The 113,101-nt window shown below is 72.4% G+C and carries 100 protein-coding genes and 2 pseudogenes (2 of these 102 only partly in view); 55 read left to right on the top strand and 47 right to left on the bottom strand.

Annotation, left to right across the window (positions count from 1 at the left end; genetic code table 11):
• Positions 1 to 705, bottom strand: the beginning of a protein-coding gene (locus FGW37_RS31605; RefSeq protein WP_179084205.1) for an AMP-binding protein. Its footprint begins 735 nt before the window's first position; 705 of the gene's 1,440 nt are visible here — the first part of the coding sequence; the start codon lies at positions 703 to 705; its stop codon lies beyond the left edge, outside the window.
• A gap of 327 nt (positions 706 to 1,032) precedes the next feature.
• On the opposite strand from FGW37_RS31605, the gene FGW37_RS31600 reads away from it, so the two are divergent.
• Positions 1,033 to 1,569, top strand: coding sequence for a GNAT family N-acetyltransferase (locus FGW37_RS31600; protein WP_246430668.1), 537 nt, complete (start codon positions 1,033 to 1,035; stop codon positions 1,567 to 1,569).
• Positions 1,570 to 1,651: 82 nt separating this feature from the next.
• Positions 1,652 to 2,167, top strand: coding sequence for a GNAT family N-acetyltransferase (locus FGW37_RS31595; RefSeq protein ID WP_179084203.1), 516 nt, complete (start codon positions 1,652 to 1,654; stop codon positions 2,165 to 2,167).
• 131 nt (positions 2,168 to 2,298) lie between these two features.
• On the opposite strand, the gene FGW37_RS31590 is transcribed toward FGW37_RS31595, so the two are convergent.
• Complete coding sequence (locus tag FGW37_RS31590) at positions 2,299 to 3,066, bottom strand: HNH endonuclease family protein (RefSeq protein WP_246430667.1); 768 nt, start codon at positions 3,064 to 3,066, stop codon at positions 2,299 to 2,301.
• A 260-nt stretch (positions 3,067 to 3,326) separates the two neighbouring features.
• On the opposite strand from FGW37_RS31590, the gene FGW37_RS31585 reads away from it, so the two are divergent.
• Positions 3,327 to 5,111 (top strand): protein-arginine deiminase family protein, encoded by a 1,785-nt coding sequence (locus FGW37_RS31585; protein ID WP_179084202.1) that lies wholly within the window; start codon positions 3,327 to 3,329, stop codon positions 5,109 to 5,111.
• A gap of 36 nt (positions 5,112 to 5,147) precedes the next feature.
• On the opposite strand, the gene FGW37_RS31580 is transcribed toward FGW37_RS31585, so the two are convergent.
• From FGW37_RS31580 to FGW37_RS31570, 3 genes are all read right to left on the bottom strand, one after another.
• Positions 5,148 to 5,696 (bottom strand): DUF4232 domain-containing protein, encoded by a 549-nt coding sequence (locus FGW37_RS31580; RefSeq protein ID WP_179084201.1) that lies wholly within the window; start codon positions 5,694 to 5,696, stop codon positions 5,148 to 5,150.
• A 199-nt stretch (positions 5,697 to 5,895) separates the two neighbouring features.
• Positions 5,896 to 6,630 (bottom strand): transglycosylase SLT domain-containing protein, encoded by a 735-nt coding sequence (locus FGW37_RS31575; RefSeq protein WP_179084200.1) that lies wholly within the window; start codon positions 6,628 to 6,630, stop codon positions 5,896 to 5,898.
• A 320-nt stretch (positions 6,631 to 6,950) separates the two neighbouring features.
• Entirely contained in the window at positions 6,951 to 7,997 is a 1,047-nt protein-coding gene (locus FGW37_RS31570; protein WP_179084199.1) for an ABC transporter permease, read from the bottom strand.
• A 149-nt stretch (positions 7,998 to 8,146) separates the two neighbouring features.
• Between FGW37_RS31570 and FGW37_RS34285 the strand changes: the two are divergent.
• From FGW37_RS34285 to FGW37_RS31540, 6 genes and pseudogenes are all read left to right on the top strand, one after another.
• A pseudogene (locus FGW37_RS34285) lies at positions 8,147 to 16,655 on the top strand (type I polyketide synthase).
• A 40-nt stretch (positions 16,656 to 16,695) separates the two neighbouring features.
• Positions 16,696 to 17,514, top strand: coding sequence for a serine/threonine protein kinase (locus tag FGW37_RS31560; protein ID WP_179084198.1), 819 nt, complete (start codon positions 16,696 to 16,698; stop codon positions 17,512 to 17,514).
• 183 nt (positions 17,515 to 17,697) lie between these two features.
• On the top strand, positions 17,698 to 19,518 hold the full coding sequence (locus FGW37_RS31555) for a sensor histidine kinase (RefSeq protein WP_246430664.1): 1,821 nt from the start codon (positions 17,698 to 17,700) through the stop codon (positions 19,516 to 19,518).
• Positions 19,509 to 20,153, top strand: a complete 645-nt coding sequence (locus tag FGW37_RS31550) for a LuxR C-terminal-related transcriptional regulator (protein WP_218650620.1) — start codon at positions 19,509 to 19,511, stop codon at positions 20,151 to 20,153. Before FGW37_RS31555 ends, FGW37_RS31550 begins: the two co-directional genes overlap by 10 nt.
• A 283-nt stretch (positions 20,154 to 20,436) precedes the next feature.
• Complete coding sequence (locus FGW37_RS31545) at positions 20,437 to 20,910, top strand: hypothetical protein (RefSeq protein WP_179084196.1); 474 nt, start codon at positions 20,437 to 20,439, stop codon at positions 20,908 to 20,910.
• A gap of 204 nt (positions 20,911 to 21,114) precedes the next feature.
• Positions 21,115 to 21,348: a hypothetical protein gene (locus tag FGW37_RS31540; protein WP_179084195.1), complete on the top strand. Its 234-nt coding sequence runs from the start codon at positions 21,115 to 21,117 to the stop codon at positions 21,346 to 21,348.
• A gap of 16 nt (positions 21,349 to 21,364) precedes the next feature.
• On the opposite strand, the gene FGW37_RS31535 is transcribed toward FGW37_RS31540, so the two are convergent.
• Positions 21,365 to 21,919 (bottom strand): NADPH-dependent FMN reductase, encoded by a 555-nt coding sequence (locus FGW37_RS31535; RefSeq protein WP_179084194.1) that lies wholly within the window; start codon positions 21,917 to 21,919, stop codon positions 21,365 to 21,367.
• 115 nt (positions 21,920 to 22,034) lie between these two features.
• Between FGW37_RS31535 and FGW37_RS31530 the strand changes: the two genes are divergently transcribed.
• Entirely contained in the window at positions 22,035 to 22,688 is a 654-nt protein-coding gene (locus FGW37_RS31530) for a TetR/AcrR family transcriptional regulator (protein WP_179084193.1), read from the top strand.
• Positions 22,689 to 22,724: 36 nt separating this feature from the next.
• Here the strand turns inward: FGW37_RS31530 and FGW37_RS31525 are convergent, their stop codons facing one another.
• The 4 genes from FGW37_RS31525 to FGW37_RS31510 all read right to left on the bottom strand — a co-directional run bounded on the left by FGW37_RS31525 (position 22,725) and on the right by FGW37_RS31510 (position 25,298).
• Positions 22,725 to 23,252, bottom strand: a complete 528-nt coding sequence (locus tag FGW37_RS31525) for a hypothetical protein (RefSeq protein WP_179084192.1) — start codon at positions 23,250 to 23,252, stop codon at positions 22,725 to 22,727.
• A 168-nt stretch (positions 23,253 to 23,420) separates the two neighbouring features.
• Complete coding sequence (locus FGW37_RS31520; RefSeq protein WP_179084191.1) at positions 23,421 to 23,726, bottom strand: SCO5918 family protein; 306 nt, start codon at positions 23,724 to 23,726, stop codon at positions 23,421 to 23,423.
• Between the two features lie 325 nt (positions 23,727 to 24,051).
• Entirely contained in the window at positions 24,052 to 24,255 is a 204-nt protein-coding gene (locus FGW37_RS31515; RefSeq protein WP_030365760.1) for a cold-shock protein, read from the bottom strand.
• A 311-nt stretch (positions 24,256 to 24,566) separates the two neighbouring features.
• Positions 24,567 to 25,298 carry a class I SAM-dependent methyltransferase gene (locus tag FGW37_RS31510; protein WP_179084190.1) on the bottom strand — a complete coding sequence of 244 codons (732 nt, stop codon included), beginning with the start codon at positions 25,296 to 25,298 and terminating at the stop codon, positions 24,567 to 24,569.
• A 392-nt stretch (positions 25,299 to 25,690) separates the two neighbouring features.
• Between FGW37_RS31510 and FGW37_RS31505 the strand changes: the two genes are divergently transcribed.
• The 3 genes from FGW37_RS31505 (at position 25,691) to FGW37_RS31495 (ending at position 26,529) form a co-directional block, all read left to right on the top strand.
• Positions 25,691 to 25,918, top strand: coding sequence for a hypothetical protein (locus FGW37_RS31505; protein WP_179084189.1), 228 nt, complete (start codon positions 25,691 to 25,693; stop codon positions 25,916 to 25,918).
• Positions 25,915 to 26,064, top strand: a complete 150-nt coding sequence (locus FGW37_RS31500; protein WP_179084188.1) for a hypothetical protein — start codon at positions 25,915 to 25,917, stop codon at positions 26,062 to 26,064. Before FGW37_RS31505 ends, FGW37_RS31500 begins: the two co-directional genes overlap by 4 nt.
• Before the next feature lie 117 nt (positions 26,065 to 26,181).
• Positions 26,182 to 26,529, top strand: a complete 348-nt coding sequence (locus tag FGW37_RS31495) for a hypothetical protein (protein WP_179084187.1) — start codon at positions 26,182 to 26,184, stop codon at positions 26,527 to 26,529.
• Here FGW37_RS31495 and FGW37_RS31490 read toward each other — a convergent pair.
• Positions 26,478 to 27,104: a hypothetical protein gene (locus FGW37_RS31490; protein WP_246430663.1), complete on the bottom strand. Its 627-nt coding sequence runs from the start codon at positions 27,102 to 27,104 to the stop codon at positions 26,478 to 26,480. The two genes, FGW37_RS31495 and FGW37_RS31490, sit on opposite strands and share 52 nt — an antisense overlap.
• 348 nt (positions 27,105 to 27,452) lie before the next feature.
• On the opposite strand from FGW37_RS31490, the gene FGW37_RS31485 reads away from it, so the two are divergent.
• Positions 27,453 to 28,790: a Gfo/Idh/MocA family protein gene (locus tag FGW37_RS31485; protein ID WP_246430884.1), complete on the top strand. Its 1,338-nt coding sequence runs from the start codon at positions 27,453 to 27,455 to the stop codon at positions 28,788 to 28,790.
• 147 nt (positions 28,791 to 28,937) lie between these two features.
• On the opposite strand, the gene FGW37_RS31480 is transcribed toward FGW37_RS31485, so the two are convergent.
• On the bottom strand, positions 28,938 to 30,425 hold the full coding sequence (locus FGW37_RS31480; RefSeq protein WP_179084185.1) for an amino acid permease: 1,488 nt from the start codon (positions 30,423 to 30,425) through the stop codon (positions 28,938 to 28,940).
• Between the two features lie 858 nt (positions 30,426 to 31,283).
• Here FGW37_RS31480 and FGW37_RS31475 point away from each other — a divergent pair.
• The 3 genes from FGW37_RS31475 (at position 31,284) to FGW37_RS31465 (ending at position 33,896) form a co-directional block, all read left to right on the top strand.
• Positions 31,284 to 31,532: a DUF1876 domain-containing protein gene (locus FGW37_RS31475; RefSeq protein WP_058043407.1), complete on the top strand. Its 249-nt coding sequence runs from the start codon at positions 31,284 to 31,286 to the stop codon at positions 31,530 to 31,532.
• 450 nt (positions 31,533 to 31,982) lie between these two features.
• Positions 31,983 to 32,852 carry an isocitrate lyase/PEP mutase family protein gene (locus FGW37_RS31470; RefSeq protein WP_179084184.1) on the top strand — a complete coding sequence of 290 codons (870 nt, stop codon included), beginning with the start codon at positions 31,983 to 31,985 and terminating at the stop codon, positions 32,850 to 32,852.
• Between the two features lie 354 nt (positions 32,853 to 33,206).
• Complete coding sequence (locus tag FGW37_RS31465; protein WP_246430662.1) at positions 33,207 to 33,896, top strand: AAA family ATPase; 690 nt, start codon at positions 33,207 to 33,209, stop codon at positions 33,894 to 33,896.
• Here FGW37_RS31465 and FGW37_RS31460 read toward each other — a convergent pair.
• Positions 33,890 to 35,017: a baeRF3 domain-containing protein gene (locus FGW37_RS31460; RefSeq protein WP_179084182.1), complete on the bottom strand. Its 1,128-nt coding sequence runs from the start codon at positions 35,015 to 35,017 to the stop codon at positions 33,890 to 33,892. The genes FGW37_RS31465 and FGW37_RS31460 overlap by 7 nt on opposite strands.
• 198 nt (positions 35,018 to 35,215) lie before the next feature.
• Between FGW37_RS31460 and FGW37_RS31455 the strand changes: the two genes are divergently transcribed.
• Positions 35,216 to 35,749 (top strand): DM13 domain-containing protein, encoded by a 534-nt coding sequence (locus FGW37_RS31455; RefSeq protein ID WP_179084181.1) that lies wholly within the window; start codon positions 35,216 to 35,218, stop codon positions 35,747 to 35,749.
• A gap of 3 nt (positions 35,750 to 35,752) precedes the next feature.
• Here FGW37_RS31455 and FGW37_RS31450 read toward each other — a convergent pair whose 3' ends face one another.
• Complete coding sequence (locus FGW37_RS31450) at positions 35,753 to 36,298, bottom strand: hypothetical protein (protein WP_179084180.1); 546 nt, start codon at positions 36,296 to 36,298, stop codon at positions 35,753 to 35,755.
• Positions 36,299 to 36,502: 204 nt separating this feature from the next.
• Positions 36,503 to 37,597: a carboxylate-amine ligase gene (locus tag FGW37_RS31445; RefSeq protein WP_179084179.1), complete on the bottom strand. Its 1,095-nt coding sequence runs from the start codon at positions 37,595 to 37,597 to the stop codon at positions 36,503 to 36,505.
• Positions 37,598 to 37,823: 226 nt separating this feature from the next.
• Here FGW37_RS31445 and FGW37_RS31440 point away from each other — a divergent pair, with 226 nt between their 5' ends.
• Positions 37,824 to 38,264: an SRPBCC domain-containing protein gene (locus tag FGW37_RS31440; RefSeq protein ID WP_179084178.1), complete on the top strand. Its 441-nt coding sequence runs from the start codon at positions 37,824 to 37,826 to the stop codon at positions 38,262 to 38,264.
• 30 nt (positions 38,265 to 38,294) lie between these two features.
• On the opposite strand, the gene FGW37_RS31435 is transcribed toward FGW37_RS31440, so the two are convergent.
• The 4 genes from FGW37_RS31435 to FGW37_RS31420 form a co-directional block, all read right to left on the bottom strand.
• A complete protein-coding gene (locus FGW37_RS31435; RefSeq protein ID WP_179084177.1) occupies positions 38,295 to 39,059 on the bottom strand; it encodes a DUF6796 family protein in 765 nt (254 codons plus the stop codon).
• 108 nt (positions 39,060 to 39,167) lie between these two features.
• Complete coding sequence (locus tag FGW37_RS31430) at positions 39,168 to 40,172, bottom strand: alpha/beta hydrolase (RefSeq protein WP_179084176.1); 1,005 nt, start codon at positions 40,170 to 40,172, stop codon at positions 39,168 to 39,170.
• A 100-nt stretch (positions 40,173 to 40,272) separates the two neighbouring features.
• Positions 40,273 to 42,027 carry an acetyl/propionyl/methylcrotonyl-CoA carboxylase subunit alpha gene (locus FGW37_RS31425; RefSeq protein ID WP_179084175.1) on the bottom strand — a complete coding sequence of 585 codons (1,755 nt, stop codon included), beginning with the start codon at positions 42,025 to 42,027 and terminating at the stop codon, positions 40,273 to 40,275.
• Between the two features lie 110 nt (positions 42,028 to 42,137).
• Positions 42,138 to 42,800, bottom strand: coding sequence for a response regulator transcription factor (locus tag FGW37_RS31420; RefSeq protein ID WP_343067211.1), 663 nt, complete (start codon positions 42,798 to 42,800; stop codon positions 42,138 to 42,140).
• A 526-nt stretch (positions 42,801 to 43,326) separates the two neighbouring features.
• Between FGW37_RS31420 and FGW37_RS31415 the strand changes: the two genes are divergently transcribed.
• Positions 43,327 to 44,004, top strand: a complete 678-nt coding sequence (locus tag FGW37_RS31415; RefSeq protein ID WP_179084173.1) for a ScbR family autoregulator-binding transcription factor — start codon at positions 43,327 to 43,329, stop codon at positions 44,002 to 44,004.
• Between the two features lie 509 nt (positions 44,005 to 44,513).
• Here the strand turns inward: FGW37_RS31415 and FGW37_RS31410 are convergent.
• Positions 44,514 to 45,179, bottom strand: coding sequence for a ScbR family autoregulator-binding transcription factor (locus FGW37_RS31410; protein WP_179084172.1), 666 nt, complete (start codon positions 45,177 to 45,179; stop codon positions 44,514 to 44,516).
• Between the two features lie 305 nt (positions 45,180 to 45,484).
• On the opposite strand from FGW37_RS31410, the gene FGW37_RS31405 reads away from it, so the two are divergent.
• The gene (locus FGW37_RS31405) at positions 45,485 to 46,729 is read left to right on the top strand and encodes a ScbA/BarX family gamma-butyrolactone biosynthesis protein (RefSeq protein ID WP_179084171.1); all 1,245 of its coding nucleotides are present in this window, start codon (positions 45,485 to 45,487) and stop codon (positions 46,727 to 46,729) included.
• 123 nt (positions 46,730 to 46,852) lie between these two features.
• On the opposite strand, the gene FGW37_RS31400 is transcribed toward FGW37_RS31405, so the two are convergent.
• The gene (locus FGW37_RS31400) at positions 46,853 to 47,626 is read right to left on the bottom strand and encodes an SDR family NAD(P)-dependent oxidoreductase (protein WP_179084170.1); all 774 of its coding nucleotides are present in this window, start codon (positions 47,624 to 47,626) and stop codon (positions 46,853 to 46,855) included.
• Positions 47,627 to 47,733: 107 nt separating this feature from the next.
• Here FGW37_RS31400 and FGW37_RS31395 point away from each other — a divergent pair, with 107 nt between their 5' ends.
• The 5 genes from FGW37_RS31395 to FGW37_RS31375 all read left to right on the top strand — a co-directional run bounded on the left by FGW37_RS31395 (position 47,734) and on the right by FGW37_RS31375 (position 51,755).
• The gene (locus FGW37_RS31395) at positions 47,734 to 48,960 is read left to right on the top strand and encodes an FUSC family protein (protein WP_246430661.1); all 1,227 of its coding nucleotides are present in this window, start codon (positions 47,734 to 47,736) and stop codon (positions 48,958 to 48,960) included.
• A gap of 393 nt (positions 48,961 to 49,353) precedes the next feature.
• Entirely contained in the window at positions 49,354 to 49,719 is a 366-nt protein-coding gene (locus tag FGW37_RS31390) for a M48 family metalloprotease (protein WP_179084168.1), read from the top strand.
• Complete coding sequence (locus tag FGW37_RS31385) at positions 49,704 to 50,855, top strand: MAB_1171c family putative transporter (RefSeq protein ID WP_179084167.1); 1,152 nt, start codon at positions 49,704 to 49,706, stop codon at positions 50,853 to 50,855. Before FGW37_RS31390 ends, FGW37_RS31385 begins: the two co-directional genes overlap by 16 nt.
• A 67-nt stretch (positions 50,856 to 50,922) precedes the next feature.
• Positions 50,923 to 51,225 (top strand): thiamine-binding protein, encoded by a 303-nt coding sequence (locus FGW37_RS31380; RefSeq protein ID WP_179084166.1) that lies wholly within the window; start codon positions 50,923 to 50,925, stop codon positions 51,223 to 51,225.
• Positions 51,226 to 51,311: 86 nt separating this feature from the next.
• The gene (locus FGW37_RS31375; RefSeq protein ID WP_179084165.1) at positions 51,312 to 51,755 is read left to right on the top strand and encodes a CBS domain-containing protein; all 444 of its coding nucleotides are present in this window, start codon (positions 51,312 to 51,314) and stop codon (positions 51,753 to 51,755) included.
• Between the two features lie 36 nt (positions 51,756 to 51,791).
• On the opposite strand, the gene FGW37_RS31370 is transcribed toward FGW37_RS31375, so the two are convergent.
• From FGW37_RS31370 to FGW37_RS31355, 4 genes are read right to left on the bottom strand one after another with little or no spacing between them, the layout of a single operon-like run.
• A complete protein-coding gene (locus tag FGW37_RS31370) occupies positions 51,792 to 53,063 on the bottom strand; it encodes a condensation domain-containing protein (RefSeq protein WP_179084164.1) in 1,272 nt (423 codons plus the stop codon).
• Positions 53,060 to 53,998, bottom strand: coding sequence for an NAD-dependent epimerase/dehydratase family protein (locus FGW37_RS31365; RefSeq protein ID WP_179084163.1), 939 nt, complete (start codon positions 53,996 to 53,998; stop codon positions 53,060 to 53,062). Before FGW37_RS31365 ends, FGW37_RS31370 begins: the two co-directional genes overlap by 4 nt.
• The gene (locus tag FGW37_RS31360) at positions 53,995 to 55,173 is read right to left on the bottom strand and encodes a GNAT family N-acetyltransferase (protein WP_179084162.1); all 1,179 of its coding nucleotides are present in this window, start codon (positions 55,171 to 55,173) and stop codon (positions 53,995 to 53,997) included. The genes FGW37_RS31365 and FGW37_RS31360 overlap by 4 nt, the downstream gene beginning before the upstream one ends.
• Complete coding sequence (locus FGW37_RS31355; protein WP_179084161.1) at positions 55,170 to 56,450, bottom strand: aminotransferase class I/II-fold pyridoxal phosphate-dependent enzyme; 1,281 nt, start codon at positions 56,448 to 56,450, stop codon at positions 55,170 to 55,172. The genes FGW37_RS31360 and FGW37_RS31355 overlap by 4 nt, the downstream gene beginning before the upstream one ends.
• Before the next feature lie 310 nt (positions 56,451 to 56,760).
• On the opposite strand from FGW37_RS31355, the gene FGW37_RS31350 reads away from it, so the two are divergent.
• The 4 genes from FGW37_RS31350 (at position 56,761) to FGW37_RS31335 (ending at position 59,365) form a co-directional block, all read left to right on the top strand.
• The gene (locus tag FGW37_RS31350) at positions 56,761 to 57,381 is read left to right on the top strand and encodes a hypothetical protein (protein WP_179084160.1); all 621 of its coding nucleotides are present in this window, start codon (positions 56,761 to 56,763) and stop codon (positions 57,379 to 57,381) included.
• Between the two features lie 266 nt (positions 57,382 to 57,647).
• The gene (locus FGW37_RS31345) at positions 57,648 to 57,911 is read left to right on the top strand and encodes a hypothetical protein (RefSeq protein WP_058043386.1); all 264 of its coding nucleotides are present in this window, start codon (positions 57,648 to 57,650) and stop codon (positions 57,909 to 57,911) included.
• Between the two features lie 125 nt (positions 57,912 to 58,036).
• Positions 58,037 to 58,771: a Mut7-C RNAse domain-containing protein gene (locus tag FGW37_RS31340; protein ID WP_179084159.1), complete on the top strand. Its 735-nt coding sequence runs from the start codon at positions 58,037 to 58,039 to the stop codon at positions 58,769 to 58,771.
• Positions 58,772 to 58,903: 132 nt separating this feature from the next.
• Positions 58,904 to 59,365: a large conductance mechanosensitive channel protein MscL gene (locus tag FGW37_RS31335; RefSeq protein ID WP_179084158.1), complete on the top strand. Its 462-nt coding sequence runs from the start codon at positions 58,904 to 58,906 to the stop codon at positions 59,363 to 59,365.
• Between the two features lie 53 nt (positions 59,366 to 59,418).
• Here the strand turns inward: FGW37_RS31335 and FGW37_RS31330 are convergent, their stop codons facing one another.
• From FGW37_RS31330 to ligD, 3 genes are all read right to left on the bottom strand, one after another.
• Positions 59,419 to 59,619 (bottom strand): hypothetical protein, encoded by a 201-nt coding sequence (locus FGW37_RS31330; RefSeq protein ID WP_058043383.1) that lies wholly within the window; start codon positions 59,617 to 59,619, stop codon positions 59,419 to 59,421.
• A 246-nt stretch (positions 59,620 to 59,865) separates the two neighbouring features.
• Complete coding sequence (locus tag FGW37_RS31325) at positions 59,866 to 60,285, bottom strand: SH3 domain-containing protein (protein WP_179084157.1); 420 nt, start codon at positions 60,283 to 60,285, stop codon at positions 59,866 to 59,868.
• A gap of 81 nt (positions 60,286 to 60,366) precedes the next feature.
• Positions 60,367 to 61,395, bottom strand: a complete 1,029-nt coding sequence (ligD, locus tag FGW37_RS31320; RefSeq protein ID WP_179084156.1) for a non-homologous end-joining DNA ligase — start codon at positions 61,393 to 61,395, stop codon at positions 60,367 to 60,369.
• Positions 61,396 to 61,517: 122 nt separating this feature from the next.
• On the opposite strand from ligD, the gene FGW37_RS31315 reads away from it, so the two are divergent.
• Positions 61,518 to 62,579 (top strand): ATP-dependent DNA ligase, encoded by a 1,062-nt coding sequence (locus FGW37_RS31315; RefSeq protein ID WP_179084155.1) that lies wholly within the window; start codon positions 61,518 to 61,520, stop codon positions 62,577 to 62,579.
• Between the two features lie 34 nt (positions 62,580 to 62,613).
• On the opposite strand, the gene FGW37_RS31310 is transcribed toward FGW37_RS31315, so the two are convergent.
• Positions 62,614 to 63,579 (bottom strand): LLM class F420-dependent oxidoreductase, encoded by a 966-nt coding sequence (locus tag FGW37_RS31310; protein ID WP_179084154.1) that lies wholly within the window; start codon positions 63,577 to 63,579, stop codon positions 62,614 to 62,616.
• 243 nt (positions 63,580 to 63,822) lie between these two features.
• Here FGW37_RS31310 and FGW37_RS31305 point away from each other — a divergent pair.
• A pseudogene (locus FGW37_RS31305) lies at positions 63,823 to 64,944 on the top strand (glycoside hydrolase family 6 protein); the annotation flags it as partial.
• 421 nt (positions 64,945 to 65,365) lie between these two features.
• Here FGW37_RS31305 and FGW37_RS31300 read toward each other — a convergent pair.
• Positions 65,366 to 65,848 carry a hypothetical protein gene (locus tag FGW37_RS31300; protein ID WP_179084153.1) on the bottom strand — a complete coding sequence of 161 codons (483 nt, stop codon included), beginning with the start codon at positions 65,846 to 65,848 and terminating at the stop codon, positions 65,366 to 65,368.
• Positions 65,849 to 66,210: 362 nt separating this feature from the next.
• Here FGW37_RS31300 and FGW37_RS31295 point away from each other — a divergent pair, with 362 nt between their 5' ends.
• Entirely contained in the window at positions 66,211 to 66,543 is a 333-nt protein-coding gene (locus FGW37_RS31295; RefSeq protein ID WP_179084152.1) for a glyoxalase superfamily protein, read from the top strand.
• Between the two features lie 215 nt (positions 66,544 to 66,758).
• Complete coding sequence (locus FGW37_RS31290; RefSeq protein WP_179084151.1) at positions 66,759 to 68,324, top strand: AMP-binding protein; 1,566 nt, start codon at positions 66,759 to 66,761, stop codon at positions 68,322 to 68,324.
• 38 nt (positions 68,325 to 68,362) lie between these two features.
• On the opposite strand, the gene FGW37_RS31285 is transcribed toward FGW37_RS31290, so the two are convergent.
• Together FGW37_RS31285 and FGW37_RS31280 are read right to left on the bottom strand one after the other, a co-directional pair.
• The gene (locus FGW37_RS31285; RefSeq protein WP_179084150.1) at positions 68,363 to 69,193 is read right to left on the bottom strand and encodes a hypothetical protein; all 831 of its coding nucleotides are present in this window, start codon (positions 69,191 to 69,193) and stop codon (positions 68,363 to 68,365) included.
• 77 nt (positions 69,194 to 69,270) lie between these two features.
• Positions 69,271 to 69,855, bottom strand: a complete 585-nt coding sequence (locus FGW37_RS31280) for a TetR/AcrR family transcriptional regulator (RefSeq protein ID WP_179084149.1) — start codon at positions 69,853 to 69,855, stop codon at positions 69,271 to 69,273.
• 161 nt (positions 69,856 to 70,016) lie between these two features.
• Between FGW37_RS31280 and FGW37_RS31275 the strand changes: the two genes are divergently transcribed.
• Positions 70,017 to 71,186: a methyltransferase gene (locus tag FGW37_RS31275; protein WP_179084148.1), complete on the top strand. Its 1,170-nt coding sequence runs from the start codon at positions 70,017 to 70,019 to the stop codon at positions 71,184 to 71,186.
• Between the two features lie 227 nt (positions 71,187 to 71,413).
• The gene (locus tag FGW37_RS31270) at positions 71,414 to 72,889 is read left to right on the top strand and encodes a hypothetical protein (protein ID WP_179084147.1); all 1,476 of its coding nucleotides are present in this window, start codon (positions 71,414 to 71,416) and stop codon (positions 72,887 to 72,889) included.
• A gap of 78 nt (positions 72,890 to 72,967) precedes the next feature.
• Here FGW37_RS31270 and FGW37_RS31265 read toward each other — a convergent pair whose 3' ends face one another.
• Both FGW37_RS31265 and FGW37_RS31260 read right to left on the bottom strand, forming a co-directional pair.
• Complete coding sequence (locus FGW37_RS31265) at positions 72,968 to 73,840, bottom strand: class I SAM-dependent methyltransferase (RefSeq protein ID WP_179084146.1); 873 nt, start codon at positions 73,838 to 73,840, stop codon at positions 72,968 to 72,970.
• Positions 73,841 to 74,194: 354 nt separating this feature from the next.
• A complete protein-coding gene (locus tag FGW37_RS31260) occupies positions 74,195 to 75,796 on the bottom strand; it encodes a helix-turn-helix domain-containing protein (RefSeq protein WP_179084145.1) in 1,602 nt (533 codons plus the stop codon).
• A 243-nt stretch (positions 75,797 to 76,039) separates the two neighbouring features.
• Between FGW37_RS31260 and FGW37_RS31255 the strand changes: the two genes are divergently transcribed.
• From FGW37_RS31255 to FGW37_RS31245, 3 genes are all read left to right on the top strand, one after another.
• A complete protein-coding gene (locus tag FGW37_RS31255) occupies positions 76,040 to 76,573 on the top strand; it encodes a hypothetical protein (RefSeq protein ID WP_179084144.1) in 534 nt (177 codons plus the stop codon).
• A gap of 108 nt (positions 76,574 to 76,681) precedes the next feature.
• Entirely contained in the window at positions 76,682 to 77,089 is a 408-nt protein-coding gene (locus FGW37_RS31250) for a hypothetical protein (RefSeq protein WP_179084143.1), read from the top strand.
• 120 nt (positions 77,090 to 77,209) lie between these two features.
• Entirely contained in the window at positions 77,210 to 77,833 is a 624-nt protein-coding gene (locus FGW37_RS31245; RefSeq protein WP_179084142.1) for a TetR/AcrR family transcriptional regulator, read from the top strand.
• A 33-nt stretch (positions 77,834 to 77,866) separates the two neighbouring features.
• Here FGW37_RS31245 and FGW37_RS31240 read toward each other — a convergent pair whose 3' ends face one another.
• Complete coding sequence (locus FGW37_RS31240; protein ID WP_179084141.1) at positions 77,867 to 79,087, bottom strand: FAD-dependent oxidoreductase; 1,221 nt, start codon at positions 79,085 to 79,087, stop codon at positions 77,867 to 77,869.
• 119 nt (positions 79,088 to 79,206) lie between these two features.
• Entirely contained in the window at positions 79,207 to 79,485 is a 279-nt protein-coding gene (locus FGW37_RS31235) for a helix-turn-helix domain-containing protein (RefSeq protein WP_179084140.1), read from the bottom strand.
• A gap of 86 nt (positions 79,486 to 79,571) precedes the next feature.
• Here FGW37_RS31235 and map point away from each other — a divergent pair, with 86 nt between their 5' ends.
• Positions 79,572 to 80,339, top strand: coding sequence for a type I methionyl aminopeptidase (gene map, locus FGW37_RS31230; RefSeq protein ID WP_179084139.1), 768 nt, complete (start codon positions 79,572 to 79,574; stop codon positions 80,337 to 80,339).
• 13 nt (positions 80,340 to 80,352) lie between these two features.
• Here the strand turns inward: map and FGW37_RS31225 are convergent, their stop codons facing one another.
• A complete protein-coding gene (locus FGW37_RS31225) occupies positions 80,353 to 82,875 on the bottom strand; it encodes a bifunctional lysylphosphatidylglycerol flippase/synthetase MprF (protein WP_179084138.1) in 2,523 nt (840 codons plus the stop codon).
• On the bottom strand, positions 82,872 to 84,188 hold the full coding sequence (locus tag FGW37_RS31220) for an alpha/beta hydrolase (RefSeq protein WP_179084137.1): 1,317 nt from the start codon (positions 84,186 to 84,188) through the stop codon (positions 82,872 to 82,874). The genes FGW37_RS31225 and FGW37_RS31220 overlap by 4 nt, the downstream gene beginning before the upstream one ends.
• Positions 84,189 to 84,952: 764 nt before the next feature.
• On the opposite strand from FGW37_RS31220, the gene FGW37_RS31215 reads away from it, so the two are divergent.
• The 11 genes from FGW37_RS31215 (at position 84,953) to FGW37_RS31165 (ending at position 97,252) form a co-directional block, all read left to right on the top strand.
• On the top strand, positions 84,953 to 85,117 hold the full coding sequence (locus FGW37_RS31215) for a hypothetical protein (protein ID WP_179084136.1): 165 nt from the start codon (positions 84,953 to 84,955) through the stop codon (positions 85,115 to 85,117).
• A gap of 130 nt (positions 85,118 to 85,247) precedes the next feature.
• A complete protein-coding gene (locus FGW37_RS31210) occupies positions 85,248 to 86,807 on the top strand; it encodes a radical SAM/SPASM domain-containing protein (RefSeq protein ID WP_179084135.1) in 1,560 nt (519 codons plus the stop codon).
• Between the two features lie 11 nt (positions 86,808 to 86,818).
• Positions 86,819 to 88,654: a carbamoyltransferase C-terminal domain-containing protein gene (locus FGW37_RS31205; protein ID WP_179084134.1), complete on the top strand. Its 1,836-nt coding sequence runs from the start codon at positions 86,819 to 86,821 to the stop codon at positions 88,652 to 88,654.
• Positions 88,655 to 88,738: 84 nt separating this feature from the next.
• The gene (locus FGW37_RS31200) at positions 88,739 to 89,629 is read left to right on the top strand and encodes a phytanoyl-CoA dioxygenase family protein (protein WP_179084133.1); all 891 of its coding nucleotides are present in this window, start codon (positions 88,739 to 88,741) and stop codon (positions 89,627 to 89,629) included.
• Positions 89,630 to 89,681: 52 nt separating this feature from the next.
• The gene (locus FGW37_RS31195; RefSeq protein ID WP_179084132.1) at positions 89,682 to 91,019 is read left to right on the top strand and encodes an MFS transporter; all 1,338 of its coding nucleotides are present in this window, start codon (positions 89,682 to 89,684) and stop codon (positions 91,017 to 91,019) included.
• Entirely contained in the window at positions 91,000 to 91,929 is a 930-nt protein-coding gene (locus tag FGW37_RS31190) for an NAD(P)/FAD-dependent oxidoreductase (protein WP_179084131.1), read from the top strand. Before FGW37_RS31195 ends, FGW37_RS31190 begins: the two co-directional genes overlap by 20 nt.
• A gap of 58 nt (positions 91,930 to 91,987) precedes the next feature.
• The gene (locus tag FGW37_RS31185) at positions 91,988 to 92,908 is read left to right on the top strand and encodes an SGNH/GDSL hydrolase family protein (protein ID WP_246430660.1); all 921 of its coding nucleotides are present in this window, start codon (positions 91,988 to 91,990) and stop codon (positions 92,906 to 92,908) included.
• A gap of 165 nt (positions 92,909 to 93,073) precedes the next feature.
• Positions 93,074 to 94,906: a carbamoyltransferase family protein gene (locus FGW37_RS31180; RefSeq protein WP_179084130.1), complete on the top strand. Its 1,833-nt coding sequence runs from the start codon at positions 93,074 to 93,076 to the stop codon at positions 94,904 to 94,906.
• A gap of 25 nt (positions 94,907 to 94,931) precedes the next feature.
• Positions 94,932 to 95,087 carry a hypothetical protein gene (locus FGW37_RS31175; protein ID WP_179084129.1) on the top strand — a complete coding sequence of 52 codons (156 nt, stop codon included), beginning with the start codon at positions 94,932 to 94,934 and terminating at the stop codon, positions 95,085 to 95,087.
• A gap of 61 nt (positions 95,088 to 95,148) precedes the next feature.
• Positions 95,149 to 96,237: a PP2C family protein-serine/threonine phosphatase gene (locus tag FGW37_RS31170; RefSeq protein ID WP_179084128.1), complete on the top strand. Its 1,089-nt coding sequence runs from the start codon at positions 95,149 to 95,151 to the stop codon at positions 96,235 to 96,237.
• A gap of 67 nt (positions 96,238 to 96,304) precedes the next feature.
• Positions 96,305 to 97,252 carry an MBL fold metallo-hydrolase gene (locus FGW37_RS31165; RefSeq protein ID WP_179084127.1) on the top strand — a complete coding sequence of 316 codons (948 nt, stop codon included), beginning with the start codon at positions 96,305 to 96,307 and terminating at the stop codon, positions 97,250 to 97,252.
• A gap of 83 nt (positions 97,253 to 97,335) precedes the next feature.
• On the opposite strand, the gene FGW37_RS31160 is transcribed toward FGW37_RS31165, so the two are convergent.
• The 5 genes from FGW37_RS31160 to FGW37_RS31140 all read right to left on the bottom strand — a co-directional run bounded on the left by FGW37_RS31160 (position 97,336) and on the right by FGW37_RS31140 (position 103,545).
• On the bottom strand, positions 97,336 to 98,430 hold the full coding sequence (locus FGW37_RS31160; RefSeq protein WP_246430659.1) for a hypothetical protein: 1,095 nt from the start codon (positions 98,428 to 98,430) through the stop codon (positions 97,336 to 97,338).
• Positions 98,431 to 98,662: 232 nt separating this feature from the next.
• On the bottom strand, positions 98,663 to 99,988 hold the full coding sequence (locus FGW37_RS31155) for a cysteine desulfurase (RefSeq protein ID WP_179084126.1): 1,326 nt from the start codon (positions 99,986 to 99,988) through the stop codon (positions 98,663 to 98,665).
• On the bottom strand, positions 99,975 to 101,357 hold the full coding sequence (locus tag FGW37_RS31150) for a family 2B encapsulin nanocompartment shell protein (RefSeq protein WP_179084125.1): 1,383 nt from the start codon (positions 101,355 to 101,357) through the stop codon (positions 99,975 to 99,977). Before FGW37_RS31150 ends, FGW37_RS31155 begins: the two co-directional genes overlap by 14 nt.
• Before the next feature lie 249 nt (positions 101,358 to 101,606).
• Complete coding sequence (locus FGW37_RS31145; protein ID WP_179084124.1) at positions 101,607 to 102,329, bottom strand: DUF998 domain-containing protein; 723 nt, start codon at positions 102,327 to 102,329, stop codon at positions 101,607 to 101,609.
• A 37-nt stretch (positions 102,330 to 102,366) separates the two neighbouring features.
• Positions 102,367 to 103,545: a DUF6777 domain-containing protein gene (locus FGW37_RS31140; RefSeq protein ID WP_179084123.1), complete on the bottom strand. Its 1,179-nt coding sequence runs from the start codon at positions 103,543 to 103,545 to the stop codon at positions 102,367 to 102,369.
• A 238-nt stretch (positions 103,546 to 103,783) separates the two neighbouring features.
• Between FGW37_RS31140 and FGW37_RS31135 the strand changes: the two genes are divergently transcribed.
• Positions 103,784 to 105,061: a streptophobe family protein gene (locus tag FGW37_RS31135; protein ID WP_179084122.1), complete on the top strand. Its 1,278-nt coding sequence runs from the start codon at positions 103,784 to 103,786 to the stop codon at positions 105,059 to 105,061.
• Between the two features lie 16 nt (positions 105,062 to 105,077).
• Here FGW37_RS31135 and FGW37_RS31130 read toward each other — a convergent pair whose 3' ends face one another.
• The 3 genes from FGW37_RS31130 to FGW37_RS31120 are packed head-to-tail and all read right to left on the bottom strand — an operon-like array spanning position 105,078 to position 109,010.
• Positions 105,078 to 106,070: a serine/threonine-protein kinase gene (locus FGW37_RS31130; protein ID WP_179084121.1), complete on the bottom strand. Its 993-nt coding sequence runs from the start codon at positions 106,068 to 106,070 to the stop codon at positions 105,078 to 105,080.
• Positions 106,070 to 106,600, bottom strand: coding sequence for a hypothetical protein (locus FGW37_RS31125; protein WP_179084120.1), 531 nt, complete (start codon positions 106,598 to 106,600; stop codon positions 106,070 to 106,072). The genes FGW37_RS31130 and FGW37_RS31125 overlap by 1 nt, the downstream gene beginning before the upstream one ends.
• A gap of 13 nt (positions 106,601 to 106,613) precedes the next feature.
• On the bottom strand, positions 106,614 to 109,010 hold the full coding sequence (locus FGW37_RS31120) for an FHA domain-containing protein (protein ID WP_179084119.1): 2,397 nt from the start codon (positions 109,008 to 109,010) through the stop codon (positions 106,614 to 106,616).
• A 100-nt stretch (positions 109,011 to 109,110) separates the two neighbouring features.
• On the opposite strand from FGW37_RS31120, the gene FGW37_RS31115 reads away from it, so the two are divergent.
• The 3 genes from FGW37_RS31115 (at position 109,111) to FGW37_RS31105 (ending at position 112,844) form a co-directional block, all read left to right on the top strand.
• Positions 109,111 to 109,539: a gamma-glutamylcyclotransferase family protein gene (locus tag FGW37_RS31115; protein WP_179084118.1), complete on the top strand. Its 429-nt coding sequence runs from the start codon at positions 109,111 to 109,113 to the stop codon at positions 109,537 to 109,539.
• A gap of 310 nt (positions 109,540 to 109,849) precedes the next feature.
• A complete protein-coding gene (locus FGW37_RS31110; protein ID WP_425506622.1) occupies positions 109,850 to 111,700 on the top strand; it encodes a M4 family metallopeptidase in 1,851 nt (616 codons plus the stop codon).
• Positions 111,701 to 111,923: 223 nt separating this feature from the next.
• Entirely contained in the window at positions 111,924 to 112,844 is a 921-nt protein-coding gene (locus tag FGW37_RS31105) for an alpha/beta fold hydrolase (protein ID WP_179084117.1), read from the top strand.
• On the opposite strand, the gene FGW37_RS31100 is transcribed toward FGW37_RS31105, so the two are convergent.
• Positions 112,784 to 113,101 carry the 3' portion of a WhiB family transcriptional regulator gene (locus FGW37_RS31100; protein ID WP_179084116.1) on the bottom strand. The gene runs 3 nt beyond the window's last position, so the window shows 318 of its 321 coding nt (coding positions 4-321); the start codon falls outside the window, past its right edge; the stop codon is at positions 112,784 to 112,786. The two genes, FGW37_RS31105 and FGW37_RS31100, sit on opposite strands and share 61 nt — an antisense overlap.

The raw sequence follows: 113,101 nt of genomic DNA, 5'->3' as shown, positions 1-113,101 counted from the left end.
GAGGGTGTTGGGGGTGTGCATCACGCCGGTGACCGTGCCTGTGATGCCGGAGGCGAAGGTGACCAGGGAGACCGCGTCCGGGTGCAGCGGCGTGGGGTCCGGAAGCGGGTCGGTGCATCGCAGCAGGCTCGTGGTGAAGTCCAGTGCACGGGTGGCGACAGCCGCACCACCGGCGACGGCCCCGCCGAGGACGACGCGGTGCCGCAGAGCGGGAAGGCGGCCGGCCATGGAGGCCGCCGCTTCCACGCCGGACGCTCCCTCCGCCACGTCGGCCAGGACGAGGATGCACGCACCGGTGACGGCCAGCGCCCGTTCCAGCTCGCGGGGGCCGGTGTCCGGCAGGAGGAGTGCGGTGACCGCGCCGAGACGGTCGCAGGCGAGGGTCAATACCGCCGTCTCCCACCAGCAGGGCAGCTGGACGGCGACGACGTCCCCTCTGCGTACGCCGAGGGCTCTCAGCCCCGCCGCGATGCGTCCGGTCCGGTCGGCGAGTTGCTGGAAGGTCAGGATCTCCTCGCGCCCGTGGCGCCCCCGCCGGTTGACCAGGGCGACGGCGTGCGGGATCTCGCGGGCGAGCCGCCGCAGGTCGTCCGTGAAGGTGGTGTCGCGCCAGAGCCCGGAGGCCCGGTAGGAGGCCGCGGCCCCTGCGTCGGGGCACACGGTCGTCAGCAGTTCCCGCACGGTCGCCTCCTGCAGGGCGGTCATCACGCTCGAGGACGGCCGGCAGCCGACTCGGCCGGCGCTGTCACCGTGCCCTGACGGACATCTGCCCGTGCCCCCGCCCCGGCATGTGACCGTCACTCGTACGTGGCCGGCCCGCACTCGTACGTGGCCGGCCCGGTGGTGCGCCATCCGCTGCGCGAAAAGAAAGTGCTGTGACTCATGGCGCCGCGTAATGTGCGCTCCTAGTGAGTGACGGTTACTTCGGGAGGTCTCGTGGTTTCGGATCTTGTCAGGGTATGGGCGTCGGGATGGGCCCTGTCGCGGCAGACGCCGCGGCCCGTCGAGCATCCCTGGGGGGTCCACATCGAGGTGGGACAGCCCGAACAGGCAGGGCGCCACGTGCTCTTCGAAGCCCACGAGCCGGCGGTGCGGGCGGCCGCGGCATCGGTCAGCGTGCCGCACACCTGGCTCAAGGTGCCCGCGGAACCCGAGGACGTCAGGCCGTGGCTGCCTCGCGGCTGGGTGGTCGACGACGAGGAGAACGGCCATCTGATGGCCGTGGACCTGTCGGCCACGGAACCGGTCGTGCCCGAGGGCTACAGCGGGTCCCTGGAGACGAGCGGCAGCGTCACCTTCGTCCGGGTGCACGACGCTGCGGGCGAACTCGCCGCCAAGGGCCAGGTCGCCCTGCTCGGCCACGAGGCGGTCGTCGACCGCGTGGTGACCGAGGAGACCCACCGCCGCCGCGGCCTCGGCGCCTTCGTGATGCGCACGCTCGCCGACCACGCCGTGGCCGCGGGCGCGTCCCTCGGTGTCCTGGGGGCGACGGACGAGGGGCGCGCGCTGTACGAGTCGCTGGGCTGGAAGGCGCACGCCAGGCTCGCGGCGTGCGCCTACAGGCCGTAATCCTGCTGCGCCCTGCCGGGAACGTGAGCTCGCGGGGCGGCATCCGTACGAACATCACCATGGAACGGATCTCCGTACCGTCATGACTCATCGCATTGACTGGATCACGCGCGCCGAGACCAGCGCCGACATCCCCGCCGTCCGCGAGATCGTCCTCGCCGCGTTCGACACACCGCTGGAAGCCGACCTTGTCGACGCCCTGCGCACCGATTCCTCGTGGATCGAGGGCCTGTCGATCGTGGCCACCGACACCCGCGGCAGGCCGGTCGGTCATGCGCTGCTCACCCGCTGCCACATCGACGACGTCCCGGCCCTGTGCCTGGCTCCCGTCGCCGTGCTCCCCGAGTACCAGGGGACGGGTGCCGGCTCCGCAGCCGTTCGTGCCGCCCTGGAGGCGGCGAAGGGCATGGGCGAGCGCTTCGTCACCGTCCTCGGACACCCGGCGTACTACCCGCGGTTCGGCTTCACGCGGGCCTCGGCCCACGGCATCGGGCTGACCATCGACGTCCCGGACGAGGCCATGATGGCCCTCGCTCTCGACGCCGGCCACCCGCTGCCGGCCGGTACCGTCCGCTACGCCGCGCCGTTCGGCATCTGATCCGAACCGGCCGTCCGACAGGAACCGCCGGGCGGGGCGTCACGACGTCCCGCCCGGCGGCTGCCGCCTCTCCCTGGCGACGGCAGTCGGTCACCAGGTCAACCCGGTCACGAAGTCAGGAAGTCACGAGGTCACGAAGTGCACGTGCCCAGCATCGTCGTCAGCATCTTCTTCTCGTCCTCCGTTATGGTCAGGCCGTAAGTGGACTTCACTGAGGTCCAGGCGCGGCCGTAGGCGCACCAGGCGGTCTTCGCCGGGGGCTGCCACTGGTCGGGGCTCTGGTCGCCCTTGCTGCGGTTCGTCGCCGCCGAGACGGTCAGCAGCTGCGGGTGCGTGAGGTCGTTGGCGAGGGCCTTGCGCCGGTCCGTGGTCCACTGATCGGCGCCCGACCGCCAGGCGTTGGCCAGCGGCACGATGTGGTCGATGTCGACCTGGGAGGCCGCGGAGAAGGTCTTGCCGTCGTACAGGCTCTGCCAGCTGCCGGAGACCGCCCGGCACTCCGCATCGCGCTTCACGCCCTTGCCGTCGCGCCCGAGGATCGTCTCGCGGGTGTCGCACTTGTTGCCCTGCTGGGCCCAGTGCGGGAACTTGTCGCGGCTGTAGCCGGTCATCGGCCGGGGCTTGGCCACCGTCAGCCCGTTCAGCTGCTTCTTCGCTTCCTCTGACGACGACAGGGCGGGAAGCCCCGCATCGCTCGCGGCGCCGCTCGGCTTCCCGTCCCCGGGCCCCTGCCCCGGGGGCGAGGCCGAAGCGGCAGGAGGAGTACTGCGGGCGGGGGACTTCGCCCCGTCCGCGCCGTCCTTGCCGTCCTTACTGTCCTTGCCGCAGCCTGCGAGCACCATCCCGGCCGCGCACACCAGCGCCACCCCTGCACCGACCCGCACCTGATGCCTTATCACTACCGTCATCCCCCGCCCATCGCCGGAAGGTTCCGCTGCCAAGCTGCCCGCCAGACAGATCCACAAACAGAATGAAAATGCCACTTAAGTCCTTATACGGCAAATCCCGTATGCGGCATGCCTGCCTGCACCACCAGCACCGGAGGCAGTTCTCCACCCGTGAGGGGAGAAGCTCCCCCCTGGGCTGGACACAAGGATGCAACCGGAGTTCCACCCGGTGGCCGATGTGAGGTGAGGCCCGGCGGCGCGACAGTGAAGGCATGAAAAGACCACTGACCAGGCGGACGTCCGTGGCCGGCATGTCGGCCTGTGCGGCCGTCGTCGCCACGCTGATCTCCCCCACCGGCGCCCAGGCCTCCGCCGTGCCCGTCCGGCCCGAGCTGCGTACGCCCGAGGGCACCACCGTGCTGCCGAACCTCGACGACGACGCCTGGCGCTGCTCTCTGCGCCCCGGCGACCTGGACCGGCTGGACGTGGCCGTCGACGAGCGGCTCGCCGCCTGCAACGACGCCGCGGACGAGGTGGTCAACGGCGCCGCCGATGCCAGAGATCTCACCCCGCTGAGGGTGACGCCCATAGCCGTGAGCGGCCACGCCGGCGGCCGGGTTTCACTGCCCGCCGCCCAAAGCCCCTACGCGCGCATCTTCGTGATGCGCGACGGGAAGTACGTGGCGCTGGGTGCCGGCGGACGCTTGAGCCCCGAGGAACTGCGGCACGGGGTACAACTGGCCGTTGAGGGCCGTGACATCGTGCGTGACCGCAAGCGGTGGGACGGCCGGATCGAAGTGACCCTGTCCGTCACGCAGCACGGCATCACCCGGCATGCCCGGGCGGGCCTGCACGTGGCACCGGTGCTCCTGCAGCACGACCTGCAGCGCGCGCAGCACGTCTTCGCCGCCGCTCCGGGCCCCGGCGAGGGGCAGCCCGTCGAGGTCCCCGCCGCGACCCGGCCTCCCGGCCAGTGGCGGGAGTTCGCGGACTCCCTGCGCAAAGCCGCGAGGGAGTCCGGCCTTCCCGAGAGCGGCGTGCGGTTCCAGCCCGGCACCGCGCAGTGGTGGAGGGACGTCTGGCGCCAGGACATCGCCGAGCCCGGTTACGTCACCAGGACGACGCCCCACGGCCGGCAGACGCTGCGCATCCTGCTGCGCTCACCCAACTACTGGACGTCCGCCGACGGCCGCACCGCGAGCCTTCGCCGCGCCGGACGACTCCTCTACCGTGACCTGCGCGGTCCCGATGTGGGCGTGGTCCAGCAGTACACGCCCACGTCCCGGCGCGAGAAGAACGTCGACGAACTGCTGAACTTCACGGGCAACTTCGAGTCCCTGCCGCCGTACGCCGGGCATCCGCAGGGCCGGGTCCTCTACGGCAGCAGCGCCGACCGCCGTCCCGACCCGTCGTTCGTCGGCATGCTGAACGCCCAGGGGCAGCAGCCCGCGGTGGTACTGGACACCTCCTGGCTGCTGGTCGGCCACGTCGACGAGACCGTCCACGTCGTACGGGCGGACAATGCGCGCGGCTGGACGCTCGCCGTCTCCGACCCCCGCAAGGCCGTGGCCTTACTCAAACAGGCCCGGCGGGCGGGCGAGGGCGGTCAGCACCTCTTCGCCGACACGGTCGCGGAGGCCAAGCCGACCGTCGACGAACTCCTGCGCTACGAGCAGCACGCCGGTGACAACGAGGACGCCGCCCGGCACATCGACGGACAACTCGCGGTCCTGCTGCGGGAGACCGGGCTGAAGCCGCAGGAGATCGTCCGCCTCCCGGTCCTCTACTACAGGATCGAATCGGGCGAGGGGCAGCCGCGTCGCCACATGGCCCTCTCCCCCGCCCTCGCCAACGGACTGTCCTTGACCGCCCGCGACTTCGCCGCCCCCACCCCGCACGGCCCGCGGGTCGCCGGCCGTGACCTCTTCCGCACCGAGACCGAACGCGCCCTGGCCGCAGGCGGCGTGCGGGTGCACTGGGTGGAGAACTTCTCCTGGGCCCACCTCGGGGGCGGCGAAGTGCACTGCGCCACGAACGCCCTCCGCGAGATCACGTAATGGCCGGTGGTCGGCAGCGGAGGGCGGCCCGCTGCGTCAGGACACGGTGATGCTGCGCGTGAAAGCGGTCACGGAGAGAGCGCCGTTGGTCACCGTCTTCTCGAACGGGACCGTCAGGTGGTCGCGGGACGCCGGAGGCGTGACGCGCAGATAGCCGGCCTCCACCATCCGCGGGGCGTCGGCGTGGGCCCATGCCAGAGCGGCCTCTGCGGAACCGCCGGGCTGCAGGCGGAGGGTGCTCTTGCCGGGGTCGGGGACGAAGTAGGTGCTCCCCCAGGAAGTGCTCGTGTCGACGGCCTTGTGCCGGGTGTCCTCAAGCTGCAGGCCGGGGTAGCCGCGCAGGGCGCAGGTGCGGCCGGAGGTGTTCGTGAGCACCAGTACGGTGCCTTCGTGGGACATGCCGTGCTGATGGCCTCCCTTGTCGGACAGTGAAGCCCGCAGGCCGGATGCGTCGCAGGTCGGGGTCCGCCCGGCGGCCGGGGCGGCCGAGGCGGTTGCCGCACCGCCGAGGGCGGCGGCGGTCGCGGCCGTCGCCGCTATCGCCACGGCCGTGGCCGCTGTCCTGCGCAGGGTGCTCCGTAACATCGTGTCCCTCCAGCGTTCGAACGTCTTTGCTTTCCGGCTACCTCATCTTGGCCCGTCCATTCCTCCGGGGTCACGGGGACCCCGGGTATGCGGCGAGGGCGGTGGCGTCCCCCTTGGTGCGGGGGTGCCACCGCCCTCGGCGAGTGCGGGGTGGTGCTGAAGCTGTGCGCTGATCGGTGCCGATCGGTGCCGGTGCCGGTCAGTAGGCGGAGTTGACGTTGTCCATGGAGCCGTACTTGTCAGCGGCGTAGTTACAGGCAGCGGTGATGTTGGCGACCGGGTCGTAGATGTCCCACGAGGTGCCCTCGACGTGGTACGCCTTGAACGTCGGGTCGATCACCTGCAGCAGACCCTTCGACGGAACACCGTTCACAGCATTGACGTCCCAGTCGTTGATCGCACGCGGGTTACCGGTCGACTCACGCAGCACGTTCTTCTTGATGCCCTCGTACGAGGCAGGAATGCCCTTCGCCCGCAGAATGTCCAGGGACTCGTTGATCCAGCCGTCAAGATTGTCGGCATACGCCTTCTTCGCCGGGGCGGCAGGCTTGGCCGGGGCCGCGGGCTTCGCGGGAGCGGCAGGCTTGGCCGGGGCGGCGATGGCCTTGCGCTCGGTGGAACGGTTGGCGGCCTGCTCGGCCGCCCGCTCCACGTCCACCTTCACCTTCGCAGCAGCATCCGCACCGGCCTTGGCCGCAGCGTCAACGTGCTGGTCCAGCTCGGCCTGCTGCGTCTCACCGAAAGCCTCGGCACTCCACGCCACCGGCTTCACCACAGCAGCAGCGGCAGCGACCGGGGCAGCGTGCGTGTCAGCGGCGAAAGCGTGCGGGGCGACGGCCACCGCGACGACAGCGGCACCGGTCGCGGCAATACCGGCGACAGAGAACTTGTGAATCTTCGGCAGACGGCTATAAGCGGAGACGGTGGAGCGCATGAGTGAGCTGAACCTTCCAATCGCGGATGTCGCCCGGCCCTGAAGCGGCGCAGAAATCAAGCGCCGTTTCTCGGTCGACGGCGCCCAGCGACCCCGCAATTGTTAGCGGCGGCCAAAACCCCTGACAAGGGCTGTGACCTACTACGCCCCTTCATCGCCGACCCGCGAAAACCCGCCCTGCCCCCGCATTCACCCACGGCTGTCCACTAACCGGATTCGTAAGTGATCCAGGCCTCATGCGCGGCCTCACACGCCACCACCCCCGAAACAACACAAAGCAAGCACGAATACGCACAGCGTCAGCGGAAATGCGGGGTGGTTCAGCTCGCGGCTGCGGCTGCAGCTGCCCCCGCCGTTTCCCGTCCGCCGGGGTGACGGTGCCGCCAGATCCAGAAGACCGTGCAGGAGAGGGCGGCCCAGGCGAGCAGGACGGCGAAGGGGAAGAAGTGCTGGTGCTGCCGGAAGTACACGGCGGTGTGCTGAGCGTTCACGGAGGCCCCCGGCGGCAGCCAGCGGCCGATCTCGCCGAGGAGCGAGGGCAGCAGGGGCCAGGAGACGGCGCCGCCGGAGGACGGGTTGCCCAGCAGGACCATCAGACCCCAGGTGGGCAGCATGGCCCACCGCCCGAAGAGCGCGTTGAACATGGTGAAGACCATGCCCGAGGTGAACATGGTCAGCGCCAGGATCAGCCAGGACTCCGCGAACGGCAGCCGCACCGCATCCAGCCCCCAGTCCACGATCGCGGCGATGGTGAAGCCGCCCAGCACGGAATAGACGGCGGTGAAGGCGATGCGTTCGGCCGGATTGAGCTCGCGGGCGTGGACGCTGAGCTGGATGGCCCCGACGAAGCCGACGACGACCGACGCCAGGGTGATGTAGAAGAGCGCGAGGCCGCGCGGATCGCCCTTCTGGAGGGGGTTGATGTCCCGCACGGCCACGGGGATGCCGATCTCCTCGCCGACCTGGGGCGCGGTCTGGGTCAGCAGCTGGGCGACGGTGGCGCCGGAGGCGCCGGAGACGTCCAGCTCGGCCGCGTGGTGGCGGTCCTGGAGGATGGCGTAGACCCGCTGGTCCTCGACCGCGTTCCGGGCCTCCTCGTAGGCGGCGAAGTGACGCAGCCGGAGCTCGGCTCCCAGCGCCCTTTCCATGCCCTGGACGAATTCGGCCCTTTTGATCTCGGACGCGGGGACCCCGGTGACGGCCGTGGGGATGTTGTGCGGGGTCGGATTGGCCATGGCGTAGGTGTAGGAGCCCGCGAAGAGCCCGGCGGCCGCGGCCACGATGAGGACGAGCACGGCGGCGGGGAAGAACGGTGAGTGACGGAAGGCCGACCAGCAGCCCTCTTCACCCGTGGGGTCACGACCCATGCGGTCACGATAGGCAGATCATCCGGATACGGCGCGGCCCGTGGTCCGCCCGGGGGGCGGGCCGCTCACCCCTGATTCTCGGCTTCGGCACTCGGTACGGTGTGCGAGCGGGCGCGCTGTCCTTCGCCCCGTGGCCGGAGGGGTGGGGGATGGCGGAGATCCAGGACGAGTTGATCCGTGCGCTGCCCGATGCGCTCAAGGCGCATGCGGCGCAGATGGCGTACAAGACCGCTTTCCGGGACGCGCGGCGGAGCGTCACCTACGGGGAGCTGGAGGAACGAACCGCGCGGCTGGCGGGTCACCTGGCGCGGCTGGGGGTGCGGCGGGGCGACCGAGTGGCCCTCCACCTGGGCAGCCGGGTGGAGATGGTGGAGGGGTTCCTCGCGACCCTGCGGGCGGGGGCCGTAGGCGTTCTGCTCGATCCCGGGGCGGCGGACGCGGAGCTGGCGCACTTCCTCGACGACAGCGGGGCGGTCGCGATGATCACCGAACAGGCCGGGCCGTTCCCCGTCGTCGACCCCGCCCCCGTCGCCGGGCCGTCCCCTGTCGCCGGGCCGGAGGGAGCCGCACGACCGCGCCTGCACTCACGGATCGTGGTGGCAGGCACGGACACCGTGCCGGACGGGGCACCCACAGGCACGTACGCCTTCGAGCGGCTGACCGGGACGGATCCGGGGCGGGCGCCCCGGGACGACCTCGGCCTGGACGAGCCCGCCTGGATCCTCTACACCTCGGGGACCACCGGGCGGAGCAAGGGCGTCGTCTCCAGCCAGCGCACCGCACTGTGGTCCGTCGCGGCGGCCTACGTCCCGCTGTGGGGTCTGGAGCGGGAGGACCGGCTGCTGTGGCCGCTGCCGACGTTCCACGCCTACGCGCACTCGCTGTGCCTGCTCGGGATCATCTCCGTGGGGGCGAGCGCCCGCCTCCTCGACCGCGGCGCGAGCGTCGCGCAGGCGCTCGCCGAGCAGTCGTGCACGGTCGTGGCAGGGGTGCCGGCGACGTACCACCTGCTCACGGAGGCGCTGCGCAGCGCGCCGCAGCCGCGGCAGCCGTCCGGCGTACGGCTGTGCGTCACCGCCGGCGCGCCGTGTCCCCCGGCGCTGCGGGCGGACGTCGAGGAGCTGCTGGGTGCCCCGTTGCTCGACGGCTACGGCAGCACCGAGACGTGCGGGAAGATCGCGGTCGACAGGCCCGGCGACCCTCTGGACGACGGCCCCGGCGCTCTGCCCGTGCCCGGTGTCGAGGTGCGGCTGACCGGTCCCGGCGGTGGCGAGGAGGTCGCCGACGGGGCGGAAGGAGAGATCTGGGTCCGCGGTCCGAACCTGATGATCGGGTATCACAACCGCCCGGACGACACCGCACGGGCGTTCAGGGACGGCTGGTACCGCACCGGGGATCTCGGGCGCCGCACACACGGCGGCCGGCTGCTGGTCACCGGCCGGGTTAAAGAGCTGATCATCCGTGGAGGCGAGAACGTCAGCCCGGTCGAGGTCGAACACGTCCTGCTCGGCTGCCCCGGCGTCGCGGACGCCGCAGTCGTGGGCAGGCCGCACGACGTGCTGGGCGAGGTGCCGGTCGCCTTCGTGGTCCCCGGACCGCACGGAGTCGACACCGACCGGGTTCGCGCCGTGTGCCGGGAACGGCTGACGGGCTTCAAGGTGCCCGACGAGGTGTACGAGACCGGCTCCGTACCCCGTACCGCCTCCGGCAAGACCGACCGCCCGGCGCTGGCCCGGCAGTTGACCGAACGGCTCGCGGCGGCGCGCGAGGACGCCGCGTCCGCCCTGCGCAGGCGACTGCTCTCCCTGCCTGCGTCCGACCGCCACGACGCCTTGCTGCGCCTCGTCCTCGCCCGGGCGGCGGACGCCGGTGGCGTGCCGGAACAGGAGCAGGGACAGGCACAAGAACAGGAGCCGGGGCATCCCTTCAGTGCCTCCGGCATCACCTCCCTCGGAGGCGTACTGCTGCGCGACCGGCTCGGCGCGGACACGGGGCTGGAGCTGCCCGCGACCCTGGTGTTCGACCACCCGACGCCCCGCGCCGTGGCGGAGTTCCTGCACTCCGCACTGCTCGGCGGCCGTGCCCCGGCCGCCCGTACACCCGGCGGAAGGACGCGCAGGGCGTCCGAGGAGCCGGTGGCCATCGTCTCCATGGCGTGCCGGTTTCCGGGATCCCGCGACGACGTGGCATCCCCGGAGGAGCTGTGGCAGTTGCTCGTGGACGGGGTCGACGCGACCTCGGACCTCCCCGGCGACCGCGGCTGGGACCGGGAGAACCTCTTCGACCCCGATCCGGACCGGCTCGGCGCGTCCGTCACCCGCCGCGGCGGCTTCCTGCGCCGGGCGGCCGACTTCGACGCGGCCTTCTTCGGGATGTCCCCGCGGGAGGCGCTGGCCACCGATCCGCAGCAGCGGCTGCTCCTGGAGACCACCTGGGAGCTCTGTGAGCGGGCGGGCGTCGACCCGGCGGAGCTGCGCGGCAGCGACACAGGCGTCTTCGTCGGCGTGATGCACGACGACTACGCAGGCCGTCTCCTGCACCGGGGGCCGCACGCGCTCGAGGCGCACCTCGCGCTGGGTTCGACCGGCAGCGTGGCGTCGGGCCGTATCGCGTACGCCCTGGGGCTGCACGGGCCTGCCGTCACGGTCGACACCGCCTGTTCGTCGTCCCTGGTGGCGATGCACTGGGCGGCGCAGGCGCTGCGGTCGGGCGAGTGCTCGCTGGCGGTGGCCGGCGGCGTGACGGTGATGGCCACTCCGGCACCCTTCGTGGCGTTCAGCAGGCTGCGCGGCCTGGCGCCGGACGGCCGGTGCAAACCGTTCTCGGCCGCGGCCGACGGCACCGGCTGGGCCGAGGGCACCGGAGTGGTCCTGCTGGAGCGCCTCTCCGACGCCCGGCGCAACGGCCATCCGGTCCTGGCCCTGCTCCGTGGCTCGGCCGTCGGCTCCGACGGCGCCTCCAACGGTCTCACCGCGCCCAGCGGCCCGGCCCAGCAGCAGGTGATCCGTCGGGCCCTGGCCGACGCCGGGCTGTCCCCGGCCGACATCGACACCGTAGAGACGCACGGCACCGGTACCGCGCTCGGCGACCCCGTCGAGGCCCGGGCGCTGCTGGCCGCGTACGGGCAGGAGCGGCCCCCCGGCCGGCCGCTGTGGCTCGGTGCGCTGAAGTCCAACATCGGGCACACCCAGGCCGCGGCCGGTGTCGGCGGTGTCATCAAGACCGTCCTTGCGATGCACCACGGATGCCTGCCCGCGCATCCTGCACTGCGAAGAGCCGTCGCCCCGCGTGGACTGGTCGCCGGGCACCGTACGGCTGCTGACGCGGGATGAGGAATGGCATCCGGCGCCCGGCAGTCCGCGCCGGGCGGGGGTGTCCGCGTTCGGCATCGGCGGGACCAACGCCCACGTCATCCTCGAAGAGGCCTCCTGGAGTACCGAACCGGAATCCGGAACAGAAGCCGCAACGGGAACGGAAGCGGGAACGGAAGGCCGCGCAGCCACCGCCCCCGGGCGTCCGAGGGCGGTGCCGCCCTTGCTGCTGTCCGGTGCGGACCCGCAGGCTCTGCGCGCTCAGGCCGCGCAGGTGGCGGCTCTGCTGCGGAAGCGGCCCCGGCCGGCCCTGCTGGACGTCGCGTTCTCCCTGGCCACGACCCGGTCCGCACTCACCCACCGGGCGGCGGTGACCGGAGCGGACCGCGAGGCACTGCTGAGCGCTCTGGACGCACGGGCGGCAGCCGGAACCGGCACCGGCCCTGGTGCCGGCGCCGAAGCCGGCACCCGAGCGAGGCCTGCCAACCCCACCGCGCGACTGGCCCTGCTGTTCTCCGGACAAGGCGCGCAGCGGCCGGGCATGGGCCGGGAACTGCACGGCGCCTTCCCCGCGTTCGCCGCCGCCTTCGACGCCTTGTGCGAACGGTTCGATGCCGAAGGCCTGGAGCGGCCCCTGCGCTCCGTGCTGTGGGCGGAGGACGGCACCGAGGACGCCGCTCTGCTGGACCGGACCGACTTCGCGCAGGCCGGGCTGTTCGTCTTCGAGGTGGCACTGTTCCGGCTGCTGGAGTCCTGGGGAGTACGGCCGGACGTCCTGTCCGGGCACTCCGTCGGGGAGCTCGCGGCGGCTCACGTCGCAGGTGTCCTGTCGGAGCCGGACGCCGTGGAGCTGGTCGCGGCCCGGGGCCGGCTGATGCGGCAGCTGCCCGGAAACGGCGCCATGGTGGCATTGGAGGCCTCCGAACACGAGGCGGAGCAGGAGCTGACGGGCCGGACGGGCTGGGTAGACCGGACGGGCTGGGCGGACCGGACGGGCTGGGCGGACCGGACGGGCTGGGCGGACCGTGTGGCGGTCGCGGCGGTGAACGGCCCCCGGTCGGTCGTCCTCTCCGGCGACGAGGACGCCGTGCTCGCCGTCGCGGCACGCTTCGCCGCGCGGGGGCGCCGCACCACGCGGCTGCGGGCCGGCCATGCCTTCCACTCACCCCTGATGCAACCGATGCTGGATACGTTCGGGCGTGTGGCGGCACGGCTGACGTATCGCGCGCCGCGGATCCCGGTGATGTCGACGCTGACGGGGCGCCCGGCCGCCGAGGACGACCTGTGCTCGGCCGCGTACTGGGTGCGCCACGCCCGCGAAACCGTGCGCTTCGGGGACGCCGTACACCGTCTCGCCCACGACGAACGGGTGACTGCCTTCGCCGAAGTCGGACCCGGTGCACAGCTGACCGCTGCCGCCGTGGCCGGTCTTGCCGCGGACAGCGAGGAGCCGGCCGAGGGGCGGGCCGAGGCGCAGGCCGACGGGCCGGTGTTCATCACCACTGCACGGGACGGCGCCCGGGAGGCGGAGGCGCTCCTCGCCGCGCTCGGCCGTTTGCACGTACACGGTCTGCCCGTGGACTGGCACCAGGTGTACGCGGGCAGCGGCGCCCGGCGGGTGGACCTGCCGACGTACCCCTTCCAGCGGCGGCGCTACTGGCTGGACGCCCCTGCCGCCCCTGCCACCCCCTCCCCCGTCCCGGATCCTGCGGTACGGGACGGCCACCCGCTGCTGCCCCGGATGACCACCGTCCCGGGCACGGAGCGGCTCCTGTGCACCGGCGACCTCTCCACCGCGGCCCAGCCGTGGCTGCGCGACCACGTCGTCGCCGGGCGTGTTCTCGTACCCGCGGCCGCGTTCGCCGAGATGGTGCTCCACGCGGGCGACGCCTGCGGTCTGGACACCGTCGAGGACTTCGTGCTGACGGCCCCGCTGGCCTTGCCCGGCTCCGGCGACCGCATCCAGGTACAGGTGGTCCTCGGCGAGCCGGACGCCTCCGGGCGGCGTACCGCCGACGCCTACTCCCGCCCCCAGGACTCGGGGCCACTGGGTCCCTGGACGCACCACGCGACCGGGCGGCTCGGCCGCCCGGCCTCCGGGGCCGGTGGCGAGCGCCCGGACCGGGCCTCGGCCGCATGGCCGCCCCCGGCCGCCGTGCCGGTGGACCTGACCGGTGCCTACGAGCGTCTGGCGGACACCGGGCACGCGTACGGCCCCGCGTTCCAGGGCGTCACGTGCGCCTGGCGAGGGCCGGGCGAGGAGGTGTACGCCGAGGTGCGGCTGCCCGAAGCGGCAGGTGCCGACTCACGCCGTTACGGCATCCACCCCGCCCTGCTCGACGCCGCACTGCACGCGGCACTCCTCGCCGCGCCGTCCACCGGTCCCGCCCGGCTGCCCTTCGCCTGGCGCGGCCTGACCGTACACGCCGTCGGGGCCACGGCCCTGCGCGTACGCCTACAGGCCACCGGTACGGACACCGTCGCCGTGGACCTGGCCGACCCCGCCGGGAAGCCGGTGGCCCGCGTGGAGTCCTTGACCACCCGTCCGCTGCCGGACGCCACCGGCACCGCAGCCGTGGGCGTGAACGGCGGCGGAGGGTTGTACAGCCTGCGGTGGGCCGTCGTTCCGGCCGAGGGCGAGGGGATCCCCTTGTCCGTGGCAGCACCGGACGACCTGGGCCTGCGTTCCGTGCTGTCTGCCACGCCGGCCGAACGAGGGAGTCAGGCCCCCGAGACGGTGGTGGTCTCCCTCGCTGCGCCGCAGGAAAGCGGTCCCTCGGCCACGGACCCCGCCGCCGAGACGCACCGTCTGACGGCCCGCGCCTTGGCCCTGTTGCAGACGCATCTCGCCGCGCCGGCGGCACCTGGAGCACGGCTCGTGGTGGTGACCCGCGATGCCACCTCCCCCGTGCCGGACCTGCCGGCCGCCGCCGTCTGGGGCCTGGCGCGTTCCGCACAGGCGGAGTACCCCGGGCGTCTGACAGTCGTCGACACCGACGGCAAGCCCGAGTCGCTGCGCCTGCTGCCCACCGCCGTCGCCACCGGCGAGCCCCAGCTCTCCCTCGTCGACGGAGCGGTCCGCGTCCCGCGCCTGGCGGACGCCGACGCCGACGCCCCGTCACCCACAGGCTCACCTGCCGACTCACCCCACGGCTCACCTCACGGCTCACTCATCGGCTCACCCGCCGATTCCGCCACCGGATCGCCCACGGCTGACGGGTTCGCGGGCCGAGACAGGTTCGCGGGCCGAGACGGGTTCGCAGGCCGCGGCGGCACCGTCCTGCTCACCGGCGGCACCGGAGCCCTCGGCGGTCTGCTGGCACGGCACCTGGTCGCCCGGCACGGTGTCCGGCATCTGGTGCTCGTCAGCCGCCGGGGCCCGCAGGCGGCCGGGGCGCGGCAGTTGCAGACCGCGCTGGAGGAGGCCGGCGCCCGCGTGGACGTGATCGCGTGCGACGTGGCCGACCGTACCCGGCTGGCTGCCGTCGTCGAGAAGTACGCGCACCGGCTGAGCGGCGTCGTGCACGCGGCCGGAGCGCTGGACGACGGCGTGCTGGAGGCGCTGACGCCCGGGCGGCTGGCGGCGGTGCTGCGGCCGAAGGCGGACGCCGCCTGGCACCTGCATGAGCTGACGCGGCATCTGCCCTTGTCGCACTTCGTCCTGTTCTCCTCGGCGGCCGGGCTGCTGGGCAACCCGGGTCAGGCCAACTACGCAGCCGCCAACGCCTTCCTGGACGCGCTCGCCCACCACCGCACCGCCCTCGGCCTGCCCGCGCTCTCCCTCGTGTGGGGCCCTTGGGCGGGCGGGGAGGGGATGGCGGCGCGCACCGACGGTGCCGAGCGGGCCATGGGCGGCGTGCTGCGCGCGGTCTCTCCCGAGCAGGGGCTGGCGCTGTTCGACGCCGCGCTGGGCAGGGGCGAGCCGGTGCTCGCTCCGCTCCTGCCGGACCGTTCCCGGCCGGCGGGCCCCGCCGGGCCGCCCGTACCGCCTCCCCTGCGCGGGATACTGCGCCCGGCCCGCCCGATCCGCCCGGCCCGCCCGACCGCCGGGCCCGAGGACGGCGGGGACGACGGGAACGGCACCGGACCCGCGGCAGGAGCGGACACCGGACCCGAAGACGCGGCCGGGTCCTGGCGGGAGCGGCTCGCGACACTGCCGGAGGCCGACCGGACGCCCGCGCTGCTGGAGCTCGTCCGCGCGGAGGTCGCCGCGGTTCTCGGCCACCCGGACGCGGCGGCCGTGGCGCCCGGACGCCCCTTCACCGAGCTGGGCTTCGACTCCCTGACCGGGGTGTTGCTGCGCAACCGCCTCGGCATGCTCACCGGCCTGCCGCTGCCCGCCACCGTCACGTTCGACCGGCCCAGCGTCGCGGAGCTGGCCGGTCATCTGTACGAGGAACTGCGCGGCATCCCGGCGACACCGCCGCCCGAAGCCGCCGTCGCCGCCGCGGGACCGGCCCCGCGCGGAAGGGCACGGCCGCCGCAGACCCTCGCCTCCCTCTACCGGCGGGTGTGCGGAACGGGCGACGTCGTCTCGGCGATGCACATGCTGGTGACCGCCTCGCTCGCCCTGCCCTCCTTCGGCCCCTCCGAAGCCTCCCGGCACGAGCTCGCCCCGCTCACGCTGGCCGAAGGCACCGGCGGTCCCGCACTCGTGTGCTTCCCCGCCTTCTCCCCCCGCCTCGGCAGGCCCTGGTACGCCGCGCTGGCCGCCTCCTTCGCCGGCGAGCGGGACGTCCTCGAGATCCGGCACCCCGGCACCGCGCACGGCGACGCCGTCCCGCGCGACTGGCGAACCCTCGTGGACCTGCACGCCGGCACCGTGCGCAAGCACCTGGGCGACCGCCCGTACGCCGTCCTCGGCTACTCGATGGGCGGCTACCCCGCCCACTCGGTCGCCGCGCGGCTCGCGGCGACGGGCACGCCGCCGGCCGGCCTCGTCATCGCCGACGCCTACCACGTCACCCCGGACCGCGAGGAGGAGCCGTGGCTGCTCGCGATGCCCGCCCGTCTCCCCCTCCAGCTGGGCGAGCGGTTCGACACCGCCGTGGACGACATGTCGATCGCCGCCCTGGGCGCCTACACCCGCATGGCCCGCGGCTGGCACCCCGAACCGACGGACGTCCCCACGCTGCTGATCCACGCCAGGAAGCCGCTCCCACCCGCGCATCCCGGCGCCGGGAGCCGGACACAGGGCGGCGGCCCCCGGAAGCCGTCCTGGCCTGCGCCGCACACCGCCGTGGAGGTTCCCGGCGACCACTGGACCCTCTTCGAAGAACACGCCCGCACCACGGCCGACGCGATCCGGTCCTGGCTCGGCAGTACGCGGACCCCCGCCGGCGGGTAGACGCCGGGAACCGTCATCCTGTCGGTGAAACGATGGCCTGATGGCCCTTCACCCGTTACTGGACGTCGCTGAACTCCCCTCCGTAGAGGCGTATCTCGAACGAGCCGGCACGGTCTTCACCGCCTTCCGGGATCAGGACTCGGGATGCGTGTCCTACGGCGTCCGGCTGCCCGGCGGAGAACGGTGGTTCGTCAAGGAAGGCACCACCGGGAGCGCGTGTCTCTCCCTCTGCCGGGCGTGGGCCTTCCACCGGGCCGTGAGCCACCCGGTGATCGTCCCGCAGGTCCACCGGATCGCCGTGCGCGGCAACTGGGCAGTGGTCATGCCGTGGCACGAGGGCGAGGTCCTGTACCACCCCACTGCCGGCGGCGCCGCGGACCGCACCGCGCCGGGCAGCGCCATGGCGCGTTTCCGGGCGCTGCCGCTCCCTCTCGTCACGCGCGCGTGGGAACGGATCCTGAGCGCGCACCTCGCCGTGGAGGAAGCCGGCTACGTGGCCGTCGACTTCTACGACGGCGCGCTGCTGTACGACTTCACCGGCAACACCATGCGTCTGGTCGACCTGGACGAGTACCGCCCGGGCCCCTTCGTCCTCGAGGAGGACCGGCTGCCGGGTTCACGGCGGTTCATGGCGCCGGAGGAGTACGAGCGCGGCGCGACCATCGACGCCCGCACCACCGTCTTCACGCTCGGTCGCGCCGCCCGGCTGCTGCTCGACGCAGGTGACGACGAACGCGCTTGGCGCGGCGGCCCGGCTCGGCTCGGCGTGCTGCACCGCGCCACCCGGGCGGAACCCGGGCGGCGTTTCGCATCGGTCCGCCGGTTCGCCGCAGCGTGGCATGCCGCCGGCCGGGCATGACCCCGGGCGCGCCCTGCGCGCGGCGACAGCTGCCGCGAAGGTCGCCGCAGTCGGCCCCGTGGCCCCCTGGGCATCCGCATCCTCTGAGAGCGTGAACGCCCCCTCCGCAAAAGAGCGTTCGGGCGCAGGACACGCACTCGTGGTTCCGTTGACCGGCGGGAGGCCTGCCCTATGGTGGTGCCCGTGGGTGGGGTTCTGGGCAGAGCCGGCTCCTATGGGAGCGGGAGTGCGGGGGTCGGACTCGGCGGCAGGCCCGGGCGGGCGGTCGCGGGTGCGGCGGCCCTTGCCGTTGCGGCCGGCTGTACGGGCTCCTGGGCCTACGGTCACGCGGGCGCCACGCAGGCGGACATCCTCCGCGATCTGGCGGTGGGCTGGACGTTCGCCGGGGCCGGGCTGATCGCCTGGTGGCGGCGCCCGGCCAACCGCACGGGGCGGCTGATGGTGGCTGAAGGAGTGGCGTGGTTCCTCGGCAATCTGCAAGGGACCAGCGTGCCGCTGCTGTTCGCCCTCGGCGCCTGGTGGGAGGCGCTGAACCTGGCCGTGCTGGCGCATCTGCTGCTGGTCTTCCCCGACGGCCGCCTCACCACCGTCCTCGCCCGGCGCGTGGTCGCCGGCGGCTATCTGCTCGTGGCGGCGGGCGGGCTGCTGCGCGTCGTCACCTATGACCCGTCGGCCGACGGCGACGCGACCTATCTCACGTGCGGCGACTGCGGCCCCAATGCCTTCCTGTTCCGGCCCGGCCGGGACCTGTTCGAGGGCATCGACCTCGTCTACCGGTGGGCGGGTGCGCTGCTGACCGTCGTGGTCGTCGTCGCGCTGGTGCGCAACTGGCGGGCGAGCAGCACCGCGAGGCGCCGGGCGCTGCTGCCGGCGTGGATCGCGCTCCTGGTCGCCCTGGCGCTGGTGGGCTGGGAGGTGCTGTACGTGGCCGCGCCCGGACTGCTGGGACCCGCCGCGTCGACGCCCGCGCTGCTGTCGGACCTGAGCGAGATGGCGGTCCCGGTGACGTTCCTGGTGGGGCTGTTGCGGATGCGGCTGCGCCGCGCCGCGGTGGGCAGTGTGGTGATCGAGGTGGGCGCCGATCCGACGCCGCGACGGCTGCAGGACGTCCTGGCGCGCCTGCTCGGCGATCCCTCGCTGCGGCTGGGCCTGTGGTCGGAGCAGGCCGGCGGCTACCTCGACCCGGCCGGCCGGGCGCTGCGCGGCCCGTATCCGGGGTCGGGTAGGAGCGTCACCGCTGTGGACGGCCGGGAGAGGCCCTCGGCGGTGCTGGTGCACGACGCCGCCCTGGGAGAGGACCCGCAGCTGCTGACCGCGGTGGGCGCGTCGGTCCGGCTGTGCCTGGAGAACACCCGGCTGCGCTCGCAGGCCGCGGCCCGCGGGCGGGAGTCCCGTGCGGTCGGCTCCCGCATCCTGGAGGCGGCCGACCGGGAACGCCGGCGCCTGGAGCGGGATTTGCACGACGGCGCACAGACCCGGCTGGTCTTCGCCCTGATGTCGCTGCGGCGCCTGGACGCGCGCCTCGCGGACGCCGGGGACGGCGGGCTCCGGCACACGGTCGCCGAGACCGACCGCACGCTGCGGATGGCTTTGGAGGACCTGCGGGGCATCGCCCGCGGCATCCACCCGGCCGTGCTGACCCGGGAGGGTCTGGGCCCGGCGGTGACCGCACTCGCGGAACAGGCGCAGGTGCCGGTGGTGGTCTCGGTGGAGGACCGACGCTACCCGCCGCTGGTGGAGTCGACGGCGTACTTCGCGGTGTGCGAGGCGCTGTCGAACGCGGCGAAGTACGCGCAGGCGCAGGCGGTCAGCGTGTCGGCACGGCAGTGCGAGGGGCTGCTGGTGGTGGAGGCGGCCGACGACGGGGTGGGCGGGGCGGACCCCGCGCGCGGATCGGGGCTGCAGGGGCTGGCGGACCGGCTGGCCGCGGTCGGCGGCGTCCTGCAGGTGCACAGTCCCCCGGGCTGCGGGACCCGGGTCCGGGTGGAGCTGCCGTGCGCGTGACGGTGACCGAGGACTCCGTACTGCTGCGCGAGGGCCTGGTGCGGCTGCTGACCGAGGCAGGGGTGCAGGTGGTCGGCCAGACGGGGGACGCCGAGGACCTGGTGCAGCTGGTGGAGGGGGTACGGCCCGACGTGGCCCTGCTCGACATCCGCCTGCCGCCGACCCACACCGACGAAGGCGTACGGGCGGCGTGCGCGATCCGCGGGCGCTGCCCGCAGGTCGGGGTGCTGCTGCTGTCGCAGTACGTGGAGGCCGGCAGCGCGGTGCAGGTGATGGCCCGCCGCGCGCGAGGGTTCGGGTATCTGCTCAAGGACCGGATCGCGGACATCGAGGAGCTGACCGGCGCCATCAAGCGGGTGGGGGCGGGCGAGTCGGTGATCGACCCGATGGTCGTGTCCCGGCTGCTGCACCGCCGGCGGGCGGGCAGCGCACTGGAGGAGCTGACCCCCCGGGAGCGGGACGTGCTGGCGCTGATGGCCGAGGGGCGTTCCAACGAGGCGATCGCCGAGCAGCTGGTGGTGGGCGGCAAGACCGTCGAGACGCACGTGCGCAACATCTTCGCCAAGCTCGGCCTGGAGCCGAGCCTGACCGACCACCGGCGCGTGCTGGCCGTCCTGTCGTATCTGCGCGGGTGACGTGCTCGGCCGCGCAAGGAGCAACGGCCTGCTGACAGCCGGCGGCTGACGGCTGCTGACCGCGGGTCCGTGGAGGCCGGGCGCGCCGGGCGCGCATTTCAGGGCTGGCCCTGATGTGTGCACGGCGGGCCGGGCCTTGAATGGTGAGCACCGAAAGGGGAGCGCGGGAACGGGCCGAAGGGTTCGGAAACCGGCGCAGAACGGCCGGTTGCAGCCCCGGACTCGGGGCCCCGCAACCGCACTTCCCTTCTCCTACGGAGAGCACGTTCAACGGGAGGAAGCCATGAAGGCAGGCAAGAGCCTTGCTGTCGCAACGGCAACGGTGGCCCTCGGGGCGGGGCTGGCGGTGACCGCCCCTTCGGCCCAGGCGGAGCAGGCCGCGCGGAGCGTCGTCACGCAGACCGCCGACCTCGACACCGGCGCCGGCCACGGCGTCCAGGCGAGCTGGAAGCGGATCTGGGGCCCGTACAAGCACTCCCCCACCAAGTACTGGGCGACCGGCGACTTCGTGCCGCGCAGCAACGCGCTGGGCGTGCACGCCCGCTGCTGGAACGGGGGCGACGGCACCAAGCTCAAGATCGACATCGTGCGCAGCAGCGACAAGAAGGTCATCGCCAAGGGCGGCTGGGGCCACTGCACCGGCAACTGGATGAACGTGGACACCTTCCGCGCCTCGCCCAACCAGAAGCACTACATGCGGATCTACCTGAGCGGTAAGCCGCACACGATCGAGGCCCGCGCCTACCACAAGGTCTGAGGCGGAGCCGTTCAAGCCGCCGGGCCGTCCGACGGGGGAAGCATGGCGGGGCGGCCCGGCCCGACCGGGGCCTCTCTGAGGCCTGAGGGTGAATGACGGCGGAGAAGCGTTTCCGCCGGCCCGTGCTCTCGTTGGGTGATGACAAGTGCCTCTGGCACGGGAATCACCCAACGAGAGCGAGAAGCGGAGGACGCTGTGCGTCGGATGAACTTCGTGCTGGCCGTGGTCGTGATGGCGGGCGCATGGGCCGCACCGGCAGCGGTGGCCCAACCCGTCTCGGCACCACCCTTCGCCCAGCACGCGACCTCCGCCAAGCCGCCCTTCTCGTACGAGGACTGCCTCAAGGCGGCCAAGAAGCACGGGGAGAGCGCGCGCTACGGCAAGTGGCACTGCGACCAGCTGGTCAAGAAGGGCTGGGTCAGGCGCCCGAAGCGCTGACCCAGCCCACGTCGGCTCAGGCCGCGACGGGAGCGTCCGCCAGACTCCGGACGACCTCGGTCAGCGCGGTGGCGACCTCGGCGTCGTCGACCGGGTGAGTCTCGGCGAAACGCGTCACCGAGCCGGGAACCGCCAGCTTGACGTCCTCCAGGACCTTGCCGCCGGCGATACCCACGGCCTTGCGGGTCTCGTCCTGTGCCCAGACACCGCCGTACTGCCCGGCGGCGGTGCCGGTCACGGCGACCCGCTTGCCGACGATGGCGCCCACGCCGTACGGGCGCGACAGCCAGTCGATGGCGTTCTTCAGCACGGCGGGGATGGTGCCGTTGTACTCGGGGGTGAACAGCAGGAGGGCGTCGGCGGAGGCGGCCGCCTCGCGCAGGCGGGCGGCGGCCTCCGGGGCGGCCCCTTCGGCGTCGAGGTCCTCGTTGTAGAAGGGCACGTCGGCCAGGCCCTCGTAGATCTCGACCTCGGTGCCCTCGGGGGCGAGCTTGACCGCGGCCTCGGCGAGCTGGCGGTTGTGGGACCCGGCGCGGAGGCTGCCGACGAGCGCAAGGATGCGGACAGACATGAGGAACTCCAGGGAAATGATGACGGAAAGCAAACCGGACCGTGGTCCTGTTTAAGATTGTGCCACTTATCCGGACCGCGGTCCAGTTATCTCCCCGAGGCGCTACGCTGGGCCCATGACCGGCTCCACTCCCCCCTCGCCGCCGCCGTCCGGCGCCCCGGACGGCCGGAAGGAACTCACCCTCCTCCCGGCCGGCGACGCCCCGCAGCTCCGAGCCGACGCGGCGCGCAACCGCACCCGGCTGCTGGAGGCGGCATCCCGCCTGCTGATCGAGTGCGGAGCCGCGAATCTGACCATGGAGGCGGTGGCCTCGGCCGCCGGGGTCGGCAAAGGCACCGTCTTCCGGCGCTTCGGCGACCGCACCGGACTGCTGCTGGCGCTCCTGGACCACCGCGAGCAGCAGCTCCAGGCCGCCTTCCTCTCCGGTCCCCCGCCCCTGGGCCCCGGCGCCCCCGCGGCGCAGCGCCTGCACGCCTTCGGGCCGGCCCTCATCCGCCACGAGCGCGATCACCACGAACTGATCCTGGCCACCCGGGCCGACCCCCTGCGCACCTACAGCGTCCCGGCGTACGGCCTGCGCGTCGCCCACATCGCCATGCTGCTGCGCGAGGCGGGCGTGGAAGGCGACGCCGAGCTCCTCGCGCACACGCTGCTCGGCTGCCTCGACACCGCCCTCGTCCACTACCTGAGCGTCGAGCGCGGCATGCCGCTCGACCGCCTGGAGGCCGCCTGGCACGACCTCGTCACGCGGCTGGGGGCGGAGCGCTGACGGCGGGCGCCGAGGGCAACCGGCCCGCCCGGGCCTCTACGGGACGTCGATCTTGGGTACGTCGATCTTGGGCATCTCGACCTTGATCGGGTCCTTGGTGAAGGTCTCCGTCAGACCTCCCTCCCAGCTGACCGACAGGGTCTTGCCACCGTCGACGAGGGTGGCGGTGCCCTTGGTGCGCGGGTTGCCGGGGCTGGGGCACTTCAGGTCGAACTTCACTGTCGTGCCGGAGCGTTGTGCGGGACCGCTGCAGACGCCCTTGTCGGAGTCGGAGATGCCGCGGTCCCCGAAAATCGTCACTCGGACGATGTTGTAGCCCTTTTGCTGGTTCCATATGCCGTCCAGGTCGGCGGCCCCGGCGCCCTGGGCCGGCTGCTTGGCGCCACCCTGCTCCGGCTTCTTGGTGCCGTCCTCCCCGGGCTTCCGGGAACCGTCCGCCGAAGGCTTCGCCGCGGACTTGTCCCCGGCCTTGGCGTCGCCCTTCCCGCCCTCGCCGTCCGATCCGCTGCTGCAACCCGTCATCAGCACCGCTGCAATCAGCGCCGCACCTACGGTTTTTGCCACCTTACGCACGAATTTCCCCTCGACTGCCGAACAGAACAAGCCAACTTAACAGGCTGTTCCGCCGGCGCGAGAGCGCCTGCAAGGAGATCCACTTCTGACGGCGTGCGCCCTACAGGAACGGCCGGGCCGGGCGGCCGGGCCGTTCCCTTTGCGAGCCGTGAGGCGCCCTCAGATCTGCGGCAGGCTCCCGGGCAGGGGCAGCGGTGACGTCGCCTGAAGCGGGTTGCGGGCGGGGACGGGGGCCGCGGGGTGACAGGTGAAGCCGAGGCGCGTCAGCGCCCGGGTCACTTCACCGGCGGTGAAATCACGCCGGTCCTGCTTGGTGATCACCTGCCCCACCTGCTTGACGGGGTAGGTGCGGCGGCCGATGATCACGCACGCGCCGTCGACGGGCTCGGGCGCGATGCCCTTCATCATCTGTTCGACCTCGCTCTTGACGAAGTCGAAGGGGAAGCGGGCAATGACGCAGCGCATAGTGCCTCAACGGGGTGGGAGGGGATCCGGGGCAGGGCTGCCGACCGGGGGACGTGCGGCGCCGGCGGGAACGCCGGACACCACAGAACCTTATTCCTCGGTCCAGCACATATCGAGAAATTCTTTGCGGCACGGGCCGCGTCCAGGAATCACAATCACCGGCACACGAGCCGAGGAAAATAGCGAGCCACGGGACGGCGGGGGCCGGCCCGAGCCGGGAGCGGAGCGGAAAAACCGCCCGGAAACGCAACGAGCTGGGGCCCGCACCCAAAGTGCGGGCCCCAGCTACGTCAACGCGTCAGACGCGGGGCGTCAGGCACAGGCGTCAGGCGGGAAGGATGTTCTCCGCCTGCGGGCCCTTCTGGCCCTGCGTGACGTCGAAGGTCACCTTCTGGCCTTCCTGAAGCTCACGGAAGCCCTGGGTGGCGATGTTCGAGTAGTGGGCGAAGACGTCGGCGCCGCCGCCGTCCTGCTCAATGAAGCCGAAGCCCTTTTCCGCGTTGAACCACTTCACGGTGCCAGTAGCCATAATAAATCTCCTTCGGGGCGTTACCCGGGGACCGCACTGCGCGGGCCCCGCATCGCCGAGATGATTGCCCGTCCGGAAAAGAAAAGCCGGAAATACAAATAAGCGCTCCCATCGGCTGGAGGCCGACCGGACACACTTGCAAGTCTTTGGGAACCACAACTGCAACTGAAAAGACAGTAGCACGGAACCGCCCTCAGGTGGGCAGAAATTTTTTTCCGCACCACCATCGGGTGAAAAAATCCGGGCCGCGCCGGGCTATTTCTGCAGCTACGACGGCAGATGTTCACTGCCCGGCGCACCGCGTCATGCTGTCACGCCGCACGCCGGAAGAGCGCCGCCCAGAGGAAGGGCTCGCCGAAGGAGGGCGACTCGGAGGGCTCGTCGCGCATGCGGCGCAGGTCGATCTCCTCGAGGTCGCAGAAGATCCGGCGCAGCGACTCCGGCGAGTACGCGAGGCCGCCGTGGAGGCGGGCTTGGCGGTAGAGGTCCGCATCGGGGATCTCGGAGCCCATCTCGCCGGCCGCGAAGCAGGTGAGGGCGAACCGGCCGCCGGGCGCGAGGGCGCGGTCGAGGAGGGCGAGGTAGCTGATCCGGCGGTGCGGCGGCAGGTGGTGGAAGCAGCCGGAGTCGTAGATCAGGTCGTACTGGCCGTCGAGTTCCTCGCCGACGAGGGCGAAGGCGTCACCACACCGAAACCGGACCCCGGCCCCGGCCTCCCGGGAGCGGTCCTCCGCCCAGGCGATGGCCGCCGGGGAGAGGTCGACGGCGTCGACCTCGAAGCCCCGCGAGGCGAGGTGGATCGCGTTACGGCCCGGGCCGCAGCCCAGATCGAGAGCGCGGCCCGGAGCGATCAGGCCGCGGTCGAGGTACGAGACGAGGTTCTCGTCGGGCTTGTCCACGAAGAACGGCACCGGCCTGGAGCGGTCCTCGTAGAAGCCGTCCCACCAGGGCGCCGCGGCGGCCGTCCAGCGGTCGGCCTCCGGTGCGAACAGGCCGTCCAGCAGCCTCAGGACATCGTCCACCGTACGGATGTTCCGGTCCATTCGGACCCCCTTTCCCGTTGCCTCGATCGTAGGCGGGAATGACATAAAAGCCCAGGTCAGAGGCCATTCCAGGAAGCCGTACCCGGCCGCGTGACGGGGCCGGGGGCGGCAGGGGAGGGTGGCGCCCGCGGAGGGGGCGAACGGCCGTGCGCGCCCCTGGTGAAGGCCGCCCGGGGGTCGATTCCGGTCGCGCCGGACCGGGTTTCCCGACGATCTTGCCGGACCGTCGCCCGAGGGCTTCACGAGCCGGATCGTGGCCTGCGGCCGGGGCGCATCAACCACCCTTTACCCATAATGCGTTTCATGTGTCTGATGTGTCTTAGAAGCCTTGATGCAGCATTGCGTGTCGATTGTTCCCATGCGTCGTTTGGCAGGGCATGAAGAACCGCATCGTGACGCGTATTGCTGTGGGATCGACCCTCCTGGTGTGCGGCGCCGTCTCCGCGTCCGGCACCGCGGAGGCGGCCGGTGGCGGCGGGGTCAGCCCCCGGCCGTTGATGCACCGTCTCTCCAACGTCACCCATCTCGCCAATGTCGAGGACAGCCCCCTCGGCGACACCGTCTCCTTCGTCAACGAAAAGCTCCCCAGGGAGGCTTCCAGCCGTATCGCCCTCCGGTGACCAGCCACGCATCGCCGCAACCCGCGGTGCCGGAGCCCCCGGCGCCGCGGCACGCGGTGCGGCGGACCGTGACGCCCGCCGACGCCCCCTCGTCCCCGCTGGTCCCGTACGCCCCGCCCGCCCGGCCCGGTCCGCCCGCCCGCTGATCCGCGGGTACCGGGGGGTACAGATGGTGTTCATTCCTCGAATCCCGCCACCCCACCCCCGGCACCGGCCCTACGGTGGGCCCTCGCCACTACCGGACGGGGGGAATGGGGAACACCGTGAACAGGGAAGAGCGCGCCCGCATCGTCGCCAGGATCCAGGAGGAGCGCGAGCGGCTGCGCCCGTTGCAACCGCAGATGACGCGCACCGTGATCCAGCTGCTGCGCCGGACGGTGCCGGAGTCGGAGCCCGGGGTGGTGCCGTGGGTGAACCTGGCCACCATCAAGAGCATCGAGGCCGAGCACGGCACGGACGGGGTGGTGGCGCTCGCGTTGTCCCTGGGGAACTGGGCGGCCGCCATCGCCCAGGACTTCGCCCGCACGAACGGGCACACCGCCGAGCAGCTGATGGACTACTACGAGACCCAGTTCTTCGAGGACGACGCGTCCTCGGACTCCGAAGAATGAACAGGGCCCGCATGCCCGGCCTCACCCACCGCCCCCGCCCCCTCCGCAGCCGCCGGGGGTGAGGGCGGAAACTCGCGTCCCGTGGTGCAGAAGACGCAGCCGTCCCAGTGCGGCAGGGCGTTCAGGACCCGGTGGGGCACGCAGGAGGTCGTCACGGCCATGTCCGGGCCGGGGAACACGTCGTCTCCGGCCCGGGCGGCGGGGAGCGGAGCCGGGGCGAAGGCCTCGACCATGGCCCGGAAGTGCTTCAGGTACTTGGGCGCGTAGGGCGGTTCGTATCCCAGCTCGTCCCAGCGGTGCCGCTGCAGCGCGAGGTCGGTGACCCGCAGCACGAAGTCCTTGGCCTCGGCCCGCTCGGACGGGGTGTCCCCCCAGTCGATGTCCTCCAGGTCGAAGCCGACCACGCCTCGCCCCATCACGTTCTGGTCCTGCAGGGCCAGCAGCGAGGCGAAGCGGAAGTCCCAGGGGCGGCTGGCCAGCTCCGATACCGCCAGCCACAGCACGTCGACGAAGACAGCCGTCCCGCCGTTGGACATGGCGAGGCTGTCCCCCGCCCCGCCGAACACATTACCCATGCCACCACCCTAGGCATCGCGTCCCCGGAGCCCGTCCGGCCGTCCGGCCATCCCGCGGCATCTCGTCGTGCGAGCCCTCTTGCGTAGCACGCATCACACCCGTCAGGGTCACTAACCGAAGTCAGCGAGGTTCACGTACGCGCCGCAACTCACATCAGCCCCTTGTGTCCAGGAGGACCGATGCACGAGTCAGCCCCGCAGAACCCCAGGCACCTTGATCACGTGGATCACGTGGATCACGTGGATCACGTGGATCACGTCGATCAACTCGATCACTCCGAGAGCCCCGGTCCCCACACCTCCGTCGAGGGCCGGGAGCAGACCCCCGATGTCAGCCGCCGCCTCGTCCTGAAGTCCGCGGGCGCGGCGAGCGCAGGTGTGGGCCTGGGCCTCGGGCCGGCCCTGGCGGCGGCCTCCCCCGCCGCCGCTGCGCCGCCGCGGCGCCATGGCGCGACCATGATCGGAGTGCCCTTCGAGCGGCGCAGTACGGTGCGGGTCGGGATCGTCGGGCTGGGGAACCGCGGCAGTGCGATGACGGAGCTGTTCCTGGCGGTGCCCGGGGTACGGGTGGTGGCGCTGTGCGACACCGTGTGGGCGAAGGCGGAGAAGGTCGCGGCCAAGGTCAGGTCGGCCGGCCAGCCGGCGCCTGCGCTCTACACCAAGGGCGAGGGCGACTTCCGGCAGCTGTGCGGGCGCGGCGACGTCGACTTCGTGTACGTGGCCACGCCGTGGGAGTGGCACTTCCCGATGGCCGAGGCGGCCCTGACCGCGGGCAAGCACGTCGGGGTGGAGTGTCCGGCCGCCATGGAGCTCGATCAGCTGTGGCGCCTGGTGGACCTGTCCGAGCGGACGCGGCGGCACTGCATGCAGCTGGAGAACTGCTGCTACGGCAGGAACGAGATGCGCGTGCTGCGCATGGCGCACGCGGGGAAGTTCGGCGAGCTGCTGCACGGGGCGGGGGCCTACATACACGACCTGCGGGAGCTGATGTTCTCGCCGACGTACTACGAGGGGCCATGGCGGCGGCTGTGGCACACCCGGCTGAGAGGGGACGTCTACCCCACGCACGGTTTCGCTCCGGTCGCCAATTACATGGACGTCAACCGCGGGGACCGGGCCGTGCGGATCACGACGTTCGGCTCCCCCACCGCGGGCCTGGCCGCCTACCGTGCGCAGCACATGCCGCCCGGCGATGCGAGCTGGAAGGAGACGTACGTCGGCAGCGACATGTCGGTCAGCCTCGTGCAGACGGCCCGGGGGCGCGTGATCCGCCTGGAGCACGCGGTCAGCAACCCCCACCCCTACAGCCGTGTGAACGCGCTGAGCGGCACGAAGGGGGCCTTCGAGGACTACCCGGCGCGGATCTATCTGGAGCCGGAGATGTCCGGGGACGAGTGGGGCGACTTCGGGGCGTACGCGCAGTGGGACCACTGGCTGTGGAAGGAGCACGCGAACCCGCCGGGCGGGCACGGCGGCATGGACTACATCATGATCTTCCGGCTCATACAGTGCATGCAGCAGGGGCTGGTGCCCGATTTCGACGTCTACGACGCGGCGACGTGGAGCGCGCCGGTTCCGCTGAGCCACGCTTCCATCAAAGCGAAGGGTGCGCCGCAGGAGATCCCGGACTTCACGCGGGGGCTGTGGCGCGCCGGGCGGCCGGGGGTGGACTCGGCGAAGCCGTAGCGGGCGGGCGTACGGCAGGCAGCGGACGGCAGGAATGCGAAGAGGCGCCCGCCCCCGGTCTCCCGGGTCGGGCGCCTCTCGTCGTTCTCAAAGCCGGTCTTCTCAGCCGGTGTTCTCAGCCGGTCGGACCGGCTCGGATTCAACCGGTCAGGACTGACCGGCCTCCGCACGGGAGAGCTCGTTCGCGCGCTCGGTCTCGGCGACCCGGCCGCGGACGAGGAACCAGCCGCCGACCAGCATCGCCACGATGATCGGCAGGCAGAGCACCGTGGTGCGGCCGGCGCCGGGCTCGGACGCCATCAGGCCGAGCACACCGGCCAGGAAGACCAGGGTGACGATCTGGGTGTACGGGGCCCAGGGGAGCTTGTAGCCGGGGCGGGTGACCCGGCCGTCCTTGGAGCGGCGGTAGAACAGCAGGGAGCAGACCATGATCATGCCCCAGGTGCCGATGATGCCGATCGCGGCGAAGTTCAGCACGATCTCGAAGGCGTCGGCGGGGACGACGAAGTTCAGGCCGACACCGAGGACGCAGAAGAACGCGGTGAGCAGGATGCCGCCGTAGGGCACCTGGCCCTTGTTCATCAGGCCGGTGAACTTCGGCGCCGAGCCCGACATCGCCATCGAGCGCAGGATGCGGCCGGTGGAGTACAGACCCGAGTTCAGGCTGGAGAGGGCTGCGGTGAGGACCACGAGGTTCATCACGCCGGCCGCGTACGGCACGCCGATCTTCGACAGGACGGTGACGAACGGGCTCTCGCCGGCGATGTACTCGGTGAAGGGGAGCAGCAGCGCGAGCAGCACGACCGAGCCGACGTAGAACAGGCCGACGCGCCACATGATCGAGTTGATCGCCTTCGGCATGATCTTCTCGGGGTTCTTGGTCTCACCCGCGGCCACACCGCACAGCTCGACGGAGGCGTAGGCGAAGACGACGCCCTGGATGACGAGCAGCATCGGCATGACGCCGGTCGGGAAGATGCCGCCGTGGTCGGCGATGTTCGCCAGGCCCGGGGTCGAGTCGCCGACGCTGTGCTGGCTGGCCAGCAGGAAGATGCCGACGACCATGAAGAGGGTGATCGCGGCGACCTTGATGATCGCGAACCAGAACTCCATCTCGCCGAAGTACTTCACCGAGATCAGGTTCACGGTGAGCACGACCGCGAGGGCGATCAGCGCGAGCACCCACTGCGGGATGTCGCTGAACATTCCCCAGTAGTGCGTGTAGGTGGCCACGGCGGTGATATCCGCGATGCCGGTGGTGGCCCAGTTCAGGAAGTAGAGCCAGCCGGCGGTGAAGGCGCCCTTCTCGCCCATGAACTCACGGGCGTAGGAGACGAAGGCTCCGGAGGAGGGGCGGTAGAGCACGAGCTCGCCGAGCGCACGCACGACGAAGAAGGCGAAGAGGCCGCACACCGCGTAGGCGATGAAGAGCGACGGACCGGCACTGTGGAGACGGCCACCGGCGCCGAGGAAGAGTCCGGTGCCGATCGCTCCACCAATGGCGATCATGTTGACGTGGCGGGACTTGAGGTCCTTGCTGTACCCGGCATCGCCGGCGTCCACGTGTGTGGAGGCCGTCGGCGCCGCCGTGGCGGCGGGCTGGGGTTCGGCCGCAGTGAGGGTGCGGTCACTCATGTGGTTCTTCGCCTTCGCTGGAGGGGGCAGGACCGGGACGCGGTGGTGCTCGGAGGGGGAGCGACCCGGTTACCCGGAGGGCCGGCTGGCGACGCCGGTCTTCTCCGAGGGGTGAAGCGATGCCCGCCGGCCTGTGGCCGGGGTGCCTGCGGCTGCCCGTGGGCAGCCCCGGGAGGGGTCTGCCGGGAGAGCAGGCCGGTAGGCGCGGGCGTGGGGGTGCATGGCCCCGGGAGGACGGTGCTTCCGTCATCGCCCTGGGCACTGCAGGTGGCGCGGGGAGGTCAGCCCTTTAAGGGCCGCCGCCGGCCGGGTGTCGTCGTGCGACGGGCCGGCCTGCCGTGGGGCTCGTGCGCCCCGTGGCACGGCATGGCGCCGGGGCGCTGCTGCGCCTCGGTGCTCGGCCGGCTGTCGGTGGACTCCATGCCGTGAATGGTGTGAGGCGTGTAAGGGCGCCGTCAAGAGTTCACAGGGATTTGATATTTCCGCCGGTAAGCGCTCGGTCTGTGCTGGTCAGAGTGCGCAGGACGGGCATTTTCCAGACATACAAAGGGATTAGCGCGGCCCGAATGGCACGGCGGTACATGACCGTTTCGTGCCATACCCCTGACCGGTGTGATCAAGGCCACACGTCCGTGATCTTGCATTACTTGCCCCAGGCAAAACGTGCTGGCTACACGGAGCAGGGGCGGAGGTCCGGCGCGGACGGAAGCGGGAGGAATGGGAAGAGAGCCGACACGGGGACGGCCGGACAGCCGGACGGGTGGACCTGGGAGCCCGCGGGCGCGCGGGCCGCGGTGGCGGCACGGCAGCGGCTTACATTGGCCGCCACAGAAGCTCGAACGGCGGAGGTGTCCACCCATGCAGGTCGCCGGCTGGCACGTAGAAATCGAATTCGACGAGGACGAATCCCACACCCGGGCCGCCGCCCTCCTCCGGCTGCGCGACGGCACCGAGCTCCGCGCGCGCACCTCCTCCACCCGTGACCCGCAGGACCCGAACGAGCCCCGCATCGGCGAGGAGATCGCCGGCGCCCGTGCGCTCCGCGACCTCGCCGAACAACTCGAGCTCAAGGGCCGCGCCGAGGCCAGGAACCTCACCAAGCAGTAGCCCCGGCGGCGCCCCGCGAAGAGCCCCGGGCACGAGAGGCGACCCGTGAGATCCGGCCGATCCACCGGCATATGCGAGCGGGCGATGCCGGGGCCGGAAGGGTCGGTTCAGCTGCGGAGCGGCCTCCGGCAGGGGCTGACTGCGCGGCATCCGGGAGCGCGTGTGGTCGGCGTGAATGCATCGCCGGCCACGCGCCTTTACCTTGCATATATTGCCGCATGACTATCTCTTGACCTAATCTCCCGATGGCACCTGACGGCACATCAACAGCAGCCGTACGCACAGGGATCCACAGCAAAACAGCAAAAAGGCCCTGGGGGCGCGCCATGCGACGGCGTGCCCCCAGGGACCTCCGGTCAGCGCACGCTCCCGTTGCCGCTGCGGGCTTCCGTCAAAGACAGCGGCCGCAACGGGGTCCGACACACGCCAACCCAGTCCTCGGAGGGTACCGTGAACCACCCTGCCCGGCTACGCGACGCCATCGCCTCGGACGGCACCACCCCGCTCATCGGCATCTTCGACATGTTCTCCGCCTCCGTGGCGGCCCAGCACTACGACGGCATGTTCGTCTCCGGATTCGGATTCGCCGCCTCCCACTACGGGCTCCCCGACATAGGCTTCATAGCCTGGCCCGACATCGTGGCCTTCGTGCAGCGGCTGCGCCTCGCCTTCCCCGCCCAGCACCTGCTCGTCGACATCGACGACGGTTACGTCGACCCCGAGACCGCCTGCCACGCCGTCCAGCAGCTCGAGGCCGTCGGCGCCTCGGGCGTGATCCTCGAGGACCAGCAGCGTCCGCGGCGCTGCGGTCACGTCGACGGCAAGCAGATCCTTCCCCTGCAGGAGTACCTGGACAAGCTCGACATGGTCCTCGACTCCCGCCGTGACCTCGTCGTCGTCGCCCGTACCGACGCCACGGAGGAGGACGAGATCCTGCGCCGCGCCAAGGCCCTGGCCGCCACCGACGCGGACGTCCTGCTCGTCGACGGCGTTCGCAGCGTCGACTGGATCCGCAAGGTCCGGGACGTCATCGGCGACAAGCCGCTGCTGTTCAACCAGATCGCCGGCGGCAAGTCGCCCCGGCTGTCGCTACCGGAGCTGACCGGGCTCGGCGTCGACGTGGCGATCTACAGCACGCCCTGCCTCTTCGCGGCGCAGTCCGCCATGGACCAAGCGCTGACGGAGCTCAGGACACAGGAAGGACGGCTGCCCGAGCACACCGCTTCCAGCATCGGCGTCGCCGAGTGCCTGGCGCTGCTGGAGAAGAACATCAGCCGCCACCACGACCGGTCCCTGATCACCACGGCGACCGCCCGCTGACCCGCCCCCGACCGGCCCGGGGCCGGGTCCCTTCCCCTCGGCCCGGCCCCGGGCTCCGCCCTGCGACCGCCTCCGCCCCGCCGCCCGCCACCGCCCCGCCGTCGCCCACCCGGTGAACCGGTAGGGGCCTCCGGTGAACCGGCGGGGGGCGCGGCGGCGTCTGAAGGACTGCCCCTGCTCCTGGCGGGGCCGCGCACCGCCCGGTCGGCGGTACGTTCGAGGCTGCGGACACAGCAGGCGATGGGCAGGGGACGACAGACCGTGAGCCGGACCGGAACCACAGACAGCGCAGCGGCGGACCCTTCGGGGATACGCCGGGGGGCCGTTCCCGCCCCCGTGTCCCCGCCTGCGCCCGTGTCCCCGCCTGCGCCCGTCGCCGGGCTGCGCCCCGACGGCGTGGTCGACCTGCGGGCCCCGGGCAGCCGGGCTCCGGCGGTGCTGTCGTACCCGGCGGGGTCGGTCGTCGTGGTGTCGGGGCTGCCCGGCAGCGGCAAGAGCACCCTGCTGCGGCGCTGGTCGCCCGCGGCTCCCGCCGTCGACCCGCGCACCGCCCACGAGAGGTGGGAGGCGCGCATGCCCGACCGGGTGCCGTACGCGCTCTACCGCCCCTGCGCCCGCCTGGAGCACTTCTTCCGGATCCGTGCAGCGGTACGCAGCGGGCGGCCGGTTCTGGTGCACGACTGCGGCAGCCGCCCCTGGATGCGGCGCTGGCTGGCCCGTGAAGCCGGGCTCCGCGGCCACGAGCTGCACCTGGTGCTGCTGGACGTGGGGACGGCGCAGGCGCTGGAAGGGCAGCGGGCGCGGGGCCGCTGGGTCCGCGAGCGCGTGTTCACCCGGCACGATCAAGGTCTCCGCAAGCTGCTGCGTGCCCTCGACGGCGCGCCCGGACGCGGCGGGGGCGACGGAGCGGTGCCGGCGGAAGTCGCGGAGGCCGCGTCCTTGGTGCTCTTGGGCGCCGGCACCCGCGAGCACGTCTCCGCGCTGGAGTTCCGGGGGTCCCGGGTCTCCCGGGAGCTCCGGCCGGACCGCTCCGCGGCTCAGTAACGCAGGACCGCGGCGAGGCGGTCCTCCCCGGCAAGCGTGTCGTCCGGGACGAACTCGACGTCCGCGCCGCTGTCGAGCGCGCTCTCCACGATCTCGTCCACGGCGTCCTCGTGGAGGGAGGGGTCCGCACTGAGAGGCTCGGCAGGGGACTCCACCAGCTGGGGATGCCCGCCGTTGCCGTCCGTGCGGACGGTCGCCTGGTAGTGGTCCTCGACCGCGAGGAGGGCCACCCGGCCCTGGCGCACGGTCTGCCAGATCTCGTCGAGACCCGAGGTGTAGCGGCGTGCGCCGCGGGCGTCGCTCAGCCGCTGCAGCACGTCGTTGCGGCGGGCTTCGCGGCGTTCCGCGAAGGCCGGGCGGAGCAGTTCCAGGAGGTCGTGGCCCCTCTTGCCGGGGGCACCTCCGCTCTCGACCTCGGCGGTGACCACCCGGTTGGGGAGTGCCTCCCTGAAGTGCGAGGTGAGCTCGCGCAGGCCCACCACGTACAGCGGGCGGGGGTGCTGTTCGAGGACGCGGGCGAGGGCGGTGGCGACCGTACGCAGGTACTGCCGCTCGCGCTCGACGTGGCCCTCCTCGCGGATGGGCATGTCGAAGTGCCGGCCCGGCATGGCGTCCTCGTGATCGGGCAGGGCGGGCTGCACGGGGAAGCCGTTCGCGGTGGCCTCGGTGAGGGCGTCGCCGGCGCCGTCCCACAGCCGGGCCTCTCCCTTGGAGAGGGCGAGGGCCCAGTACGGCTCCTCCACACGGACGGCTGCCACGAGGTTGCGGGTGAGGAACGTCTTGGCGATCACCACGCGCTGGGGCACCGCGCGCGGCACGTACCAGACGTGGTGCTCGCCGGGGGCCACGAGGATGAGCAGCCCGTCGCTGGCGTGCGTCAGGTCCACTTCGGCGACTGCGGCGTCCAGGTGCGACTCGACGTCCATCCGGGCGGCGCGGGAGACCCCCGCATCGTCGGCCAGCCGGCGCTTGGCCTCCGCGACGGTGTTCCGCAGCCGGACCGGATCCTCGGGGCTGAAGGGGTCGCGCCGGGTCGTCGGCACGAGCAGCGACACCGCCGGGTAGGGACGCTCTCCCCGCAGGTCGCGGAGGATCTCGTCGGTCAGGTCGCCGATGTCCATGGGTGTTCTCCTACCGCCTGCGGCCTCCGGGACCATTACAGATCAGCAGAAATGCCGTATCTCAGCCACCCCAGCGCCACCAAACGAACCACTTTCGACGAGCGACGTAAGACTTTCGTCATGGGTTTTCCGGAGCGCCGGACCGGCTGGAAACCGTTATAGGGAGTGAGTGGACACGCCGGCTTTTCGGAGGCAGAGATGGGACGTGTACGACGGGTGCTGCGCAAGCCGGCCGTCATCGGAGTACTGATCGCGGGGGCTCTCGCGGTGGCTGCGGGGCTGGTGTGGTTCCAGCCGTGGAAGCTGTGGGTGGACGAGACCGTGCGGGAGTCGGTCCCGGCGGTCACCGGCACCGGGCGGCCGGAGGGCGCCGGCGGCGTGCGGACGCTGGCCACCGGCGAGCTGATCAGCCACGAGCACAGCACCAGCGGGAAGGTGCGCATCCTCCAGCTGCCCGACGGGACGCGCACCCTGCGCCTGGAGAACCTCGACACGAGCAATGGCCCCGCCCTCAAGGTCCTGCTCAGCGACGCCCCGGTGAAGCCCGGGCGCGACGGCTGGCACGTCTTCGACGACGGCGCGCACGTCAGCCTGGGCTCGCTCAAGGGGAACAAGGGCGACCAGAACTACGCCGTGCCCGCGGGTGTGGACCTGAACCGCTACACCAGCGTCAGCATCTGGTGCGACCGCTTCGACGTCTCGTTCGGGGCGACCGCCCTCACCCGCGCCTGACCGTCAGGTGACGTCGACGGTGGCGGCCACCGGGGCGGTCCCGGAGACCTCGCACGTGACGGTGACGCCGAAGACGTGCACGGTGGCCGTGCCCGGTGTGAAGGTCGTGGCTCCGGCGGCGTCGAGGCGGGCCGAGACGGCACCGCCGGTGAGCGTGACGGGAGAGCCGCCGGGTATCGCCGCGGTGTTGGTGAACCCGGTGGCCGTCACCGACCCGGTCCCCGCGCCGCCCAGCTGGAACACCATCTCCCCCGTCGCGGCACGGGCCGGGACGTCGACGGGAACGTTCAGGGCGGTGGTGACCTCGACGGACAGGTCGGCGGCCGAGCCGCGGGGCACGGTGGCGGGGGCGGTCACGGTGACGAGGAGGGACTGGACGCCGCTGGGGGCGCCCGGCCCGGTGCAGGTGTACGCGACGGTGACGGCTTCGGCGGCAGCGGCGGGCGGGGCGCCCAGCACGGTGCCCGCTCCGGCCAGCGCGGCGGCCAGGGCCGCAGCCGCCGCCGTCCGCCTGCGGGAAGACTTCGCGGGAGAGTTCGGGATGCGCATCGACCGTGCTCCTTCCGTCCGGCACGGCAGCGGCCGGCCGGTCCCGGGGGGCGAGGACGTAAAAGCTGATGTGGACACGTCATCTCTGACACAGGGTGATGGAGAAGTCAACACACGCAAGGATCGCCGGGGCACGGGGACGACCGGGCGCACGGCGGCAGCCGGCGGGCGTCGTGCCCGCCGGGCCGGAGCCTACGGTGCGGCCTAGCCCTCCGGGCTCTCCGTCGCCGCCAGAGCGACCAGGGCTTGCAGCCCGCCGGAGGCGAGGGCGCTGCGCTGGCGGTCGGCCGGGGTGCCGCGGCTGAGGAAGAGCCGCAGCAGGCGGTTGACCTCGCGCGCGTCCCCGGCCTCGTCCAGGGCGGGAGTGATGTGCGCGAGGAGGTCGCCGACCGCCTCGCCGGGACCCCGGCGCCGGCCGTGGGCGTCGATCAGGCCGCGGTGCAACCCGTACCGGGCGGCGTGCCAGTTGGCCGCGTGCAGTATCTCCGGCGGGCAGGGTGCGAGCGGCACGCCCTCCCGCTCCTCGCGCAGGGCAGTGGCCACCAGGGCGCGGACGATCCCGGCGAAGAGGACCGCGTCCTCGACGGTGAGCTGTACGTCCAGGGCCCGCACTTCGAGGGTGGGGTAGCGCTCGGAGACCCGTGCCTGCCAGTAGAGCTGCCCCGTATCCATGATCGCCCCGGCTTTGAGCAGGGCACCGACGCGCCGGTCGTAGTCGCCGGGGCCCTCGAACTGCGGCGGCGGGCCGCTGACCGGCCAGCGGCCGAAGACCACCGTCCGCCAGCTGGCGAATCCGGTGTCCCTCCCCCGCCACAACGGTGAGTTCGCCCCCATGGCCACCAGCACCGGCAGCCAGGGCCGCAGCCGGTTCAGCGCGCCCACGGCCCGGGTGCGGTCCGGCACCCCCACGTGCACGTGCATGCCGTTGACGAGCTGCTCGTCCACCAGGCGAGCCCCCTGCGCCTGTATCGCCCGGTAGCGCTCCCCCTCGGTGACCGGGACCGGCGCACCCCCGGCCAGCGGTGCGGTGCCGCAGGCCACGGGCCGGCACCCCGCCTTCTGCGCGGCCGCGCCGATCGCACGGCGCAGCCGCAGCAGGTGCCCACCGATCTCCGCCAGGTTCGTACAGACCGGAGTGGCGGCCTCCAGCTGGGCCTGCAGCAGCTCGGCCTGGATCTCCCGCGCCTCGGTCATCGCCTGCAGGCCGGACGCCGCGCGCACTTCGCCCGCCAGCGGCACCGGCAGGGCCGTGACAGGGTCCAGCAGCAGGTACTCCTCCTCCACCCCCATCGTGATCATGCGTCCATCCGCTCTCTCGTCCGCACTGCAGCGCCGGGACCCGGATCCCCGGTGCGGGAAGGGCCCGGCTGCTGCAGGTGTGCCCGGTGGCCGCGGCCGGTAACAGCGGCTGCTCCAGATGCGTGACGGCCCCGGGCCGGCCGGTCCGGGCAGGCCGACGGCCCCGTTCCGGCCAATACTGAGCTTTGCGGGAGATACCTGCGGCACGGAGCAGAGGGAGACACCGGTGCGGGAGATAGCCACCGTGATCGACATCGCCGCCACACCCGAGCGGGTCTGGCAGGTCCTGACGGACCTGCCGCGCTACGAGGAGTGGAATCCCTTCATCCGGCAGGCCTCGGGAACGCCCGCCCCCGGTCGGCGGCTGAAGCTGAGGGTGTTCCCCGCCGGCAGGCGGCCGATGACCTTCCGCCCGACGGTCAAGGCCGCCGCCTCCGCCGAGGAACTGCGCTGGCTCGGCCGGACCGTGCTGCCCGGGCTCTTCAGCGGCGAACACCGCTTCGTCCTCACGGATCTGGACGGGGGCGGCACCCGCGTCGTGCAGAGCGAGAAGTTCACCGGCCTGCTGGTGCCGTTCCTGCGCCGGAGCATCACCGCCACCGTCACGGACTTCGAATCCCTCAACAAGGCCTTGAAGAAGCGGGCGGAGACGGCGCACAGCCCCTGAGACGAGACGCTCCCCCGGCCTTGGCTCCGGTCACCCCCGGCGCTTCCACAGGACGGCGGTCGACAGGGTGAAGAGCAGGAGGTTCCCGACGCTGAGCGCCGCGCCTTGCACCGCGGTTCCCGCAGCCCCCGGCAGCGCCTTGGTCAGGAGCATGCCGACGGGGATGAAGATCAGGGGGTTCGCCACGCACATCCACCGGGGGAAGGCCGTCCCCCCGCGCAGGATGCAGGCGGCCATCCATACGGACCCGGCTGTCCAGCACGCCAGGAGCACCGCGTAAGGGATGAACAGCACCGTGGCGATGTCGCCCGGCAGTGCGGTGAGGACCTCGGAACGGGCGCCGGACTCGTGGACCGCCTTGGCGGCCTGCCCCCAGGAGTAGAAGGAGCCGTGGGCGAACGGGGCCAGCGCGAAGCCCGCGGTCAGCAGCAGGTACGGCGGCAGGGACCACCGGCGCGGGGCGGGGCTCAGGCCGAACCGCAGGTGCCGGCACGCCACCAGATACAGCGGACCGGTGAGGACGCCGAGCAGCGCTCCCCAGGCCAGCCGCGTGGTGGAGGCGGGCAACATGGCCGCCAGCGAGTCCCGGGCCGTGCCGTCGTACGAGGCCAGCAGGGGGTAGTGGTCGGCGGTCCCCATGGGTTTGCCCAGCAGGAGGATGTCCCCGGCGAGCCAGGCGATCGAGGCCAGCACCCCCGAGAGCCCGGCGATGCGTATCCATCCGTCGCCCGTTCTGCGGCCCGCAAGCGGTGATGGTGCGGCGGACGGTGACTCGGCCACGGTGCTCGACGTCATGACACGACCTCCCCGATTTACTTAGGTGAGGCTAACCTATCTTGATCTCCTCCGGAGGCCCAGGCCTTGCGCGGACCAGCCCCTGCACCAGCCCCTGCTGACCACCGGTCAGGCCGTATGCGGCAGCAGGCAGTCCTCGAAGAAGGCCAGGGCGCGCAGGTGATACGAACGAGCGGCCCAGCCGAGGCTGATGTTGTGTCCGGCGGCCGGCTGACGGTCGAAGAGAACCTGCGCGCCTGCCGGGAAGGCCGAACGCATCGAGGCGATGGTCTCCTCGTCATGACGCCACCAGCCCTCGTGTTCGGCGAAGGTGAAGCGCACGGGAACACGGACCCGGGCAGCCAGCCCGGGGAACTTCTCGCCCCAGCGCGGGGCTTCGGCCGCTTCGCGCAGCGGCATCGGCGTCACCAGAGGCTTGACCGCACGGAAGGCGCCCGGCGGGTAGAGATCCAGGCGTCCCCAGTGCCGGCTCCAGGTCCTGCGGCTGTGGAAGGCCTGCGGATCCTGGATGTCGACGGCATAGCGGTGACTGATCCCGGAGATGTCCGCTCCCAGGAACGCCGCGCCGCGGTCGTCGGCCAGAGCGTGAAGGGCGAGTTTGCCGCCGTAGGAGTGCGCGAGGAGGAAGATGCCCGCGCCGGTGTCGTGGCGGCGCGCGTACTGAGCGAGCGCGGCGTGCAGCAGACCCGACTGCTCGGCCAGCGTGGCGCCCGTGGGGAAGCGTTCGGCGGACAGGCCGTAACCGGGGCGGTCGACCGCCACGACCGTGAAGCCGAGGCTCGCCCCCAGCGTGAGCAGCGACTGCCCGGGGTGGACACGGGCGTCGAAGTAGCCGGCGCGCATGCCGCCGCCGTGGACGGCGAAGACGGTGGCGCGCGGCGGAATCCACGGCGGCGGAGTGGCGATCAGGGCCGACAGCGCGACCCCCTCGGCATCCAGCACGACGTCCCGGACGCGGACGTCGGGGACCACGGGGTACAGCTCCTGTTGCTCACCCGATCCCGCCGGACCGGCCGGGCCGGGGCTGATCGGATCGGGGCCGGTCGGATCGGGGCCCGTCGGATCGGGGAAGGCCGCGGCGACGGTGGCGGGTTCGGCTGTCTCGGTGCTCATGTGGTCTCCAGAGCCGGTGGTCGGTGTGACGGCCCGGGCCCGGTGCGGCGGCCCGCAGGGGCCGCCGCGTCCGGGGCGGGGCAGGACGAGCTGCGGGAGTTCAGTCCTTGATTTCACAGATGACGGCGCCGGAGGAGACGGAGGCACCGACCTCGGCGGTGATGCCCTTGACCGTGCCCGCGCGGTGCGCGTTCAGGGGCTGTTCCATCTTCATGGCCTCCAGGACCACGATGAGGTCGCCCTCGGCGACCTCCTGGCCGTCTTCGACCGCGACCTTGACGATGGTGCCCTGCATCGGAGAAGCGAGGGCGTCGCCGGAGACCGCGAAGCCGGACTTCTTGGCGGCGCGGCGCTTGGGCTTCGTGCCTCCGGCCGAGGTGGTGCGGGCGACGGTCGTACCGAGGGAAGAGGGCAGGGAGACTTCCAGGCGCTTGCCGCCGACCTCGACGACGACGGTCTCGCGGCCGGCCTCCTCGCCCTCTTCCTCGGCCGCGGCACCCGCGAACGGCTCGATGGTGTTGACGAACTCCGTCTCGATCCACCGCGTGTGGACCCGGAAGGGATCGGCGGTGAAAGCGGGATCGGCCACCACGGCCCGGTGGAAGGGAATGGCCGTGGCCATGCCCTCGACCTTGAACTCGCTCAGCGCACGCGCCGCCCGCTGCAGCGCCTGCTCACGCGTGGCACCGGTGACGATCAGCTTCGCCAGCAGCGAGTCCCACGCCGGGCCGATGACACTGCCCGCCTCCACCCCCGCATCCAGGCGCACACCCGGACCCGTCGGGGCGTCGAAGCGGGTGACCGTGCCCGGAGCGGGCAGGAAGTTACGGCCCGCATCCTCACCATTGATCCGGAACTCGAAGGAGTGACCGCGCAGCGGCGGGTCGTCGTAGCCGAGCTCTTCGCCGTCGGCGATGCGGAACATCTCGCGGACCAGGTCGATGCCGGTGACCTCTTCGGTGACCGGGTGCTCGACCTGCAGGCGGGTGTTGACCTCCAGGAAGGAGATCGTGCCGTCCTGGCCGACGAGGAACTCGCACGTGCCCGCGCCCTCGTAGCCGGCCTCACGCAAGATCGCCTTCGAGGCGCGGTAGAGCTCGGCGTTCTGCTCCGCCGACAAGAACGGCGCCGGGGCCTCCTCGACGAGCTTTTGGTGGCGGCGCTGCAGCGAGCAGTCACGCGTGGAGACGACCACGACGTTGCCGTGCTTGTCCGCCAGGCACTGGGTCTCGACGTGGCGGGGCCGGTCGAGGTAACGCTCGACGAAGCACTCCCCGCGCCCGAAGGCGGCGACCGCCTCGCGGACGGCGGAGTCGTAGAGCTCGGGGACCTCTTCCAGGGTGCGGGCGACCTTCAGACCGCGCCCGCCACCACCGAAGGCCGCCTTGATCGCGATCGGCAGACCGTGCTCGCGGGCGAACGCCACGACCTCCTCCGCACCCGAGACCGGGTCCGGAGTACCGGCCACCAGCGGCGCACCCGCACGCTGAGCGATATGACGGGCCGCCACCTTGTCACCCAGGTCCCGGATCGCCTGCGGCGGCGGACCGATCCACGTCAGACCCGCATCCAGCACCGCCTGCGCGAACTCGGCGTTCTCGGAAAGGAAGCCGTACCCGGGATGAACGGCATCCGCCCCCGACTCGGCCGCCGCGGCAAGCACCTTGGCCACATCAAGGTAGCTCGTCGCCGGGGTGTCACCGCCCAGCGCATACGCCTCATCAGCGGCGCGGACATGCAGCGCATCCCGGTCCGGATCCGCGTAGACCGCCACACTGGCAATCCCGGCATCCCGGCACGCGCGAGCTACGCGGACAGCGATTTCGCCACGGTTGGCGATGAGCACCTTGCGCACGATGAATGTCCTCTTTCAAAGACGATCGGAAGTCATCGGATGTCGGCAGACTCAATCAGAGAGCGGTCGAGTGGTGATCGACGAGGCACTCGTGTGCGGGAGGGGCGGGCTCAGGCGTGCCCGAAGCGGAAGCCGACGCCGCGGACGGTGATGATCCAGCCGGCGGACCCGAGCTTGCCCCGCAGGCTGCTGACGTGGGTGTCGATGGTCCGGCCGGGCCGGGACCACCGGTCGTCCCACACCTGGGTCATGAGCTGTTTGCGGGAGACGACCTTCTCGGGGCGGGAGGCCAGCAGGTGGAGCAGGTCGAATTCCTTGCGGGTGACGTCGATCCGGCGTCCCCCGAGGCGCACTTCGCGCAGGTCGGGGTCGATGGTCAGCGGCCCGCTGGTGATGACCTCCGCCGCGGGGCGCGCTGCGGGGCGCGCACGGCGCATGACCGCCTCGATACGGGCCATCAGTTCGCGGAAGCCGTAGGGCTCGACGACGTAGTCGTCGGCACCGGCCTGCAGGCCGAGGACCCGGTCGAGCTCTCCGGCCAGGGCGGTCACCGCGATGATGGGAACCTCGCTGGCGGCTCTCACGGCCCGGCAGACCTCCAGGCCGTCCAAATCGGGCAGTTCCGGATCCAGCAGCACCAGGTCGGCCGAACGGTACTCGGCTAGGGCGGCCTCCCCGGTGGCGACGGAGAAGGTCTCGCAGCCGTGGCGCTGCAGTCTCCGGGCAAGCGTCTCGGCGGCTCGGGTATCGCTGTCGACGACGAGGATCCGCAAGGTTTCGCCCGGCCGTGTCAGGGCCGGGGCCCGTTCTGCAGGATGCCCGGCCCTCGGCCTGGGCACACGGCGCCGGGGCGCTTCCCCCGGGTGCGCATCGAGAAGGCTGCTGACCTGCTGATCCATCGCTGCTCCTGCACGTTCGCGCGGCGACGGCGCCGCGGACAACCGTTCGCCGCGACATTACAAACCGGGCTGTCGGTTTGTCAAAGCGCTAATAGGGCGAGACGGCACCTTCACCAACAGAAGTCGCATTTCGGTCGCGAATGAAGGACGCAGGCGGAAAAATTAAAGCAACTTGCCCCCCAGTAGGCCGATTTACCGGCATCCGCAAGAAGGTGAGCCCTTGCGCCACACCGCCGATCAGTACGGTGCGCAACGTGGGAGGCACGGCCCGTGGGGGCTTCCCGGCGCCAGATATTTCACTTAACACCCATACCGGACAGCGCCAGTAGAAATAAAACCAGTTAGTTGGTTTCATGTGGCGCATGACGTGCCCCATGACGTTGTCCCCCAGGAGTTGCCGGTGACGAAGCAAGAACGGGCCATGAACACCCGGCACGCATTGATCCGCTCCGCAGCCCAGGCCTTCGACCAGTTCGGCTACACCCGCGCGAAGCTCGCCGGCATCAGCGCCGGCGCCGGGGTGAGCTCGGGCGCCCTGCACTTCCACTTCGACACCAAGGCGGCCATGGCCGCGGCCGTGGAGTCCGAAGCCGCCCGGACCCTGCACGCCCTGGCCCGGCACGCCCACCGCAAGAGCCCCTCCCCCTTGCAGGCGCTCGTCGACTCGTCGCACGTCATCGCCCAGCAGCTGCGATGGGACGTCGTGGTGCGCGCAGGCTTCCACCTCAACTGCCGCACCGCGCACCACTCCGAGACGAATCTGCGCCAGGAATGGCTTGAGTGCGTACGCCGCACGCTGGAACGGTCCGCGACCCACGGACAGACGCCGCCGCAAGCCGTGCGGGAGGAGCTGACCGCCGCGATCGTGGGGGCGACCGCCGGCTTCGAGGCCCTGGCGCGGCACGACCGCAGCTGGCTCTCACGCCACACCCTCACCGGTCTCTGGCACACTCTGCTGCCGCAGCTGGCGACGCCCAAGGCGCTGACCCAACTGCAGCCCGCCGGTACGGAATCCGTCATCAATGCGACCGGCAGCACCGCCGACCGGTCCGCCGGGGCCGACGCGCTCCGCGGCTGAGCTCCCGCGGCGCCCCTTCGGACGGAGCACAGCAGTCACGACCGCGCAACCAACCACCAGGCCCGCAATGCACGTTGCGGGCCTTTGCCGTTCCCTTGGGGGAATAGAGAAACCAACCATGCGGTTTCTCCTCCAACTGCGCCCGGTCGCCTTCCCGCTGGAGCGTTCACCCAGGTCACCGGATGAGTATGGGATTCCCGTCGAGCCTTGACAAACAGGATGGCCGGTTTGTTAGCGTCCCTGACGTCGGATCACCCGAGGCCCCGCTGTCACGAGCAGCGGCTCCGGGACAGCCTTTCGATGCCGTGCCGGGAGTGACGAGGGGGGCTCGTGTCCATCGGCACCAAGCGCCCGCGCCGGCATCGGCCACAAACACAGGGGGAAGCGTGGACGTCGTCATCCGTGGCAGCGCGGAGGGCCGGCCCTCCATGCGGCAGCGGTCCTGCACAGCCCGCCGCCCGCACATCTCCTGCCCACCCGGCCTCACCGCCGGGGAACCGCCTCGGTCGTTACGACGCGGCGGATGCCGCTTCCTGCTCGCGCTGGGCCTGGTGCGCGTCCCAGACCCGCGTCCCGCGGTCGGGGGCCGTGTCCAGCGCCCGCAGCGCACCCGGCACCGCGATGCCCGGCAGGATCGTGTCGTAGAGCAGCGCGACCCGGTCCTCCAGGGAGTCGCCCCCGTCCAGCGCCGTCGAGAGGACCTCGACGCCCGTCCAGGCGCTCACGAACAGCACGGCGATCCGGTCCGCGTCGACGTGCGGCAGCAGCTCCCCCTGCTCCTTCGCCGCGGCCAGCTGCCCCGCGATGAAGGAGATCCACCCGGGCCAGGACGTACCGAACAGGTCCCGTGCCTTACGGTCGGCCGACAGCCGGATCGCGGCGCTCAGCAGGGGCTCCCTGGGCAGCCGGTGCGCCAGCACCATGCCGACGTCCACCCACTCCTGAAGGCGCGACTCCTGGGGCATGACGCCCTCGGTCGTCAACGCCTCACTGAGGACGCCACGCGCCAGCTCCTCCTTGGAGGCGAAGTGGAAGTACAGCGCACCCTTGGTCACGCCCGCGCGCCCGAGGATCTCCGCGATCGTCGCCGACTCGTATCCGTACTCGTCGAAGACCTCGCCCGCCGCCTCGAGAATGAGACGGCGCGTATGAATCGCCCGTGCCTGCTTCGCCATTGATTACCTCCCAATCACCGACAGCCAACCGCTACAAGACCGCTCACCCGGCAGGATCGCCGGGCACAGCCGGACGAGCCGGGCGGGGCCCGCGGACAACGGCCTGAGCAAGCACGACGACACCGGCGCACCGGCGGAACCTGCGGTCCGCCCCCGGTGCGGCGAATCCGGGGTCTTTCTCACCCGGCTCCACCGGGCGGTCGGCTCCATACCCTGCCACTCACCCAAAAGCAAACCGGATAGTACGTATCTTATCACCGAGCCGGCTAACCACCGGGACGCACGAATCCACTTAGAGGAGAGACGTGTCTCAGATCCTGCTCAGCCCCGCTCCCCGTGCCGACGAGAGCACCCCGCAGCACGCCGACGGGGCCGTCCCGTGCCGGAACGTCCGGCTGCAGGCCGATCAGATCGACGCGTCCGGCCGGCTCCGCACCTCAGCCGCAGACCTTAGCGCCGAAGACTCGCGGACCGGCAACGGTGCCGGCAACGGTGCCGACGCCGCTGGCGCCGGCCCCGGGGCCGGCGCCAGCGGCCGCATCGCCAAGGAACTGGTCCACCTCAGCTTCGACGACGCCGTGTACCTGACCGGCTGCGAGCAGCAGGACGCCACCCATTACACCGTCTCCGCGGTCTGGCCCGCCCACACGGCCCATCGCATACCCGGCCACGGCACCCACTACGAGACCCTCGCCGTCGCCCAGACCATTCGCCAGGCAGGTCTCTTCCTCGCCCACACCGCCTACGCGGCCCCGCTGGACCACGCCACTCTCCTGCGTACCTTCTCCTACACCCTCAACACCGACGCCGCCGTCGACACCCACCGGGCGACGCCGCTGCACATCAACATCACGGCCACTCCCACCACGACGCGCAACAAGCGCACCACCGCCCTCCACCTCCACATGACCGTCACCGCCGCCGGCTCCGGCTCCGGCGACGCGGGCGACGCGGACTCCGAGACCGTTCTCGCCACGGGCGAGACCGACTTCGAGTGGATTCCGCCCATGGTCTACCGCCGCCTCCGGGGTGCGTACCACCGGCCGCCCACGACGCTGCCGCCCGTCACGCCGCCGCTCCCGCCCGTGCAGGTCGGCCGCACCACGCCCGACGAGGTCGTGCTCACCCCCACGGCACAGCCCCGCACCTGGCAGCTGCGCCACACCTTCGACAACACCGTCCTCTACGACCACGCCGTCGACCACGTCCCCGGACTCGTGCTCATCGAGGCCGCCAACCAGGCCGCGTACACCGTCACCGCACCGGTCACCGAGGCCGTCACCGCAGGCACGGACGCGGACACGGACGCGGACACAGACACGGACACGGGCCCGTGCGCCTGCGCCCCGGACACCGCGGGCACCGGCTACCGCCCCCAGCCCACCACCACGCACACCACGTTCCACCGGTACGCGGAGTTCGACGCCCCCCTCACCGTCACGACCGAGACCCGTACGACCTCGCACACCGTCACCCACACGACGGTCGGGCTCCAGAACGACCAGCCCGTCTTCACCACCACGCACACCGCTCCCGCACCCGTCGCCTGACGGGACGGGGACGGGGGCGAGGCGAGCAAGGCAAGGCAAGGCGCACCACAGCGGAATCACGGGCGGAGCCCGGCAGCCGGATCAGGCCGCCGGGCTCCGCCCGCGTCACACCGCCGTGCAGCGTCACACCATCGTGAATCCGCCGTCCACGGGCAGCACCGCTCCCGTCACGAACGACGCCCGGTCGCTGCACAGCCAGGCCGCAGCCTCCGCGATCTCGGCCGGCTCGGCCGTGCGCCCCTGCGGCGTCAAACGGTGGAGCTCCGGCTCGATGTGCGGGTTCCGCTCGAACCAGCCGGCGATGATCTCGCTCCGCGTCGTCCCCGGCGCGACCGTGTTCACCCGGATGCCGTGCGGCGCGTACTCGGCCGCCGCCGCCTTCGTCAGGCCGATCACCGCGTGCTTCGACGCGATGTACGGCGCGGCGGCGGGTATCGCCACCATCCCGGCGACGCTGCTGTTGTTGACGACGGATCCGCCCGACCCGGCCTCCACCATGGCCGCGAGTTCGTGCCGCATCACGTTCCAGACGCCCCGCACGTTCGTATCCATGATCGCGTCATAGGCGTCGTCCTTCATCAGGTGCATCGGCTCCTGGTCCCACCCGATTCCGGCGTTGTTGAACGCGGCGTCGAGGCGCCCGTGCCGCTCCACCGCGAATTCCACCGCCCGGCGCGCATCCCCCTCGTCCCGTATGTCGCCCACGACGAACGCGGCGTCGCCACCGCCCCCGCGGATCTCCTCGCACAGCACCGCCAGGCGCTCTTCCCGGCGCGCCGTCAGCACCACCGCGGCGCCCTCGCGCGCGAACACCTTCGCTGCGGCAGCACCGATACCGCTGCTCGCCCCCGTCACCAGAATGCACTTACCGGCAAGAAAACCCTGATGTTCAGTCATGGCGGGAATCCTGCCATCCCGCTGCGCAGACCCGGTCGGCCCCTCCCGCCACCCGAGTGGCGCATCGGATGGCTCGCAGGCGGGCGGGAAGGGGAAGGAACCCCGATGTGCCCGGGCTTCGTGACCCCCTGACGATGCTGGTGAGGCGCGGCAGGGAACCCGCGGTCGTGCAGACGGTCCGGTCCACCGCAGCCGCGGTGATCGCCTATGTCGTGGCGCTGTGGCTGAGCAACGAGCCGGCCCCGCTGACCGCGCCGCTCACCGCGCTGCTGGTCGTCCAGGTCACCCTGTACGCCACGCTCACCACGGGGGTCCGCCGGGTCAATTCCGTGGTGGCCGGCGTCCTGATCGCGATCGGCTTCAGCGTGCTGGTCGGGCTGTCGTGGTGGAGCCTCGGGCTGATCATCCTGGCCTCCCTCGTCATCGGGCGGTTCGTGAAGGCGGGCGAGTTCGTCCCCGAGGTCGCGATCAGCGCGATGCTCGTCCTCGGGGTGGCGCAGGTCGCGGAGACGGCCTGGGGCCGGGTGCTGGAGACCCTGATCGGCGCGGGCGTCGGGCTGCTGTTCAACGTCCTGCTCGTCCCCCCGGTGTGGGTGCAGCCCGCGGGGGAGGCCATCGAGGACCTCGCCCGCCGGATGCGCCACCTCTTGCAGGACATCGGTGAGGAGATCAGCGGCCACATCCCCGTGGAGGAGGCCGCGGCCCGGCTGCACGCGGCCCGGCGCCTCGACCACGACATCGTCCAGGTGGACGCCTCGCTGCGGCAGGCCGAGGACAGTCTCCGCCTCAATCCGCGTGTGAAGGAGGGGCTCCTCTACCGGGTCGTGCTGCGCACCGGGCTGGACGCACTCGAAATCACCGCGGTGGTGCTGCGCGTGACCTGCCGGACCCTCACCGACCTCGCGACCCACCGCAGGGAGGAATCGCTCTTCCCCGAAGAGACCGCCGCCGCGCTCCGGAAGGTCTTCACGAACATGGCCCTGGCGGTCGAGCACTTCGCCATCGTCATCACGACGCACGTCACCACCAGCGCCGAACACGCCGAGGAGAACCTCACGCGCGAACTCGACGCCGCCCGCAGGACCCGTGACCGCGCCGCGGACCTCCTCCTGCGCCAGGTGCAGCTGCATCCCCGGCAGTGGCAGCTGCACGGAGCGCTGCTCGCGGAGATCGACCGCATCCTCGACGAGCTCGACGTGGAGAAGCGCACCGAGCGGCTGACGCAGGAGCTCGACCGCCACTCCCGGGAGCAGCGCGAGCGCTATCCGCGCCTGCACCGCGTCGCCGAGCGGCTCCGCAAGAGTCGCTACGGGCGTCGCAGCACGCTCAAGTAGCCCGGCGACGTTCCGCAACCCTGGCGTGACGCGGCGCGGCGATCTACGATCGCAGGCGGCTTGGGCATATGTGCGAGGGGGGCTCGTGGTACTGCCATTGACCGCCTTGAAGCATGCCGTGCGGGCCTGCCCGCCCACCACCGGCTCCGGGGGGCCGCGATGACCCGGCGCGGCTACCGGGTCATGTGCCCGCCCGTCCCTACGACCGCGGGAGAAGCGACTGAGATGCACTGGAGGCATCTGCGCCGCCGATGCCAGAAGGTGATCGGCCGGATTCCTGTGCCGGACCCTTTCTCCGCACAGGACCTGTGCGAAGCCCTTGCGGCCGAACGCGATCGGCCGCTGCGTCTACTGGCACTGCCCACACCGACCGTCCCCGGGACTCCGTCGGGAATGCTGCTGTCCGTCGAGACTCAGGACTTCATCCTCTACGACGGGCAGACCAGCCCGTTGCACCAGGAGCACATCATCGTCCACGAGATCGGGCATCTGGTGTGCAACCACCGCTCCGCGCTCGACGACACCCGGCTCCACCGCCATCTCGACATCACCGATCCCCGCTCGGTGCGCCGGGTCCTGCCGCGGATCCGCTACGGCGACGAGCAGGAGCAGGAGGCGGAGATGATCGCCACCCTGATCCTGGAGGCGGCCGGGCGGGTGCCGGCGCCGACGCTGCTGTCGGGGATGCTCGGCGGCCTGGAATCGGCGATGGGCCTGCGGGTGGGCCGTCCTGCGGGGGCTTCGTGCTCACCTGGATAGAGAACGCGGGCATCGCCGCCCTGTGGTCGGCGGCGGTCGTCAGGGCCCCGCAGGCCGTCCGGCACCGGGAGCAGCGGCCCCTGTGGTTCGCCGTCGTCATGATCGCCCTGGCGATGTCCATGCACCTCGAACCCGTGACGGCCGTGCTCGCGCGCATCGTCCCCGGGGCGCACTGGGTGGATCTGACCACCCATCTGTTCAGCATCGTCGATGCGGCGGCGGTCCTGTGGTTCATCCACGGGGCGGCCGGTCGCCATCGCCGCACGCACCTGCTGTTCGGCACGGCGGTCGCCGTCATGGCCGCCCTCGTGCTGCTGGACGTGCTGGGGCCGGCGCACGCGCGCAATCAGATCGCGCCGTCCCGGAGCACGGCGAGCGTGCCGGACGCTTACTGGTGGGTGTTCTTCGCCTTCCACCTCACGGCCGACACCTTCTGCGGATTCGTGTGCTGGAGTTACGGCCGGCACGGCACGCCGCGCCTCCTGCGCTACGGGCTGCGCCTGTTCGGCACCGGCATCCTGCTGGCCTCCGTGCTGTGGTCGCTCAAACTCGTCTACCTGTCTACGCGTTCACCGGTGTTCGCGCCGCTGTTCTCGCCCGTGACCGGTGTCGAGGCGGCGTTCATGGCGCTCGGAGTGGCGCTTCCGGTGTTCGCGCGGATCCGGACCCACCTGCAGTACCGAAAGTCCTACCGGGGCCTGGAACAGCTGTGGCAGGACCTGACCACGCACACGCCGGACGTCGTCCTGCGCCCGGCGAACCGCATCGGCGCGGCGGCCGTCCCCCTCCAGCTGCGGCTCTACCGCCGGGTCATCGAGATCCGTGACGCGATGATCGTCCTGCGCAACTACATTCCGCCGGCCACGCTCGAATCCATCCGTCAGAGCGTGGGGCGGCAGTCCCTGCCGGAACACCTGGTGGAGGCGCACATCACGGCGTCCTGGCTCACGGCCGCCCTGCGGAACAAGCACGACGGCCACAAGCCCCATGCCCAGACGGCGAACCTCACGGGGCCCACGGACCGGGACGCGGACGAGTCCTCGGCGCGCAGCCTGACCCACGAGATCGACCGTCTCCTGCTCGTCGCGTCCGCCTATCACGCGACCACGACCGCCCCGCAGCCCGCGGGCAAATGAGATGACCCGCGGGCAAATGAGATGAAGAGTTAGAGAAGAGACAGAAGAGAAAGGACGGCGGACCACCGTGCTCATCGCCTTCACCCTGACCCCCGTCGGCGTCGGAGAGAGCTTTCCCGACGAGATCGCCGACGCCGTGAGAATCATCCGCGAATCCGGGCTGCCGTACCGCTCGGATTCCATGTACACCATGATCGAGGGCGAGTGGGAGGAGGTCATGGACGTCGTCCGGCGGGCCACGGAGGCCGTCGCCGCGAGGGCGCCACGGGTCCAGCTGGTCCTGAAGGCCGATCTGTGGCCCGGGAAGCCCGGCATGCTGGACGGAAAGATCAGCATGTTCGAACAGCACATGGCCGACCGCGGGCAGTGAGCGTGCGCGCGCATGGCGTCGGGGGGCCATCCGTGTTGCGATGGAGGATGGAGAAAGGAAAACCGGCCACGACGGGAGGAGCGATCATGGCACGCAACAAGCCGCTCAAGGCCCGCGACATCATGACGGCGGGCGCGAAGTGCGTCGGCGAGCACGAATCGCTGCAGGACGCGGCGAAGATGATGCGCGAGCTGCACGTGGGCGCGCTGCCCATCTGCGGTGACGACGACAGGCTCCAGGGCCTGGTCACCGACCGGGACATCGTCATCCAGTGCGTGGCCGACGGTGTGGATCCGGCGAGTGTGGAGGCGGGCTCGCTCGGCGGGGAGCTGCACTGGATCGACGCGGACGCGAGCGCGACGGACGCCCTGGAGTCCATGGAGCAGCACCAGATCAAGCGGCTGCCGGTGATCGATGTGCAGAACGGCCACCGCCTCGTCGGCATGATCTCGGAGGCCAACCTCGCGCAGAACCTCTCCGACAAGCAGATCGCGGAGTTCGCTTCGCGGGTGTACGCGGGCGCGCACTGACCGCCCGCATCACGGTGGTTCGAGGGCGGGCACCCGCTAGCTCTCGGGGCGTGCCAGCGCGAGCGTCCCGGTGGCCGTGGGTGCCACTGCCGCCCTGAGGTGGGCCATCGCCCTCTCGCACAGGCCTGCCGCATCGGGGTCGGTGGAGGTGACGCTGAGGAACAGCCGGCCGCCCAGACCGATCAGGATGACCACCGGGGCGCCGGAGAGCGTGGTGTGGGCCACGCCGTGGAAGGCGGTCAGGCGCAGATCTCCGTACGTGTCCGGGATGGACATGCGGACGTTGCTCAGCGCCACGTCGAAGCGCGCGCCCTTCTGCTCACTGCGGTGGAGCAGCGCAGTGAGCATCCGGTGGGGCAGGGGCATCAGCCGGAAACCGGCCACGAGGGGACGCAGTTCCTCCGGGTGCAGGCGACGGTGCAGGCGTTCCTTCACGTCGCGGGCCCGGTTCCAGAAGCCGTCCTGAGGTTCCGGGTCGACGGGGAGGACGAAGCTGGCGGCGTAGAGGCCGACGGACTCCTGGGGCGCGGGCACCAGGATGCGGCGCAGGTCCGCCGCGACGGCGATGCGGGCGGGCCCGGAGGCCCGCCGGGCGCGGGCGAAGGCCGTGCAGAGGGCTCCGTGGACGGTGGTCCGCTCGGCGCGGCAGCGCTCGAGCAGCGCGCTGGTCTCCGCCTTACCCATCGTCCAGGTGCGGCAGGTCAGCGGTGTGGCGGGGCCGCAGGCCCGGGCCGGTCCGGTGGCCTGGCCGGGGATGCGCAGGGACCGGGAGAGCTTGACGAGGTCGGAGGGGCGCACGCGGGGCCCGGGGAGGAGGACGTCCGCGGAGGGCGCGGCGACCACCTGCTGTTCCGCTGCTGGTGCGGCCAGGTGCTCGAGGATGTCGCGGATCACGATGGCGGCGGAGTGGCCGTCAGCCACGACGTGGTGGAAGGCGGCGAGCAGGTCGAACGACGTCCCTCCGTCGACGAGGACGAACCGTGCCAGGGGGCCGCTGGCGGGGGTGAACGGACGTTGAAGCTCCTCCTCCATCACGCGGGTGAGGGACCGTCCGGCGCCGGCACCCACCACGCGCAGGGGCGTTTCGGGCACGTCGCGGGTCGTGAGCCACGCCCGCCAGGGGCCGGTGCGCTCCACGCGGGCGCCGAGGAGGGGATGCCGGTCGCGGACGGCGGCCAGGGCGTGCCGCAGCCGGGCGGGGGTCGTCGCTCCCTCCACGTGAACGGCGGCGACGACGGTGGCGGGCAGTGCCTCACCCGCCGCCCAGACCACGCGTTCGTACGGGGAGAGGCGTCGGCGCACGGTCATGTGCTGCTCCGGAAGTCGAGGGGTGCGGGACTCAGGATGCTGCGGAGTCCGTCGGGCCAGGTGATGCGGGGGGTGAACGAAGGGATGGAGCCGGGTGCGGTGGTCCAGGAGGGGTGCCGGGCCTCGCCGACCTTGTCCGGGTTGAGGATGCCGGTGCGGCCCAGGGTGCGGGCGGCGGCCAGGGCCAGGGGGACGGGGAGGTGCACCACCCGGGGCGGGCGACGGCCCATGGCTGCGGCGACGGCCGCGCCGATGTCGCTCCAGAGGTGCTCCGTGCCGTCTCCTGCGTGGTAGACCGCGCCCGGCGTGCCGGATTCGGCGGCGGCGAGCAGGGCCCGGCACAGGTCGTCGACGTGCAGCAGGGAGTAGCGGCGGGGGCCGCGGCGGCCGACGGCGGGGAGCAGTCCCGTCCTGGCGGCCGCGGCCAGGTGAGGCAGGAAGTGGCGGTCGCCCGGCCCGTAGACGATCGGGGGGCGCACGGTGAGGGCGGGCAGGCGGGTGTCGGCCTCCCGCAGGGCCTGTTCGCCGCCGAGTTTGCTGCGGCCGTAGGCGGAGACGGGAGCCGGTGGGTCGTTCTCGTGACGCAGCCGCCCGGGGCCGCTCGCGGCCAGTGAGGAGCAGTAGACGAGGCGGGGCGGGTGGGGCTGAGCGGCCAGGGCGGCCACCAGGCGCCGTGTGCCTCCGGTGTTGACGGTGGTGAGGGCCTGGAGGTCGGCGGCGTGGGTGAGGGCGGCGAGGTGGACGACGACGTCGGCATCGGCCGTGGCCCGGCGCAGCCCGGTACCGGTGACGAGGTCGACGGTCTCGGTGCGCGTGCCGGGGACGGGGCGCCGGGGGTCGCGTACGAGCGCGGTGACGTCGTGGCCGAGCGCGGTGAGGTGCGCGACGAGGCGGGTGCCGATGAATCCGGTGGCGCCGGTGACGGCGTATCTCATCGGGCGGCGTCCGGAGCGGGAGAAGGGGCGGGGGCGGCGGCGAGGGCGCGGTGGTAGAGGCGGTGGGTGCGGGTGTGGACGGCGCCCATGGCCCGGGCGTAGCGGGCGGCGTCCTGGTTGTCCTCCAGGATCCAGGAGTACTCGTTCTCGGTGTATCCGAGGCGCGCGGCGGCCTCCTGGGCCCGGCAGAAGAGGGCGGCCATCAGCCCTCGCCCGCGGTGTTCCTTGGTGATGCCGGAGGTGGAGGCGCGGGTGCGGGTGATGCGGCGGCGCGCGAGGCCGGCCCGGACGAATCCGAGGGGCAGGCCCCAGGTGGTGAGGCGGCCGCGGGCCGCGGCCAGCGCCTGGTTGGCGTCGGGGAGCCAGAGCGTGAAGCCGGCGGGCTCGCCGTCGACTTCGGCGATCTGCAGCAGGCCGGGCTGGAGGAGGGGCTTGAGGCGGCGGCTGAGGTGCCTGAACTCGGCGTCGGTGAGGGGCACGGAGGCGTAGTTCTCGGCCCAGGCCTCGTTGTAGATGCGCTGGACGACCGCGAGGTCCTCGTCGTAGCGGCGGCGGTCGAGGGGCCGCACGCGTACGCCGGGGGCGGCCAGGGCGCGCCGGGCGGCACGGCGGATGACCGCGGGGGCCTCGCCGTCCGGTGGCACGGGGCCGGTGAAGGTGTGGAGGTCCTTGGCCTTGGTGAAGCCGTGTTCGGTGAACAGCTCGGAGTAGTAAGGGGGGTTGTGCGGCATCTGGACGGTGGGCGGGCCGTCGAATCCGTCGACGAGCAGGCCGCATTCGTCGTTGGTGGTGAAGCTGAGGGGGCCCAGCATGCGGTCGGCCCCCTGCTCGGCCAGCCACCGGCCGGCGGCGGTGAACAGCGCACCGGCGACGGCCGGGTCGTCGGTGGATTCGAAGAAGCCGATGTGACCGGTGCCCGCCCGGTGGCGCTGCTGGTAGCGCGGGTCGATGTGGGCGGCGATGCGCCCGAGGAGGACCGGCCCCCGGTGGGCGATGAAGAGCTGGACGGTGCCGGTGGAGTGGAAGGGGTTGCGGCGGGGGTCGAGGCAGGCGCGCAGCTCGTACTCGAGAGGGGCGACCCAGTGGGGGTCGTGGCGGTAGAGCCTGTAGGGCAGCCGGATGAAGGCGGTGGTGGCGGCGCGTCCCCGCACGGGGGTGATGGTGACGTCGGTCATCGTGCGGTCTCCGGGGCGGGGGCCTGACGGGGGCGGGCCAGGACGGGGACGGCGGGGGCCGGCGGCAGACGCCGGGCGGCCGCGAAGGCGTCGGTGATGCGGTCGACATGGGCGTCGGTGTGGGTCGCCTGGAGGGTGACGCGGATGATGCAGCACCCTTCGGGTACGGCCGGGGGTCCGACGGGGTTGGTGTAGACGCCTGCGTCGAGCAGGCGCTGCCACAGCCCGACGCAGGCGGCGGGCTCCCCGGCCCGTACGGCGATGACCGGTCCGGCGGGGTCCGCGGCGGTCTCTTCCGTTGCGGTCGCCGGGCCCGTGTCGTAGCCGAGGCCGGCGAGTCGCTCGCGGAGGCGGGCGGCGAGGGCCAGGACGCGGTGGCGCCGCCAGGGCTCGGCGATGCTGATCTCCAGGGCGCTCGCGGCGGCCGCGAGGGCGGGCGGGGGCATGGAGGCGGAGAAGAGGACGGCCCGGGCTGCATAGCGCAGATAGGTGATGACGCGGGCGGGGCCGGCGAGGAACCCCCCGGTGGAGCCGAAGCACTTGGAGAACGTGCCGGTGAAGAGGTCGACCCGGTCGTGGACGCCGAAGTGCTCGGCGGCGCCGCGTCCGGAGGGCCCCAGCAGTCCGATGTCGTGGGCGCCGTCGACGATGGTGCGGGCGCCGTGGCGGCGGGCCAGGGCCGTCAGGGCGGGCAGCGGGGCGAGGGCGCCGTCCATGGAGAACATGCCGTCGGTGACGACGGCCTTGGCGGCGGCGGGGTCGGCGTCGGTGAGCAGCCGGTCGAGGTGTACGGGGTCGCGGTGGCGGTAGCGGAGGCGGCGGGCGGCGCCCAGCCGGATGCCGTCGATCAGCGAGGCGTGGTTGGCGTTGTCGCTGAGGACGACGTCGCCGGTGCCGAAGAGGGCCGCGAGGGCGAGGTTGGCCTGGAAGCCCGTGGTGACCACGGCGGCGTCCTCGGTGCCGAGGAAGTCGGCGACGGCGGCCTCCAGTTCGCCGTGCAGCGGGAGGGTGCCGTTGAGCGTGCGGGCGCCCGAGCAGGAGGCTCCGTAGGTGCGGAGGGCGGCGCCGGCGGCGGCGGTGACCCTGGGGTCGGTGGCCAGGCCGAGGTAGTCGTTGCAGCCGGCCATCACGACCTGCCGTCCGTCCATGAGGGCTTCGCCGTCGCGGGCGTGGAGGGGGCGGTAGTAGGGGCGGACCGGCGTGGCGTGGACGGCTTGCAGGAAGGGGGAGTTGAGGGGCTTGTCGAAGAGGTCGGCGGATCGGTTGCTGTCGGGCATGGGGGCGTGGGGCTCATTCCGTCGGCGGGAGGGAGCTGGGGCGCGTGCACGGGGTGGGGCACGGGAGGAGCGGGGGTGGTGCGCCTGCAGCCTGCCGTGCGGGGACGCGCGGAGCCAGGACGTCGGGGCCGCTTTCACTCACGCGTGGCCCTCATTGGCTTTTCCTCTCGTACCTCTATACGATCGCCCGCCCCCGGCCCGGGGGCTCTGCACGCCGGTCACCGCCGGGCTCGTTCCGGGTTGCGGGGTGGTGGGGCCGGGCGCAAGGTGAGCGTAAAGATCACCCGCCCCTGCCCGAAGGAGTTCGTTCATGGGTGCTTCCCGCAGAACCGCTCTCATGGTCTCCGGTGTTCTCTGTGGTGCGCTGGCCCTGGGTGCGACCGGCTCCGCCGTCGCGTCGGCCGGCTTCCCGCCCCCGATGCCGCCCACCGTGCCCGTGGTGACCGAGCCGTCGGCCTCGGATCCCCGAGCGGCGCGCGAGGCGGCCGCCGGCGGCGCCCGGGCCATCGACCGCAACGTGATCGGGCAGCGGGCCGCGGCGGCCGTCGAGGAATGCTCCGCGGCGGACACGGCCGGGAAGGCGGAGCAGGGCGGGACGTGCGCGAAGCTGAAGGGCCACCTGGAGGAACTGCGGCACGCCCGGGCGGCGCTGGCCGAGCAGGCGAAGGCCGCCCGGCCGGACCTGAAGGAGATGGCCACGGCCACGACGGACGCCGCCGCGGCCACGGCGCACCTGGCCAAGGACGGCGTCGACGTCTCCGACCTGGCCCGCAGCCCGGGCCACAAGGGCGGCCGGGACGACGGCCGCGACTCGTCGGGGCTGCTGTCGGTGGTCACGTGGCTGCTGGGCGGGCTGGTGCACACGGTCGGCGGGGTCGTCGGCGGGCTGGTGGGCCTGGTCGGCGGGGTGTTGCAAGGGATCCTGGGCTGAGAGCCTGCGGAACCGGCAGGGGCGGTGCGGGCCTCGACGGGCCCGCACCGCGGAACCCGCCGCCGGGACCGCCGGCCGACCCGGGCGCCTACGCACAGTAATCAACCCGCCAGAACTCATGAGCGGGCGGCGGCGAAAACCGAAGGTGCGCCAGGGGAAGAGGACTACCCGGCCCCGGCCGCCGTCACACGCTGCGTCACCGGAGCGGGGGAGAGATCCGCGGATCCGGCCTCCTCCGCCCGGTGGATCCCCCGAGAGTTGCACTCATGAGCCTCACCACTGCAGGCAAAACTCCCGGACCCGTCCGCTTCTATCTGGCGTGCGACCACCACGGCTGTACCACCCACACCACCTTCGACCTCGTCATCCCCGACCCCGGCCCCTCACGCGACGACGACCTGTGGGGGCACCTCCTGCACCACACGCACACGGCCACGCCCCACATCAAGGAGCTCGGCTGGAGCTACATCCACGGCAACGGCTACACCTGCCCGACCCATCAAGTACCGGCCCTGCCCAGCGCCTCCTGACGTCCCGTCGAGGCGCCTCCCGGCTCCGGCCCCTCTCAGGGGCCGGGCCCGGGCCGACCGGGACCTGCCCCGCCCGCCCCCGGCCCGGCACCCGGAAGCGCCCCCGCGAGTGGCATGCTGACGGCGTGAGCAGACCGGAAATCCATGTCACCGTCGCCCCTGAGCTGCAGCTCTTCGTCAACTCCGAGCTGCGGCGGAAGCGGGCGCCCGTCGCGATCGACGCGTCGTCGTCGCTGGGCCACGTCATCGAGTCACTGGGCGTCCCGCTCACCGAGGCCGGCCTGCTGCTCGTCGACGGACGGCCCGCGCCCGCGGCCCACGTCCCCGCGGCGGGGGAATCGGTGGAGGTGTGCGCGGTCGAGCGCCCGCAGCAGGTGCCCGGCGCGCCGCTGCGCTTCCTCCTCGACGTGCATCTCGGGACGCTCGCACGCCGGTTGCGCCTCCTGGGCGTGGACGCGGCCTACGAGAGCGAGGACATCGGCGACCCCGCCCTCGCGGCGCTCTCCGCGGCGCAACGCCGGGTGCTGCTCAGCCGCGACCGCGGGCTGCTGCGGCGGCGTGAGATATGGGCCGGCGCCTACGTCTACAGCGACCGGCCCGACGAGCAACTGCGCGACGTCCTGAGCCGCTTCATGCCGGTGCTGGCGCCGTGGACGCGGTGCACCGCGTGCAACGGGCGGCTCGCGGACGCCGAGAAGGACACCGTGGCGGAGCGGCTGGAGCACGGGACGCGGCGTACGTACGACGTCTTCGCGCAGTGCACGGCCTGCGGGCGCGTGTACTGGCGCGGGGCGCACCACGAGCGGCTGGAGGCCATCGTCGAGGACGCCGTGCGGGAATTCGGCGGACCGGCGGTGTGAGCCGTCCGCCGGGGCGTGCCGTACCGCTGAGGGCGGCGTGACGGAATGTAGCGTGCTGTCCGGATTCCGCAAGCCGGTTCCGACTCCGGGAGCCGGTCGTGCACGGGAGCCGGTCGCGTCCGGAGGACGGTCATGCTCAAAGGATTCAAGAGTTTCGTCATGCGCGGCGACATCGTCACCGTCGCCGTAGGCCTGATCATCGCGCTGGCCCTCAGCACGCTCATCAAGGCGTTCACCGACTTCATCATCAACCCGGTCATCGCCCGGGCCCAGGGCGGGCATTCGATGGGGCTGGGCTGGCAGCTCGGCCGGGCGGGCAACAAGAACACGTACCTGGACCTCGGCTCGTTCCTCTCCGCGGCCGTCTACTTCCTCATCTTCATGGCCGTGGTGTACTTCGTGATCGTCGTCCCGTACAAGCACGTGCAGGCGCGGCGCGGGATCGTGGTCTTCGCGGATCCGGGCCCGCTCAAGACCTGCCCGGCCTGCCTGTCGGAGGACCTGCCCGCGGCGGCGCTCAAGTGCCGCTACTGCGGCAGCGAGCAGCCCCCGTCGGCCGCGCCGGGCGGCAGGCCCGCGCCCGGGACACTCTGAGGGCCTGCCCCGTGCGGGGCTCCGGCCGGTGGCGACCGGCCCCGCACGCCGGGTCAGGGCCAGGTGCGGTTGCGGGCCTCGGCGCGGGCGCGCCGCTCCTCCGTGCGGATGCGGCGCTCCTCGGCGGCTCGCCGCACTCCTTCGGCCCGTCGCTCCGCGTAGCCGTTGGGCTCCACGACATGGAAGCACTGGCCGCAGACGTAACCGCCCTCGGGGCCCTCGATGACCGGATTCAGACAGTCCTTACACAGCATCACGACAGCATTCGGCCGGGAAACAAGACACCACCATTATTCCGTCCGCCTCCCGCAGCGGCAGCACAATCCGTTGCCATCAGCCACCCGGAGTAACCAAGCCCGCGCGCGATACCACTCCCCTATATACGTCACATACGTCCTATGTCCTATAGGGCACTGTGCAGCCGGGGCCGGACCACCCGGCCGAGGGGGTCCGGCCCGGTGCGGGCGGTTCGTGAGGGGGCTGCGGTTCGTGACGGTGGCTCAGCCCATCGCGGCCCGGGTGACCGGGGAGTCCTCCAGGGTGCCGCGGTTGACGTCCTTGCACAGCGGGACGGCGCTGACGTTGCCGACGTAGGCCGCCGCGACCCAGGTGGGGCGGTTGCGCAGCATGTACCAGACGTCGTTCCCGCCGACGCTCTGGGCGTGGACCTTGCAGCGCAGCCCGATCTTGGCGCCGCGGCCGAAGGTTCCCCGTACGGTCGAGTCCGTGCTGGGGTACATCCGCTCGTTGACGCCCGTGGGGCTGGTGATGGTGCCGGCGGGGCGTTGCGGCACCGGCGGGACGCCGGGGCCCGAGGCCGCCTGGGCGGATCCGGCGACCAGCAGCGAGCCGGCCAAGGCGGCCACCACGATGGCGTCCGTCGAGATCTTCTTGCTGCGGGCTGCGAGGGTCCTGGGCATGGGGGCTCCCTGTGTGCGGGGTGAATGAAGCAATGCCGACGTACCACGCCGCAATCTTTAATAAACCTGGACAAAGCACTCTCAGCCGGACGGGGGTGGGTCCTTGCGGGCCCGGCTGGGCTGAACGCGCTTCGGCTCGCCCTTCATCTTCGGGTGCTCGGGCGGATAGGGCAGGTCGCCCAGCCCGTGCTCGCGCTCGTCCCGGTCGGCCAGTTCCAGGGCGGCCTCCAGCCCGCACGGCCGGTCCTCCATGCCCGCATGCAGATCGCCCACGGCCTCGAACCGGGCGGGCATGGTGGCCAGGTCGAAGTCCTCGGGCACCGCGTCGCCGGCCACCTCGTCCCACGTCAGCGGTGCGGAGACCGGAGCGTGCGGGCGGGGCCGCACCGAGTAGGCACTGGCGATGGTGCGGTCGCGGGCGGTCTGGTTGTAGTCGACGAAGACCTTGGCCCCGCGCTCCTCCTTCCACCACGCCGTGGTGACCTCCTGCGGCGACCGCCGCTCCAGCTCCCGCGCGACGGCGATGGCCGCCCTGCGCACCTGGACGAACGTCCACCGCGGTGCGATGGGCACGAACACATGCAGCCCGCGCCCGCCGGAGGTCTTGGGCCAGCCGGTCAGGCCCAGCCCGTCGAGGACCTCCCGGAGTACGAGGGCGGCACGGACGGCCTCCGCATAGCCGGTGCCCGGCTGCGGGTCGAGGTCGATGCGCAGCTCGTCGGGGTGCTCGGTGTCCGTCCGGCGCACGGGCCAGGGGTGGAAGGTCAGGCAGCCCAGGTTCGCGGCCCACAGCACGGCCGCGGCTTCGTTGGGGCAGATCTCGTCGGCGTAACGGCCGCTGGGGAAGGCGATCCGGCCGGTCGGGATCCAATCGGGCAGGTTCTTCGGCGCCCGCTTCTGGAAGAAGGACTCCCCCTCGACGCCGTCCGGGTAGCGCTCCATCGTGGTCGGGCGGTCCTTGAGCGCCCGGACGATGCCGTCGGCGACGGCGAGGTAGTAGCGGGCCAGGTCGTACTTGGTGAAGCCGCGCTCGGGAAAGTAGACCTTGTCCGGGTGCGACAGCCGTACCGTCCGCTCCCCGGCGGTGAGCTCCAGCGCCTCCTCTGCCATACCCCTCACGCTAGAGGCCCGCGCCGCACGGCGCCTGCGGGCGGCGGACGGCGAACAGCGACGCGGGGACGCGGGGACGCGCGAAGAGGCGGCCGGGGCCCGGGGCCCGCACAATCGCGGTCATGGATCTCCCCGTGATGCCCCCGCTGCAGCCGATGCTCGCCAAGTCCGTGGCGAAGATCCCGCCCGGCATGCTGTACGAGGCGAAGTGGGACGGCTTCCGGGCCATCGTCTTCCGCGACGGCGACGACGTCGAGCTGGGCAGCCGCTCCAGCAAACCGCTCACCCGCTACTTCCCCGAGCTCGTCGAGGTCTTCCGCGAGCAGCTCCCGCCCCGCTGCGTGCTCGACGGGGAGATCGTCATCAGCCGCGGCGGGCGCCTCGACTTCGACGCCCTGCTCGAACGCATCCACCCCGCCGACTCCCGCGTCCGCCATCTGGCCGAGGTCACTCCGGCGAGCTTCATCGCCTTCGACCTGCTCGCCCTCGGCGAGGAATCCCTGCTGACGACCCCGCAGCGGGACCGCCGGGACGCACTGACCTCGGCGCTGCAGGGCGTACGGGCCCCGGTCTACATCGCACCGGCCACCTACGACCTCGAGACGGCCCACGCGTGGTTCGAGCAGTTCGAAGGGGCCGGGCTCGACGGGGTCGTCGCGAAGCCGCCCGCCTCCCCCTACCGGCCCGGCGAGCGGGCCATGGCCAAGATCAAACACGAGCGGACCGCCGACTGCGTCGTCGCCGGGCTGCGCCACCACAAGAGCGGGCCCGTGGTGGGTTCCTTGCTGCTCGGCCTCTACGACCCGGCCGGGCGGCTGCAGCACGTCGGGGTCTGCGCCTCCTTCCCCATGCGCCGCCGGCAGGAGCTGATGGCCGAGCTCGAGCCCCTGCGCATGCCCACGGTGGAGGGGCACCCGTGGCAGGAGTGGGCCACCGAGGAGGCGCAAGCCGCCGGCCGGATGCCCGGCGGGCCCAGCCGGTGGACCGGCACCAAGGACCTGTCCTGGGTGCCCCTGCGCCCCGAGCGGGTCTGCGAAGTCGCCTACGACCACCTCCAGGGCGACCGCTTCCGGCACACCACGCAGTTCCGCCGCTGGCGCCCCGACCGCGAGCCGCACCAGTGCACGTACGCCCAGTTGGAGGAGCCGGCGGCCTACAAGCTGGCCGACGTCCTTCAGCTGTGAGCTCCGCGGCGGGCGCCGCCCGCGGCGTCCCCGCTCAGAGCGTGCGCAGGGCGGGGAGCAGCTCCCTCTTGGCCCAGTCCAGGTACGGAGCCTGCTGGTCGCCGCCGATCTGGACGAGGGCGACCTCGGTGAACCCCGCCTCCGTGTACGCCCGCACCGCCTCGACGAAGCGGTCCACATCGGATCCGCAGGGGATCGCCTCGGCGACGTCGTCCTTGGTGACGGAAGCGGTCGCGGAGGCAAAGGCCGCGTCGTGCGGCAGCTCGGAGTTGACCGGCCAGCCGAGCCCGAACCAGCGGAACTGCTCGTGGGCCCGCTCGACCGCCGCGTCGTGGTCGGTGTCGTAGCACACGGGCAGCTGTCCGATGCGGGGCTTTCCGGCGCCTCCGTGGCGGTCGAACGCCTCCAGCAGCTCCCTTCGGGGCTCGGTCGCGATGACCACGTCGGCCAGATGGCCGGCGAGGCGGCAGGAGTGCTCCCCCGAGACGGCGATGCCGATGGGCGGGGCGGGCTCGGGAACGTCCCACAGCTTGGCGTGCTCGACGTCGTAGTGGGTGCCGTGGTGGGTGACGAGCTCCCCGTCCAGGAGTGCCCGGATGAGGAAGACCGCCTCTTCGAGCATCTCGTGCCGGACGCTGACGCCCGGCCAGCCGCGCCCGACCACATGCTCGTTGAGGTTCTCGCCCGACCCGAGCCCGAGGCGGAAACGCCCCTGCGAGAGCAACTGCACCGTGGCCGCCTGCTGGGCGACGACCACGGGGTGGTAGCGCGTGGTGGGACAGGTCACGAACGTCATGAGCGGAATCCGCGACGTCGCCTGCGCCGCGGCGCCCAGGACGGCCCATGCGTTGGGCGAATGGCCCTGGGACGCGAGCCAGGGAAAGTAGTGGTCGGAGGTGACGGAGAAGTCGAATCCCGCGTCCTCCGCGCCCACCACGTGCGCGACGAGCTCACGGGGGCCCGCCTGCTCGGTCATCATCGTGTATCCGATGTCCACCATCGTGCCTCTCCTCCGATTTCCCCTTTTTCAGATCCCGTTCGGCGTAATCCGACGTGTCTGACGGGTCGACACCTGTCACTCTGTCTGGAATGGACAGATCGGCCGATATGAAATATTGGGGGATCGATGTCACACAAGTCCCGGCGACACACGGCCCGGCCCCGCAAGGCCCGGGCGTCCATGACGAGAACGACGAGAACGACGAGACCGGCGGGAACGAAGAAGACGACGAGAAACAGGGCACTGCGCTGCGGTGCGGTCGTCCTGGTGTGCGCAGGGGCGCTGTCGCTGGCGGGACCGGCCAGCGAGGCACTGACGGAGGACGACGACAACCTCGATGCCACGTCCCCGTTCTGGGTCGAGCCGCGCGGGCCGGCGGCCCGTCAGGTGCGGGTCTGGCAGGAGCAGGGGCGCGAGGAGGACGCCGACGTCCTGCAGCGCATCGCGAAGGAGCCCATGGCGGTCTGGCTGACCGGTGACGATCCGAAGGCGCAGGCCGAGAGCGTCACCCGGCAGGCCGAGCGCAGCGGGGTCATTCCCGTGCTGGTCGCCTACAACATCCCCCAGCGCGACTGCGGTCAGTACTCGTCGGGCGGCGCTCCCGACGCCGCCCGCTACCGCGCCTGGGCCGCGCGGGCCGCGGCCGGGATCGGCGCGCGCCGGGCCTGGATCGTCCTCGAACCGGACGCGCTCGCCCAGTGGGCGTCGGGCTGCGTTCCCGCAGCGGCCGCCAAGCAGCGCCTGGCACTCATCGCGCAGGCCGTGCGGACCTTCAAGTCCAAGCCCGGCGTCTCCGTCTACATCGACGCCGGAAACCCCGGCTGGATCCGGGACCACAACATGATGGTCACGGCGCTCACCGAAGCGGGGATCGCGGAGGCCGACGGGTTCGCGCTGAACGTCTCCAATTTCCACACGACGCCCGTCACCCGCGCTTACGGCGACCGTCTCTCCGCCCTCCTCGGCGGTGCCCATTACGTCATCGACACGAGCCGCAACGGCAACGGCCCGCTTCCGGCGCCGCCGGAGGACGGGAAAAAGAAGAAGGAGAAAGAAAAAAAGAAGGGGAAGAAGAAGCCCCTGCCGGGGGCCGCCGAGGCCAGGAGGGCCGTGGGCACGCGGGGCCCCGGGGACGGAGCGGAACCGGAGGCCGGAGACGGGGAGGAGGAACACGAGCCCGAGTCCTGGTGCAATCCGCCCGGGCGGGCGCTCGGCGCCCCGCCCAGCACCGCCACGGGGAACCCGCGCGTCGACGCCTTCCTGTGGATCAAGCGGCCGGGCGAGTCCGACGGCGCCTGCCGCGGTGCCCCGCCGGCGGGCCGCTGGTGGGCCGAGTACGCGCTCGACCTCGCCCGCGCCACGCCGTCGCACCTCATGCAGCCCTCCCTGGAGCCCGGGCAACCGGAAGTCCCCCTCCTGCCGTCCGTGCTTCCCGCCAACCCGCCGGGCAGCGCGCCGGCCGACGGCGCGCAGGCGCCCGCCGCTTCCGGCCCCGCGTCCGCGCCCGCGTCCGCTCCTGCGCCCGCGCCGGCACCCGTGCCCGCCGCCCCGGTCCCCGCACCCGCCACGGCGCCGACGGCCGGATCTACCCAGGGGCCCGCCCCCACCGCGCCGCCGGCGGCGCCTGCCGGGCCGCCCACGGACCCGCCCGGTGACAAGCCGGTTCCGCACTTTCCCGGCACGAGCCCGGCAGAGCCGGGACATCATGGGTGAACGACTCCCGGCGCGCGAGCACGCCGGCACATGGGCGGCGCAGATCCGCGCCTCGGAGTACGTTCCGGGGCCGTCAGTAGTGCCAGCGCGGCTTGCCGCTGTCGCTGCCGCAGATGATGACCCGGCCCTGAGCGTCGTGTGTGCGTGACCCCGCATCGGCAGAGCGGCAGAACTGGCCCGCCTTGTAGCAGTTGCCGGCGTCGGAGCGGATCTCGCACGTCGTACCGGGGTTGCGCGCCGCGGGCGTACGGGCCGCGGAGCCGGCCGCACCGGTGTGCTCGGCCGCGGGCGGGGTGGCCGTCCTGCGCGGCGGCTTCGGCAGGACCGGCGAGGGCGCTGCGCTGCGGGAAGGCGCGGTGGCCGGGGCTTCCGGCGGCGGCGTCGAGGACGACGACGGGGACGGGGTCGCGGAGACCGAAGTGGAGACAGCGGGCGAGGGCTTCTTGCCCGGCGACGTGTCCTCGTCACCCCCGGTGCAGCCGGCCAGCGTGAGCACGCCGGCCAGGGCTATCCCGCAGGCGGCGACCCAGCGACGGCGAAAGGCGGAGGGGGACATGGAAGAGGAAGGGGTAGGGGTAGGGGTAGTCGGGGAGGATTCGGAGGAAGACATGGCCAGGGGACTCCACGAGCGGAACGGGCAGGGAAAAAGCCGCACTTCGAAATCCGCGATTCCGCTTTGTTGCGGACACGGGAAATCGCTGCCGACACGTGGGGGGAACCAACTTGGCTCACCCACATTAGCGGCATCACGCCACGCAGGTGAACCAAGATCTCAGGAAATACGCGGTCGACCGGGGCGGCGCTGTGCCGCGTGCGGGACGGGAGTTGGCCGGCCGCCTGCACCCGTACCCCGCCCGCTCGGCGCACTCGGCGCACTCGGCGCACTCGGCGATCCGCACGGTCTGGAATGATGGCGTCGTGGACGAAGAAGCCATCCCCGTGCTTTATGTCGAGAACGCGAGCACAGCGGTCGCGTGGTATGCCCGGCTCGGTTTCACCGAGCAGTGGGAACACCGCTTCGAGCCGGGCCTCCCGGCGTTCGTCGAGGTGGCGCGCGGGCCGGTGCGGCTGTTCCTGTCGGAGCACCAGGGGGACGCCCGGCCCGGCACACTGATTTATCTGCGGGTCCGCGATATCGACGCCGTCGCCGCCGAGTTCGGCGTCCCTCCCGTTTCCGCCCCCTGGGCACGCGAGATCGAGTTGCAGGACCCCGACGGAAACCGGCTGCGCGTGGGGACTCCGGTCAATTGACGGACGCGGCGCGGACCGGGCCGCCGACCGGCCGGCCGCCCGCCGCCCTTGTCACCGCACCCCTCCGTCCCGTTGACCGAATATCGACGTTTCGGTCGGGCGAAGCGCGGCTGCGCCGCTTGCCGACTTGGAGCTCTTGATCGCTGGTACTACCATCCAACTGGTTGCCTAAGTCAACTGCTGGCAATCGTATGCCGCATCAGGAGGAATCACCCATGACCGCCACGGCGCAGCAGTTCCGCACATACGTGGAGCGGAACCTCGACATCCTGGGAGCCGAACCCACCAGGACGGCCGTCGTTCACCACGACCGCCGCGTCACCGCCGGCGAACTCCGCGACCTGGTCCACCGTATGGCCCGCGCCCTGCGCGCCCAGGGCATCGAGCGAGGGGACACCGTCACGCTGCTCAGCGGAAATCTGCCGGAGACGATCGCCGCCCGCTACGCCGCCAACCTGATCGGCTGCGCGGTCAACCACCTCTACAACAAGCTGGCGGCCGACGTTCAGGCCAACATCATCCGCGACGTCGAGACGCGCGCCCTGATAGTCGACCCCGCCTACGCGTCGCGCGCGGCCGAGCTGGCCGGGCTGGCGGAGGTCCGCACCGTCCTCTCGCTGGGCCCGGCCGAGGTGGGCACGGACCTGCTGGAGCTGTCCGCCGGCGAGTCCGCCGAACCGCTCGGCGGACTCGCCCGCCCCGAGGACATCTGCATGATCCGCCACACCGGCGGCACCACGGGTCACCCCAAGGCCATCTGCACCGCCTTCGAGCGGCTGCCGGGCTTCCAGGACGACGTCGACGAGATCCTGGAGCCGGCGGGCGAGAACGAGGACGGGATGCGGCAGCTGGTCTGCACGACGCTCGCCCACGCCGCCGGCCTGCTGGCCGACATCACGCTCCGCACCAGCGGCGGCACGGTCGTCCTGCTCGACGACTTCGACCCCGCGGAGGTCCTGGCGGCGGTCGAGCGCGAGCGCATCACCCACATGTTCCTGCTGCCGCCCCTGCTGTACCAGCTCATGGACCGGCTGGAGGTGGAGCACACCGACACCTCCAGCCTCCGTAACATCACCTACGGCGGCTGCCAGTCCTCCCCCGCCCGGCTCGCCTCCGCCGTCCGGCGCTTCGGATCCGTGCTGACCCAGTTCTACGGGCAGAACGAGGCGGGCGGCATCAGCGTCCTCGGCCCCGAGGACCACGACCCCGGCAACCTGGAGCGGCTGCGCACCGCGGGCAAGGCCATGAAGGGCGTCGAGATCGCGATACGCGACGAGTCCGGCCGCGACCTGCCCACCGGTGAGCACGGCGAGGTCTGCGTGCGCTCCGAGCACATCATGCAGGGGTACTGGAAGCAGCCCGAGCTCACCGCCGAGGTCCTGCGGGACGGCTGGCTGCACACCGGCGACATCGGCTTCCTGGACGACGAGGGCTACCTGACCATCGTCGACCGGATCAAGGACATGATCGTGGTGGTCGGCGGCCACGTCTACACCACCGAGCTCGAGGACCTGCTCAACACCCACCCGCAGGTCCTGCAGAGCGCCGTCTTCGGCGTCCCGGACGCCAACCGCATGGAGCACGTGTACGCGGCGGTGGTGCCCGCGCCCGGCAGCGAGCTCGACGAGAAGGAGCTGCGCGAGATGGTGAACCGGGAGCGCGGCGCCATGTACGAGCCGGCTCACATCTCCTTCATCGACGCCCTGCCGCTGACGGACGCGGGCAAGCCGGACAAGAAGCTGCTCCGGCGCGAGGCGGAAGCGCAGGCCGCAGCCTCCTAGTGACCCGCAGGGCCGGCCGCCGCCCCGCGGCCGGCCCGTCAGCGTGCGTCAGGGGCGGAGTCGAGGGCCGCCGGCTCGGCGGCCTGTTCGGCTCGGAGCTGGGCGGCCACCGTGTCCGTGCGGGCCCGTAGCGCGAGGACGCGTTCGCCGGTCTTGGTGCCGTGCAGCGGGGGTTCCGCGGGGAGCACGGGGACGCCCTTGGCCCGGGCCGTGAGCACCAGGCTGTGCATGACCTCGGCCTGCTGGGCCAGCAGGGCCGTGCTGAACATGTTGGCCCGCAGGGTCTTCTTCATCCCCAGCGCGCCGCGGTAGGTGATTTCACAGGCGACGTTCACGGTCTCCAGCCGCTGCTCGCCCGCCTGCTCGAGCGCGGCGAGCATGACGGAGGCGAGGCCCTCGACCACCTTGGTGACGACCCACTTCCGCCCGGGCAGCATGGGCAGGAGGTCACGGATCCGGTCGATCTCGGCGTCGAGCGCCTCCGTGGTCATGGCGCTGAAGGCGTCGTGCAGCCGGAGGTGGACGACCTTGTCCCAGGGGATGTCCTCGCCGTCGAAGCCGACCGACTCGGGTCCGAAGCGCAGCGCGCCGATGCCGTCCAGCGGACGCAGCGCCTTGGCGGTGATGGCGGGGACCTTGGGGTGGCGGCAGATCAGGGCGCCGAGGGAGAACTCCCACTCCACGGGGGTGGGCGCGGCCGGGGCGGGCAGCGAGCGCAGGACGGAGAGGACCCAGTCGCCGGAGGCGTTCGTGCCGGCGCGCCCGGCGTCGACGCCGCGCTGTACGGCGTGGGCGACGTCCTTGCCGAAGGAGGTGGCCGCCGTCCCCACCTGGTCGCCCAGGCTCTTCACCCGGTTGAGTATGCCCATTCCCTGACCCCGTTTCACCTGCGTTGTTCGTGTGGCGGCGACACTTTACCCAGTGATCGGGACGGACAGCGCAGCGCTCACTCCCCGGCGGGGGGCGGGAGGGTCCGGTCCACGAGGTCGGCGATCAGGTCGTCGAGGGGGAACGGGGCGAGGACGTCGGGGACGGTGAGGTCGTCCACGATGATTCCGCTCATGGCGAGGTAGAGCAGGAGCACGGTGGTCCGGTCGCCCGGCAGGCCGGCGCCGAGGTGGAAGTGGATGCCTTCCTGGACGTTGGTGCTGAAGACCTCGGTGAGCATGGCCTGCAGTTCGGGCCGCCGGGTGCCTTCCAGGCGGAGTTCCATCATGGCCAGGTAGCTGCTGCGATCCTCGCGCATGCGCCGGACGAGGTCGTGGAGCAGGCGCACCACCAGGTCCCGCGAGGGGGGTGCCTCCATGGTGCCGGCGAGTGCCGAGGCATCGGGCGACAGGCGTTCGCGGGTGCGGCGGGCCACCTGGTTGAGGAGGTCGTCGCGGTTCGTGAAGTAGTTGGAAGCGGTGCCGTTGGGGACGGCGGCCTCGGTGTCCACGGCGCGGAAGGTGAGCCCGCGCGAGCCCTGGCAGGCCAGGACCTCGATGGCGGCGTCGACGAGCGCGGCGCGGCGCTCCGGGTTCTGTCGCATCGGTCTTCTCTTCCCTCTCCCGGCTTTCCTCTTCCGGCTTTCCTGCGGTCTTCAGCACCGCGTTCCGGCCCCACCGGTTCGACCTCGTCGACAGCCGTTCGTTCGCCGGCGGAGCGGCCGTGCTCACCTACACCAGGGGTCTCGACTAGCCTGAGGGCACAATGAACCGTTTGATGACGCCATGGGGCGAGCTGGGTCTGACTCGTTTCCCCGAGGACCCCCGCGACCAGCTCCGAGCCTGGGACGCCGCCGATGAATACCTCCTCAGCCATCTGGCGGGGAGCGCGGAGACCGCGGACGGCCCCACGGACCTGTCCGGCACGGTGGCCGTGCTGGGCGACCGGTGGGGCGCGCTGACCACCGCTCTCGCCGCGCACGGCCACGGCCCCGTCCAGATCACCGACTCGTTCCTCGCCCAGCAGGCCACGCGCCTGAACCTCGGGCGCAACGGCGTCGCGCCCGGCGCCGTCACCCTGCTGTCGACGCAGGACGCCCCGCCGGACCGCATCGACGTCCTGCTGGTCCGTGTACCCAAGAGCCTCGCGCTCCTGGAGGACCAGCTGCACCGGCTCGCCCCCCGGCTGCACGCGGGGACCGTCGTCGTCGGCGCGGGCAAGGTGACCGAGATCCACACCTCGACGCTGAAGCTGTTCGAGCGGACCGTCGGCCCCACCCGGACCTCGCTGGCCGTGAAGAAGGCCCGGCTCATCTTCTGCTCGCCGGACCCCGCCCTCCCCCGGGCCGCGAGCCCCTGGCCCTACAGCTACTCGCTGCCGCTGGGCATCGGCCCGGCCTCCGGGCTGACGGTCACCAACCACGCCGGCATCTTCTGCGCCGAGCGGCTCGACATCGGCACCCGCTTCTTCCTGCGCAACCTGCCGCAGCGGCGCGGCCCGGAGCGCATCGTGGACCTCGGCTGCGGCAACGGCATCGTCGGGACGGCCGCGGCCCTGGCCAACCCGCAGGCCGAGGTGGTGTTCGTGGACGAGTCGTACCAGGCGGTGGCGTCCGCGGAGGCCACGTTCCGGGAGAACGCGGGCGCGCGGGCGGCGGCCGAGTTCCGGGTGGGCGACGGGCTGTCGGGGATGCCCGCCGAGTCCGTGGACCTGGTGCTCAACAACCCGCCCTTCCACTCCCACCAGTCGACCACCGACGCGACGGCCTGGCGCATGTTCACCGGGTCGCGTGCCGCGCTGCGGCCCGGCGGGGAGCTGTGGGTCATCGGCAACCGCCACCTGGGGTACCACGTGAAGTTGCGCCGCCTCTTCGGCAACTGCGAGATCGTGGCGAGCGACCCGAAGTTCGTCGTTCTGCGGTCGGTCAAAAACTGAACTTTCGGTGCCGGGCGACCCCACTGGCGGGCAGTGATCCAGATCACTGCCCGCCAGTGGTTTAGCAGCTTCTGAGGGCACCTGCACCCATGGCATGATCATGCCGGTCATTACCGGCGGGTACCCATCCGGTTCACCCGTCCGGTTCACCCGTCCATGCCGTGTGATGCGGGCCGGGGTGCGAACTCCTCCGGCCTGCCCCCACCTCACGCTCCCGAGGATCGAATTTGCGCAAGCCCGCACGATTCATAGCTTTACCCGCCATCACCGCCGCCTCCCTGCTCGCCACCGGGTGCTCCGCGGCCTCCGGGCCGTCCGGGAGTGACACCGGCGCCGGCAACGAGCAGGCCGCAGCGGCCCGTCCGCCTGCCGCGGAACCCCGGCTCGCCGTCCGGGCCGCGCCCGAGGGCGCGGGCGCCCCGAGCGCCGTGGCCCGTCCGTCCGGCTCCGGCAGGACGGCGCAGAAGTCCTCGCTGAAGGTCGCCTCGTTCGACCGGAGCAGCGGACGCGCCGTCATCTCCGGCCCGGCGAAGGCCCCGAAGGGCCTGGCCCCCGGCCGCACCCCCACACCCTCCGGCTCGGCAGGGGCCGGGAGCAGCGCCGCCCCCGAGAAGAACAACCAGGTGGCCGTCGGCGACATCATCGCCAGCGCGCCCGCCCCCGGTGCCCCCGACGGTGTCCTCGCCAAGGTCACCAAGGTGCTCGGCAAGACCGAGAAGGGCACCGAGGTCAACACCGCACCGGCGACGATGGGCGCCCTGCTGGGCGACGCCAAGGCCGGCGGATCGGTCCCCGTGGACCCGTCCACGGTCGGCGTCGAGCCGCTCGTCAAGGGCGTCAAGGTCTCCTGGGCGAAGACCGGCGACCTCCACTTCGGGCCCAAGGGCGCGAAGCTGCCGCTGGGCAACCTGCGGATCGACGTCGGCACGTCCATCGCGACGGCCAAGGACGCCCCCGCGTCCGCCTCCGCGTCGGCCTCGGGCTACGTCCAGCTGGCTCCGGAGGTGAACTTCGCCTACGACGGCGGCGGTTCCGGCTTCGGCGGCGCACCCGCCGGCGCCTCGGTGTCCCTGTCGGGCGACTGGTCCTCCCAGTGGGAGCTCAAGGGCCAGGCCGCCGCCTCGACGGAGGGCAAGCCGCTGCGGCTGCCGTTCGCCAAGCTGCACGCCTCGCCGGTCATCCAGGTCGGTGCGGTGCCCGTCGTGGTCAACCTCGGCCTCACCTGCTACCTGCAGGTGGACGCCGACGGCCACGTCAACGTCGACGTCAAGGAGGACCTCAAGGGAGGCTTCCGCGTCGGCGGCATGTACACCAAGGGCAAGGGCTGGTCGCCGGTCAACACCTCCGACATCACGGCCACTTCGCCGCAGGCGTCGGTGGCCGCGGCCGGCAAGGTGAAGGCCACGCTCGGCGCCGAGGCGTCCGTCGGCCTGTACGGCGCGGTCGGCGTCACGGCCGACGTCGCCCCGTACCTGCGGGCCGAGGCGGACGGGCGGGCCACCGCCGCCGCGGACGGCTCGGCTTCGGCCACCGGCAAGTGGGCCGCGTACGGCGGGCTGGACCTGGCCGGAGCCCTCCAGCTCCAGCTGAAGATCTTCGGCACGCCGATCTTCCAGAAGCCCATTCCGCTGGGCTCGCTCCACAAGGAGTGGAAGCTCGCGGGCGGAGAGGGAACCGTCTCGACGGCGGGCCGCCGCAAGTAGTTCCCGCACAGGCGGGCGAGAGCACCGGTACGCGCTCCCCAAGCGCGTACCGGTGCTCTTCTCTTTCCTCTTGTGCTCCTACGCCTTGGACGCGCGCAGCGAGTAGACCATCGGGACGCGCGGACGACCCTCGGGGAGGCGGTAGACCGTGCTCGATCCTCCCCGGCTGCCGCTGGTGTCCTGCGCCCGGACCATGCCGTCGAGGAACTCGAACAGCGTGAAGTCGTGCTCGTGCAGGAACTCCAGCCGCAGCCCCGCGGCGCTCACCGCGCTGACCACGTCGCCCATCGTGTGCTGCCACTCCACCGAGCGGTTGTGCCGCGTCGCGGCGGTCGCGTCGGCGTACGAGCCCGGCTCGTCGTAGGTGAGCGGCCCGCGGGCGAAGTAGTCCTCGGCGAAGGCGCTGCCGTCCTCGCCCAGGCACATGGCCACGGGGTGGAACTCCGCCAGGTACAGGAAGCCGCCCGGCGCGATCAGCGAGGCGGCGGTACGGGCCCAGCGCGCCGGGTCGGGCAGCCAGCACAGGGCCCCGAAGCCCGTGTAGACGATGTCGAAGGTCTCACCCTGCAGGGCGGCGGGCGCGTCGTACACGTCCGCCTCGACGAACCGGGCCCGCTCCTCGCCCACTTCCGCCGCCAGCTTCCGCGCCGCCTCCACCGCCGCGCCGGAGAAGTCCAGACCGGTCACGTCCGCGCCCTTGCGGGCCCAGGACAGGGTGTCGGTGCCGATGTGGCACTGCAGGTGCAGCAGGCGCTTGCCTGCGACGTCCCCGACCTCGTCCGGCTCGAACCCGCGCAGGTCGCTGCGGCCGGCCTTGAACCCTGCGAGGTCGTAGAAGGCGCTGTCCGTGTGGAGGGGAACCCGTTCGTCCCACAGCGCGCGGTTGGTCTCGCGCCAGCTCTCCGCACGGCCTGCCCGATCGCTGTCCGTCTGTCCACTGGTCGTCGTCACCGGCGTGACGCTAGCGGGAGCACTCGCGGAGGGGCCAACGGTTTTTCCCGGACGGGGCCGCCGGCCCCGGGCGCGGGCGCACCCCCAAGTGCGGGCGCCCGGAGGCCGTGCCGTGGCGCGGCCCCGGGCCCGGCTCCGTGTCCACGCCCGCGTGCGGATCAGGCGGGCGTGGACAGGCTCGCCGGGTGGTCGGGCCGGCGGCACCGTTCCCCCGTGAACCGGCGCGGTGCAGCGCCGGTGAGACCACGTTAGGTCCCGGCGGGCGGGCGCGGACACGTCATGGATGCACGGTTGTGCGCCGGTTTCTGTCACGGGTGCACGGTGCGGGGGCCCGGCTCTCCCCGGTGCGCCGCCTCACGCGGCGCACATGACACAGCCCGGCCGGGAGCCGAGGTCCACGTCCTCCAGGGCGGCGCACGCGAGGACCACTTCGTAGAGGTCGCCGCCGCCCGGGACGAGCCGGCGGCCCAGCAGCTGCTCGGCGCCGCGCAGGTGGTCGCGCACGGTGCGGGGGTGTACGCCCAGGCGGGCCGCCGTCTCCTCGACCGCCGTGTTCTCGGCGATCCACGTCCGCAGGGTGCGGCGCAGGTCGCGGTCGGCGGCCGCGAGGCGCCCGAGGAGTTCCCGCGCCCAGTCGCGGACGGGGCCGGCCGCCAGCAGGCGTTCCAGGCCTGCCGGCGGCGCGCCGTCGTCCGCCGCCGGGGCGGGGGCGGCGTGGGACATCTGCAGCGCCAGGTGGAGCGCGGCGCGGGCGCGTACGTCCGCGAGGTCGGCGCCGAGCAGTGCGGCCGTCCTGTCCATCCGGGCGCGGACGGTGTTGCGGCTGATGCCGAGGATCTTGGCCGCGTTGACCGCCGTGAACTCCAGCCCCAGGCTGACCGTGGCCAGCAGGGGTCCGCGCCCGTGGTGCGGCAGCGAGTCCAGTGGCTGCAGGACGCGGGCGGCCCAGGCGCCCGAGGCGGCCGGGTCGAGGAGGGCGGTCAGCCGGGTCTGAGGCAGGTGTTCGGCCACCCGGCCGGGCCGGTAGCGGGCCACAGCCAGGGCGCGGGCGGCTTCGCCGTACGCGTCGGCCAGCTGCGCGAGGGGGTGGAGGCCGCCGGCGCCGAGGAAGACGCCGGGGCGCTCTTCGACGATGCGGTGCAGTGCAGCGGCGACGTCGTGGTCCCCGGCGTCATGCCCGGGGCCGTGCCCGGCGCCGTGCTCCGGACCGCCCCGCCGCGTCGTGGGAGCGACGACGATGAGCTGGCTGTCGTACGCGGCGCAGCGCACGGCCAGGGCGCGTTCCCCGGTGGCCGCTTCGCATGCGCGGACGAGGAGTTCGCGCCGGTGCTCGGGCAGTTCGAGGACGTAGACGCGGGCCGTGTCGGCGTCGAGCAGGCCGGGGCTGAGGCCGGCGGCGGTGCGCTGGGCCAGGGCGACGTCCCCTCCCATGAGGAGCTGGAAGACGGCGAGCCGCAGGCATTCCGTGGCCCGTTCCGCGTTCCGGCGGTGTTCCTCGGCCTCGCGGGCCTTGAGCAGCAGGGCCAGGACGGCGGCGGCCTGGCCGAGGAGGGCCGCGTCCTGTTCGTCGAACGGCCGGGGCAGGGCGGCGGCGAGGACGGGGTGCGGGGTGCGGCGTCCGAGGGCGACGAGCCGCAGCTGTCCGTGGTGGTCGTCCACGGCTGCCGCGTGGAGCCGGCCGCCTGCGACCTGGCCGAGCAGTTCCCCGGCGCGTGCGGCGAGTTCTCTGTGGGCGGCGGCTTCGGCGCGGGATGCCGGGCCGGTCAGGGGTTCTCCTCCCTGTCCGGTCAGCGTGACGGTGCCGCCGAGGGTCCCGGCGAGCCAGGTGAGCAGGCGGCGTACGGACGCGCCGTCACCGCTCTCCCCCGCGCGTGCGAAGTCCAGCAGCCGGGTCAGCCGGGCTACGTGGTCGTGTGACTGCCCCCGGAGTTGTCCGCCTCCGCCTTCTGTGACCACAGGGCCACCCCTTTCCCACCCTTTTCACCCTTTCCCCCAGGCTACTTGAGGACGCCGGGAGTGCTCGCGCCGTTGTACGGAGGTGCGTTGGACGCCTGCACGCCGGGGGGCGCGTGCCGTGGCGCGGCAGGCCGGTCGCACTGCGGGTGGGGCGTACGCAGAGGCGGTTCGCGCGTTGTGCTGGGTAGGGAGGAGCGAGGCGTCACGGATGAACACGTGCGTGACAGGACGAGAGGGGTGGGCATGTACGGTGCGCGAGGTACCACGGTGGCGTTGTGTGCCATGGCGCTGGCCGGTTCGTCGCTGGTGTCGGCTCCGCCGTCACAGGCCGGTACCGGGCTGTCGGTCGTCTGCGCGGGCCCGGAGTCCACCACGTACAGCCCCGGCCTGACGCTGCTGCCGCGGCCCGCGGAGATCACGGCGCGCAGTGCGTACACGTGCACCGGCCTCGCGGGCGGGCCCGTCAAGGCCTCCGGCTTCACCAAGGGCGTGTCGGCCGGGGCCTCTTGTGCCGCGGTGAACGCGCCGCAGGTGAAGGAGTCCGTGCGCTACGCCGACGGCCGGAAGTCGGTGATCTCCTACACGTCCTCGTGGGCCGTCCGGGTCGGCGGCGTCAACGTGGTGGTACTCAAGGGCCGTGTGATCGAGGGGTTCGCCGAGGGCGCCGTGGCGGACCGGTCCGTACAGCTGCTCCCGGCGGAGCTGCCGACGGCGTGCCTCACCTCCCGGGGTGTCCGGTCGGCCGCCGGGGCGGGTGAACTGCACATTCGCACCTGAAGACCGGCGGCGGTGCGGGCTCGGGAAGGCCGTGGACATGGGAAGGAAGGCACGTTGATCCGTCTGGCGCGGGGGGCTACGGGGTTCCGGGGGCCGCACGAGGCCCCTTTGCCGCGGACCGAGGCGGCGCTGTTCCGGGCCGCCTGCTTCACCGCGGCCATGGAGGCCCGGGGGCGGGCCGGTGAGATGGTCCCCGGCGAGATGCACACGTTCCGCCATGCGACCCTCACCGACGGGTACGGCCGTGCGTTCACCGCCCTGGGCCACGCCCACCTGCCCGTGGTCGCCTTCACCACCGACGCGGTCTGCGAGGGGAAACCGGTTCCCGGCTTCGCGGACCCGCCGCTGTGGGCGCAGGCCTTCGAGACGGCGGGGCTGCGGGTGATGGGCGTCAAGGAGCTGATGACGCCCTTGGAGGAGGTCGACGTCACAGACCTGTCTCCGGCCGAACTCACCGAGATCCGCTACTGGAAGCCCGCGTGCCTGGGGGACGTCCTGTTCAACTGGTGGGACTGACCGGCGGGCGGCCCCGGATCCCCGCTCGCCCGGGTGCGGACACGGCGGTGTACGGTCTGGTGTCCGTCGGCCGGAGGACGGTGAAGGCCGCAGAGCGAGAAAGGCGGAGGTGGCGTCGCGATGACCCCTCGCCGCAGTGCCGGTCCCGGCGCGCCGACCTTCACGGAGCGGGCGCGCCGGCAGCAGATCATCGAGAGCACCATCGACCTGATCTCCACCCGGGGCTATCCGGCGACGTCGCTGTCGGCGATCGCGGAGCGGGCCGGGATCTCCAAGGCCGCGGTCCTCTACCACTTCTCGTCGAAGGACAACCTCACGCGCGCGACGTTCGCGCAGGTGCTGGAGCAGTTCGGCGCGTACGTCACCGAACGCGTGGAGCGGGAGGCGGATCCGCTGGACGCGCTCGTCGCCTACGTCCGGGCGATGGTCGGCTACCAGCAGGCCAACCGGCGGCACGTGCGGGTCATCACCGAGATGCTCCTCGACGACGAGGGCGGCACGCAGCTGAAGACGCCGGGCCGGCACGACACCGGCGGCCGCTGGCAGGCCCTGGCGGAGCTGCTGGCGGCCGGGCAGGCGGCGGGCCGGCTGCGGGCGTTCGACACGCGGGCGGTGGCGCTCGCGATCGGCGGGGCGATCGACGGGGTGGTCTCGCACTGGCTCGCCGACCCGGACGTCGACCTCGGCGCGGCGGCCGAGGAACTGGTGACGTTCACGCTCCACGCGGTCCGGGCCCCGGCCTGAGCCGGGTGCCCGTCGCGGTGTGCGCCCTTGCTCCTACACCCTCGCGAAGGCGGGCGCGCGCTCGGGCCGTATCCCGACTCCGCCCAGGTAGGCGGTGACCGTGCGCAGGGGCGTCGCGCGGCGCAGGAGGCGCATCGGCAGGGGCAGGGCGGCGGCGCTCAGGGTGCCGTCGAGGGCGCTCCGGATCAGCTGGTGCTCGCCCAGCTGCGACTGCTGCACCAGGGCCGTAGGCAGGCGCCGGCGCTTCTGCACCCGTGCCAGGTCGTGGACGCCCACCCGTCCCTCGCGCAGCGGGCCGGCGAGGATGCGGGCGGCCGCCACGGCGTCCTGGACGGCGAGGTTGACGCCGACGCCGCCGACGGGCGACATGGTGTGGGCCGCGTCGCCGATGCAGAGCAGGCCGCCCGCGTACCAGCGCGGCAGCCGTCCCATCGTCACGTCGAGCAGCTTCACGTCGTCCCAGGAGCGGATCGCGCCGGTGACTCCGGCGTCCCAGCCGAAGAGGCCGCCGAGCCGGTCGCGGAACCACTGGATGTCGTGGGTGCGCAGCTCCGCGTCGCGGCCCTTGGCGATGAGGTAGGAGGTCTGGAAGTACGCTCCCCGGTCCATGGTGACCGCGGCCTGCCCGCCGCCGAAGCGGGCGAAGACGCGGCCGTCCTCGATGCCGCCGCGGGGTGCGTCCACGCGGACCTGCCAGACGTCCATGGGGACGTCGAATTCGTCCTGGACGAGGCCGGCTTCCCTGCGGACCACGGAGCGGCGGCCGTCGCAGCCGACGGTCAGGGCGGCGGCGATCTCGCCGGGCGTGCCGTCCTCGGCGGTGTAGCGCACGCCGGTGACGCGGCCGCCCTCCTTGCGCAGGCCCGTGACCTCGGTGCACATGCGCAGGGTGAAGGAGGGTTCGGCGGCGGCCGCGCTCGCCAGCAGGTCGAGGAAGTCCCACTGCGGGACCATGGCGATGTACTTGTGGCGGCCGGGGATGCGGCGGAAGTCGGCTGCGACGACGGTGGTGCCGCCGATCTCCATCCGCATCTCCTCCAGCTTGGGGAAGGGCAGTTCCGCGAACCGCTCCCCCAGGCCGAGCTCGTCCAGCAGCCGCAGGGTGGAGGGGTGGACGGTGTCGCCGCGGAAGTCGCGCAGGAAGTCGCGGTGCTTCTCCAGGACGGTCACCCGGACCCCGGCCCTGGCCAGCAGCAGTCCCAGCATCATGCCTGCGGGTCCGCCGCCCACCACGCAGCACGTCGTGCTTTCCATGCTTTCCGCCTCTCGCCGAGCATGACTCTGACCGATCGGTCAGCAATCTAACCGATCGGTCAGTCAACGCTTCGGGAGGGGCCCGGAAAGCCGTCAGGAACGGGTCCCGTCCACCGCCTTCACGCCGTCAACGCTTCCTCCTCCGCCGTATCGGCGCCTGCCGCGGCAGCCGCCGCCAGCTGCTCCATGGACAGGTGCAGCACGGAGGCCAGCGCCGCGATCGTGAAGAAGGCGGGTGTCGGCGCGCGACCGGTCTCGATCTTGCGGAGCGTCTCCGCGGACAGTCCCGAGGCGGCGGCGATCTCCACCATGCTCCGCTCGCCGCGCGCCTCGCGCAGCAGGGCGCCGAGCATCTCGCCGCGCTGCCGCTCCCAGGGGGTCAAAGGGGTCCTCACCATGACTCCGATACTAGACCGTGATACAAATACCGGTATAAGAATTGCCGGTATAAAAATTGGCAGTACGCCGAGGAGGTTCGGAGACCATGGTGGAGATCAAGACCGACGGTGAACTGGAGGCCATGCGCGCGGCGGGCCGGGTCGTCGCCCGTGCGCTGGCCGCGGCCCGTGACGCCGCGAAGACCGGAGTACGGCTGCGGGAGCTGGACGAGGCGGCGCGCGCCGTGCTGAGCGAGGCCGGGGCGAGCTCCCCCTTCCTGGGCTACCGGCCCTCCTTCGCCCCCACCCCCTTCCCGGCGGTGATCTGCGCCTCGGTCAACGACGCGGTCGTCCACGGCATCCCGGACGACTACGCGCTGCGCGACGGGGACCTGGTCAGCATCGACTGCGGCGCCCGGCTCGACGGGTGGACGGGCGACTCCGCGGTGAGCTTCATCGTCGGCTCGCCCCGGCCCGCCGACGCCGCCCTCATCGACGCCACCCGGCGGGCCCTGGACGCCGCCATCGCCGCGGCCGTCGTCGGCAACCGCATCGGTGACATCTCCCACGCCGTCTCGGCGGTCGCCCGCGCCGGGCGCTACGGCATGCCCGAGGACTTCGGCGGTCACGGCATCGGCCGGCAGATGCACGAGGACCCGTCCGTCCCCAACTGGGGCCGTCCCCGCAGGGGCCTGCCGCTGCGGCACGGTCTGGTCCTCGCGATCGAGCCGATGCTCATGGCGGGCGGCCGCAACGACTACCGCACGGACCCCGACGGGTGGACCCTGCGCACCACCGACGGCAGCCGCGCCGCGCACATCGAGCACACGGTCGCCATCACGGACGACGGCCCGCGGGTGCTCACGCTGCCGTGAGTCCGCCGCCCGCTCAGGCGGAGAACTGCCGCATCAGCCGCACCCCTTGGGCCGCCGTCATGTGCGGCAGGTAGGCCTTGCCGATGGCGCGGGTGATGGCGGGGAGGGCGGCCGGGTCCGGATAGGCCATGTACATGGGGTGGTACTGCGGCTGGAACTTGGATTTGAAGTTCAGCAGCGACCGGAAGCCGTAGACCGGTTCGAGGACCTTGCCCCCGTAGTCGAGGATCCGCTGGAGCGCGGCCGGCGGCTCCTCCGTGGCCTTGCGGGCGAGCGGGGCGCCCGAGAGGCTGAGGAAGCGGGCGCCCTCCTCCTGGAAGCCGAGCGCGGCCGAGGCGATGAGGAATTCCATCGAGCCGCGGAACCCGGCGGCCCGGCGCCGCATGAAGTCCAGCGTCCAGCCGACCGGCCGGCCCGCTTCGTAGACCGGCATCCAGCTGGTGATGCCGTGCACCGTGCGGTCGGCGTCCACGGCGATCAGGCAGCGCACCGCCGGGTCGTCGAGCTCGTCCAGGCCGCCCAGGGTGAAGCCCATCTCCGGCAGTCCCTTGTCGGCGACCCACTCCTCGGAGATCGAGCGCACCTGGTCGGTGATGGCGACCGGGGCGTCGGGGTAGGACCACCACTCGGCGGTGATGCCCTCCTTCTTCGCCTTGTTGAGGGCGGTGCGGACGTCCTGCCACTTCTTGCCGGTGAAGGCGAGGCCGGGCAGGGGCACGACGGTGTCCTCGGCGACCTGCACCGAGCGCCAGCCCAGGGCCTCGGCCGCGGCGCGGGACTCCTCGCCGACGCTGTAGAAGCACGGCGTCCAGCCGCGCTCGTCGCAGTGGCGCGAGAAGCCCGCGACGGCGGCGGCCCGCGCGTCGGGCACGCCGAAGGGTTCGCCGGTGGTCAGGGCCACGGTGGCGACCACCCGGTAGGCCACGGCGGCCCGGCCGTTCGCGTCGAACCAGTAGTAGTTGCCGTCCCACGTGGTGAGGTAGCTGAGCGTCGAGCCGCCGTGTGCGACGAGGAGTCCGCGGGCGCGCACGGCGGCGTCGGCGTCGGTGTGCAGGCGCGGGCGGCGGAAGGTGACCAGCAGCGCGATCAGGGTGACGAGCCAGAAGACGAGCCCGCAGTAGTGGAACAGGGCCTGCGCGGTCCCGCCGACCGGGACCGGCCAGTCGGTGAAGGTGGCGAGCAGCGTCGGCGGCAGGAACTCCGAGGCCAGGCCGGAGAAGAGCACCGACGGCGTGGCCTCGGGGTCGTACTGGTCGCGCACCGCGTAGCCGATCCCGACGTAGGCGGCGCAGGCCAGGACGAGCGCGCCGCCGGTGACGGCTGCGAGCCTGCGCGTGGCGGAGCGCGGCAGCCGCAGGTCGAAGCGGGCGCGGGTGACGATCAGGAGGACGACGATCAGGACGGGCAGCAGCATCTGCTCCGCGAAGGCCTGGGCGTACGTGGAGCGTTCGGCGGGCTCGGCCCAGCCGGCGGGGTGGCTGAGGAAGTCGTGCAGCCACCAGGAGAAGAGGGCGATCCAGGCGAGGTGGACGAGCACGGCCAGCGTCCAGGCGAGCCGCAGCCCGCGGCGCAGCCCCTCGGCGAGGACGAGCATGAGCGCGGGGACGAGCACGGCCATGACGGTGGCAGGGGAGTCGTAGAAGTTCCGCAGGGCGTGGACGAAGTGGCAGTCCTCCTCCGAGGCGGCGCAGGCCTCGGTGACCTCCTGGCCGGTGGGCTGCACCGAGACGTAGAGCTGGAAGGAGTTGAGGGGGCCGTAGGCGTCCCGGTAGAGGATCGCGACCATGGGGCCGATGGCGGCGGCGGCCACGACGAGCGCGACGAGGACGCGGGCCTCGGTGTGGGAGGAGTGCCGCAGGCGCAGCGGCCCGGTCCGGTGGTACAGCAGGGCGCCGATGACGAGGCCGACGACGGCGCCGCCTAGGCGGAGGACGCCCTGGAGGTGGCCGACGTAGAGGGCCATGACGAGGGCGAAGGCGACGATGCCGAGGCGGGTGCGGCGCCGCCACAGGGCGGTGAGCCGGTAGCTGAGGACGCCGCCGACGGCGAGGGCTCCGACGGTCGGGGAGACCGCGAGGTCGCCGGCGAGCTCTTCCAGCCACCACTCCCCCGCGACGTTGCCGAGCTGGACGGCTCCCAGGCCGAGAAGCGTGCCGAGGATCTGGCCGCCGATGAGGACGGCTGCGGTGCGGGCCACGCCCAGGCGCCGCTCGGAGGGGGTGACGAGCAGCAGGACGATGACGGTGGCGCCGATGTAGCCGCCGAGCCCGGGGCACCACAGCAGGGAGCTGACCGGGGTCCACCAGCGGCCTTCGGCGAGTGCGGGGACGCCGACGCCGACGTGTTCCATGCGGTGCGGGCCCGGCCCGCTGCCGAGGCTGCCGGTGGCCGCCCCGACGATCCACAGGACCGCGAGGAAGGCGAGGGTGAAGGGGGCGTGGCGGACGGGGACGAGCAGCCGGTCGAGAGTGACGCGCCAGGGGTGGGTGCTGTCGCCGGTGGTGGGTGCGGGCGGCGGGGCGGTGGTCTCGCTCATCGGATCAGCCCCGTCTCGCGGGAGATCCACGGCAGTTGCCTCTCCAGGCCCGGCCGCCAGACCTGCCAGCTGTGGCCGCCGGGGAGCAGGACCCATTCGGCCCGCATCCCGGCCTTGACGGCCGCGTCGTACACCTTGCGCTGCTGAGGCCGGTAGGTGTCGTCGCTGCTGCCGGCGACGAAGGCGGCCTTGGTGCCGGGGAAGCGCTGCCGTGCCATGACGTCGAGGGGGTTGACCGCGGTGAAGGCCGCCGTGTCGCCGCCGAAGGCCGCCTCGACGGTCTTCCGACGGCTGCCGAGCGTGGGCGCCTCCTGGCCGGAGATGTCGTTGACGACGCCGTAGACGTGCGGGGCGTTGACGCCGAGCTGGATCGAGCAGGTGCCGCCGAAGGAGATCCCGGAAATCACCCAGGAGGTGCGGGCGTCGGCGACCTGGAGGTGGGAGCGGATCCAGGCGGGGACGTCGGTGGCGAGGTAGGTCTGGACGTTGCCGAGCTTGGAGTCGAGGCAGAGGGTGTTGGCGAACTGGGAGCCGAGCGGGTCCACGACGACGATCACGGGCGCGAGTCCGCGGTGCTCGCCGGCGAAGGCGTTCATCATGTCGACGAGCCGCCCGGAGTTGATCCAGTCGTCCGGGGACCCGGGCTGGCCGGCCATGAGGACGACTACGGGGAGCAGGGGGCGCGGGCTGGCCCGGTATGCGGGCGGCAGGTAGACATAGGCGCCGCGGGCGTCGAAGCCGGACCGGGTGCCAGGGATGGACGACTTGGAGAGGGTGCCGTTCCCGGCCATGCCCGGGGGCGGGTGCCAGACGTCGGAGATGGTCTTGCCCGCGGGGACGCGCAGGGCCGGCTCGGTGCGGCCGGTGGCGTCGGTGATGCTCGTGGTCTTCGTGAGCCAGGAGTTGAGGGCGGAGCGCGCGGTGGGGTACTGGTCGAAGTGCTGATTGATCTCGGAGGCTCCCAGGAGCACGGCCAGGAGGGCGGCGAGGACGGCGCCGGCCCAGTACCGGGGGCGCAGCAGCGGGATGCGGAAGGCGGCGAGGCAGACCCCGAGGACGGCGATCCCGGCCCAGATCACCACGTTGAGGGGCAGGGGGTCGGGGAAGGGCTGCCACCAGTCGTCGACGGCGGTTCGCAGGAGCCAGGTGAGGACGGCGGCCAGCAGGACGGCGAGCGGGGCCCACCGGGTCCACCAGGTGCGGCGGCGGGAGAAGAGGAGCACCGCCAGGGCGCACAGGCCCACGGCCAGCAGGGCGAGCGGAATCCATCCGCTCACCAGGGACCAGTCCAGCGGGCCTGCCGCTATCCGCATCCGACGCACACCTCCCCGAAAATGCTACATATCCCCATAAAGTCAGCAACTCGGGAACGCACTCGGCACCTCGGGAACGCACGTCGCAGCTCTTGCCGGTGGAGGTGTGCGGTGGGAGATTCTCGGTGGCCCCGTACGGCCGTTCAGCCGAAAGGACCCGGCTGCACAGCGTTCTCCCCCACAGGAGATGCCTCGTGCCCGCGATGTCGACTCCGCAAGGCCCTCAGGAGCGCACGGACGAATTCCCCGGACCGGGGCGGGAGGATTCCCGGTTCCGCACGGCGGACTGCCCTTATTTCGCGCGACAGGATTCGAATACGCCCGGCGCACACGGGGAATCCGGCGCACTCCCCCGCGCACGCGCACGGCTGCGATGCCGCGGGCAGGGAAGAGCGCCGGGCGGCGCAGGAAAAGAGCGGGCCACAGATCATTTTCCTTCCCGGCGCCGGTCCCCTCCCGCTCCGTAACGGCCCGTAAGGCGCTGGTATTTGATCCATGCCATGCACATGCATATCCGGCACGGCGAGCAGAAGGACCGTTTTTCGCATGCTGCCTGGTGAGGCCGGAACTCCGCGCTCATCCTGCCGCCGCGTCCACCCTTCTCGAACATGAATCCATGTCATTCGTATGGTCATCGCATCGCCCTCGATCAAGTAATACGCTCCGAAAAAAGTGGCCGGAACAAATATCCCCCGGCCCAACCCGGCCATGATTCGCTGACCGCGTATGTACGCATACCGCCCGACCACGGCGAGGAGAGACTGATGGCCGAAGTCAAGAAAATGATCACGCCGACGCCCACGGCGTCGTCGCGCCCCTGCGGGTTCGTCTCGCCCGACAAGGGCAACGCACCGACGATCACGCCGGTGCCGAAGGCGGAGTCCGTCACGGAGGCCTCCGAGACGAAGGCGCCGGCCACACCCGCCTAGCCGTCCCGGCGCACCGGTTCCGACGGGCCCGCCGCGATCCACGCCCGCGGCGGGCCCGTTCCACGAGCGCGCTCCCCCGGCCCGTCCCGGCCCGTTCGATCCCGCACCGTTTCCAGGAGGAAGTCCACCGATGTCGGCTCCGGTTTACCAGTCCTCCCGTTACGTCCGTACGATGCGCACCGCCAAGGACCGTGACTTCGCCCGGTTCGGCGGCCGGCTCGACGCCTACGACGGCACCGAGCGCACGGTGGCCTTCCACTCCCTCTTCGGCAACGCCCGCCTGGTGGACCGCGACACGGTCGAGCTGCTCCGCGAAGCCGCCGGCGGCATCCCCCTGGACCTGCTGCGGGAGCGGGCGGGCAGCGAGGCGGTCGACAGCCTGATCGAGGCGCAGTACCTCGTGGAGGCCGGGCACGACGAGGCGGCGCAGATCGACGAACTCCTCGCCGCCCGGGGCGAGGCGCTCAGCAGCGGCGTCTTCCACTCCTCGATCCAGCTGGTGCTGACGAACGCGTGCAATTTCTCCTGTCAGGGCTGTTTCGCCTACAACTTCGACGGCGGCGTGGAGGAGCGCAACACGTCCGGGGAGTCCGTCAAGCCGGGCCCGGTCCTCGTCCAGCTGCGCACCGCGCGCGGCGACAGCGGCCCGACGCTCGCCCGCGGCGACTGGAACGAGGGCACCGACGGCGCCCGCAACCCCTCGATGCACATGTCCCCTCAGGTGGCGGAGAAGACGCTGCGGGAAGCGGTGGCGCTGCGCAAGGCCAACGGCGGCGGCGAGCTCACGGTGTCCTTCTTCGGCGGCGAGCCGACGCTCGCCCGCAATACGATCCTGCACATCCTGCGCACCTTCGGGCACTTCCACGACGGCGTCTCACTCTCCTACGACATGACGAGCAACGGCTCGCGCATCGACGCCGAGCTGCTGCAGGCCCTGGCCGACCACCGGGTCTCCACCACCGTCTCGATCGACTACCTCGTCCCCGAGACCGGCGAGTTCCGCGGCGGGCAGCAGCAGCGCACGCCGTGGCCGGTGGTACGCAAGGCCATCCTCGACATGAAGGCCGCGGGCGTGCCCGTCAGCATCACCACCGTCCTGTCGCAGTACACGTGGGACAAGTGGGGCACCCCGCTGATCGACTTCGTCGCCGAGGCCGGCCTGGACTCCCTGGACGTGATCGTCTCCTTCCAGGCCCGCGAGTTCTTCGAGCAGCACAGCCCGCACGACGTGGCGCAGAAGCTGCTGTCCGCCGTCGACTACGGGCGCGAGCGCGGGGTCCAGCTCAGCGGCTACTGGTACCAGACGTTCCAGATGATCGCCGACGAGGCGAAGTGGGCCGCGCAGGCGGACTACAAGACGTGCCCGGCCGTGGGCCGGCAGCTGTCCATCGAGCCCAACGGCAGTGTGTTCGCCTGCAAGGCGACGGCGCGCAAGCTCGGCACCATCGACGACTGGCGGGGGGTGTTCAACTCCTCGGCCTACCGGGACTACGGCATGCGCGCCTACACCAACGGGCCCGGCTGCCAGGGCTGCGAGCTCCAGGGCACGTGCTCGGGCGGCTCGGCGGGCGCCCTGGAGGAGGAGAACGGGTCCATCCAGGTCATGTCCCCGGGCTACTGCGCGTACATGCGCGAAGTCGTCCAAGGGCTGCTGGAGCGCCACCACGCCCAGTTCTGCGCGGGCCTCTGAGGAGCCCGGCCATGCCGACGATCGGACTCAACTTCGGTCACGACGGTGGCGCGGCACTGGCTCAGCGCCAGGGGCTCCACGTCATCGAGGGCGAGCGGCAGGTGGGGCTGCGGCACGTGTGCGGCGGCAACGCCCGGTTCGCCGGCGAGATCGGCGACTGGGTGAACCGGCTGCACGCGCTCGCCCGCGGCCCGGTCACCACGGTCGCCGTCGCCGACTGGTACACCCCCGCGTGCCGGATCCTGCCCGACGGGCTCGTCGAGCTCGTCTCCGAGGACATCACCTGGAGCCGCCCGGGCGACGCCCTGGCCACGTCCGTGCTGCGCCCGGTCAAGTCCGTGGACTGGCCGCTCGCCGACGGTCCCGCAGGCCCCCTGCCCGTCGTGGCCGTCCGCCACCACTACGCGCACGCGGCCCTGGCCTACTACACCTCCGGGGCGGCCAAGGCCCTCACGCTCGTCCTGGACGGCACCGGCAACTACGCCGAGTGCGGCATGGTGTGCCTGGGCGACGGCCCGTCGCTGACCCCCGTCCTGTCCTTCAGCAACCGCACCGGCCCCCGCTTCGGGCTGGTCTACGAGGCCCTGGCCCGCAGGGTGCACGGCGGGCAGTTCGACACGGGCAAGCTGCTGGGCCTGGCCGCCACCGGCGCCACCGACCCGGACCTGCTGCCCGTGCTGCGCACGATGCTCGCCGGGGAGCGCGCCCGGCGCACCGCACCCGGCCTCCTGGCACCCCTCGGCGACCGGGCGCCCGCCGGCAGCGCCCTGCGGTACGAGGACACCTGGTACCCGTACGACGAGGACGCGGGCGGCTATCTCGACGGGCTGCTGGCCGACGCCACCGACGACGACGTCGTGCACTCCTACGGAGGGGTGTTCCCCGACGAGATCCGCACCCCGCGCGGGCACCGCTACCTCGTGGGCCACAGCCCGGGCGACCCGGTCTGCCGCACCCTGGCCGCAACGCTCCAGACCGCCGTGGAGGAGGATCTCGCCCACCTCGTCACCGGGCTCCACGAGCGCTGGCCCGGCTATCCGGCGCTCTGCTACGCCGGGGGCTGTGCCCTGAACATCACGGCGAACACCCGCATCGCGGAGAGCGGCCTGTTCACCCGGGTCTCCATCCCCACCTGCTGTGACGACTCCGGGATCGCGCTGGGCGCCGCGCTGGCCGTGGCCGCGCCGGCGGACCGGCCGGCAGCCGGCGGGAGCCGCACCGGAGCGGGGCCGGCCTACTGCGGCCCCCGGCTCACGGCGCGCGACCCGCTGCCCACCGGGCGGACCCGCCTGACCCTCGCGAGCGACACCGCCCTCGTCGACCACGTGGCCGCCCTGCTCGCCGGGCGCAAGTGCGTGGCCTGGCTCGGCGGCGGCATGGAGACCGGGCCGCGGGCCCTGGGGCACCGGTCGCTGCTCGTCTCACCGCACTGGACCGGCGCCCGGCGGCACGTCTCGCAGACCATCAAGCGCCGCGAGTGGTTCCGGCCTGTGGCCCCGCTGTGCCCCGCCGAGGTGGCCGACGCGTACTTCACCGGCCCGCTCGACCACACCGACACGATGCTGTTCGCCGTGCGCGTCCGCGAGGAGCAGGCGGAGCAGCTCGCCGAGGTGCGGCACATCGACGGCACCGCGCGGCTGCAGACCGTGCACGCAGCGGAGCACCCGCTGCTGCACCGCCTGTGCCACGCGCTGGCCGGCCGCACCGGCCTGCCGATCCTCATCAACACCAGCGCCAACGGCGGCGGACGGCCCATCCTCAACGACCTCGGGGACGCGCTGGAGCTGCTGGACACCACGGCGCTGGACGCCGTCGTCCTGGCCGACGAGCGGGCCGTCATCACCTGAACGGACCAGGTGACCGCCGCCCCGCCCGCACCGCCCCGCCCGGCCCGACCGCCCGCAGAGCACGAGCCACAAGGAGCACCGAACATGGCGAGGACCCAGCTCAGGGACATCCGCAAGGAGCTGCCCCTGCGTGTGCTGTCCCCCGAGGACTGGGAGCACTGGATCACCCGCGGCTACGTCGTCGTCCGCCGGGCCGTGCCCGCCGGCAACGTGGAGCGGCTGGAGAAGGCCCTGTGGGAATTCGAGGACATGACCCCCGGCGACCCCTCCACCTGGTACGCGGGCCGCACGGACAACCAGCGGCTGCCCGGCCACAGCGGGCTGGTGGAGATCTACAACCACCAGGCCATGTGGGACAACCGGCAGACGCAGCGGGTGTACGACGCGTTCGTCGACATCTGGGACACCACCGGCCTGTGGGTCGTGATCGACTTCGCCAACGTCAACCCGCCCAACCGCGGCAGCCGTGAGTTCGGTGGGTTCGTCCACTGGGACGTCGACACCTCCCGGCGGCCGCTGCCCATCAGCTGCCAGGGCGTGCTCTCGGTCAGCGCGGGCGACGAGGAGATCGGCGGCTTCCAGTGCGTGCCCGGCATCTTCGAGAAGCTGGACGGCTGGCTGGAGGAACAGCCGCCGGACCGCGACCCGATGACGCCGGACATCAGCGGCTACGAGATCGAGACGCTGCAGGTGGACCCCGGCGATCTGATCATCTTCAACAGCCTGCTGCCGCACGGAGTGCGCCCGAACCGCTCCGCGGACCGGGTGCGTATGGCACAGTACATCTCCATGGCGCCCGCCCTGGAGGACGACGCCGCGCTCCGGGACAGCCGCGTACGGTTCTGGCGGGACCGGATCCCGCCGCACGAGCACGAGCACCACGGAAGCCCTCGCAAGAAGGAGCGCGAGCTCTACGGGCGCGCCGAGCTCACTCCGCTGGGCGAGCGGCTCCTGGGGCTTACGAGTTGGTCGTGACCGCGCCGGGCGGCGGGGCCGCGGGGCACGGCCGGACGCGGAGTGAGATCCCTTGACCGAGACCGGGGCACCGGCCCGCAAGCCCGTGCTGGGCAGCCGCTTCCACTGGCTGTGGTCGTCGTCCGTGGCGTCCAACGCCGGGGACGGCGTCACCCGCACCCTGCTGCCCCTGCTGGTGGTCGCGAGCCACCCGCAGCCGATGGTGGTGGCCGGGCTCACCGCGGTCAACATGCTGCCGTGGCTGCTGTTCGCGCTGCCCGCGGGCGTCCTGGCGGACCGTCACGACCGGCGGCGCATCCTGCTGGTCAGCAACGTCACGCGCGCGGCCGCGCTGCTGGCGGCCGTCGCGGCGTTCGCGGCGGGCACGTCGCTGGCCGTGCTGTACGTGCTGTCGTTCGTCCTCGGGATCGCCGAGACCCTGGCGGAGACCGCGGCGCCCGCGATGCTGCCCGACATCGTGGAGTCGGAGCACCTGGAGCACGCCAACGGCAGGCTGTTCGCCCCGCAGATCATCCTCAACGAGATGGCGGGCCCGCCGCTGGCCGGTCTCCTGGTCGGGGTCGGCGCGACCCTGGCGCTGGCGACGGGCGGGGCGCTCTACGGGCTCGCCGCCGTCCTGCTGCTGGGCCTGGCCGGCGTCAAGGCGGCCCCGCGCACGGCGCCCCCGCCCGGCACGTCCGCGGCCCGGTCCCTGTGGCAGGACCTGCGCACGGGGGTCGCCTTCGTGCTCACGCGGGCGGCGCTCACGCGCACGCTGGCGGCCAGCGCCCTCTACGGCCTGGTGTACTCCGCGACGTTCTCGATGCTGGTGCTGCTCGCCTACCGCACCCTGCACCTGCACGCCACCGGCTACGGCCTGCTGCTGACCGTCGGCTCCATCGGCTCGATCGCCGGGACGTGGCTCGCGCCCCGGCTGGCGCGGCGGCTGCCCACGCTGGTCCTGGCGCAGTGGTCGCTGATCCTGTCGGGCGCGGCCTACGCCGGCCTGGGGCTGGCGGGGAACACGGTCCTCGCAGGTGCCGCGATCTTCTGCAACGGCGTCTTCATGATGAGCTGGAACATCCCGGTTCTGTCCCTGCGCCAGCGGTTCGCGCCGCCGGAACTGCAGGGCCGCGTGATGAGCGTGTCACGGCTGTGTTCGTGGGGAACGATGCCGATCGGAGCGGCCCTCGGCGGCCTGCTCGCCCGCACCACCTCCGTCACCACCGTCTTCGTCTCGTCCGGGGCCGTCCTGATCCTGGGATCCGTCGCCCTGCTCGCGCCGCTGCGCCAGGACATGCTCACCGGCGAACAGCCGGAGTCCTCCCGCGTACCGCATCAACATCAGCAGCAGCACACCGACACCGACACCGACACCGAAAGAGGAGAGCATGACCGCGGAAGCGTATGACACCGTGATCGTCGGCGGCGGCCCGGCGGGCCTCAACGCGGCGCTGTACCTGGGCAGGTCGCGCAGGCGCGTCGCCCTCGTCGACTCCGGCGACGCCCGGAACATGGCGGCGGGCGTCATGCACAACATGCTCACCAACGACGGGGTGACCATCGCGGACTTCCGCGCCCGCGCCCGCGCCGAAATCTCCCGCTACGGCGTGGAGTTCCTCGACGACGAGGTGATCACCGTGGCGCCCGAGGGCGACCGCCTGGTGACGACGGCCAAGGAGGCCGGGGCGCTCACGAGCCGCACGGTGATCTACGCGGCCGGAGTGCGCTCCAAGCTGCCCGACGTGCCGGGGCTCGCCGCGCTGTGGGGCAAGGGCGTCTTCGAGTGCCCGTACTGCCACGCCTACGAGGTGCGCGACGGCTCCTTCGGCGTCTACGGCGGCGCGGTGCCCGGCGAGTGCCTCGCCGCGACCCTGACCGCTTGGACGTCCTCGCTCACCTACCTGTCGGACCGGCGGGAGCTGCCCGAGGAGGAGCGCGGATACCTGGCCGCCTCCGGGGTGGACACCGTGCCCGACGAGGTCGCCGGCGTCTCGGCCCACCCCGACGGGGTGGCCGTCGAACTGGCCGGCGGGCGCTCGCTGTCCTTCACGGCCCTGTTCCTGCACATGGACACCGAGCCGCGCGTGGAGCCGCTGCGCCCCTGGCTGCAGGCCGCCGACCTCACCTCGGTGCAGACCGACGAGCGCGGCCGGACCTCGCTCCCCCGCCTGTACGTGGCCGGCGACCTGGGCAAGAACATGCAGCAGGCGGCCATGGCCGCGGCCAGCGGCGGCCTCGCCGCCATGGCCGTCAACGCCGACCTGATCCGCGAGGACCGGCCCGGCGCGCTCTACGACCTGCCGCCCGCCGCCCACTGACGCCGCGTCCCCGCCGCCCGCCACCCGCCGCCCGGACACCCGAGGAGAGCCCTGCCCCATGAAGTCCCCGCGCGCCGAACTCGTCCCCCACATGGAGCACTACACCTTCGTCCTGGAGGACCAGCCCTACATCGGCTTCTTCCAGTACGGCAACGAGCGGACCCCGGTGTACTCCACCGACTCCTGCGGATTCCGGGTCACCCACACGGCGGACGGGCCCGCGACGGTGGCCGACGGCCGCCCGCCGGGTCCCGTCCGGCTGCTGGCCGGCAGCTCGGCGGTCTTCGGCGTGGGGGCGAGCGGGGATCACGCGACGCTCTCCTCGCGGCTGGGCAGCCACCACGCCCCGGGGCTTCCGTGGCTCAACTTCTCGGGCCAGAGCCTGAATTCGGCGCAGGAGCTGATGCTGCTGACGCTCTTCCAGCACCTGCTGCCCGAGGTGGCGGAGATCGTCCTGGTCTCCGGCGTCAACAACCTCGTGCTCAGCCGCCTGCCCGCGGCGCAGCACGGCCGGCACGGCGCCTTCTTCGAGTGCGGGCCCGCGCCGGACGCGTCGGCGGTGCCGGGCCCGGCCGAGCGGATCGCGCACGCCACCGGGCTGACGGTCCGCCACCTCGGCGGGTGGAAGCTGCTGGCCGGGGCGCTCGGGGCGCGGCTGACGTTCGTCCTGCAGCCGCTCGCGCCCTGGGTGCGGGAGGAGCCCGCCGCCCAGGAGAAGGCGCTGTTCGACGAGCTGGACGACGTCTCCAACTGGCGCCGGCTGCACAACGACATCGCCTCGATGGACGTCGGCCGCGCCTACGCGGCGGCCCTGCGCGAGGGCTGTGCGGGGCTGGGGGTGCCCTTCCTCGACATGAACGAGGCCCTCGGGGCGGCGACGGCTCCTGCGGACTGGCTGTTCGTGGACCGGGTGCACTGCGTCGACGCGGGGTACGACGCGGTCGCCCGCGTCCTCGCCGACCGCCTCGGCACGCTCTGAAAAGCCGGAAGGACACCGCGAGGGGAGGCATCGCATGGCACTGCTCCGCAGGATCCTGGCGCGGCTGCTGCGCCGCAAGCGGGCGCTGAAGCCGCAGCCGGCGGACGACGCGTCCATCTACCCCATGTTCTGAGTGGGAGGGGACTGAGCGGGAGGGGACGCCACGTGACGCAGCTGGTTCTCGGCCTGTCGGCCTTCTATCACGACAGCGCGGCCGCGCTGGTCGCCGACGGCGTCCCGGTCGCGGCCGCGCAGGAGGAGCGGTTCAGCCGCAGGCGGCACGACCCGTCCTTCCCGCACGAAGCGGTCGGCTACTGCCTGCGGGAGGCCGGGGCGGACCTCGGTGACGTCTGCGCGGTCGCCTACTACGAGGATCCGGCGCTGAAGTTCCGGCGGGTGCTCGCGACGTACGCGGGGGCCGCGCCGCACGGCCTCCCGTCGTTCCTGGACGGGATGCCGGCGTGGCTCGGCTGGAAGCGGCACGCCACCCGGGCGGTGCGCGACCACCTCGCCGGACCGCAGGGCCGGGCGGTGCCGGAGGTCGTGGCGCGGCGCCACCACGAGTCCCACGCCGCGTCCGCGTTCTTCGCAAGCCCCTACCCGTCGGCCGCCGTGCTGTGCGTCGACGGGGTCGGCGAGTGGGCGACGACCACCGTGTGGCAGGGCGTGGGCACCCGGCTGCGGCACCTCGCGGAGCTGCGGTTCCCGCACTCGCTGGGGCTGCTGTACTCGGCGTTCACCTACTTCTGCGGGTTCAAGGTCGACTCGGGCGAGTACAAGCTGATGGGCCTCGCGCCGTACGGGACGCCGCGATTCGCGCCGCTGATCCGGGAGCAGCTGATCGACGTCAAGCCGGACGGCTCGTTCCGGCTGGACCTGCGCCGCTTCGAGTTCCTGCGGGGTCAGGTGATGACCGGCCCCGCTTTCGAGCAGCTCTTCGGCGGCCCGCGGCGCCGGCCGGAAGGGCCGCTGACCGAGCGGGAGTTCGACCTGGCGGCCTCGGTGCAGCAGGTGACGGAGGAGGTGGTGGCCCGGCTGGCCCGCACCGCGCGACGGCTGACCGGGGAGCCTCGGCTGTGCCTGGCGGGCGGCGTCGCGCTCAACTGCGTGGCCAACGGCAGGCTGCTGGAGGACGCGGGCCTGACGGAGCTGTGGGTGCAGCCCGCGGCCGGTGACGCCGGGGGCTCGCTCGGGGCGGCGCTCGCGGAGGCCCACGAGCGGGGGGCGCCCCGCGCGCACCTGGGCTCCGGGCGCGACGCGATGGCCGGCGCGCTGCTCGGTCCGGCGTACTCGGACGACGAGATCGGCGCGTACCTGGACGCCCACGGGATCCCGTACGAGCGCCCGGGCTTCGACGGCGTGGCGCAGCAGGTGGCCGGTGCGCTGGCGGGCGGTGCGATCGTGGGCTGGTTCCAGGGCCGTATGGAGTTCGGGCCGCGGGCGCTGGGCTCGCGGTCCATCCTCGCCGACCCGCGCGACCCGGGCATGCAGTCGGCGCTCAACCTGCGGACGAAGTTCCGCGAGTCGTTCCGGCCGTTCGCGCCCGCCGTGCTCGCCGAGGACGCGAAGGACTGGTTCGACCTGCGCCAGGAGAGCCCGTACATGCTGATCGTGGGCCGGGTGGCGACCGCGCAGCGGCTGGCCGCCGAGGTGCCGGAGGGGGTGCGCGGCCTGGATCTGCTGCGCGTGCCGAGGTCGACCGTCCCGGCGGTGACGCACGTGGACGGCTCGGCGCGGGTGCAGACCGTGGACGGGCGCCACCCGCGGCTGCGCCGGGTGCTGCTGGCGTTCAAGGAGCGCACCGGCTGCCCGGTGCTGGTGAACACGTCGTTCAATGTGCGCGGCGAGCCGATCGTCCGTACGCCGCGGGAGGCCTACGCGTGTTTCATGCGGACCAACATCGATCTGCTGGCGCTGGGCGGCTTCCTGCTGCGCAAGGAGGAGCAGCCGCCGTGGCAGGAGGAGCGGGACTGGCGTGGCGGGATCCCGATGGACTGACTGCCGGGGAAGGAGGTGTGACGCCGTGCGGACGGTGCTGCTGACCGCGGTGTACTACCTGGCGGTCACCCCGTGGGGCTGGTGCCGGCGGAGGGTGCGCGACCCCTTGGCACGGCGCCGGCTGCCACGGGCGCAGACGTACTGGCACTTCACGCCGGGGAGCGGCCCCGGGGAACGCTGACGGCGGGGCCGGGCGGGACGGGTTGCGGCCGGGGCGGGCGTGCCTATCGTGGAAATCAATCATGACGCACGTCACCGGCCCGGACGGTCAGCCCCGGGCGCCGCGCCTGCCGCATCGCGCGCGCCTCCTCGTCGTGGCGGCGTACGCGCTGCTGGGCACGGCCGTCGTGATGGACCTCGCGTCGGACCCGCGGTGGACGGTGTCCCCCGTCCTGGCCACCGCGCCGGTCCTGGCCAGCATCGGCTCCCGGAAGGCGCGGGTGCCGATGCTGGTGGGCCTGGGGGCACTCGTGCTCGTCGCCCCGCTGGCGCTCGCCGACGACCAGGTGCCGGCGCTCGTCCACCTGACGTCCGGCATCACGGTGCTGGCCATCACGTGCGTCAGCACCGCGAACGTCCTGCTGGTGGCCACACGGGAGCGGGAGCTGCTGCAGTCGCGGTCGGTGGCGGAGGCCGCGCAGCAGACGCTGCTGCGGCCGCCGCCGGAGCGGATGGACGGGCTGCGGGTGGCGGTGCGCTATCTGGCGGCCGCCGCGGAGGCGCGCGTGGGCGGCGATCTGTACGAGGCGCTCACGACGCCGTTCGGGACGCGGCTGCTGCTGGGGGACGTGCGCGGCAAGGGGCTCTCCTCGATCGACACGGCTGCGGCCGTGCTGGGGACCTTCCGGGAGGCTGCGCAGGTCGAGCCCTCCCTCGCGGCCGTGGCGGGGCGCCTGGACGCCGCGATGTGCCGGCGGCGGCCCGGCGAGGAGTTCGTGACCGCGGTCCTGGTGCAAGTGGCCGAGCCGGGCCGGGCGGAGCTGGTGAACTGCGGCCATCTGCCGCCGCTGCTGTACCGGGCGGGCCGGGTCAGGGAGGTGCCGACGCCGGTCCCCCAGCCGCCGCTGGCGCTGCTGCGCATGGTGGACGACGCGTACCGCGGGCAGGCCTTCGTGTTCGAGCGGGGCGACCTGCTGCTGCTGTACACCGACGGGGTGACGGAGGCACGGGACGCGGCGGGCCGCTTCTACCCGCTGGCGGAGCGCCTGGCCGGCATGCCGGAGTCGGCCCCGGCGCCGCTGATGGACCGCGTCGTCGCGGATCTCCTGGCCTACGCGGGCGGCGAGCTGTCGGACGACGCGGCGCTGCTCGCGGTGCGGCGCGAACAGTAAAGCTGCTCAACACAACGGTGATATCTGCCTCTTGGCGGTTCCGCCTGCGGTGCATAGCGTCGTTGGCATGCAGACGATCACCTTGGGCGGAGTGGACATCACCCGCATCGTGGAATGGCACTCGCCGGTCGCACCCGTTCCCGCCGTCTTTCCCTCCAGCACCCCGCGGATGTGGAAGGAGAACGAGTCGTGGCTGGCGCCGGACTTCTGGCGTCCGGCCACCGATCAGCTGGTGTGCAACGTGCAGACGTGGGTGCTGCGCAGCGAGGGCCGTACGGTGCTCGTGGACACGGGGCTGGGCAACGACAAGGACCGGCCGCACATGCCGGACTGGTCGCAGCTGAAGACCGGCTACCTGGAGCGGCTGGCCGCCGCCGGGGTCCGTCCCGAGGACGTGGACGTCGTCGTGAACACGCATCTGCACTCGGACCACATCGGCTGGAACACCCGGTTGCAGGACGGCGTGTGGGTGCCGACGTTCCCGAACGCGACGTATCTCGTGGCCAGGGCCGACTTCGACTACTGGAACCCGGACGGCCCGCACACCCCCCGGGGCGTCCTCGGGGACCTGAGTCTCGCCGAGGGTGTCGCCGAGGTGTTCGAGGACAGTGTGCTCCCTGTGCACCGGGCCGGGCAGATGGTGCTCTGGGAGGGCGACGGCCACCGCATCGACGCGGGGCTGAGCCTGGAGGCCGCTCCGGGGCACACGCCGGGCTCGGCCGTGGTGCGGCTGGAGTCGGGCACGGAGCGCGCCCTGTTCATCGGCGACCTGGTACACAGCCCGCTGCAGATAGCCGAGCCCGACTGCGACACGTGCCTGAGCGAGGACCAGGCGCAGGCCACCCGCTCGCGCCGGCGGTTCCTGGAGGAGGCCGCCGACACCCGGGCCCTGGTGTTCCCGGCGCACCTGCCGGGCCACGGCGCCGCCGAAGTGCGCCGGGAGGGCGGGAAGTTCGCGCTCGCCCGCTGGGCGGCGTTCGACCGCACGGAGGACGGGGACCCGGGCCCGTCCTGACGCGGCCGGCTGTTCTCCCGGCGAAAACCGACGGGCCGGCCCTTCCGGAAGGGCCGGCCCGCGGTGTCGACCGCGCAGGTGCGCTACTTGCCCGGCGTCTTGCCCGCCCGGACCGTGAAGGGCAGGTCCTGGTGGAAGAAGGACAGGTCGCCGTTGCCCACCGTCAGGCCCGCGTCCGCCTTGGTCACGTCGCGCGGGGCCGATCCGGCGACGGCGACCCGCAGCCGGTAGGTGGCGGTGGCGCCCGGCGCCAGCGGGCCCTTGGTGACCGGCAGCAGCGTGGCGCTCATGCCGGGGTCGCAGCCGCCGGCGGCGAGCTGCACGCGCTCCCAGCCGTGGCCGGGCCGGTACTGCTGCAGGACGAGGTCCTTGGGGGCCAGGGCGTGGGCGGTGCCGGCACCGTAGGCGAAGTAGGAGGCGTACAGGGAGGGGTAGGGGCGGTTGGTGGTGTTCTTCACCGTGAGGGTGAAGGGGGCGCTCGCCGCACCGCCGCGGCTGAGCGCAGTGCCGCTCTTCCAGCCGCCGGCCGAGACCTCCGGCCGGGTGGCCGTGGCGGTGCGGGCCGGGGCGCGGTGGGTGCGGCCCTTGCCGTCCTCGACGGAGGTGGTGACGGTGACGGTGCCCGGGCGGTCGAGGTCCTGGATGCGCAGGGCCACGCTGTGCGGGCGGGACGCGCTCGCGTCCGCGGTGAGGGGGAAGGTGAAGACGCCGTGCGTGTTGGAGCCGGACGGACGGGTCTTCAGGTCCGTCCAGCGGTGGGTCTTCGGCACGTAGCGCTGGATCACGAGGGAGTCGGTGCCGAAGCCGCGGCTGCGGACGTCGAGCCGGACGGTGCCCTTGGAGACGGGCGTGCGCAGTGTGACGCCGGCGCGCGACCACATGCCGATGGGCAGCTGGGAGGGCAGGCTGAAGGAGATCTTCTCCGCAGCGGTGCCGACCGCGGCCGCCGGCGGCTCGGCCGTGGCGGCGCCGGCTGCGGCGGCCCCGGCGGCGGAGGGCCGGTGCGGCTCCTGGTCGCTGCCGCAGCTCGGTGCCGTCCGCGTGCTGCCCGCGGCCGGTATGGCCGCGGCCGTCCCGGGCGTCCCCGCGACGAGGATCAGCCCGGCCGCGAGCGCGGCCACCGATCCCATGGCGCCCCGCACCGCCGACGACCGCCGCTGCGCGACTCTTCGTGACATGTACCGCCCCCTGCTTCCGGGTCGTACGCACACCCGTGCGTCTCTGACGTACGAGATTGTCTTCCGTAGCTGATGGTTCCCTGTGCCACCGGAAATACCGCGGAATCTCGTAGTTGTGCCGCGCATCGGTTCGGCGCGACACCCCGGATGCCGCAAGCCCGGGACGACAGCGTGCCCCGGCGCGCGGTGCACCGGGGCTACTGTACGGCGGTCCGGGCTATGTGAGTGCGGGTCAGGTGGTGCCTTGCGCCTGGATCTGCAGGAGCGAGGCGGCCAGCTGGTCCACCTCCTCGGCGGTGTTGTACAGGGCCAGCGAGGCCCGGGTCGCGGCCTCCAGCCCGTAGTGGCGCAGCGAGGGCTGGGCGCAGTGGTGGCCGGCGCGGACGGCGATGCCGTCCTGGTCCAGCCTGCGGGCCACCTCCATCGGGTCCCGGCCGGCGAGCGTGAAGGTCAGCACCGCGATCTTCTCGGGCGCGCTGCCCAGGAGGGTGAGGCCCGGTACCGCGGCGAGGGCCTGCCGGGCGTGGCCGAGCAGCGCGGTCTCGTACGCGGCGACCGCCTCGCGGCCGAAGGAGGTCAGCCAGTCGATGGCGGCCTTGAGCCCGACGACGCCGGAGATGTGCCCGGTGCCGGCCTCGAAGCAGTGCGGCGGCGGCGCGTAGGTCACCTTGCCGAACTCCACCTGGTCGATCATGTTGCCGCCGCCCTGCCACGGCGGCATGGCGGCCAGGATCTCCGGCTTGGCGTACATCGCCCCGATGCCCGTGGGTGCGTAGAGCTTGTGCCCGGAGAAGACGTAGAAGTCGCTGTCCAGGTCCTGGACGTCCACGGGGAAGTGGGCGACGGCCTGGGCGCCGTCCACGAGCACCTTGGCGTTGTAGCGGTGGGCCAGTGCCGTCATCTCCTTCACCGGCGGCACCGTGCCCAGCACGTTGGAGGCGTGGCTGATCGCGACGAGCTGAGTGCGGAAGGAGAGCAGGTCGGCGTAGGCGTCCTGGTCGATGCTGCCGTCGGGCAGCAGCGGGATCGGCACGACCCGGGCCCGCCGCTCCTTGGCGATCATCTGCCAGGGGACGATGTTGGAGTGGTGCTCCAGGGTGGAGACCAGGATCTCGTCGCCGGGGCCGAGGTTGGCGCGTCCCCAGCTCTGTGCGACGAGGTTGACGGCCTCGGTGGTGCCCCGGGTGAAGACGACGGTGCCGGGTGACGGGGCGCCCAGGAAGTCGGCGACCGCGGCCCGTCCGCCCTCGTACATCTCGGTGGCCTCGCGGGCCAGGGTGTGCGCACCGCGGTGGATGTTGGAGTTGGCGGTGGCGTAGTAGGCGGCCAGGGTCTCGATGACCTGGCGGGGCTTCTGGGTGGTCGCGCCGTTGTCGAGCCAGACGACGGGGCGTCCGTTGACGGGCCGCTGCAGGACGGGGACGTCCTGCCGTGCGGCCTCGGGGGTGAACCCGCCGCTGCGGGTGGCAGCGCTGCCCGCGGTGGGCTGCCGGGGCACGGCCGGCACCGGGGCCATGCCCGGGGCGTGCGCGCCCCACGACATGTCAGGAGTAGTCATGGTACTTGGACACCTCGACGTTCTGGAGCACGGCGAGGGCGTCCTCGACCAGCACCGCGGCGTTGAAGTAGGCCGTCATCAGGTACTGGGTGATGCCCTTCTGGTCCATGCCCATGTTGCGCATCGACAGGCCGGGCTCGACCTCGTCGGGCACCTTCGAGGGGCGCAGGCCCACCACGCCCTGCTCGGCCTCGCCGACGCGCATCAGCAGGATCTCGGTGGTGCCGGCGCCGTTCGGGCCGGTGATGCGCACCTTGTCGGAGGGCAGCAGCGGGACGCCGCGCCAGGTCAGCAGGGGGCTGCCGAAGCGGTTCTCGATGACCGGGGGCACGCCGCGGCGCGTGCACTCGCGGCCGAAGGCGGCGATGGCGCGCGGGTGGGCGAGGAAGTAGGAGGGCTGCTTCCAGACCCTGCTGAGGAGCTCGTCCATGTCGTCGGGGGTCGGGGCGCCGGTGCGGGTCTGCACCCGCTGGCCCGGGGCGACGTTGTTGAACAGGCCGAACTCGGGGTGGTTGAGCATCGACCGCTCCTGGCGCTCGCGCAGCGCCTGGACGGTCAGGTCGGCCTGGGCCCGGGTCTGGTCGATGGGCTCGTTGTAGAGGTCGGCGACGCGGGAGTGGACGCGCAGCACGGTCTGGGCGAGCGTCATGTGGTACTCGCGGGGGACGTCCTCGTAGTCGACGAAGGTGCCCGGCAGGTCGGGCTCGCCGACGTGCCCGGCGGTGAGGTCCACCGGCACCTCGGAGCCGGGTGCGGTCCGCTCCCCGGCGTTGAAGGCGGCGAGGGCGGCGCTCAGCGCCTCGTCGCGCCCGGCCAGCCGGGCCAGGTGGTCGCGGTCGGCGCAGAGCGCGGTGCCGGGGGTCAGGGCCTGGACGCGGTAGGGCGCGGGGCGGCCGTGGGACCAGGAGTCGAGGTCGAAGAACTGGCCGTCGCCGACGACTTCGAGGAGCGCGTCCTCGCCGTAGCGGCCGGTGGCCCGCTTCTCCGCCCGGCCCTGGACGAGGACCCACAGCCGGCCCGTGGTGTCGCCCTCCTCGACCAGGGTCTGCCCGGCCTCGAAGGAGACCTCGGTGAAGGAGGCGGCCAGTTCGCGCAGGAGGTCCTCGCCCGCCTCGCGCAGGTAGGGGATCTCCCGCAGGTCCTCCGGGACGATGTGGTGGGCGTCGTCGTTCCGGTACGTGGTGATCCGGTCGTCGCCGAGTATGAAGGTCCGCCGGCGGTTGACGCGGTAGATGCCGGACTCGACGTCCACCCAGGGCAGGGCGCGGAGCAGGTAGCGGGGCGTGACGCCGCGCATCTGCGGGGTGGTCTTGGTGGTGGTCGCAAGCTGCCGTGCCGCGTCCGGGCTGAGACTCAACCGGTCGTTCATGAGGACCTCCTCGTGTGGGTAACGAGGATGATCGTCTTGTTGGAAACATTGCGTTCACAAGACTGCAGCAATGCGTCATGGCTTTAAAACACCGCCTGTTGACGAAGCGGCAGATCCATGCAGAAGTGAACTCGCCCTGACCGGTGGGTTCCTGATCAGGTTCGCTTTCCGGACGGACTCCGGGCCGTCCAAGCGATCGGGGGCCTCCGGAACCCTTCACCCTCCTGCACAATCGACCAGATTCGATCGTCACGTGCTCCTGTGACGACCGGTTCTCGACGGCCCGCCGCCGAACGAGGCGGCCAGCAGGGCGAGCCACACCCCGACGAGCACCAGATGCGCGCGCTGCGGGACACCGTGCCAGCCCGGCCGGCCGATGAGCGGTCCGACCGTGAGCAGGGCGGTCGTCAGGGCCGCGGCCAGGACCCACGGCCCCCAGCGGCGGACCAGCGGCCACCGGGTGCCGCCCGCCGCGGACGCCACCATCAGCACCATCGAGGCGAACAGCGCGGCGTGGGCCAGCGCGCTGGTGGCCGTGTGCAACGGGTTGACCACCTCGCAGGCGCTGTTCACCGAGGGGGCGCAGCGCATCGGCACGATGACGTCCGCCACGGAGGAGGCGGCGAAGGCGACCAGCGACCAGCGGCTCGCAAGGACGCAGCGGCTGCTGCCCGGCGGGCACGGAAGGGGAGCCGCTCCCGCGGCCACGAGCAGGGCGGTGACGATCTCGATCGCGCCGAACAGCCCGTGGAAGCGCTGGTCGGCGGCGTAGAGCTCGCTGACGTAGGAGTGCCGGGCGTCCAGGCCCGTGGGCAGGACCAGCTCCAGCAGCCAGGCGTTGTAGGCCACCGCCGCCGCGGCCAGCAGCCACGCCGGGCGCAGCTCGCGCGCGGCCGCCCGCGCCCCGGCGGCGGCCGGGGCCGGGCGGGGCCCGGCCTCCTGCGACCGGGGCACGAGCGGCGCGTCGGACATGGGAGGCGGTCTCAGATCCGCCGCCGGGCGGTCCGGCTCACGGCGCTCCCCCGGATCCGGCGTTCCGGTTCTGCGGGCCGTAGGCGGGCCCGGGCTCGGTCGGCGGCTTCGGCGAGGGCGGGGCCGTGGGAGGAGACGGCGGCGGGGACGTGTACGGCTTCGACGGCTCGGTGGCGGTCGGCTCCTCCGTCGGCGGCAGGGCCGGGCCGGACGTCACGCCGCCCTTGGGGGGTGGGACGGGGCGGTCCTTGCTGCCGTCGGTGCCGACCGGCCGTTCGAACCACTGGCCGGTGCGCGGGTCGTAGATGATGATCACGGCGATGGCGGTGCGGGCCGGGGCGACGGCGACGGTCTGGGACGACTTGTACGTGCTCCAGCTCTGGCCCCGGGTCTTCTGGCTGCCCTTGATCGCGACGGGCGGGCCGAGCGGGTTGCCGCAGGCGCAGCGCACCCGGGGCATGCCCCGGTTGTCGGCCAGGACGGCCGTTCCGGCCTGCAGCACCGCCTGGTAGGGGGTGGCCGAGCCGTCCTTGTAGCCGTGGTTGGTGACACGGGTGTCGGAGCGCAGCTGCACGGGGGTCAGGCCGCGCAGGTAGCCGGGGATCTCACCCGGCTGGATGCCCGCCGCGCTCGCGAAGGCGCGGGACTTCGCCTGATCGCCCGTCAGGTACTTGATCTGGCGCTCCACGTCGCAGCTCGACTCGTTCTCGCTGCCGCCGTAGAGACCGGGGCTGGAGCCCTCGATGGTGCGGGTGCCGCCCGGGGCCGGGGAGACGGGGGCCGCGGTCGCCTCCTTCGTGCCCTTGTCCTCGGCGGTGGACGGGGTGAAGGGGTCCCTGCCCTCGGCCGAGGCGGCCTGGAGGAAGACCTCGCCGCCGCCCTCCGGCCGGAGGAAGAAGACCGCGAGCGCCGCCACGACCACCGCGAGGCCCCCGACGAGGGCGACCTTGGGACCGGACCGCCACCAAGGGGGCCTGGGTTCATCGCCGGGCGGCTGCGCGGCGTGGTCGCCGGTCGGCGGAGCGGGAGGACCGGGCGGCTCGGGGCCCGAGGGCACGCTCCGGGTGCCGCCGGACGAGGGCCAGTCGGCCCGGGTCGGCTCGGGCGGCTCGGCCGGGGTGGGCGGGCCGGCCTGGCCGGATCCGCTTCCCCCACCGGAGAGAGGGCCGGACGGCGGGCCGGTGGGGCGGTCTTCTGACGGTGGTTCGGACGACACGGGCCCTGCTCCTCCGTTTTGGTCCTCTGGTGGGTCCTGCGCTGGGATCTCGCCGCCCCCCGTGGTCATTGTGTGCCGCAGACCGGCACGGGCCGCAAGCGGGGTTCGCCCGGGGAGGGGTGGCCCGGGAGGCGGATCCCGACAGGTGGAGCGGGCCGCGCGGGCGTACGTTGAGCCTTGCGGGCTCCCTCCTCCGGAGCCCGGGTACCCGACCGTCGACGAGGCATGCGGAGGCAGTGTGAGCCAGCCGCCCGGGGGCGCGCCCTCCTTCGTCCGCGTCTGGTGGGACGCCTTCGCCGCCGTGGCCGCCGCCGTGGCGGCGATGTTCGCCGTCGCCGCGCTCGGGCTGTGGGCCGCCGGCGCCGACGGCCTGCCGGGCGCGTTCCCGGCCGTGACCGCGGCCACGGTCGTCTCGGCCGTGGGCGGCACGGTGGAACTGTCCGGCGGCGCGGGCGTCCTGGGCCGTACGGGGGCCTCGCTCGACGTCGTGCCGCTCTCGGTGACCCTGGCCGGCGCGGTCGCCCTCGCCGTCGTCTTCCTGCGCCCGCTGCGCCACCACGCGGTGGCGGGCGGGCGGGAACTGCTCGCCCGCGTAGCCCGTACGGCCGTACTGTGGCTGATCGCCCTGCTGCTCATCGCGCTCGGCGCGCGGCACACCTTCCGCATCGACCTGGGCGACTCCCTCCTCGGCGACATCGGGGAGGCCCTGGACGTCTCCCCCAGCGTCGGGTTCCGCGCGGTCGTCGGGCCCACCCTCGGCTTCGGGCTGCTGTGGCTGCTCGTCCTGCTCGCCGTGGCGGTCGCGGCCTCCCGCAAGACGCCGCTGCCGTCGCGGCTGCTGCGCTTCCAGGACCCGGTGCGCCCCGCCGCGTTCGCCGTGCTGGCGCTGCTGCTCGGCTACGTACTGCTCGGCCTGCTCATCGGGCTCGTCGCCGCCGTCACACGCGGCAACCCGGCGGGGACCATGGCGGTGCTCCTGCTCGGCCTGCCCAACCTGGCCTGGATCTCCCTGGGCCTCGGCCTCGCAGGCTCCTGGGAGGGGCGCGTGCCGGGCCAGTCCCTCGGGCTGCCTCTGCCCAAGGCGCTCACGGCGGTGCTGCGCGGGGGCGGTGACGAACCGTCCAAGGTGACCGTCTCCTCGCTCGCGGAGCACGACGGGCGGGCGTGGCTGCTGGTGGCCCTCGCCGTGGTCGCCCTGCTCGCGGCGGCCTTCCTGCTGGCCGTGCGGTCCCCCGCGACGATGCAGCCCTGGGAGCACGCGATGCAGATGGGGGCGGCGCTGGCCGTCACGCTGTTCGTCATCGGCGCCCTCACCCGCATCTCCGCCCGCGCCGGGCTGTCGCTGCTGGGCATCGGCGACCTGTCGTCCTTCGGCGGCGAGGTCGCCCTGACCCCGCACCTGCTGACGCTGACCGCCGTGGGCCTGCTGTGGGGACTGGTGGCGGGCTACCTGGGCAGCCTCCTGGCCCGGAGGGCCGGACGCCGGGGCCTCGCGGAAGAGGCCGGCAAGCCGTAGGGGCAGGTCGTTCCGCTCACCGCCACCGTTCGGGGAAGACCGCCGCCGCCCACGCCGGCGGCTCCGGGACCTCCGCCGGCTCGTCCGGCGGTACCTCCGGCGGCCGGGAGGTCGTACCGCGGTCGCCCGGGACCCTTCCGGGCGTCGCCGCCGTCGCGGAGCGCAAGGCCGCCACGAACAGGCAGCAGCTCTCGAAGCGCTCGTCCGGCGTCTTCGCCAAGGCCTTGCCCAGGACCTCATCGGCCGCCTCCGGCAGCCCGGGCTGCCGTTCCGACAGCCGCGGCGGCGCGTCGTACTGGTGCGCCCACAGCAGCGCCATGTCGTCCTCGCGCCGGAACGGCGGCGCTCCCGTCAGCATTTCGAAGACCACGCACCCCAGGCTGTACACGTCGCACCGCCCGTCGACCGGCTTGCCCGCGATCTGCTCGGGGGCGACGTAGTCCAGCGTGCCGACGAACTGGCCCACCCGGGTGTACCCGGTCAGCGACAGGGACTTCTTCGTCAGCCCGAAGTCGGTGAGGTACACGTGCTCGGGGTGGTCGGCGTCGGTGCCCTCGGCCACGAGGATGTTGCCCGGTTTGACGTCCCGGTGCACGAGGTCGTGGTCGTGGGCGGCGTCGAGGGCGGAGGCGACCTGGCCGGCGATGCGGCACACGGCGTCCGGCGGCAGCGGCCCCTCGCGGTCGAGCAGGGCGCGCAGGTCCTGCCCGGCCACGTACCGCATGGCGATGTAGAGCAGCCCGTCGGCCTCCCCGGCCTCGAACACCGGGACGATGTGCGGGTGGTCGATGGCCGCGGCGACCTGCGACTCGTGGCCGAAGCGCTTGCGGAAGGTGTCGTTGCGGGCCAGTTCGGGGGCGAGCAGCTTGAGCGCGACGATCCGGCCGAGCCGCAGGTCGCGGGCGCGGTAGACGACGGCCATGCCGCCGCGCCCGATTTCGCTCTCCACCTCGTAGCCGGCGATGCGTCGGCCGATCAGCTCGGACGGGCGTTCACCGGCCCCGGCCATCAGCTCTCACCGCCGGGCCCGGCCGGGGAGGCGAGCGCGGCCATGGCCGTGCCGTCGAAGTAGCACCACACGTCCCGTCCGGCGTCGTAGAGCCAGACGGCGTCGCCGTCCACCACGGCCCCGATCCGCAGCCCCCGGGTCGTGCGGCCGAAGGTCTCCCCGTCCGTGCGCCCGGCGGCGAGGTCCTCCACCGCCGTGCGGTACTGCCCGAGGGTCTCCTGAACGCGGGCCAGGAGGGCGCGCGCGTCCTGCGTCCGCTCGGGCAGGCCCCCGGCCGCGGGCGGTCCCTGCGGCAGCGAGACCAGGAGCCGGGCGTCGGTCCACGCGGCCCAGCCGTTGGAGCACAGCACCTGCCCCCATTCGCCGCGGCGCTCCACGAGCCGTACGGGCAGCAGCGGGTCCAGCGGCTGGGTGGGGACGGTCCCGTCGGGGGCGGTCCAGGTGGCGAGCCCGCCGGGGGGCACGACGTGGGTCGGCAGGAATCCGGGGATGCCGGACGCGCTGCCGGGCGAGAGGGGGACGGTGCTCATGACTGCGACTCCGTCACTTCCGCATGACCGCGGGCTCGTGGCGGCGCAGGAGGCGGGCCACCAGGAAGGCGAACACGAGGGACAGGAGCACCATCATGCCCATGTCGAGCAGCCAGGTGCCGACGGCGTGCCGGAAGAGCGGGTCGCCTCCCCCGGCCGACGGCGGGAGCTGTCCGGTGGCGGGCGGGATGTGGGTGAAGTCGATCGTGGAGCTCATGGCCGCCAGGGCCCAGCGCGAGGGCACCACCCAGGAGAGCTGCTCCAGCACCAGCTTGTCGTTGAGTTCGATCATTCCGCCGCAGAAGACGACCTGGACCAGGGTGATGAGCACCAGCAGCGGCATGGTGACCTCTTCGCGGCGGACGATCGCCGACACCAGGAGGCCCAGCAGCATGGAGGTGAACGACAGCACCGCCAGGGCCAGCGTCATCTCGATCAGGGGCGGCATGAGCACGCCCTTCCCGCCGGGCGCGCGGGTGTCCACCCCGCCCAGGCCGACGATGGACAGGACGATGGCCTGCCCCACCGTGATCACGCCCAGGACGAGGATCTTCGACATCACGTAGGCGGACCTGGACAGGCCCACGGCTCGTTCGCGCCGGTAGATGACCCGTTCCTTGACGAGTTCGCGCACGGCGTTGGCGACGCCCGTCAGCACGCCGCCGACGCACAGGATCAGCAGGACCGTGTTCGCCTTGTCGGCGGAGGCGAAGCGGGTGCCCGAGGACAGCCGGGCCATCGCGCCGGTGACGAACGGCAGCACGATCATGATGATCAGGAAGGTGCGGTCGGTGCTGAGCGCCCTCACGTAGCGGCGCATCAGGGTCCACAGCTGGGCGCCCCAGCTCTGGGGCTTGGCGGGCGGCGCGGGCGGCGCCTCCGGAGCCGTCGGCGCGGCCAGGCGCGGCTGTTCGGCGGCGGCCTCGACGAACTGCCGGTGCTGGGGCGAGGCACGGTACTCCCCCGTCCAGTCCCGGTCCTTGTCGTTCTCGAAGGCCTCGAACGCCTCGGGCCACTCCTTGAACCCGAAGAAGCCGGGCGTGTCGCCGGGTGGTCCGTAGAAGGCGGTCCGTCCGCCGGGGGCGAGGACCAGCAGCCGGTCGCAGACGTCCAGGCTGAGCACGCTGTGGGTGACGACGATGACCGTGCGGCCGTCGTCGGCGAGGGAGCGCAGCGTGTTCATCACCGAGCGGTCCATGCCCGGGTCGAGGCCGGAGGTCGGCTCGTCGAGGAAGAGCAGGGAGGGCTTCGTCAGGAGTTCCAGGGCGACGCTGACGCGCTTGCGCTGGCCTCCGGAGAGGCTGTGGATGGGCTGGTCGGCGCGCTGTTCGAGGCCCAGTTCGCGGATGACCTCCTCGACGCGGGCCAGGCGTTCGGCCTTGGCGGTGTCGCCGGGGAAGCGCAGTTCGGCGGCGTAGGACAGGGCGCGGCGCACGGTGAGCTGGACGTGCAGGATGTCGTCCTGCGGGACGAGCCCGATGCGGGCCCTGAGCTCGGCGTAGTCGCGGTACAGGTCGCGGCCGTCGTAGAGCACCGCGCCCTGGTCGGCGGGGCGCAGGCCGGTGAGGGCGTTGAGGAGGGTGGACTTGCCCGAGCCGCTGGGGCCGACGACGGCGAGCAGGGACTTCTCCTCGACGGGGAAGGAGACGTCGTCGAGGAGCCGCTTGCGGCCCCCGTCGGCCTCGACGTGGACGCACAGGTCCTGGACGTCGAGGGAGATCTCACCGCTGTCGACGTACTCCTGGAGCTGGTCGCCGACGAGGCAGAAGGCGGAGTGTCCGATGCCGATGATGTCGCCGGGGAGGACCGGGGCGCGGCGCACGGGGTGGCCGTTCAGGAAGGTTCCGTTGTGGCTGCCGAGGTCGACGATCTCGAAGGCGCCTCCCGGCCCGGAGCGCAGTTCGGCGTGGCGGCGGGAGACCACCAGGTCGTCGACGGCCACGTCGTTGTCGGGGCCGCGGCCGATGCGCACGGTGCGCGGGGGCAGCGGGCGTACGGAGGTGGGCTGACGGAACGTGCCGGTGGCGGCAGGCATGGCGACGGAGGAGGGACGCTCCGCCGGGGGCGGCGGTGGCGGCGGGACCGGGGGCGGTGCGTTCCTGAGGACGGCGGCGGGCCCGTCGGTGGGGTTGCCGAAGCGCAGGACGGTGCCGGGCCCGACGTCGAGGACCTGCACCCGGCGGCCTTCGGCCCAGGTGCCGTTGGTGCTGCCGGTGTCCTCGACGATCCAGTGGCCGGCGACCGGGCGCAGCACGGCGTGGTGCCAGGAGACCCGGTCGTCCTGCAGTACGACGTCGCTCCGGGGATCGCGCCCCACGAGGTAGGAGCGGACCGGGGCCATCGTCTTCGAGCCGCCTTCGGACTCGATGACGAGTCCGGGGGCGGAGGGCGCGGCGGGCCGGTCTCCCATACCGGTAATTTTACGGCGGGCCGCCCGCCCCCGCCTTTCGGTGACGGGTGGGCGGTGGCCATGGGTGGTGCGCGGTGGCCACGGGTGGAGGGAGCGGGAGATGGCGGTGGAGCCGGAGCGGCTGCCCGTGTTCGTCTACGGGACGCTGCGTCCCGGGCAGGTCAACCACGGGCACTACCTGCGGGGCCGCACGGTGGCCGAGGAGCCGGCGCGGCTGCGGGGCGCGGTGCTGTACGAGGGGCCCGGCTATCCGTACGCCGTGGCCGAGCCGGGCGGGGAGATCCGCGGGGAGCTGATCTTCGTCGCGCCCGGGGAGTACGCGGCGGTGCTCGCGTCCCTGGACGAGCTGGAGGAGTGCGGTCCGGACGGGCGCGGGGAGATGTACGTACGGGTCGGGCGGCAGGTGCTGCCCGACCGCGGGGGTCCGGTGCACGCCTGGGTGTATCTCGCGGCGGACCGGACGGCGCGGCGGCTGCGGGCGGTGGGGACACGGGTGACGGGCGGCAGCTGGCCGCACGGGCCGGCGTAGACAGCAGTACAGAAATTCCACCGTCTCACATAGCGAGACATTGACGGACGCCCGCAACCCCGACGCCGAACCCTGCCTCTTCACTTGCAGTTTGACGCCGCGTCACGGCCCAAGCACCTTGCGTTGAGGCATTGTTAACAGTTGATCAACTGTCCGGACATCACGCCTATCTGATCTTTTCATGCCCATGCCAGTACGGGCAGAGTCGTCCGCGGGACCACAGGTTCCCGCGGTGCGCGAGTGACGGCACCGCGTGCAGACAGGCGGACGGCTGACCACCGAACCGCCCTTGACGCAAAGGGCGCTGAACTTGCGTACGACCCCCACAACCCGCAAACGAATACTCATCGCCGCCGCGACGATCGTGGCCGCGGCCACCATGGCGGGCACGGCGTCCGCCGCCCCGTCTCAGCCCATGGACACTGCCGACTCCCTCCGGGACCGGGCCCGCGCCGCGGCCGCGGACTCCTCGGTCAGAGCCGCCGCCCTCGCCGCCGACGCGGAGACCGTGAAGGCGGCCACCGCCGCCGCCCTCGCCCACGCGGACGCCACGGGCGTCGGCAAGAACGAGACGCTCCGCGTCAAGGACACCCTCATCGATCCCGAGGGCAAGCGCCACGTCCGTTTCGTCCGGGCCTTCCAGGGCGTCCCCGTCGTCGGCGGCGACCTCGTCGTCCACCTCGACGCGAAGAAGAACTACCTCGGCGTCACCCGGGCGATCCGGCACCGGGTCTCCGTGCCCTCGGTCGCCCCGAAGCTCACCGCGCCGCAGGCCGCGGCGAAGGCCGCGAAGTCGGTGGACGGCAAGGCCGCCAAGACCGAGCTCGTGGTCGACGCCCGCAGCACCGAGCCCGTCCTCGCCTACCGCGTGACCGTCACCGGCAGCGGCAAGGCCGAGACCGGCGTCAGCCACAGCGTCGTCGTGGACGCCGGCAGCGGCAAGGTCATCAGCAGCACGCCGCTCAGCGACGGCATCATCTCCCCCCGTCTGAAGGCCAAGCTGCGCAGCGAGGGCAAGGAGGCCGTGCCGCGCACCGGCGCCAAGACCACGCCGCCGGCCAAGGCGCGGTCCGGCACCCAGTTCCCGGCCCAGGTGGGCGGCACCGGCGCCTCGCTGTTCGCGGGCAACGTCCCGCTGACGACCACCCAGACGGCGAAGGACTCCTTCGTCCTCAAGGACCTCAGCCGCGGCGGCGGGGAGACCCGCGACGCCCAGGCCAAGGAGCTCGACTCCTTCGCGGCGGGCAAGGCGTTCACCGACGCGGACAACCGCTGGGGCGACGGCACCGCCACCGACAACGCCACCGCCGCCGTCGACGCGCAGTTCGGCATCACGAGCACGTACGACTACTACAAGGCGACGTTCGGCCGGAACGGCATCAAGAACGACGGCTCCGGTCCGCGCGCCCTGGTGCACTTCGGCGACAAGGTCGGCAACGCCTTCTGGTCCCCCGAGTGCGGCTGCATGCTCTACGGCGACGGCGATGGAGAAACGTTCAAGCAGCCACTGGTGGCCCTGGACGTCACCGGCCACGAGCTCAGCCACGGCGTGATCGAGGCGACCGCCGACTTCCAGCCCACGCGGGTGGACGCGCGCCAGAACCAGTTCGGCGAGGCGGGCGCGCTCAACGAGTCGCTCGCCGACATCTTCGGCGCGGGCGTGGAGTTCCGGACGAACAACGGCGGCAACCCCCCGAACTACCTCCTCGGCGAGAAGCTCGGCCTGGAGCAGAAGTTCCTGCGCCGCATGGACAAGCCGTCGCTGGACGTCCTCGAGGGCACCGTCGACTACTGGGACGAGGGCTCCTACGACCGTGAGGTGCACGCCGGCTCCGGCGTCTCCTCGCACGCCTTCTACCTGCTGGCCGAGGGCAGCGGCAAGAAGACCATCGGCGGCGTGGAGTACGACTCCCCCACGTTCGACGGCAAGGCGGTCACCGGCATCGGCCGGGAGAAGGCGCAGCAGATCTTCTACCGCGCCCTGACCCGCTACATGGTCTCGACGACCGACTTCCACGAGGCCCGCGTCGCCACGCTGCAGGCCGCCGCGGACATCCACGGCGAGAAGAGCGCCGAGTACAAGGCGGTCGACGCCGCCTGGGCCGCGGTGAACGTGACCGCGGCCAACACCCCCAAGGAGGGCCCGGCCGTCAAGCGCTGACGGTTGCCGCCGGCGCCCGCCCGGTCCGCTCCCCCGCACCTCGCGCGGAGGAGCGGGCCGGGTTCCGTGTGATCCACAACATCTGGCCCGGTGAAGGGGATGTTGTTATGGTCGTCGCCACCAGTGGGTTGGGCGTTCAAACCCACCCCGGACGCTACTGGTCGGCAGCCAAGCACAGGTCGACGACAGGTCGACAACAGGTCGACGACATAGGGGGAGCGCAGTGTCGGCAAACGCAGGGACGGTCACGGGCGCCGAGGAGCTCAAGGCCCTCAACGCCGAGCTCGCGGCGTCTTTGGACGGCGAGTTCACCAGCGAGTACGCGGACGTCAACGGTGTCCGGCTGCACTACGTGACCGGCGGTCAGGGCGAGCCGCTGGTGCTGCTGCCCGGCTGGCCCGAGACGTGGTGGGAGTACCGGAAGGTGATGCCCGCGCTCGCCGCCCGCTTCCGCGTGATCACCGTGGACATCCGCGGCATGGGCGGGTCGAGCAAGCCGGAGTCGGGCTTCGACAAGAAGAACATGGCCCGGGACATCCGCGAGCTGGTCCGCCACCTCGGCTACGACAAGGTCAGCATCGCCGGGCACGGGATCGGCGCCATGGTCGCCTTCGCCTACGCGGCGAACCACCCCGACGCCGCCGAGAAGGTGGCGATCCTCAACACCACCCACGCGGACGAGAGCTACTACAAGTTCCCCATGCTGCCCAATCCCGGCGACAAGGGCCCGCACCGCTGGTGGCTCGCCTTCAACCAGGTGGCCGACTTCCCCGAGCAGATCCTGACCGGCCGCTACCGCCACATCATCGACTACATGTTCGGTCTGAGCCTGGTGAACCCGGACGCGATCACCGACCGGGACCGGGACGTCTACGCCCGGGCGTACTCGTCGCCCGAGGCGATCCGGGCCAGCAAGGGCTGGTTCCAGTCGTACCAGAAGGACATCGCGGACTTCGAGTCGTACGACAAGATATCCGTGCCGATGCTCGGCCTCGCGTACGGGACGTTCTTCGAGTACATGCGAGAGGTGTTCCCCCGGCAGGGCACCGACGTCCGCATGGCCGAGATCGAGGGGAGCCGCAACTACCTGGTCGAGGAGCAGCCGGAGGCCGTCACGCGCGCCCTCCTGGAGTTCCTCGGCTGAACCCGGCCCGCGGCGGACGCCGCACGCCGGGGCTTCGCCGCCCGGTGCAGCGCCCGCCGCTCGGCCTCGCTCGTCCCGCCCCACACGCCGCTCTCCTGTCCGGACTCCAGTGCCCAGCGCAGGCACTCCGCGCGCACCGGGCAGGTGCGGCACACCGATTTGGCGTCCTCGGTCTGTACGAGTGCGGGACCCGTCGTACCGACGGGGAAGAACAGCTCGGGGTCCTCGTCGAGACAAGCGCCGTACTGTCGCCAGTC

This window comes from Streptomyces rectiverticillatus, from assembly GCF_013394065.1.
Lineage (GTDB): Bacteria > Actinomycetota > Actinomycetes > Streptomycetales > Streptomycetaceae > Streptomyces > Streptomyces rectiverticillatus.
The sequence above is the reverse complement of the archived record's forward strand: the minus strand, read 5'-3'. Positions and strand labels throughout refer to the sequence as shown.

Excerpts from the sequence above, each read along its gene's own strand:
- FGW37_RS31595 (WP_179084203.1), top strand. The coding sequence starts at position 1,652 with ATGACTCATCGCATTGACTGGATCACGCGCGCCGAGACCAGCGCCGAC.
- FGW37_RS31585 (WP_179084202.1), top strand. The coding sequence starts at position 3,327 with ATGAAAAGACCACTGACCAGGCGGACGTCCGTGGCCGGCATGTCGGCC.
- FGW37_RS31580 (WP_179084201.1), bottom strand. The coding sequence starts at position 5,696 with ATGTTACGGAGCACCCTGCGCAGGACAGCGGCCACGGCCGTGGCGATA.
- FGW37_RS31575 (WP_179084200.1), bottom strand. The coding sequence starts at position 6,630 with ATGCGCTCCACCGTCTCCGCTTATAGCCGTCTGCCGAAGATTCACAAG.
- FGW37_RS31570 (WP_179084199.1), bottom strand. The coding sequence starts at position 7,997 with ATGGGTCGTGACCCCACGGGTGAAGAGGGCTGCTGGTCGGCCTTCCGT.
- FGW37_RS31560 (WP_179084198.1), top strand. The coding sequence starts at position 16,696 with ATGGCCCTTCACCCGTTACTGGACGTCGCTGAACTCCCCTCCGTAGAG.
- FGW37_RS31545 (WP_179084196.1), top strand. The coding sequence starts at position 20,437 with ATGAAGGCAGGCAAGAGCCTTGCTGTCGCAACGGCAACGGTGGCCCTC.
- FGW37_RS31540 (WP_179084195.1), top strand. The coding sequence starts at position 21,115 with ATGAACTTCGTGCTGGCCGTGGTCGTGATGGCGGGCGCATGGGCCGCA.
- FGW37_RS31535 (WP_179084194.1), bottom strand. The coding sequence starts at position 21,919 with ATGTCTGTCCGCATCCTTGCGCTCGTCGGCAGCCTCCGCGCCGGGTCC.
- FGW37_RS31530 (WP_179084193.1), top strand. The coding sequence starts at position 22,035 with ATGACCGGCTCCACTCCCCCCTCGCCGCCGCCGTCCGGCGCCCCGGAC.
- FGW37_RS31520 (WP_179084191.1), bottom strand. The coding sequence starts at position 23,726 with ATGCGCTGCGTCATTGCCCGCTTCCCCTTCGACTTCGTCAAGAGCGAG.
- FGW37_RS31515 (WP_030365760.1), bottom strand. The coding sequence starts at position 24,255 with ATGGCTACTGGCACCGTGAAGTGGTTCAACGCGGAAAAGGGCTTCGGC.
- FGW37_RS31510 (WP_179084190.1), bottom strand. The coding sequence starts at position 25,298 with ATGGACCGGAACATCCGTACGGTGGACGATGTCCTGAGGCTGCTGGAC.
- FGW37_RS31490 (WP_246430663.1), bottom strand. The coding sequence starts at position 27,104 with ATGGGTAATGTGTTCGGCGGGGCGGGGGACAGCCTCGCCATGTCCAAC.
- FGW37_RS31480 (WP_179084185.1), bottom strand. The coding sequence starts at position 30,425 with ATGAGTGACCGCACCCTCACTGCGGCCGAACCCCAGCCCGCCGCCACG.
- FGW37_RS31475 (WP_058043407.1), top strand. The coding sequence starts at position 31,284 with ATGCAGGTCGCCGGCTGGCACGTAGAAATCGAATTCGACGAGGACGAA.
- FGW37_RS31460 (WP_179084182.1), bottom strand. The coding sequence starts at position 35,017 with ATGGACATCGGCGACCTGACCGACGAGATCCTCCGCGACCTGCGGGGA.
- FGW37_RS31455 (WP_179084181.1), top strand. The coding sequence starts at position 35,216 with ATGGGACGTGTACGACGGGTGCTGCGCAAGCCGGCCGTCATCGGAGTA.
- FGW37_RS31450 (WP_179084180.1), bottom strand. The coding sequence starts at position 36,298 with ATGCGCATCCCGAACTCTCCCGCGAAGTCTTCCCGCAGGCGGACGGCG.
- FGW37_RS31445 (WP_179084179.1), bottom strand. The coding sequence starts at position 37,597 with ATGATCACGATGGGGGTGGAGGAGGAGTACCTGCTGCTGGACCCTGTC.
- FGW37_RS31435 (WP_179084177.1), bottom strand. The coding sequence starts at position 39,059 with ATGACGTCGAGCACCGTGGCCGAGTCACCGTCCGCCGCACCATCACCG.
- FGW37_RS31430 (WP_179084176.1), bottom strand. The coding sequence starts at position 40,172 with ATGAGCACCGAGACAGCCGAACCCGCCACCGTCGCCGCGGCCTTCCCC.
- FGW37_RS31410 (WP_179084172.1), bottom strand. The coding sequence starts at position 45,179 with ATGGCGAAGCAGGCACGGGCGATTCATACGCGCCGTCTCATTCTCGAG.
- FGW37_RS31400 (WP_179084170.1), bottom strand. The coding sequence starts at position 47,626 with ATGACTGAACATCAGGGTTTTCTTGCCGGTAAGTGCATTCTGGTGACG.
- FGW37_RS31390 (WP_179084168.1), top strand. The coding sequence starts at position 49,354 with ATGCTGCTGTCCGTCGAGACTCAGGACTTCATCCTCTACGACGGGCAG.
- FGW37_RS31375 (WP_179084165.1), top strand. The coding sequence starts at position 51,312 with ATGGCACGCAACAAGCCGCTCAAGGCCCGCGACATCATGACGGCGGGC.
- FGW37_RS31370 (WP_179084164.1), bottom strand. The coding sequence starts at position 53,063 with ATGACCGTGCGCCGACGCCTCTCCCCGTACGAACGCGTGGTCTGGGCG.
- FGW37_RS31365 (WP_179084163.1), bottom strand. The coding sequence starts at position 53,998 with ATGAGATACGCCGTCACCGGCGCCACCGGATTCATCGGCACCCGCCTC.
- FGW37_RS31360 (WP_179084162.1), bottom strand. The coding sequence starts at position 55,173 with ATGACCGACGTCACCATCACCCCCGTGCGGGGACGCGCCGCCACCACC.
- FGW37_RS31355 (WP_179084161.1), bottom strand. The coding sequence starts at position 56,450 with ATGCCCGACAGCAACCGATCCGCCGACCTCTTCGACAAGCCCCTCAAC.
- FGW37_RS31350 (WP_179084160.1), top strand. The coding sequence starts at position 56,761 with ATGGGTGCTTCCCGCAGAACCGCTCTCATGGTCTCCGGTGTTCTCTGT.
- FGW37_RS31345 (WP_058043386.1), top strand. The coding sequence starts at position 57,648 with ATGAGCCTCACCACTGCAGGCAAAACTCCCGGACCCGTCCGCTTCTAT.
- FGW37_RS31335 (WP_179084158.1), top strand. The coding sequence starts at position 58,904 with ATGCTCAAAGGATTCAAGAGTTTCGTCATGCGCGGCGACATCGTCACC.
- FGW37_RS31330 (WP_058043383.1), bottom strand. The coding sequence starts at position 59,619 with ATGCTGTGTAAGGACTGTCTGAATCCGGTCATCGAGGGCCCCGAGGGC.
- FGW37_RS31325 (WP_179084157.1), bottom strand. The coding sequence starts at position 60,285 with ATGCCCAGGACCCTCGCAGCCCGCAGCAAGAAGATCTCGACGGACGCC.
- ligD (WP_179084156.1), bottom strand. The coding sequence starts at position 61,395 with ATGGCAGAGGAGGCGCTGGAGCTCACCGCCGGGGAGCGGACGGTACGG.
- FGW37_RS31315 (WP_179084155.1), top strand. The coding sequence starts at position 61,518 with ATGGATCTCCCCGTGATGCCCCCGCTGCAGCCGATGCTCGCCAAGTCC.
- FGW37_RS31310 (WP_179084154.1), bottom strand. The coding sequence starts at position 63,579 with ATGGTGGACATCGGATACACGATGATGACCGAGCAGGCGGGCCCCCGT.
- FGW37_RS31300 (WP_179084153.1), bottom strand. The coding sequence starts at position 65,848 with ATGTCCCCCTCCGCCTTTCGCCGTCGCTGGGTCGCCGCCTGCGGGATA.
- FGW37_RS31290 (WP_179084151.1), top strand. The coding sequence starts at position 66,759 with ATGACCGCCACGGCGCAGCAGTTCCGCACATACGTGGAGCGGAACCTC.
- FGW37_RS31285 (WP_179084150.1), bottom strand. The coding sequence starts at position 69,193 with ATGGGCATACTCAACCGGGTGAAGAGCCTGGGCGACCAGGTGGGGACG.
- FGW37_RS31280 (WP_179084149.1), bottom strand. The coding sequence starts at position 69,855 with ATGCGACAGAACCCGGAGCGCCGCGCCGCGCTCGTCGACGCCGCCATC.
- FGW37_RS31275 (WP_179084148.1), top strand. The coding sequence starts at position 70,017 with ATGAACCGTTTGATGACGCCATGGGGCGAGCTGGGTCTGACTCGTTTC.
- FGW37_RS31255 (WP_179084144.1), top strand. The coding sequence starts at position 76,040 with ATGTACGGTGCGCGAGGTACCACGGTGGCGTTGTGTGCCATGGCGCTG.
- FGW37_RS31245 (WP_179084142.1), top strand. The coding sequence starts at position 77,210 with ATGACCCCTCGCCGCAGTGCCGGTCCCGGCGCGCCGACCTTCACGGAG.
- FGW37_RS31240 (WP_179084141.1), bottom strand. The coding sequence starts at position 79,087 with ATGGAAAGCACGACGTGCTGCGTGGTGGGCGGCGGACCCGCAGGCATG.
- FGW37_RS31235 (WP_179084140.1), bottom strand. The coding sequence starts at position 79,485 with ATGGTGAGGACCCCTTTGACCCCCTGGGAGCGGCAGCGCGGCGAGATG.
- map (WP_179084139.1), top strand. The coding sequence starts at position 79,572 with ATGGTGGAGATCAAGACCGACGGTGAACTGGAGGCCATGCGCGCGGCG.
- FGW37_RS31225 (WP_179084138.1), bottom strand. The coding sequence starts at position 82,875 with ATGAGCGAGACCACCGCCCCGCCGCCCGCACCCACCACCGGCGACAGC.
- FGW37_RS31220 (WP_179084137.1), bottom strand. The coding sequence starts at position 84,188 with ATGCGGATAGCGGCAGGCCCGCTGGACTGGTCCCTGGTGAGCGGATGG.
- FGW37_RS31215 (WP_179084136.1), top strand. The coding sequence starts at position 84,953 with ATGGCCGAAGTCAAGAAAATGATCACGCCGACGCCCACGGCGTCGTCG.
- FGW37_RS31210 (WP_179084135.1), top strand. The coding sequence starts at position 85,248 with ATGTCGGCTCCGGTTTACCAGTCCTCCCGTTACGTCCGTACGATGCGC.
- FGW37_RS31205 (WP_179084134.1), top strand. The coding sequence starts at position 86,819 with ATGCCGACGATCGGACTCAACTTCGGTCACGACGGTGGCGCGGCACTG.
- FGW37_RS31200 (WP_179084133.1), top strand. The coding sequence starts at position 88,739 with ATGGCGAGGACCCAGCTCAGGGACATCCGCAAGGAGCTGCCCCTGCGT.
- FGW37_RS31190 (WP_179084131.1), top strand. The coding sequence starts at position 91,000 with ATGACCGCGGAAGCGTATGACACCGTGATCGTCGGCGGCGGCCCGGCG.
- FGW37_RS31185 (WP_246430660.1), top strand. The coding sequence starts at position 91,988 with ATGAAGTCCCCGCGCGCCGAACTCGTCCCCCACATGGAGCACTACACC.
- FGW37_RS31170 (WP_179084128.1), top strand. The coding sequence starts at position 95,149 with ATGACGCACGTCACCGGCCCGGACGGTCAGCCCCGGGCGCCGCGCCTG.
- FGW37_RS31165 (WP_179084127.1), top strand. The coding sequence starts at position 96,305 with ATGCAGACGATCACCTTGGGCGGAGTGGACATCACCCGCATCGTGGAA.
- FGW37_RS31160 (WP_246430659.1), bottom strand. The coding sequence starts at position 98,430 with ATGTCACGAAGAGTCGCGCAGCGGCGGTCGTCGGCGGTGCGGGGCGCC.
- FGW37_RS31155 (WP_179084126.1), bottom strand. The coding sequence starts at position 99,988 with ATGACTACTCCTGACATGTCGTGGGGCGCGCACGCCCCGGGCATGGCC.
- FGW37_RS31150 (WP_179084125.1), bottom strand. The coding sequence starts at position 101,357 with ATGAACGACCGGTTGAGTCTCAGCCCGGACGCGGCACGGCAGCTTGCG.
- FGW37_RS31145 (WP_179084124.1), bottom strand. The coding sequence starts at position 102,329 with ATGTCCGACGCGCCGCTCGTGCCCCGGTCGCAGGAGGCCGGGCCCCGC.
- FGW37_RS31130 (WP_179084121.1), bottom strand. The coding sequence starts at position 106,070 with ATGGCCGGGGCCGGTGAACGCCCGTCCGAGCTGATCGGCCGACGCATC.
- FGW37_RS31125 (WP_179084120.1), bottom strand. The coding sequence starts at position 106,600 with ATGAGCACCGTCCCCCTCTCGCCCGGCAGCGCGTCCGGCATCCCCGGA.
- FGW37_RS31120 (WP_179084119.1), bottom strand. The coding sequence starts at position 109,010 with ATGGGAGACCGGCCCGCCGCGCCCTCCGCCCCCGGACTCGTCATCGAG.
- FGW37_RS31115 (WP_179084118.1), top strand. The coding sequence starts at position 109,111 with ATGGCGGTGGAGCCGGAGCGGCTGCCCGTGTTCGTCTACGGGACGCTG.